This window comes from Nocardioides sp. YIM B13467, assembly GCF_042788075.1.
Taxonomy (GTDB): Bacteria; Actinomycetota; Actinomycetes; order Propionibacteriales; family Nocardioidaceae; genus Nocardioides.
In genome coordinates, this window is sequence record NZ_JBHZPJ010000046.1 from 1,697,270 (window position 1) to 1,812,091 (window position 114,822).

Below are 114,822 nucleotides of genomic sequence, written 5' to 3' on the forward strand. Positions count from 1 at the left end.
GCGGCAGCTCAAAGCTCGCAAGCAGCAGCTTCCCGAGAACCACCGCAAGGCGCACGACGCGGTCGAGCGCTACCTGATGTACTCCGCCGGCATCGCCGACGGCGCGATCGTGACGGCGATGGCCGAGGACCTCCTCGAGCTCTTCGAGCAGGCCGCCGCCGACGGCACCCCGGTCAGCGCGATCGTCGGCGACAACCCGGTGGAGTTCGCCGAGGAGTTCGCCAGGAACTACTCCGAGGGCGCCTGGATCAAGAAGGAGCGCGCCCGGCTCAACGAGGCCATCGAAGACATCACCAAGGAGGACGAGTCATGAGCGCGACAGCTGCCATCTCCGTACGGGGATTGGAGAAGTCCTACAAGGACAACCAGGTACTGCGGGGCGTCGACTTCGAGGTGGCGCGGGGCACGATCTTCGCGCTGCTCGGGTCCAACGGAGCCGGAAAGACGACGGCCGTACGCATCCTCTCGACGCTCCTGAAACCTGATGCCGGCGCGGCGCTGGTCGAGGGTGCATCGGTCGTCGACGAGGCGCAGCGGGTACGGGAGGCGATCTCGCTGACCGGCCAGTTCGCGGCGGTCGACGAGATCCTGACCGGGCGGGAGAACCTGATCCTGGTCGCGAAGCTGCGCCACCTCCCCTCCCCCGGCGACGTGGCCGACGGGCTGCTGAAGCGCTTCGACCTGGTCGAGGCGGGCGCCCGGAAGGTCGCGACGTACTCCGGTGGCATGCGGCGGCGGCTGGACATCGCCATGTCGCTGATCGGCTCGCCGTCGGTGATCTTTCTGGACGAGCCGACCACCGGGCTGGATCCAGAGGCGCGTCTGGAGGTGTGGCGGGTCGTTCGCGAGCTGACCGCGCAGGGCACGACCGTCCTGCTCACCACGCAGTATCTGGAGGAGGCCGAGCAACTCGCCGACCGGATCGCGATCCTGCACGGCGGGACGATCATCGCCAACGGCACCCTCGCCGAGCTCAAGGCGATGCTGCCGCCGGCGAAGGTCGAGTACGTCGAGAAGCAGCCGTCGCTCGAAGAGATCTTTCTTTCACTCACCGGCTCTACCAACCGAGGAGCACAGTCATGACCAAGCACGCTTTCGCCGATGCCGGCACCCTGCTGGGGCGCTCGCTGCGGCACATCACCCGCAGCCCGGACACGATCATCACCACCGCGCTCACCCCGATCGCGATGATGCTGCTCTTCGTCTACGTGTTGGGCGGCGCGATCCGGACCGGCACCGACAACTACGTCAACTATGTGCTCCCCGGGATCATGGTCATGGCGATCGCCTCGGGCATCGCGTACACCGCACTTCGGCTCTTCACCGACATGAAGAGCGGGATCTTCGAGCGGTTCCAGTCGATGCCGATCGCCCGCTCGGCGGTGCTCTGGGCGCACGTCGGGACCTCGATGGTGGCCAACATGCTGACCATGGTGATCATCCTGGGCGTCGCGTTCGTGATGGGGTTCCGCACCTCTGCGGACCTGGGCGCCTGGCTCGCGGTCGCCGGGATCCTGGCGCTGCTCACCCTGGCGCTGACCTGGCTCGCGGTCATCCCCGGCCTGGCGGCCCAGACCATGGAGGGGGCCACCGGGTTCTCCTACCCGCTGATCTTCCTGCCGTTCATCAGCTCGGCGTTCGCGCCGACGGAGACGATGCCCGGGCCGGTGCGCGCTTTCGCCGAGAACCAGCCGGTCACCTCGATCGTCAACACCATCCAGGCGCTCTTCGCGGGGCAGCCGGTCGGTGACGACATCTGGGTCGCGCTGGCCTGGTGCGTGGGCATCCTGGTCGTCTCGTACGCCGCCGCCATGGCTGTCTACCGACGCAAGATCAGTTGATCCCGGCCACAACAAGCACCGCAAGTGCGGCGATGGGCCGATCTACCCCTTCCGGTGGTAGGTCGGCTGTTCGTCGTTCCTGAGGTTGCCGCGGTAGAAGCCGGTACGCAGCTCGTAGGTGTACTCGTCGAGCTCGGGCATGCCGACACTGGCGGCGTACGCGAGCTCGGCCTCCGCGTCGTAGGGAACCCGGACCCACTGGATGCCGAACGGCGCCTCCTGGTCGCTGTCCATCACGCCCTCCAGGATGACGTAGACCGGGGTCGGGTCGCTCATGCAGTTGCCGACGCTGCCTGTGTTGAAGACGGTGCGCCTGTCCCGGTCGGTCTCGTAGTAGGGATCATGGGTGTCGGCGTACCCGACCATGTCCGGCTCCGGGACGTCGAAGCCGGTCGCCTCGGTGTTCCGGAACAGGCCCAGGAACTCCCGCTCGTCATGGTCGAACCTGACCCGGCGGTGGACCGTCTCCTCGGAGGCATGGAAGAGCCTGATCCTGCGGCCGCTCATCGTGAAGTCGTAGGAAAACGGGAGCGTACGCAGCCACTCCGCCTGCTCCCATGCCTGCAGCCGCCACCACATCAGCCCCACCGACTCGCGGCCGAAGTCGGGCTCGGGGGCGAGGAGGAAGTCCTCCCAGTTGCCGAGGATGTTGACCTCGCACCGCTCTCGGCAGATCTCTGCTACCTCTCGACCTCGCGGGCCCTTGCCGACGTAGTCGCCCAGGTTGAAGATCCGGGTGATTCCTCTCGCGTCGATGTCTGCGAGGACGGCTTCTAGCGCGGTGAGGTTGCCGTGTACGTCCGAGATCAGCGCTATGCGCTCTGGGGTCATGGGCGCAGGTTAAGGGTTCTGGGGTGGCCGGGCTGTTTTGGCCGCTTGCCTTGGACTGCTCTTCGGGGTTGGGGAGGGCCGCCGACCCGTTTTGGGAGGGTCTTCTCGATCTGGTCCGGCGTCAAGGCGATGTATCGAGCTTGTCGAGATGACGCCCTTCGGGCGCCGGCTTCGCCGGCCGCTTCGCGGTCCTGGACTCCGGACCAGATCGAGAAAAGACTTGGCTGGCTATCGGGGCGGCGGCCCGGGTGTGGCGCAGCGGAATCTTGCCTGGGAAAGGTGAGGTTGCTGGGGCGGAAGGGTGGCCCTCCGGGCCACTTACCATCCACAGGTTTGAGGTCGTTCGCTCACCGCGAAAATGGCAGTTGAACTGCGTAAATAGGTGGCCGCAGAAGAGTTAGAGGCGTAGAGTCAGAGCCATCACAACACCTCTTTGAGGGGAGGGATGGCGATGAGTCTCGGACGCGAGATCGACCCGTGGGGCACCAACCCCGGCGACCTGATCGACGCTGCCTTGAAGGCCATCGAGACCGCCCTCCAAGACCTGTTGGCCACCGATCCCGCCTACTGGCGGACCGGACAGAAGAAGGACCTCATGGAACGCTTGGAGAGACTCCAGGCCCAACAGGCCGCGTTGAAGCTGCGGGTGCTCGCATCTGCCGGCGACATCGCCGAAGAGACTGGGGCAAAGGACGCCTCGGGGTGGATGCGGACCGAGCTCCTGGTCGACAAGGTGGTCGGGCGTGCACAGGTGAAACTCGCGGCTGCGGTGAGCAAGTACGACCTCGTTGCTGATGGCCTGGCTGAAGGTGTCGTGTCCCAGGACAAGGCCCGGGTGATCACCCAGGCCCTCGATGCCATCGAGAACGACCCCGCGGCCAGCGCTGAAGACCTGATCCTCGCCGAGAAGATCCTGGTCGACTACGCCACCCGCCTGACCGCGAACGAGTTGAAGATCGTCGGGCGCCGGATCCTGGCCGAGATCGACCCGGAGCGGTTCGAGACTGCCGAGGCCAAGGCTTTGCAGCGGGAGGAAGAGCACGCCCAGCGGCGCACCTTCTACTCGTCCCGCGACAACGGCGACGGCACCATCGACATCCACGCCCGCGTCTCCCGCGCCGTCGGGATGCGGCTCCGGACCCTGCTGGACTCGCTGGCCCAGCCGAGGAAGCTCTCGGCCGAGAACAAGGGCCGCAAAGCCCCCTATGACCGGCTGCTGGGTCAAGCCTTCGCCCGGGTGGTCGAGACCTACGACGTCGACCAACTGCCCCGCCACGGTGGCCACGGCACCACGGTGTTCATCACGATGAGCGTGAACGATGTCCGCAAGGACCTCGGCACCGCGGCGCTGGGGTTCGATGGCGAGCAGATCACCGCCGCCGAGGCCCGCCGGATGGCCTGCAACGCCGACCTCGTCCCCGTCGTGCTGGGCACCGGCTCCGAGATCCTCGACCTCGGCAGGACCGCACGGTTGGCGTATCCGGTCCAGCATCGAGCCTTGCGGTTACGAGATCGGTGTTGCCAGGCCGAGGACTGTGATGCGCCCGCGACGTGGACCGAGGCTCATCACCTGAAACCCTGGTCCGAAGGCGGCCGAACCGACCTGGCCAACATGGTCCTGCTCTGCTCCAGTGACCATCGTCGGATCCACGACCCCGACTACGGATACGAGCGACTCCCCGACGGTCGGATCCGGTTCACCCGGCATACCCGAACCGCCTGATCCCGGGCTGGCCAGCGCCACCCACGCCGTTTGACCCTGCTTGTGAAGCGTTCACAAGGTGTCGTCAACTGGCGTAGGCACCACGGAGACCCTTCGCCCGTCGGGACACATCAACCCAAGACCCCAAGCCCGTACCCAACCCAAGGAACTCCGCGCCACACCCCGCCGCCGAGGACGCATGCGCCCGCTTAGGCTGTGCCGGTGAGAATCTTGGTGACGGGCGGGGTGCGGTCGGGGAAGTCGCGGCATGCTGAGTCGCTGCTCGTGGCCGCGCCTTCGGTGGCGTACGTCGCGCCGGGGCCGACGGTCGAGGAGGAGCCGGATCCTGACTGGGCTGCGCGGCTGGCCTCGCATCGGGCTCGGCGGCTGGAGGGGTGGCGTACGGTCGAGTCCCGGGATCTCGCGGGGGCCCTGGCCGAGGGGCTGACCAACGGCGACGCAGTGATGGTGGACTGCTTGGGCACCTGGCTCACGGCCGTCATGGATTCCCGCCAACTGTGGGAGGCCACGTCGGAGGAGGCGGCCGCGGCGGTCTCGGCGCTCGTTGAGGACGCGGCCGCGGTGCTGGAGCAGCAGGGCGGCGATGTGGTGCTGGTGACCAACGAGGTCGGGCTCGGGGTCGTGCCGGCCCATCGCTCGGGCCGCCTCTTCCGCGACCTGCTCGGGCTGGTCAACCAGCGGCTGGCCGCGGCCTGCGACGAGGTGCATCTCGTCATCGCCGGACGGGTCCTGAAGCTCTAGCCGGTGCTCAGGGTGACCAGGATGGTCGCCAACGCCGCCTCGACGGCCGCACCGAAGACATCGCCGGTCACTCCCCCGAACCGCTTGACGGCTCGGACCAGGATCAGCGCGACGACCAGGGCCGCGAGCACGGCGGCCGATGCGCCCCGCCACCAGCCGATGCCGGCCCACCACGCGGCCGCGGCCAGCGCTGCACCCGCCGCCCCCCAGACAACGGCGACGAGGAGCGGCGAGACAGTCTGGGTGAACGTGCGCCCCAGGCCGTCCTGGCGGGCGGGCCGCACGCCACGTACGCAGCACAGGGACAGCGCCGCGCGTGACGCGCAGACCGCGACGAGAGCGAGAAGAGCCAGATGTACGCCGCCTTCACCTCCCAGCACGGAGGCGAGCCCCGCCACCTGGAGACCGAGGACGAGGACGATCGCGGTGACGCCAGCAGGGCCGGAGGTGCCGGTCTTCATGACCGCCAGCGAGCGCTCGCGGTCATAGGACGCCGCCATGCCATCGACCGTGTCGGCGAGACCGTCGAGGTGGAGCGCCCGGTTGCCGGCGACCACGACGCCGATCGCGAGCAGGGCGGTGACCAGGTGCGGTAGCCCGGCGAGCTGCCCCAGGAGTGCGATAGCGGCGGCCCCCAGCGCGAGCGGCAACGCCGCCAGCGGCGCGACCACCATCGCCAGCGCGGCGCGACGGCGATCGACATGCTCGGGAGGAGGCACGGGCATCGCGGTCAGCGTGCCGACCGCGAGACGCCAGGCGTCCCGCACGAGCATCAGGCAGGGTCTCCAGGAGCGAGCTCGGAGAGCAGGGCGACGTCGCGCAGCAGGGCGACGGCACTGCGGACGACCGGCACCGCGGCGACGGCTCCGGAGCCTTCACCGAGCCGCAGGTCGAGGTCGAGCAGCGGCTCGAGGCCGAGCTTCTCCAGGGCCATCGACTGGGCGGGCTCGGTGGAGCGGTGGCCGGCGGCGAACCAAGCGGCCGCCCCCGGCTCGATCCGGTCGGCGGTGAGGGCACAGGCGACGCTCATCAGGCCGTCGAGAAGGACCGGGGTGCCGCTGCGGGCGGCCTCGAGGAGGTAGCCGGTCGTCGCTGCCAGGTCGGCGCTGCCGAGCGCGGCGAGGGTCTCGACCGGGTCGCCGGCGCGCTCACCGGCACGGTCGAGGGCCGCGGTGATGACCTCTGTCTTGGTCCGGAGCGCCTCGTCGCCGATGCCGGTCCCACGACCGGTGACCTCGCTTGCGGGCAGGCCGAGCCCGGCGGCCACCATCGCCGCCGCGGGCGTGGTGTTGCCGATGCCCATGTCGCCGCTGATCAGCAGCTGCGCACCGGCGGCGATCTCCTCGCGGGCCACCGCGGCACCGGCCTCCAGCGCGACCCGGGTCTCCTCGGCGCTCAGCGCGTCCTCGAGGTGGATCGCGCCGCTCCCTCGCCGGATCTTGTGCTGAGTCAGCGCCTCCCGGGTCGTCGCGTCGAGGTCCTCGAACGACTCGTCGACGCCGAGGTCGAGCACCCGGACCTGGACGCCGTGCGCCTTCGCGAGCGCGCTGACTCCCGCCCGGCCACCCAGGAACGTACGCACCATCGCGCCCGTGATCGCCGGCGGGAACGCCGAGACCCCGTGATGGGCGACGCCGTGGTCACCGGCGAAGATCACCAGTCGTACGTTCTCGATCGGTCGCGGCGGCACCTCGCCCTGGCATGCGGCCACCCAGACCGCCAGCTCTCCCAGGCGGCCCAGGGCACCCGGCGGCGTCGCCAGTGCGCCCAGCCGCTCGGCTGCCTGGTTGCGTACGTTGTCGTCTGGGGTCCGGATCGTCACCTCGGGAAGATACCCCACCTCACGGAAGCGCGCGGGAGACGCCCTGGGCCGCGACCTTGAGCGCGGAGACGAGGCGGAGGCGGTTGCGGCGGAGGTCGGAGACGACGATGCCGAGGGCGCCGACGACCCCGGAGCCGGTGGTGATCGGGACCGCGACCGAGCAGGCGCCGAGGGTCATCTCCTCGGCGGTGGTCGCGTAGCCCTCGGTGATCACCCGGTCGAGCTGGCGCCGCAGCAGGCCGGGGGTGGTGATGGTGTGGCGGGTGAACGGCTTGAGCGGGCCGCCCAGCACCCGGTTGCGTACGTCCTCGGGCGCGTGGGCCAGGAGCACCTTGCCGACACCGGTGGAGTACATCGGCAGGCGCGAGCCGACCGAGGAGACGATGGGTACGTTGCGGGTGCCGCGGAGCGTCTCGAGATAGAGCACGTGGTCGTCCTCGCGAACAGCCAGATGGACCGTCTCCAGCGTCGCGCCGTAGAGGTCGTGGAGGAACGGGGCCGCGACCGAGCGCAGGTCGGTGGCCACCGGCGCGAGCAGGCCGGCATCCCAGAGCCGGCGGCCGACGGCGTACGTCCCGTCCTCGTCGCGCACCAGAGCACCCCACTCGACCAGCTCGGCGACCAGCCGGTGGGCGGTCGGGAGGGAGAGGTCCGCGCGGGCCGCGAGCTCGCTCAACGTAAGCCGGCGATGACCGGCGTCGAAAGCGCCGATGAGACCTAGGACGCGCGAGGCGACCGTACGGCCTCCGCTGCCTCCTGCCATCTCACCCACCCCTTTCGCTCAGCGGAAGTCCGCGCTTTCATCGTACGCCTTCGGCACCTAGCGTTCGGGGCGTGACAGCGACCACCGAGACTCAAGCCGACCGCTCGGCCGAGATCGAGAAGATCGAGGCCGACTCCGCGGGCCAGAACGTACGTCAGCCGCTGCTGAACTACCCGCCCTACCGGTCCAGCATCCTGCGCCACCCCACCAAGGACCCGCGCCATGCCGACCCCGAGACCATCGAGCTGTGGGCCCCGTGCTTCGGGAACTCCGACGTGGACCCGCTCGAGGCCGACCTGACCATCGCCGGCAGCAACGAGCCGATCGGCGAGCGGATCACGGTCAGCGGCCGGGTGACCGACGGCGAGGGACGTCCCGTGCGCAACCAGCTCGTCGAGATCTGGCAGGCCAACTCCGCGGGCCGTTACATCCACAAGCGCGAGCAGCACCCGGCGCCGCTCGACCCCAACTTCACCGGCGTCGGCCGCTGCATCACCGACTCCGAGGGGCGCTACCGGTTCCAGACGGTCAAGCCCGGCCCCTACCCGTGGGGCAACCACATCAACGCCTGGCGGCCGGCGCACATCCACTTCTCGCTCTTCGGCCGCGCGTTCACGCAGCGGCTGATCACGCAGATGTACTTCCCCAGCGACCCGCTCTTCGCGCTCGACCCGATCTACCAGTCGATCACGGACCAGAAGGCTCGTGATGCCCTGGTGGCGACGTACGACCACGACCTCTCCACCCCCGAGTACTCGATGGGCTACAACTGGGACATCGTCCTGACCGGCCCGAGCCGCACCTGGACCGAGCCCGAGGAGGGCGACCTGTGAGCACCCCACTTCCCACTCCAGGCCAGACGATCGGCCCCTTCTTCGGCTACGCGCTCCCCTACGAGGGCGACGCCGACCTGGTCCCGCCCGGCAGCCCCGGCTCGATCCGGCTGCACGGCTGGGTCTACGACGGCGCCGGCAACCCGATCCCCGACGCGCTCCTCGAGATCTGGCAGGCCGACGCCGATGGCAACGTCCCGCAGGCCGAGGGGTCGCTGCACCGCGACGGCTGGACCTTCACCGGCTGGGGCCGCGCCGACACCGACCCGAACGGCCACTACACGTTCTCGACGGTGCTCCCGGGTGCGTCCGCGGAGGGCTCGGCGCCGTTCATCGCACTGACCGTGTTCGCCCGCGGTCTGCTCGACAAGCTGCACACCCGGATCTACCTGCCCGAGCACCACGCCAACGCCGGCGACCCCCTGCTGGTGTCGCTGGCCGAGGACGAGCGTGCGACGCTGGTGGCAACCGCGGACGCAACCGGTTTGCGATTCGACATCCACCTCCAGGGCGACCGCGAGACCACCTTTCTCACCTACCGCTGAGGAGCCGAATGTCACTGCTGTGGCCAGGCGAGGAGCGCGCCGGGGATCTCTTCTCCGAGGCCGCCTACCTCGCCGCGATGGTGCGGGTCGAGGAGGCCTGGCTGGCCGCGATCGCTTCCTCCGGGATCGCCCCGGAGGAAGCGCGTACGCCGCTGGCCGGCCTGGCCTCCGCGGACGACGTCCCAGCGCTCGCCGAGGGCGCTGAGGCCGGGGGCAACCCTGTCATCGGGCTGGTGAAGCTGCTGCGTGGCCGGCTCGACGGTGAGGCCGCCCGCTGGCTCCACAAGGGCCTGACCAGCCAGGACGTGGTCGACACCTCGCTCGTGCTCTGTCTCGCCGACGTGCTCGACCGGGTCGAGGACGACCTCGCCGCGCAGGCCGTTTCGCTGGTCGGTCTCGCCCAAGATCATCGCGCCACGGTGATGTCCGGCCGCACCCTGACCCAGCACGCGGTGCCGATCACCTTCGGGCTCAAGGCCGCGACCTGGCTCTCCGGGCTGAGCGATGCCGCTGAGGCTCTCCGCCGGACGCGCACGTCACTGCCTGCCCAGATCGGTGGCGCGGCCGGCACTCTGGCGGCGGTCGTCGGCCTGGCCCGGCTCCGCGGTCTCGGCGATCCCGTGGCCGCCGCCCAGGAGGCGGCCGAGACCGCGGCGACCACGCTCGGGCTGACCCCGCGAACCCCCTGGCACACCAACCGCGCCACGCTGACGGCGGCCGCCGACGCGCTGGTCAGCGCGGCCGACACCTGGGGCCGGATCGCCACCGACGTCACCCTGCTGACCCGCCCGGAGATCGGCGAGCTCGCCGAGCCGGCCGGTGAGGGGCGCGGCGGTTCCTCGACCATGCCGCACAAGTCCAACCCGGTGCTCTCGGTCCTCATCCGCCGCCATGCGCTCGCCGCTCCCCCGCTGGCCTCGACGCTCCACACCGCCGCGGCGACGTACGTCGACGAGCGCCCCGACGGCGCCTGGCACGTCGAGTGGGAGACCCTGCAGACACTCGCCCGCCGCAGCGCCGTCGCCGCCTCGCAGACCACCGAGCTTCTCGCCGGGCTCCGCGTCGACGCGGCCCGGATGCGCGCCACCGCCGAAGCCGCCGGTGCGGACCTGCTGGCCGAGCAGCGATCGCTGACCGGGTTCGTGGGAGGCGACGTACTCACCGGGACCAGCGCCGCGACCAGTCTCGACGACTATCTCGGCGCCACCGGCGCCCTCATCGACTCCGCGGTCGCCCGCGCCCACGAGATCTGGAAGGACCTGTGATGACCCCGAGGATCACCCCCGTCGAGCTGGCCGGAGACCCGAGCAAGCCGATCCTGGTGGTCGGCCCGTCCCTCGGCACCTCGGTGACCACGCTCTGGGCCGCCACCGCCGAGCTGCTCGCGGACAGCTTCCACGTCATCGGCTGGGAGCTCCCGGGCCACGGCCACGGCACCCCCACCACCGACGCCTTCTCCATGGCCGACCTCGCCGCGGGCGTGCTCGCCTGCGTCGACCGGGTCCTCACCGACCGCGGCGAGCGCCACGGCACCTTCGCCTACGCCGGCGACTCGGTCGGCGGGGCCGTCGGCCTCCAACTCCTGCTCGATGCACCCACCCGGGTGAGCGCCGCGGTGCTCACCAACACCGGCGCCAAGATCGGCGAGCCCGATGGCTGGAACGACCGCGCGAAGACCGTACGCGCCGCCGGCACCGCCTCACAGATCGCCGGTTCCACCCAGCGCTGGTTCGCCCCCGGCTTCCTCGAGCGCGAGCCCGCCCGGGGCGGCGCCCTGCTCCACTCGCTGCGCGACGCCGACGCGGAGAGCTATGCGCTGGTCTGCGATGCGCTGGCGGCGTACGACGTCCGCGGCCGGCTCGCCGAGATCGCCGCCCCGGTCCTGGCGATCGCGGGTGTCGACGACGCCCCGACCCCGCCGGCCTCCCTCGAGGAGATCGCCGTCGGGGTGCGCAACGGGCGGCTCGTCAGCCTCGACGCCGTCGGCCACCTCGCCCCCGCCGAGGCGCCGCACGCCGTCGCCAGCCTGATCACCTCCCACATGACGGCCTCGGACCAGGCCTACGCGGCCGGGATGAACGTACGCCGCCAGGTTCTCGGTGACGACCACGTCGACCGGGCCACCGCCGCGATCACCGACGTCAACCGCGACTATCAGGACCTGATCACGCGCTACGCCTGGGGCACGATCTGGACCCGCCCCGGCCTCGCCCGCCGGGACCGTTCGATCGGCGTACTCACCGCCCTGGTCGCCGGCCGCCACTTCGAGGAGCTCGAGTTCCACCTCCGCGCCGCGCTCACCAACGGGCTGACCCGCGAGGAGATCATCGAGGTGCTCCTGCAGACCTCGATCTACGTCGGCGTACCCGCCGCGAACACCGCCTTCGCCGTCGCCAACCGGGTCTTGAACGACGGAGCCTGAGCGGATGACCGTCCCCGCTGGTAAGAACGGGGTCATGAAGCCACATTCCGCGACCGTCGTAGGCGCCGGGCCCAACGGGCTGGCGGCTGCGATCGTGCTGGCGCAGCAGGGCGTGAGGGTGACGGTCCTCGAGGCCGCGGAGACCGTCGGCGGTGGCACGCGCACCGCCGAGCTGACCCTGCCCGGGCTGCGCCACGACATCTGCTCGGCGATCCATCCGCTCGGCCTGGCCTCACCGTTCCTCCGTGGCCTCGAGCTGGACAAGTACGGACTGACCTGGCGTTTTCCCGAGATCGAGCTCGCCCATCCGCTCGATGACGAAGCGGCCGCGCTCCTGCACCGCTCGATCGAGGCGACAGCCGCCGGCCTGGGCGCCGACGGACAGCGCTGGCAGCAGGTGTTCGGCCCGGTCGTACGCGGCTGGGACGCGATCTCGGACCACGTCCTCGGTCCGATCGTGCGACTCCCCCGGCATCCGTTCCGCCTGGCCGGCTTCGGGATGCGCGCCGCGCCACCGGCCACCGTGCTCGCGCGGGCGTTCCGCGAGGAGGCGGCGAAGGGGCTCTTCGCCGGGTGCGCGGCGCACGCCTTCCAGCCGCTGGACCGGCCGGGCACGGCCGCCGTGGGCACCATGCTCGTGGTCAGCGGACATCGCTACGGATGGCCGGTCGCGGAGGGCGGCTCCCACGCGATCACCCTCGCCATGGCGCAGCGGCTCGAGGAGCTGGGCGGCAACATCGTCACCGGCACCACCGTCCGCAACCTCGCCGACCTCCCTGACGCCGACGTCACCTTGTTCGACACCAGCCCCGGCGGCTTCGCCGACATCGCCGGCGCCGCCCTCCCCGAACGGCCGCGCCGGGCGATGCGGAGGTGGCAGCACGGCCCCGCGGCGTACAAGCTCGACCTGGCGGTCCGCGGTCCGATCCCGTGGCGTGACCCGGAGGTCGGCCGCGCCGGGACCGTCCATCTCGGCGGGTCGTTCGCGGACGTGGCGGCCAGCGAGGGGGAGATGGCGGCAGGCCGGATGCCCGAGCGTCCCTTCGTGCTGCTCGGGCAGCAGTACGTCGCGGACCCGTCCCGCTCCGCCGGAGACCTCAACCCGGTCTGGGCCTACGCACACGTCCCGCACGCCTACGAGGGCGACGCCACCGACGCGGTGCTTGCCCAGATCGAGCGCTTCGCCCCCGGCTTCCGCGACCAGATCGTGGCGACGCACGTCACCACACCGGCCGACTACGCGGCGTACAACCTCAACTACGTCGGGGGCGACATCTCCACCGGCGCCAACACCCTTCGCCAGCTCATCGTCCGGCCGACCCTCGCCGGCTACGACACCGGCATCCCCGGGATGTTCCTCTGCTCCGCCGCCACCCCGCCCGGCGCCGGCGTCCACGGCATGTGCGGCTACCACGCCGCTCACCGCGCCCTGCGCCACCTGGCCGCGACGGGGAAACCAGGTGCCACCGACGTACGTCCTGGCTAACGTCTGGCCCATGCCGCAAGCCCGTCTGCGCACCGAGCGCCTCGACCTGGTCCCGTTGAGCGAGGAGCATCTGCCGTTCCTGGTCGACCTCAACTCGGATCCGGTGGTGCTCCGCCATCTGTTCACCCGCGCGCTCAGGCCGGAGGAGACTGAGGAGCGGATGCACAAGTGGATCCGGGTGGCGAAGGAGACGGAGGCGCTGGGCAAGTGGATCGGGTTCTCGGCCGGTGAGGCGGTCGGGCTCTACATGTTCGAGCCGCCCGACAACCCGCCGCGCACCGATGCCGCCGAGCTCGGCTACCGGCTACCGCAGCGCCACTGGCGCAAGGGGTTCGCGAAGGAAGGCTCCCTCGAGCTGCTCCGCCACGGGTTCGAGGATCTCGGGATCGATCGGGTGATCGCGCAGACGATGGCGGTCAACGAGGCCTCCCGCGCGACCATGGTCTCTGTCGGGATGAGCTTCGTGCGCAGCTTCCAGCAGGACTGGGAGGAACCGCTCGCCGGGCACGCCGACGGAGAGGTCGAGTACGAGATCACCCGCGAGACCTGGCTCGAGCACCGCGCGGGGTAGGCTGCGAGCACGCTCGTGGCGCAGGAACCCGGTGAGAGTCCGGGGCGGTTCCGCCACTGTGACGTCCGTACAGCATCTGGGCACGGACACAGCCAGACACTGGCCGCGGGCTATCCGACCGATCGACGGGGCGAGAACCCCTAGGAGGAACTCGGCATGGCCGACTCTGCACGCGTACGCATCGCCCTACTGTCCACCTCGGACACCGACCTGCTCTCGGCCCGTGCCAGCGGCGCCGAGTACGCCTGGGCGAACCCCTCGCGGGCGACCGACCTCGATCAGGTCGTGGCCGATGCCGACCTGGTCGTCTTCCGGCTCCTCGGCTCGCCCACCGATCTCTGGGACGGCCTGAGCGCGGTCAAGGAGCGTGGCACCCCGGTCGTGGTCCTCGGCGGCGAGCAGCAGCCGAGCGCCGAGCTGATGGAGCACTCCACCGTCCCGATGGGTGTCGCCGCCGAGGCGCACCGCTATCTCGCTGAGGGCGGGCCGACGAACCTCGCCCAGCTGCACGCGTTCCTCTCCGACACGGTCCTGCTGACCGGTTTCGGGTTCGAGCCGCCGGCGACCGTCCCGGCGTGGGGTTTCGCGGAGCGGCCCGGCTCAACCGACGGGAAGCCGCGCATCGGGGTGCTCTACTACCGCGCCCACGAGACCAGCGGGAACACCGCGTTCGCCCACGCGCTGGCCGACGCCATCGACGCGACCGGCGCGGCCACCGGCGTACCCGTCTTCGCGGGCTCGCTGCGCTCGGCCCCCGACGACCTCTACGAGGCGCTCGGCACCCTCGACGCGCTGATCGTGACCGTGCTCGCGGCCGGCGGCTCGGTGCCCGCCTCGGCGAGCGCCGGCGGCGAGGACGAGGCCTGGGACGTGGAGCGGATGGCGGCGCTCGACATCCCGGTGCTCCAGGGACTGTGCCTGACCAGCTCGCGCGCGGAGTGGGAGGCCTCCGACGACGGCGTCACGCCGCTCGACTCGGCCAACCAGATCGCGATCCCCGAGTTCGACGGGCGGATCATCACCGCCCCGTTCTCCTTCAAGGAGCTCGACGAGCAGGGTCTCCCCCACTACGTCGCCGACCCCGAGCGCACCGCGCGGGTCGCCCGGATCGCGGTCAACCACGCGCGCCTGCGGCACACGCCCAACCCGGACAAGCGCCTCGCGCTGGTGCTCTCCGCCTACCCCACCAAGCACTCCCGGATCGGCAACGCGGTCGGCCTGGACACCCCGGTCTCCGCGATCCGGATGCTGCGCCGGCTCCGCGAGGAGGGCTATGACCTGGGGCAGGACAACGAGGTCGTACGCATCATCGATGGCCTCGACGACACGGCCGCCGGCGACGCGCTGATCCACGCCCTGATCGCCGCCGGTGGCCAGGACGAGGAGTGGCTGACCAACGCCCAGCTCACCGACGCCCACGTCCGCATCTCCAAGTCCGACTACGACGAGTGGACCGCGGATCTCCCCGCTGACCTGCGCGAACAGATGGTCGAGACCTGGGGACCGACGCCGGGCAAGCTCTTCGTCAACGACAACGACGAGCTGGTCCTGGCCACGCTCCAGGCCGGCAACATCGTCATCCTGATCCAGCCGCCGCGCGGGTTCGGCGAGAACCCGGTCGCGATCTACCACGACCCTGACCTGCCGCCGTCGCACCACTACCTGGGCGCCTACCGCTGGCTCGAGCACGGCTTCCGGGCCGATGCCGTCGTGCACCTCGGCAAGCACGGCTCGATGGAGTGGCTGCCCGGCAAGAACGCCGCGCTCTCGGCCTCCTGCGGCCCGGATGCGGCCATCGGCAACATGCCGCTGATCTACCCGTTCCTGGTCAACGACCCCGGCGAGGGCGCCCAGGCCAAGCGCCGCGCGCACGCCACGATCATCGACCATCTGGTGCCGCCGATGGCGCGGGCAGAGTCCTACGGCGACATCGCGCGGCTGGAGGGGCTGATGGAGGAGTACGACCGGATCTCCTCCATGGACCCGGCCAAGCTGCCCGCCATCCGCGGCGAGATCTGGCAGCTGATGAAGGCCGCCGAGCTCCACCGCGACCTCGGCATGGAGGAGCGGCCGGAGGACGACGACTTCGACGACTTCATGCTCCACATCGACGGCTGGCTCTGCGAGATCAAGGACGCCCAGATCCGCGACGGCCTGCACATCCTGGGTGCCGCGCCGGAGGGTGAGGCACGGGTCAACCTGGTGCTCTCGATCCTGCGTGCGGCCCAGGTGTGGGGCGGCGTCGGAGGTGCCGTCCCCGGGCTGCGGGCGGCGCTCGGGCTCAAGGAGGGCGCCGACACCCGGGCGGTCGACGAGATCGAGACCCAGGCGAAGGATCTGGTGCAGCGGATGGACGCGGCCGGCTGGGATCCGGCGGTCGCCGAGACGCTCCACGACGACCCCGCCGTGCGGCAGGTGCTCGTCTTCGCCGCCGAGCAGGTGGTGCCGCGGCTGAACGGGACGACCGACGAGCTGTCCGCGGTCCTGCACGCGCTGGACGGTGGCTTCGTCCCCGCAGGGCCGTCGGGCTCGCCGCTGCGGGGGCTCGTCAACGTACTTCCCACCGGGCGCAACTTCTACACCGTCGACCCGCGCGCGGTGCCGTCGCGGCTGGCGTGGCAGACGGGGCAGGCGATGGCCGACTCGCTGCTGCAGCGCTACCTGGACGAGACCGGCGACTACCCGACATCGGTCGGGCTCTCGGTATGGGGCACGTCCGCGATGCGTACGTCCGGCGACGATGTCGCCGAGGTGCTCGCGCTGCTCGGGGTGCGCCCCGAATGGGACGAGGCCTCCCGCCGGATCACGCACCTCGACGTCATCTCGCTCGAAGAGCTGGGCAGGCCCCGGATCGACGTGACCGTACGCATCTCCGGGTTCTTCCGCGACGCGTTCCCGCACGTCGTCTCGATGCTCGACGACGCGGTCCGGATGGTGGCCGACCTCGATGAGCCGGACACCGACAACTTCGTCCGCGCGCACACCCTCGAGGACCTCGCCGATCACGGCGACCCGCGCCGTGCGACGTCCCGGATCTTCGGCTCCAAGCCCGGTTCGTACGGCGCCGGGATCCTGCAGGTGATCGAGGCCGGCAACTGGCGCTCCGACCAGGACCTCGCCGACGTCTATGCGGCGTGGGGCGGCTTCGCCTACGGCCGCGACCTCGACGGTGCCCCGGCGGCCGACGACATGCGCGCCAACTACCGCCGGATCAAGGTCGCCGCCAAGAACGTCGACTCCGCCGAGCACGACATCGCCGACTCCGACGACTACTTCCAGTACCACGGCGGCATGGTCGCGACCGTCCGTGCGCTGACCGGCAGCGAGCCGAAGGCGTACGTCGGCGACTCCACCTCCCCCGACGCCATCAAGACCCGCACGCTGCAGGAGGAGACCAACCGCGTCTTCCGGGCCCGGGTGGTCAACCCGCGCTGGATCTCGGCGATGCAGCGCCACGGCTACAAGGGCGCCTTCGAGCTGGCCGCGACCGTCGACTACCTCTTCGGCTTCGACGCGACCGCGGGCGTGGTGCAGGACTGGATGTACGAGAAGCTCGCCCGCGAGTACGTCCTGGACGAGACCAACCAGGAGTTCATGCGATCCTCGAACCCGTGGGCGCTGCGCGGCATCGTCGAGCGGCTGCACGAGGCGGCCGAGCGCGGCCTGTGGGAGTCTCCCGACCCCGAGCTCGTCGCGCAGATGCAGGAGATCTATCTCGACATCGAAGGTGACCTGGAGGAAGAGTGACGCGTCGGATCAAGATCATCGGGGTCGGTCCCGGGGACCCCGACCAGGTCACGCTCGAGGCCGTGGCCGCGATGCGGTCGGTCGACTTCTTCCTGGTCACCGACAAGTCGGGCACGGTCAAGCAGGGCATGCCCGACCCGCTGGTGCGGGCCCGCGAGGAGCTGCTCGACCGTCATCTCGACCAGCCCGCCCGGGTGGTCAAGGTCGCCGACGCACCCCGCGAGCGGCGCGAGGAGTTCACCGGGACCGACGCGGAGTACCGGACCGCCGTCGCCGACTGGCACCGGGCCCGGGTCGAGCGATATCTCGCGGTGCTGGCCGAGCATCCCGGCGACGTCGGCTTCCTGGTCTGGGGCGACCCCGCCTTCTACGACTCCACGATTCGGGTCGTCGACCAGATCTCCGAGCAGCTCGACGTCGAGGTCGACGTCATCCCCGGGATCTCCTCGGTGCAGCTGCTCGCCGCCCGGCACCGGCTCGTCCTCCATGACGTCGGGCGTCCGCTCTACGTCACCACCGGCCGCGCGGTGCTCGAGGCCGTCGAGGCCGGGCACGACAACCTCGTGGTGATGCTCAACCGGGTCGTCGACCTCCCCGGGCTCGAGGACTGGCGGATCTGGTGGGGTGGCAACCTCGGCACGCGCGAGGAGGAGCTGGTCGCAGGCACGGTCGGCGAGGCCGTCCCCGCGATCGAGGAGGCTCGGACCCGGCTGCGTGAGAAGTCCGGCTGGGTGATGGACATCTACCTCCTTCGGGCTCCGAAAGCATGAGTGGGCTGCTGGTCGCCGGTACCACCTCGGACGCGGGCAAGTCGGTCGTGACGACCGGGCTGTGCCGGGCGTTCGCCCGCCGCGGCGTCAAGGTGGCGCCCTACAAGGCCCAGAACATGTCCAACAACTCGATGGTGTGCCAGGCCTCCGACGGGACGACCGCCGAGATCGGCCGGGCGCAGTGGGTGCAGGCGCTGGCGGCGCGGGTCACCCCGGAGCCGTCGATGAACCCGGTGCTGCTCAAGCCCGGCTCCGACCGTCGCAGCCACGTGGTGCTGATGGGGCATCCCGCCGGTGAGGTTTCCTCGCACGACTGGGAGGCGGGGCGCCGGCATCTGGCGACCGCCGCCCACGCGGCGTACGACGATCTCGCCTCTCGTTTCGAGGTGATCGTCGCCGAGGGCGCAGGGAGCCCGGCCGAGATCAACCTGCGGGCCGGCGACTACGTCAACATGGGGCTGGCCCGGCATGCCGGGCTGCCGACCGTGGTCGTCGGCGACATCGACCGGGGCGGGGTGTTCGCGGCGATGTACGGCACCCTGGCGCTCCTCGAGCCCGAGGACCAGGCTCTGATCAGCGGTTTTGTGGTCAACAAGTTCCGTGGCGACGCCGGGCTGCTCAAGCCCGGACTCGACTCGCTGGAGTCGCTCACCCGGCGCCCGGTCTTCGGCGTGCTCCCCTGGGAGCCGTCGCTGTGGCTCGACTCCGAGGACGCGCTCGACCTCGAGGGGCGCCGTTCGGCGGCAGGTGCCACCCGCAAGGTCGCGGTCGTACGCCTCCCCCGGATCTCCAACTTCACCGACGTCGACGCGCTCGGGCTGGAGCCGGACCTCGACGTCGTCTTCGCCTCCTCACCGGCCGACGTCGCCGATGCCGACCTGGTCGTCCTGCCCGGCACCCGGTCCACGATCAGCGACCTGGCCTGGCTCCGCTCGCGCGGCCTCGACGTGGCGCTGACCGAGCACGTACGCCGCGGCCGCCCGCTCCTCGGGATCTGCGGCGGCTTCCAGATGCTCGGCGGCGTGATCGCGGATCCCGACGGTGTCGAGGGCTCGGTCGCCGAGGTCGAGGGGCTGGGCCTGCTCGACGTACGCACCGACTTCACCCCCGCCAAGAACCTCCGCCTGCCCACCGGGTCGGCGCTCGGGGTCGAGGCGAGCGGCTACGAGATCCACCACGGCCGGATCACCCGCGGCGACGGGGTCTCGGAGTTCCTCGGCGGCGCGCGTGCCGGCAACGTCTTCGGGACCATGTGGCACGGCAGCCTGGAGGGCGACGCGCTGCGCGGCGCGTTCCTCGCCGCGACGCTCGGCCGCGAGCCGTCCACCGTCTCCTTCCCGGCCGCCCGCGAGCGCCGCCTGGACCTCATCGGCGACCTCGTTGAGGAGCACCTCGACATCGGCGCACTGCTCGACCTCGCCCGCGGGGCCAGCAACGAGGCTCGGCGATGAGGCTGCTGATCCTGGGCGGGACCGGGGAGGCGCGGGATCTGGCGGCGCGGCTGGTCGACGAGGGCATGGACGTCACCTCCTCGCTGGCCGGCCGGGTGGCTCGGCCGCGGCTGCCGGTGGGCGAGGTGCGGATCGGCGGGTTCGGCGGGGTCGAGGGCCTGAGGGGGGCTCTCGACCAGTTCGACGCGGTCGTCGACGCCACTCATCCCTTCGCCCGCGGGATGTCTGCCAACGCGGCCGCAGCCTGCCAGCAGACCGGCCATCCGTTGCTCCGGCTGGAGCGGCCGGGCTGGCCGGCGGACCCGTCCTGGGCGTATGTCGACACCCACGATCAGGCCGCCACGCTCGCCGCAGACCTCGGGAAGCGTCCCTTCATCACGGTCGGACGCCAGGAGCTCGCCCGGTTCGTCCCGGCGCTCGCCGGGCACCAGGTCCTCGCCCGCGTGGTCGACCGGCCCGAGATCGACCTACCCGAACCGTGGACGCTGCTGACCAGCCGCGGGCCCTACCGCCTCGAGGGTGAGCTCGCGCTGATGCGCGAGCACGGGACCGACGTACTCATCACCAAGGACTCCGGCGGCACCTTCACCTGGCCGAAGATGGCCGCGGCCGCCGAGCTCGGCGTGGCCGTCGTGGTCGTACGCCGCCCGGCCGGCGCCGACGGCGTCCGTACGGTCGACGACGTCGCCGAGGCGGTGGCCTGGGTGCGGGGGCTCGGATGAGCGACCGGGTGGTCGTCGGGATGTCGGTGACCGATGTCGACCGGCGCCGGGAGCTGCTCGACTGGGCCGGGGACCTCGGCGCGAGCCTCGCGTTCCTGCAGATGGGCGGTCCCTCGCTCTCCGCCGAGCTGACCAGGCTCGCCGACGAGGGCGCCACCACGGTCACGCTGGCCGGCGTCAGCCTCGGCCCGCTCGCCCCCGGCCACTCCTGGCTGCGCCGGATCGCCGCCCACTGGTGGCGTGAGCGCCCCAGCGACCGCCCTGAGATCCAGATCGCGACCCGTCTGGCGACCACCCGCGACGAGCTCCTCGACGCGTTCGCGGAGACCCGGCCGGTCACCGGTACCGAGCCCGGGCTGACCTCGCCCGCCTGGGAGCGGGTCCCCGAACACGTACGTCAGGTCCTGATCTGCCGCGGCCCGCGCTGCACCGCGAAGGGCTCGGAGGAGACCGCGAGAGCGGTGATCCTGGGCGCGATGGAGGCCGGTCTCGGCGACGACGACCTGCTGATCACCCACACCGGGTGCCAGTTCCCGTGCAACCAGGCGCCGGTGCTCAGCGTCCAGCCCGACGATGTCTGGTACGGCAACGTGGAAGCGGCCGCCGCCCGGATGATCGTGCGTGATCACCTGGCCGACGGCCGCCCCGTGGAGGCCTACCGACTCCCCCGCTGAAGCCTGCTCACAGGCTCGCGGCAAGAGCCTTTCGCTCCGCGACGGCGCGCTCCGTCGCGTGCAACCTGATCACCAGGCCGGTCAGTGCCACTCCGAGCACGCCCCACATCGTGGCGAGCGTGATCAACGAGGCCCGCCGGAAGAACCACAACGTGTCGGCCGGGAAGTCCCCGACCTCGTTGACCGTCGTGAAGAGCTCCCCGGCGACGACCATCACGACCAGGTAGGCCGCGATCGCGCCGACCACGGCGAGATAGGTTCCGAACCGTCCACGCAGCCGCACCGCGGCGTACGTCACGACCACGGCCGCCACGACCGAGAGCGCCTGGAAGGCGAAGTAGACCGCGGTGCGGACGCCGATGGTGTCGCCGCTGCCGACCGCCGGTGGCGTCGCCGGGTACTTGAGGAACGGCACCAAGGCGACCGCGACGAACCCGATCAGGGTGACGAGCGCCGTCGACTGGCCCGGCGTGAGCCGCCCGATCCGCCCGAGAGCGACAGCGGCGACCAGCCCGAGGATGCCCCCGAGCGCGACGCCGACGGCCAAGGTGCCGGTCAGCAGCCCCCAGGTGCTCTGGTTGGTGCGGGAGACCTCGGCGGCCTCCGAGTCACCCTCGTCACCTTCGGCGGCATGTGAGTGCGAGTGCCCGTCGGCGCCGGCCGACTCCTCCAGCGCGATGGCAGCACCGACCTGCGGCTCACCGACGGCGTACGCCACCAGGAAGGTGACGACGCCGGCGAGGAGTCCAGCTAGGAGGCCGCGTACGAGAAATGCACGCGGGCTCATCAGTGGCAGGGGTAACCGAGCAGGTGGCGACCGTCGTGGACCCACTCGTGGATCAGCGTGCCGGACGGGATCGAGACGGCGCCCTGGTCGGCGCTGATGAAGAAGAGCACCAGGAGACCGAGCAGACCGAAGAAGAGGGCCCAGGGGGCCAGCTCACGGAGCGGGATGGTGGGCAGATCTGCGCCGGCGACGGGCGCCACAGCGTGCTGCGACATATGTCCTCCTCAGGGATACCTGCGTCCCTGTTCGTTGGGGTTGGACGGACACTCGGGTCTGACTCCACCGCCGCGAGGCGGTGTCACAGTAGCGCGACTGTGCCGGAGTTCCACCGGCTTCCTCATGTCCGTTGCGTGCACTATAGCGGGATCTCAGCGGAGCCACTCGTTGCCGGCGAGGTTGGTGAGATCGCTGATGTCGAGCGTCGGTTCGATCCCGGACTCGGGTGCGAGCCCGAAGTGCTCCAGCGAGCGCCGGACCCACTCGGCGGCGTCGATGTTGAGCGGGCCGGAGACCCACATCGCGTAGGGCAGGTTGACGAACCTGTTCTCCTTGACGGCCGGCAGGTCGCGGGAGGCAGGGTTGGCCTTGAGGACCTTGACCTTCTCCTCATAGGACTGCCCCGGGTAGTCCACGAAGTAGATGACGTCGGGCTCTGCGGCGGCGAAGCGCTCCCAGCCGACCTCGGTCCAGGTGTCCTCGACGTCGGCGGTCGCACTCCTCACCCCGGCGGTGTCGAAGATCGCTTGCGGGCCCCCGAAGGAGCCGGAGGTGAAGATCGCGTCGGTGCCGGAGTCGAAGAGGAACGCGGTCGGCGCCTCATCGGGCTTCGCCGCGCTCTCCAGGGCCCTGCGGCGCTCCTCGATGTCGGCGACGACCTTCTTCGCGGTTTCGTCGTGGCCGGTCAGCGCGCCGATGTTGAGCAGGTCGGTACGCAGCGCCGTCCAGGCCTCCATGGTGCCGCGGTCACCGTCCTCCTGACGGCAGGTCTCACTGAGCAGGTAGGTGTCGATGCCCCGCTCCTGCACCATCTCGGGCACCAGGTTGCGCGACTCGCTGAACCCGTAGCCCCAGCCCGCGAACATCATCTGCGGGTCGAGGGCCAGCACCGTCTCCAACGTCGGGTGGTCCTCGCCCACGATCTCGAGCTCGTCAACCCGGTCCTCGGGGTAGGCGAGCTCGAGCAGCTGCTGGTCGCGGGCCAGACCGGTGACGGCGACGAGCTCCTCGCGGGCACCGACAGCCAGGGCGATGGAGATGATCCCGCCGTCGTAGGCGTACAGCTCGGTCACCGGCTCGTCGACCGTGAGCTCCTCACCGCAGTTCTCGACGGTGATCGCGCCTTCCCCCGCCTCGTCGACGGCCGCCTTCTCCGCCCCGCAGGCCGTGAGGATCGTGGCGCCGAGCGCGAGCGCGGCGAGACAGACGAGGCCGGGGCGTACGGATCTGGTGATGAGCTGAGTCATGCCGATCGGTCCTTCCGAGGATGGATGAGTAGATGGGGCTGGTCCAGATCTGGATGCGGCACCTGGACGGATCCCACGCCGAAGTGGTGCTCGACGCGGATGGTGTCGAGGACCTCGGCAGGCGGGCCATAGGCCACGACCGTCGCCGGGCCACTCTGTGGATCGCCGGCGGGCTCGCTGCCCTGCGGCCGACCGAGGACCGCCAGCCGGTCGAAGGAGCGAAGCGCCAGATCGAGGTCGTGGATGGTCGCGACCAGGGTCTCGGCCCGGTCGGCGACACTTTCAAGCAGCCGCAGCTGCCAGGCGACGTCGAGATGGTTGGTGGGCTCGTCCAGGAGCATCACCGGGCACTCCTGGGCGAGGCCGCGGGCCATCACCGCCCGGCGCCGCTCGCCGCCGGAGAGCCGGTCGCACGGGTCGTCGATGCGGTCAGCGAGGCCGACGGCATCGAGAGCCGCCCGGACGATCTCGCGCTCCTGCCGACCGCCTCGGGACCAGGGCCGGGTGCGGGGCACCCGGCCCAGCGCCACCATCTCACCGACGAGCAGCTCGGCAGAGACGACCTCCTCCTGGGGGACGTACGCCATCCGGCGGGCGCGTTCACGCGAGCCGAGCCGGGCGGTCTCGTAGAGCCGGCCGGTCTCGTCGGCGAGATGGGCCCGCCCGGCGCTGGGCCGCAGCACCCCGGCGAGGATGCGCAGCAGGGTCGACTTGCCCACGCCGTTGACGCCGACGATGCCGAGGCGGGTGCCCACCGGCACGTCCAGATCGACATCGCGGAGCACCTCGCGCTCGCCCAGCCGGGCGGCGACCCCGCGCAGCCGCAGCGCGGCCGGCGACCCGCTCATCTGTCACCGCCGAACCGGTACTGACCGCGGCCGAGCAGCAGCAGGAAGAGCGGCGCGCCGACGACGCCGGTGACCACCCCGAGCGGGATCTCCTGGGGGCGGGCCACCACCCGGGCGAGCACGTCGACCCACAGCAGGAACAGCCCGCCCCCCAGGGCCGCGACCGGGAGCACCACCCGGTGCTGGGCGCCCACGAGCAGCCGGGCCGCGTGCGGCACGATCAGCCCGACGAACCCGATCCCACCGCTGACCGCGACCAGGACCCCGACCAGCACGGCCAGCGCGACGAACAGAGTCGTACGCAGCGCCGCGACGTCGACGCCGAGCGCCGCGGCGGTCTCGGGGCCGGCGGCCAGCGCGTCCAGCCAACGGTGGAGCGCCAGCATTCCGAGGCCCAGGACGAGACTGAGGACCGCGGGCAGCCACAGCTTCTCCCAGCTGGCGCCACCGACACTGCCGAGCATCCAGAACATCACCGAGTCCGCCGCGCGCGGATCATCGCTCATGAAGACCAGGAACGAGGCGATCGCGGAGAGCCCCGAGGAGAGCACGACACCCGAGAGCACCAACCGGATCGGAGTCAACCCGCCCTGCGCGGTGGCCACCAGCCACACCAGCATGGCCGAGCCGACCGCCCCCAGCAGCGCGCCGCCGGAGACCGCATAGATGCCGAGGCCGCCCAGCGCCCCGGTGGTGATCGCCGCCGTCGCTCCCACCGAGGCGCCCGAGCTGATCCCGAGGAGGAACGGGTCGGCGAGCGGGTTACGGACCAGGGTCTGCATGCCCGCACCGGCGACGGCCAGGCCGGCGCCTACGGCGAGCGCCATCAGCGCCCTGGGGACGCGCAGCTCCCACACGATCACGTCCCACTTCCCCGGGGCGTCGCCCTGGAGCCGGTCGCCGACCGCCGCGATGACCTCACCGATCGGTATCCGCTCGGACCCGAAGGCCAGGGACGCGACGGCGCTGAGCGCCGAGGCGAGCAGCAGCCCAGCCACCAGCGGCACGAACGGGACTCGTCGTCTCCGGTCACGGCCACGGCGCGGGCTCAGGGTCTCGCGGGACGGCGTTTCCACGGCGGTCGGCCTCTCAGGTCCTCGGGACCCTGGTCGCGAGGGCCGTGACGTACATCTGAGCCGACAGGTTTTCGGACTCGGGTTCACCCGGTGACGCCGCCTTCCCAGGGACCCGGTCCCCAGTGGCTGCCTAGCGTCACCGTCGCCCTCACCGCTGCGCGCCAGTCCCGGATTCACACCGGAGTTCCCTGGCATCCATCAGGATGCGTTCGACTCGGCGCAGAGGCTAGCACGGGCCGCAGGTACGGCGTCGGGGAAGTTTCCGGCGACACGGCGGAACACAAGATCTAGGAAGTTGCATTGGTGTAATTCCCGCATATAGTGGTCCTCGCAGCTGGTTCTCCCACCTCGGCGACGGGGCGGGAGAGGCAAGAGGGAACCCGGTGTGAGTCCGGGACTGCCCCGCAGCGGTGAGTGGGAACGACCGCCGTCACGAAGCACTGGGAGCAAGCCGGCTCCTGGGAAGCGACGGCCACTAGGACCGAGCACGAGACGCCCACGAGTCCGAAGACCTGCCAGTGCCCACCTCATGGTGGGGTCCGCGACCTCGAGGGAAGGTCAGGGGATCGAGCGAGCACCACGTGACCGGGTCCGCCCGGCGCGCCGCCGCCGTCCTCCCTGCCCCGGCACGGATGCACGAGACATCCAGCGGGCCGCGGGGCCCGCGTGAGCAAGGGGGCATGGGGCTTGATCGACACCGAGGGTCTACCGATCCGCACCGAGAAGTCGGCGTACGTCTTCGACTATCCGATGGCCGAGGACCTGGCCAAGAAGCAGCGGAGCATCTTCTGGACCGCCGAGGAGATCCCGGTCGAGAACGACAAGCAGGACTTCCTGGTCAACATGACCGACGCCGAGCAGGCCGCGGTCAAGACGACGCTGAAGCTGTTCACCATCTACGAGCTGATCCTCGGCGGCGAGGTGTGGGGCGACCGGATCTTCCACGCGTTCCCGCGTCCGGAGGTCCAGATGATGGCCAACGCCTTCTCGTTCGCCGAGCTGAACATGCACGCGCCGTTCTACGCGAAGCTCAACAAGGTGCTGATGATCGACACCGAGGAGTTCTACGACTCCTACAAGAACGACCCGGTGCTGGCCGAGCGGATCCAGTTCGTGTGGGACGCGATCGCCGACGAGGACCTGCTCTACGCGCTGAGCGTCTTCACCCTGATGGAGAACTGCGTCCTCTACTCCAACTTCGCCTTCCTCAAGCACTTCCAGTCCGGCGGGAAGAACCTGCTGCAGAACGTGATCAGCGGCATCAACTTCTCCGCCCGCGACGAGAACCTGCACGCCACCGGAGGCGCCTGGCTGTTCAACACCACTCTCGACGAGTACGCCGCCACCGTCCCGGCCGACAAGTTCGAGGCCGAGCGCGACGACCTCTTCGCGAGGGTTCGCGGCGTCGCCGAGCACCTCTACGCCCACGAGGCCCGGATCGTGGAGATGCTCTTCGACCACGGGCCGATCGCCGGCATCGACCAGGCCGACTTGGAGACCTTCGTGAGGTCCCGCATCGACATGACCCTGGAGAACATGCGGATGGAGCCGCTGTTCAACGTCGGGGCCAACCCGATCGCCGAATGGTTCTACAACGGCATCAACGGCACCCAGTTCCACGACTTCTTCCAGGTCACCGGCAACGAATACAACCGCAACATCGGCGAGACGGAGTTCAGCTTCTAATGGGCAGCAACAGCAACTGGGAGGCGCTCTCCGCCGAGCGCAAGGCACTGCAGGCCGAAGGCATCGTGCCCGCCTTCATGACCACGGCGGGCTACGCCATGTTCAAGGCCAAGTACACCGTCGCCGACCAGAGCGTCCGGGAGCGCTACGAGACCATCGCCAGCACCGCCGGCGACCTCGCCGACGAGATGTACCCCCGCGAGGACGGCGTCTCCTGGACGGAGCGGTTCTTCGAGGCGATCTGGAACGGGTGGCTCTCCCCGTCGACACCGGTGCTGTCCAACCTCGGCACCGACCGGGGTCTGCCCGTCTCGTGCGAGGGGTCCTACGTCGAGGACTCGGTCTGGGGCTTCTACGAGACCCTCAAGGAGGCGGCGATCCTCTCCCAGAACGGGTTCGGGACCTCGGCGTACCTCGGTGACGTCCGGCCCCGCGGCGCGAAGTTCAGCGACAACGGCAAGGCCAACGGCGTGGTCCCGGTCTTCTGCAACTTCGTGGAGATGACCAACCAGATCAGCCAGGGCGCCACCCGCCGCGGCTCCTGGGCGGGCTACCTGCCGGTGGACCACCCGGACTTCTACGAGCTCGCCGATCTGATCTTCCGCGAGCCCGCCAACAAGAACGTCGGCTGGATCTTCAGCCAGGCGTTCATCGACCGGATGCTCGCCGGGGATCGCGACGCGCTCGAGCGCTACCAGCGAGTGCTGAAGATCCGGGTGGTGCTGGGCAAGGGCTACATCTGGAAGGTCGACACCGTCAACGCGGCGCAGACCGAGTCCTACCGCGCCAACGGGCTGGCCAACAAGGCCTCCAACCTGTGCTCGGAGATCACCCTGTTCAGCGACGAGGACCACTCCTACACCTGTGTGCTCTCCTCGCTGAACCTCTCGACCTACGACGAGTGGAAGGACCAGGACACGGCGTACGTCGCGACCGTCTTCCTCGACGCGGTCGCCGAGGCGTTCCTGCGCAAGGCCCGCACCATCCGCGGCCTGGAGCGGGCGGTGCGCTACACCGAGAAGGCCCGCAGCCTCGGGCTGGGCGTGATGGGCTACCACGACTACCTGCAGAAGCAGCGGGTGCCGTTCGAGTCGGACAAGGCGGCGGCGCTCAACAAGGACATCTTCGAGCGGATCTCGTCGCACGCCGACGCCGCGTCGCGGTGGATGGGCTCGGTCGCGGGCATCCCGGAGTGGTGCGTCGGACGGCGCAACTCCCACCTGATGGCCATCGCGCCGACGATGAGCACCGCGGTGATCGTCGGCGGCACCAGCCAGGGCATCGAGCCGTACGTCGCATGCGTCTGGAACCAGACCACCTCGGCCGGCGAGATGCCCCGGGCCAACCAGAACCTCGTCGAGGTCATGGAGGAGCGCGGGGTCTACGACCAGGCACACATCGACGACATCGTCGACCACGGCGGCTCGGTCCAGCACGTCGACTGGCTCGACGAGCACGAGAAGGACGTCTTCAAGACCGGCTACGAGATCGACCAGGAGATCCTGCTCGCCCGCGCGTCGGACCGGCAGGTCTACATCGACCAGGCCCAGTCGCTCAACCTGTTCTTCCAGGCCGACGCGACCCCGCAGTACATCAGCAAGATCCACAAGCTCGCCCTGCTCGACCCGAACATCAAGAGCCTGTACTACCTGCGCTCGCGGGCCGGCATCCAGGCCAGCAAGCAGACCCGCACTTCGAACTGACCACCTTCGACCGAGAGGCATGACCATGAACGAGACCCCGACCGCCACCGACGCCATCGACGACCTGACCTGGGACGACTGGAGCGATGCCGAGGTCTGTGCCATCGAGAACGGCCCTGACTGCGCGGCCTGCGAGGGATGAGCGAGCCGGCCGGGCGGCCGACGCTGACGGTCTGCCGCGGGTGCTGCTGTGGGACGGAGCGGAAGTCGCCCGGGGTGGACCACGCGGCCGTGCTCACGACGTTGAACGCAGCTGCTGGGGAGTCGGCGACCGTACGTGTCGCCGACTGCCTCGGCCCATGCGAGCGAGCCGACGTCGTGGTGGTCGGTCCCTCACCCGAGGGGCGGCAGCGCGGGGCGCGGCCGGTCTGGGTCGCCCGGGTCGGCACGGCGAGGGTGGCCGACGCACTGGCTCAGTGGACCCGCGCCGGCGGACCGGGCATCACTGAGGCACCGCCCGCGGTCCTGGCACGGGCCTTCCGTCACGGACGCTGAGTGATGACGGCGTACGCCGCCGCGACCAGAGCGGCGCCGATACCGACCCTGCGGGCGAGCGTGGTGGCGCTGACGACGTCGGCAGGGGCGGCATCGCGGCCGTCACCCATCACCGCGCGGTGCTCGATCCGGTTGCCGTAGTAGCGGTTCGTGCCGCCGAGGCGGATGTCGAGGGCGCCCGCGAAGGACGCCTCGACGACGCCGGCGTTCGGGCTCGGGTGCCGCGCGGCGTCGCGGCGCCAGGCCTCCCACGCCTGCCCGGCCCGCGACGGCGCGGCGGCCAGCGTGAGCAGGCCGGAGAGGCGCGAGCCGGGCAGGTTGAGCACGTCGTCGAGGCGGGCACTGGCCCAGCCGAAGCGCTCGTAGCGGTCGTTGTGGTGGCCGACCATCGCGTCCAGGGTGTTGGCGGCACGGTAGCCGAGCAGGCCGGGTACGCCCGCGACGGCTCCCCACACCAGCGGTGCGACCACGGCGTCGGAGGTGTTCTCGGCGACGCTCTCGACCACAGCCCGGGAGACCTCGGAGGCGTCGAGCTTCTCGGTGTCGCGGCCGACGAGGTGGGTCAGCCGCTGTCGCGCCGCCGGGAGGTCGGCGCGGTCGAGATGTTCGTGGACGGCCAGGGCCTCGCGCTCGAGTGAGCGGCCGCCCAGGACCGCCCAGGTCGCGGCCGCGGTCACCAGGGTCGTCCCGATCCGGCCTTGAGCGAGTCGCCCCGCGGCGGCGCCCAGGACGACCGCTCCGCCGACCAGCGTCGCTGTGTGGAGGACGCCTCGGGCCCGGTCGTCCGCGTACCAAGTGCGCTCCGCCTTCATCGCGACCGTCCCGAAACCGGCGACCGGGTGGAATCGCCGCGGGTCCCCGAGCAGGCGGTCCAGCGCGAAGCCGGCCAGGAGCCCGACCGCCCGCGGGTTCACGAGACTGCCCGGGTCTGGCGCAGCGCGGCCAGGAGCTGGTCGGTCGGGCCCTCGGGGCGTACCGCGATCCGCACCCAGTCCGGGCCGAGCCCGGGGAAGGTGTCGGCGCGGCGTACGGCGATGCCCTGCTCGCGCAGAGCCTCACGGACTCCGGCGCCCGGGCGGGCCAGGACGAAGGAGGCGGCCGAGGGGACGTACTCGATCTGCTGGTCCCGTAGGCCGGTCTCGAGATGGTCGCGCCAGGCGGTGATCCGCTCAGCGCGCTCACGGGCCTCGGCACTCGCCCGCTCGGTGGCGCAGGCGAGCATCGCGGTGGCCGCCGTGGCTGAGACCGACCACGGGGTACGTACCGCCTCCAGGTCGCTGATCGCGGCGGCGTCGCCGACGACGTAGCCGGCGCGTACGCCGGGGATCGACCAGTGCTTCGTCAGGCTCCGAATCACGAGCAGACCCTCGGTCCGCTCCGCGGTGAGGGTCTCGGGCTCGCCGGGAACCGCGTCCATGAACGCCTCGTCGACCACGACCAGCCGGCCGGGCCGGAGGAGGGCGCGGAGGGCCTCGGCCGGATGGAGCGCACCGGTCGGGTTGGTCGGGTTGCCGACGACGACCAGGTCCGCGTCCTCGGGCACCGTCGCCTGGTCGAGCGCGAACCCGTCCTCGGCACGGAGGCGCACCTCGGTGACGGTGTGTCCGGCCTGCTCGAGCGCCGCGTGGGGCTCGGTGAACTGGGGGTGGACGACGACCGGCCGCCGCCATGGCCTGGCCCGCGCGACCAGCGTGAACGCCTCCGCCGCCCCCGCCGTCGGGAGCACCTCAGCACGTTCGCGGCCGTGGTGCTTGGCCAGCGCTGCCCGCGCCGGCTCCTCGTCGGGGTAGGCCGCCGACGCCAGCGACTCGTGGAGCGCCTGGTCCAGCCATTCCGGCCGCTCGCCGGGGTAGACGTTCACCGCGAAGTCGAGCAGCCCATCCCCGACCTCGACGTCCCCGTGGTGCCGCAGCGGATCCGTCAGCGGGCCGTCCGTAGTGGCGGGCATTTTCCCGCCATGGCGGGATTCTGCGGCCGAACCGGCGCTCATCGCGCCGCCCTTCCCCGCCATGGCGGGAAAGTGCGGCGACGCACCATGAACCGCCGTCGCAAACCGCGCCGCCAGCTTCGGATGACCGGCCCAATGCACATGCAGGTACGACGCATGCAGCGTCTCCGACGCAAACCCCGTCAGGGTCGAACCGTCACCCCCGCCTGCCGAGGCGTCACGTGCGTCGGCCGAGGCGTCACGTGCGTCGGCCGAGTTGGCACTTGTGGGGCGCGAAACTCGACTTTCGTCGTCCAGAACTGACGTCTCGGCCGACGCAACTGACGTCTCGGCCGACGCAACTGACGTCTCGACAGACCATGCGGGCTGGAGACCCGCGGCGGGGGTCGTTGTGGTGCGGTGGAACTCGTGGCCGGTGACCTGCTCGCCGGCACGGGTGAGGAGGGAGTCCGAGGCGGCGGTGGCGACGGGGTATCGCAGGGTGAGGCGCTCGCTCATGGCCGCGTGCGCGGGGACGGCGCCGGCCATGGGTACGCCGTCGAGGGACTCGGCCAGATAGAGGAGCCCGGCGCACTCGGCGACGGTCGGCACTCCGGCTGCGACCGCTTCGCGGAGGTCGCGGAGGAGGCTCGCGTTGGCGGCGAGGTCGGCGGCGTACATCTCCGGGAAGCCACCGCCGAGGTAGATCCCACGCGTGCCCTCGGGGAGCACGGGATCGGTGAGCGGGTCGAAGGAGCGTACGTCGCAGCCTGCCGCCTCCATGAGTTCCTCGGTCTCGGGGTAGCGGAACGTGAAGGCACGGCCACCCGCGACCGCGACGACGGGACGGTCCCTGCCGGGCGAGGCATCGGTCTCCAGCGCCCTGGCCGGGTCCCAGGCGACATCGTCGAGGTCCGGAGCCGAGCGGGCGACGTCGAGCAGAACGGAGAGGTCGAGGTGAGCGGCAACCTGCTCCCCCAGCCGCTCGATCAGCGCGACCGACTCGTCACGCTCGGCGACCGGGACGAGGCCCAGGTGACGCGACGGGGAGGCGAGCGACTCGTCGCGCGGAAGCATGCCGAGCACCGGCAGCCCGACCTGCTCCAGCGCTCGCCGGATCTCCTCGGCGTTGCGCCCCGGGGAGCAGCGATTGAGCACGACTCCCCCGATGCGTACCGACGGGTCGAAGGCCGCCATCCCGGCGGCGATCGCGGCAGCGGAGCGGGACATCCGGGCGACGTCGAGGACCAGGACGACCGGCGAGGAGGTCAGCGCTGCGACGTGGGCTGTGGAGGCGAAGCCGTCGGTGCCGAGGCGGCCGTCGTAGAGGCCCATGACTCCCTCGATGACGGCCACGTCCGCCCCGGCTGCACCATGCAGGAGCAGCGGCACGACCCGCGACTCCCCCACCAGATGCGGGTCGAGGTTGCGTCCCGGACGCCCGGTGGCGAGCGCGTGGTAGCCCGGGTCGATGTAGTCCGGCCCGATCTTGTGACCGCTGACCTCATGCCCGGCGGAACGCAGCGCCGCCATCAGCCCGGTGGCGATCGTCGTCTTCCCCGAGCCGGTCGAGGGAGCAGCGACCACCAGCCGGGGCAGGGTCACCATTCGATGCCCCGCTGGCCCTTCTGGCCGGCGTCCATCGGGTGCTTGATCTTGGTCATCTCGGTGACCAGGTCCGCGACCTCGAGCACGGCGGGGTCGGCGTCGCGGCCGGTGATCACCACATGCTGGCGGCCCGGCCGCTCGGCGAGGACGGAGGCGACCTCGGCGGCGTCGACCCAGCCCCACTTCATCGGGTAGGTGAACTCGTCGAGGACGAGCAGGTCGTACGTCTCCGCGGCCAGGCACCGCTTGATCTCGGCCCAGCCCTCGACGGCGTCCGCGGCGTGGTCCTCGGCGTCACCCTGCTTGCGGCTCCAGGACCAGCCGGAGCCCATCTTGTGCCAGTCGACCGGACCGCCCTCGCCGGTCTCCTCGTGCAGCTTCCCGAGGCGCTCGAGCACGGTCTGCTCGCCGATGCGCCACTTGGCCGACTTCACGAACTGGAAGACCCCGATCCGCCAGCCCTGGTTCCAGCCGCGCAGCGCGAGCCCGAAGGCGGCGGTCGACTTTCCCTTGCCGGGGCCGGTGTGGACCATCACCAGCGGCCGGTTGCGACGCTGGCGGGTGGTGAGCCCGTCGTCGGGTACGTTCAGCGGCTGTCCCTTCGGCATCAGGCAGCGCCCCTTCCCATGGTGGATCCGGTGAACCCGTGGACGGCGGAGGTCAGCGCCTCGGCGCTCACCTCGGCGACCGGCACGTGCTCGGCGCCCAGGTGCACGGCCAACTGGCGGGCCAGCCCGAGCCGCATCGGCCCGCTCTCGGAGTCGATGACGACCGTGGTGACGCCCAGACCGGCGACGTACGCGGCGGCCTGCTGCGAACGCCGGACGGCGTCCTTGCCGTGGGTCTTGGAGTTCGCCCTACCGTCGGTGACGACCACCAGCAGCGGCCGCAGATCCGGGTCACGCAGGTGCTCGCGCTGGAGCACACGGGCGGCCTCGAGGAGGCCTTCGGCCAGCGGCGTACGCCCTCCGGCGGGCACCTCGTCGAGACGTGCCGCGGCGAGGTCGACCGACCCGGTCGGCGGCAGCACCAGCTCGGCGCCCTCGCCCCGGAAGGTGATCATCCCGACCTTGTCGCGGCGCCGGTAGGCGTCGAGCAGCAGCGAGAGGACAGCGGCCTTGACCTGCGCCATCCGCTTGCGCGCGGCCATCGACCCGGAGGCGTCCACGCAGAAGAGCACCAGGTTGGCCTCGCGGCCCTCACGGACCGCGGTGCGGAGGTCCTCGATCCTCAGCTCGACCTTCGCCGAGGTGCGGTCCCGGGAGCTCTGCTTGCCGGCGGCGGCCTTGAGCGTCTCGACGAGGTGGAGCGAGCCACGGGTGCTGACGCTCGCGCCGATCCGGCGGCCGCTGCTGCCGATCGCCTTGCTCCGGCCGCCGGTGCGGCCCGTGCCCAGGCCGGTCACGGTCAGGAGGCGGGGGCGGTACGCGGCCCCTGCGGCGGTGGTCGAGGTGTTCCCCGCGGACGGGCTGGGCGGGGCCTCGTTCGTTGTGGAGGTCTCCTCCTGGGACGTCTCGACGGGCTCGGTCTCCGAGGAGTCGCCGTGGGAGCTCTCGGCCGGCCCGGCCTCCGGATCGGACTCGAGTCCGTCCTTCGGTCCGTCCTGCGGGTCGTCGTGCTCCGGCCCGCCCTCCGGCGGCTCGGGCGGCAGCTCCTCGTCGCCGAGGATGCGGTCGAGCAGGTCCTCGTCGAGCCCGGGAGCGTCGAAGGGGTTGCGACGGCGGCGGTGCGGGAGAGCCAGCAGGGCGGCGCGGCGGATGTCCTCGCGGGTGACCTCGGAGCGCCCGGCCCAGGCCGCGTGCGCGACCGCGGTGCGGGCGGTGACGATGTCGGCGCGCAGCCCGTCGACCTCGAACGCCGCGCAGACCTCGGCGATCTTGAGCAGCCCGGGCGCGGTGAGCCGGACCTTCCCGACGAGGGCGCGCGCGGTGGAGACCCGTGCGGTCACGTCGCGCTCGGCGGCCACGTAGCGCTCGACGAACGCGGGAGCGTCCAGGTCGAAGGCCATCCGGCGGCGTACGACCTCGGCGCGCAGCGCCGGATCCCGGGGGGCGGCGACCTCGACGGTGAGCCCGAAGCGGTCCAGCAGCTGCGGGCGCAGCTCGCCCTCCTCGGGGTTCATGGTCCCGATCAGCACGAACCGGGCGGCGTGCTCGACCGAGACGCCGTCGCGCTCGACGCTGACCCGCCCCATCGCCGCCGCGTCCAGCAGCAGGTCGACGAGGTGGTCGTGGAGCAGGTTGACCTCGTCGACGTAGAGCAGGCCGCGGTGTGCCCGGGCGAGCAGTCCCGGCTCGAACTCGACCGCACCGCGCGACAGCGCGCTCTCCAGGTGGAGCGAGCCGACGACCCGGTCCTCGGTGGCACCGACCGGGAGCTCGACCAGCCGCACCGGCCGGCTCTCCACAACGGCGGCGGACCCGAAGGGACCGTCAGGCGACTCCGCGGACGGGTCGTCCGGGTCGATCGAGAACCGATCCCCGGCGTAGACCGAGATCGAGGGCAGCACGGCCGCCAGGCCGCGTACGGCTGTCGACTTCGCGGTCCCCTTCTCGCCACGGACCAGCACCCCGCCGATCTCCGGGGAGATGGTGGTGAGCACGAGCGCGAGGCCCATGTCGTCGAGGTCGTCCGCCTGGCAGCCGAGGACGGCAGAAAATGGGTAGTGCACCGGCATGAGAGGCTCCCGCTCCCTATCGCGTTGAATGGATGGACGCGGGGCCGGTCTTCGGACTTGCCGAGTCCCCCGTGTTGGGGCTCGGTTCACCGCAGCGGGCCTGTGCCGGAATCTCACCGGCTTCCCAGATTCTCCCGTCCCACCGTCCTCACCAGCTCTCATGTCGAGCCGATGGCTGGGCAGTCGGGGCACCTCGCGCCTGTGCGGTCACTGTAGCGTCTGGCCTCATGATCGTCGTGGTGGGCATCGGTGCCGGGGGTTGGGACGAGATTCCCGTACGTCACCAGCAGCTGATCCGGGAGTCCCCGGTCCTCCTCGGCGGCAAGCGCCATCTCGACCTCGTCCCCGATGTCCCCGGCCAGCGGCGCGAGCCCTGGCCGTCGCCGCTGCGCGAGGGCCTGCCCGCACTCCTGGACTCCGTCGGCGACGCCGTGGCGCTGGCCTCGGGTGACCCACTGGTCTCCGGCATCGGGACCACCCTGATCTCGCTTCTCGGCCGGGAGAACGTACGCATCGAGCCAGCCGTCTCCTCCGTCGCTCTCGCCCGCGCCCGGATGGGCTGGGCGGCCGAGACGTGCGTGGTCGTCAGCCTCGTCGGCCGCGATGTCTCGCTGGTCGCCCGCGAGCTCGCTCCCGGCCGCCGGATCCTCGCGCTCTCCTCGGACGGATCCACTCCTGGGCACGTTGCGAAACTGCTGGTCACCGCCGGCTTCGGTGACTCAACCATGACCGTCCTGGGTGACCTGGAAGCGGAGTCGGAGAGCAGGCGCTCCGCGACGGCCTCGACCTGGTCCGGCGAGTCGCCGCGGCTCAACATCGTGGCGATCGAGTGCGTCGGCACATCCCTCCTCGGCTGGACCGCCGGCCTTCCCGACGACGTCTTCGAGAACGACGGCCAGCTGACGAAGCGCGATCTGCGCGCCTCTGCTCTGGCGCGCCTGGCCCCCACGCCCGGGGCGCACCTGTGGGACGTCGGCGCCGGTGCCGGCTCGGTCGGGATCGAGTGGATGCGGGCGCATCCCTCGTGCACCACGACCGCGGTCGAGGCCTCTCCCGAGCGGGCGGCCCGGATCGCCCGCAACGCGGCCCGCCTCGGCGTACCCGGCCTCACCGTCGTCCAGGGCCGCGCCCCCGACGCGTTGCGTGATCTCCCGACGCCCGACGCGATCTTCATCGGCGGCGGCGCGACCCGCCCCGGCGTGCTCGATGCCTGCCTAGCCGCCCTCCGCCCCGGTGGCCGGCTCGTGGTCCACGGCGTCACCCTGGAGACCGAGCAGCTGCTGGCTACGGCCTACCAGCAGCATGGCGGTGAGCTCACCCGCATCGCTGTCGAGACCTCCGCCCCCATCGGCACCTTCACCGGCTGGACTCCCGCACGGACGGTGACGCAGTGGTCCGTGTCGATCCGATAGTCGGCGCTCGGTGGCGGCACTTCGCGTGAAAGAAAGACTTCTTCCACGCGCCAACCCAGACGCCCTCTGAGGCGAACGAAAATTCGTTCGCCTCCCCGTGAGGCCCCTACCTGCGCGAGTCCTGGGCGAGTTCCGGACGAACGAAAATTCGTTCGCCGCCCGGCCCCGCTCACCGGCAGCGACAGAACGACCCAGATCCCATTCCCGTGCCCAACCCAAGCCTCCGCGCCAAACCCCTGCCGCCGGCCCGATAGCCAGCCAAAAATTCTCAGCGACGGCCGGTGTCAAGGATCGCCGAAGCCGGCGGCCGAAGGCCGTCCTTTACTCCGGGCGGCGTTGAGAACACCCTCCAAGAAAGGGTCGGCGGCAAACACCAGCCACCAAAACACGGCACCGTCAGCGCCCCGAGAAATACCTCTCCTCATGAACCACCGAGGACAGCTCCGACCGATGCCTCCACCCGAACCGCTCCAGATCCGGCACCTCAGGCACCCCCTCGACAGCACCGACGCAGAGCCAGGCCACTGGACGTACGTGCGACGGAAGCCCGACCAGCGACCGCAGGAACTCCTCGCGGTAGAAGCTGACCCAGCCGACACCGAGACCCTCGGCGGTGGCGGCGAGCCAGAGGTTCTGGATCGCGAGGACGGTCGAGTAGAGCCCGGCATCGGCGATGGCGTGCCGTCCGAGGACCTGTGACCCGCCGCGGGTCGGGTCGTAGCCGACGACCACCCCGAGCCCGGACTCGCAGATGCCCTCGATCTTGATCCGGGAGAACGTCGCGGCCCGCTCCCCGGAGAGCGAGGATGCGAACACGTCCCGCTCGGTGGCAACGTGCTCATGGAAGGCCGACAGCGTCTCCGGCGAGCGCACCAGCACGAAGTCCCATGGCTGCGTCATCCCGACGCTCGGGGCGGCGTGGGCGGCCGATAGGACCCGCTCGAGCACGGCAGGATCGACCGGCTCACCGGTGAACTCCGCTCGCGTGTCCCGGCGGCGGTTGATCGCGTCGTAGAGCTCCATCAGGCACGCTCCCTGGCGACGTCGTAGAGGAACGACTCGCCCCCGTCCCGGGCCAGCGCGGGCCCGGCGAGGATGACGGCTGCCTGCCTCAGATCCGCCTCCTCGACCGCGTCGGCGATCGTCGCGACCGTCCCGCGAAGCACCAGCTCCTCGGGCTGGCTGGCGCGGTAGACGACCACCACCGGGCACTCCGGGCTGTAGTAGGGCAACAGCTCGGCCATCAGCTCGCGGGTGCGGCGGATCGCCAGGTGGAGCACGAGCGTGGCACCGGTCGCGGCGTACGCGGCCAGTGACTCCCCCTCCGGCATCGCCGTCGACCGGGCCTGCGTCCGGGTGAGGACGACCGACTGCGCCACCAGCGGCACGGTCAGCTCCCGGCCCACGAGCGCGGCTGCCGCGGCATAGGCGGGCACGCCCGGCGTGACGTCCCAGGGCACCTCGGCGGCATCGAGCCGCCGGGTCTGCTCGGCGATCGCCGAGTAGACCGACGGGTCGCCGGAGACCAGGCGTACGACCTGCTTGCCGTCCCGGTGCGCGGCGACGATCTCGCCGACGATCTGGTCCAGATCGAGCTTCTGGGTGTCGACCAGCCCGGCCGCGAGGCTGCAGTGCGCCAGCACCTCGGGGTCCAAGTAGGTGCCGGGGTAGAGCACCACGTCGGCGGCCTCGAGCAGCCTCGTCGCGCGTACGGTCAGCAGGTCGGCCGCGCCGGGGCCGGCGCCGACGAAATGAACGGTCCCCCGGGCACTCATTGCACGTACCTCGGCGTCCAGACCTGCCCGGCCGCGGTCGCCCGGGTCGAGCTCGCCCCCACGATGACCAGGCATTTCATGTCGATGGTCGCTGGATCGAGGTCACCGAGGGTGGTCACGGTCAGCGACTCCTCGGCCCGGCCGACGTCGCGTCCGACGACGACCACGGTGTCCGGCTTGCGCTGCTCCAGGAGTACGTCGCGAGCCCGGCCGATCTGCTCGGTGCGCGAGCGCGAGGCCGGGTTGTAGATGGCCAGCACGAGATCGGCGGCCGCGACGGCGCGCAGCCGGTCCTCGACGACGGACCACGGCTTGAGCCGGTCGGAGAGGGACATCACCGCGAAGTCGGCCCCGACCGGGGCGCCCGCCCGCGCGGCCACCGCCTGGACGGCGCTGACCCCGGGCAGGACCCGGACGCGTACGCCGGCGTAGGCCGGATCCTCGGCAGCCTCGAAGACGGCTGACGCCATCCCGAAGACACCGGCGTCACCGCCGGAGACGACAGCGACCCGCTCCCCCGCGAGCGCCAGGTCCAGGGCGTGCCGGGCCCGGTCGACCTCGACCGTGTTGCCCGATGCGTGCCGCCGCAGGCCTTCGCGTTGCGGCACCCGGTTGACGTACGGCGCGTAGCCGACGACATGGCCGACCTCGGCCAGCGCCGAGCTCACCTCCGGCGTCAGCCAACCGTCCGGCCCCGGCCCGAGCCCGACGACGAGAACCTCTCCGCTGTCCCCGGAGGTCGAGCCCGTCGAGACGCCCCCGCGCGTCACCTCGACAGGCTCGACCGCGGGGAGCTCTTGCCGCAGCCGCGCCGCGGCAGGTCCAGGAGCCGAGTCCCCCGGCACCACGATGAGGGAGAAGTACGGCACGGAGGACGGGTCGACGTCGGCCACCGGCAGCCAGCGCTCCTCGGGCTGCGAAGCGCGCTCGACGTACCAGGCACCGTCCAGCCGTCCGGCGGCCGCAAGCGCGGAACGGACCGCAGGGAAGGTCCGGCCGAGCTTCATGATGATCGCCGCCTCGGTGTCGGCCAGGCGACGGGCGAGCTCGGGCTCGGGCAGGGTCCCCGGGAGGACCGTGAGCACGTCGGTCTGGCGCACCAGCGGGGTGGAGACCGCGGCGGTGGCGGCCGCGAAGGCGGGGACGCCCGGCACGACGGAGGTCTCGTAGACGTCCTTGAACCGGTCGTGGAGATACATCGAGGAGCCGTAGAAGAGCGGGTCGCCCTCGGCGAGCAGGACCACGTCGCGGCCGGCGTCGAGGTGAGCGGAGAGCCGGACCGCGCAGGTCTCGTAGAACTCGGCCATCGCGCCGACATAGCCGCCCGGGTGCAAGGTGGTCCCGGTGGTGACCGGGTAGCGCAGTTCCTCCTCCACCGCACCCGCGGGGATCAGGGACGACGCGATCCGACGAGCGTGCGACTGCTTGCGCACCCCGGCGTGGTAGGCGATCACGGGGGCCGCGCCGATCAGCCGGGCAGCCTTGAGGGTGATCAGCTCGGGATCGCCCGGACCGATACCGACGACGGTGAACCGCCCACGTACATCCGTGCTCATTCCTGCTCCTGGGCGAGTGCGTTGAGGGCGGAGGAGGTCATCGCGGAGCCGCCGCGGCGCCCCCGGACCGTGACGTAGGGGATGTCGATCCCGTGGTCGGCGGCGAACGAGGCGAGCGCCTCCTTGGACTCGGCCGCGCCGATGAAGCCGACCGGGCAGCCGACGATCGCGGCCGGCCTCGGACCGCCGTCGAGGATCATCTCGAGCAGGTGGAAGAGCGCCGTCGGAGCGTTGCCGATGGCGACCACGGCGCCCTCGAGGTAGGGCTCCCACAGGGACAGCGCGGCGGCGGTGCGGGTCGTTCCCCACTCGCGCGCGAGCGCCGGGACCCGGTCGTCACCCAGCATGCAGAGGACCTCGTTGTCGCGCGGGAGCCGGCTGCGGGTGACCCCGGTGGCGACCATCGTCGCGTCGCACAGGATCGGCGCCCCGGCCTCCAGCGCGCCCCGCGCGGCCTTCACCAGTTCGGGGTGGATGACCAGGTCGGAGGCGAGGTCGACCTGCCCGCTGCCGTGGATCATCCGCACCGCGAGCCGCTCGGCGTCGGCCGGCACCGCGGAGAGGTCGGCCTCGCGCCGGATGGTGGCGAAGGAGTCGACGTAGATCGCCGGCCCCTGGTCGATGTAGTCGTAGCGCCGAGGAGGACGCACCTGCGGCGAGGGCACGAGTACGCCGCGCCACGGTGTCACCACGACCGCCGGCGCCCGCTCCGCAAGGGCCGAGACGGCGGCCCGGTCCAGGGCTCCGTCCACCGCGGCGACGTGCTCGCCACCGGGCACCTGCCCGAAGCCGAGCTCCTCGGCCTCGGCCGGGACCCGATCGTCAGCAGCGACCGGCTCGACCATCGGTGCGTCGAGCTCGGCGACGTGCCAGGGCGCGGACGGCCCCTCGCCGCGTACGTCCAAGAAGCGCGAGGCGAGCGCGACCAGCCGGGACGCGGCCTCGGTGAGCGGTACGACGGGCCCCCAGGAGTCACCGACCCGGAGCTGACCCTCGGCGGCGGAGAGCGCCACCAGCCCGAGGTCGCACTCCCGCGAGACGAGGTCGCCGCGACCGTCGTCGAGCACGAAGAGGAACCGGCCCGGCAGCGCGGCCAGCCGCGGGGATGCGCACAGCAGCCGGTCCAGCGACGCCGCGACGCCGCGCAGGTCGGCCCGGCCCCCGGCGAGCCCGGTCTGCGGGGAGACCATCACGTTGCGTACGAGCTCGTGGGTCTGCGCCGGCACCAGTCCGGTCGCCTTCAGCGCGGTGAGCACCTCGCCCGGAAGGCTGTTTTCGGAGCGGCCGCCGTCCACACTCGGCAGGCCGCGCACCTGCAGGTTGGCGCGACCGGTGAGATAGATCCGCCCGTCGCCGTAGGTCTCCGCCACGGAGATCAGCGAGAGCAGCGCCGCGGACGAGACGGACCCGCCGATCAGGCGCAGCCGCACCAGCAGGCCGTCCTCGGCCGCCCACGGACGACCGACTCCGGGGCACCGGTCGGTTCGGACTCGCGACATCAGGACACCTGCTCTGCGTCATGTGCCCTTGCGCGGGGCACGTGGTGACCTGGCGGCGGGCGCCGCCAGAGCCAGCAGGTCTTCGGACTCGGAATCGATCGGAACGGAGCGCCTTCCCGGAGCCAGGCTCCAGTGGCTGCCCTCCCCGGAAGGAGGGCGTGCCCCGCCCGTCATCCTCACCGCTGCGCGTCAGTCCCGGACTTTCACCGGGTTCCCTGACCCCATCAGGCATGGAGTACGACTGGCAGGGCGAGACTACCGACTTGCGGACACGGCGCCGAATTGCTCACCGCCCGGCCGGGGTTTGTGCCAGTGTTCGGCTACTCGAAATCTCCCGAGGCCACCCCCATAGATGGAGTCTCCCGTGACAGGCTCGGCTCACCGGCAGTTGTTCGTTCTCGCGCCCATCCCGGCGCTCGCGCTCAGCCTGACGGCCTGCGCCACGACCTCGGAGTCGAAGGTCTCGATCGGACTGGTGGTGCCGACCTCCGGCGTCCACAAGTCGATCGGCACCGACATGAGCCGGGGCTTCGACCTCTACCTCGACCAGCACGGCGGGAAGCTCGGCGGCCGGCTGATCGACGTGGTCGAGGCCGACGAGGGCGATCGCGCCGAGACCGGTGTCGCCGCGGTGACCAGGCTGATCCAGGACGACGAGGTCCAGGCGGTCGTCGGGGTGGTGAGCTCGGAGACGGCGCTGGCGGCCAAGGACGTCGCGAACAACAGCGAGACGCCGCTGATCGTGACCGGCGCCGGCGCCGACGAGTTCGCCGACGGCTCCGACTACCTGTGGCGTACGTCCTCGACCAACTCGGACCTTGGCGGCGCGCTCGGGAAGGCGGTCGCCAAGGAGACCGACCGAGGCACGGCGTACGTCATCGGGTCCGACGACGCGGCCGGTCACGAGTTCTCCGACAGCTTCATGATCGCCTTGGAGGCGGCCGGCAGCAGCGTGGCGGGTCAGAGCTACACGCCGGCCGGCGTGACCGAGGAGTGGTCGGGGCTCTTCGACAAGGCGAAGGACTCGGGTGCGGACGCGATCTTCGCCGCCTATGCCGGCAAGGAGGCGGAGGCGTTCGTGAAGCAGTACCGCGAGTCCGGGCTGGCCAAGAGCACCCGGCTCTACGGCCCGGGCTTCCTCACCGAGGGCGACGTGCTGTCCGCACTGGGCAGCGCCGCATCCGGCGTACGCACCGCGCTGCACTACAGCGATGCGATGGACTCGCTGATGAACGACGCCTTCGTGAAGGACTACCGCAAGGCGTACGACGCCACCCCGACCGTCTACTCGGTGCAGGCCTACGACGCCGCGGCCGCGCTCGACAAGGCGCTCGACCTCTCCGACGACGTCAACCGCAACGAGATCGCCGACTCCCTCGGGTCGGTCGGCACCATCGTCAGCCCACGCGGGAACTGGACCTTCGACCCCAACCACAACCCCGCCCAGCCCTACTTCCTGCGCGTGGTCAGGGGCACCGCCGACGGCCCTCGCAACGTGGTCCTGCACGAGATCGCCTCAGCGGGCAGCTGAGTCCGACCGCAGCTCGACCCGGGTCGCGGCCAGCTCCTCGCGTACTGCGGTGAGGTCCTCGCGCAACGAGGTGAGGATGGCCATCATCTCGGCGTCCGACTCCTCCTCGTGCTCGGCGAGGGTCTCGACGCTCTCCATGCCGGAGACGACCACGGCGAGGAAGAGGTTGAGGACCGCGAAGGTCATCACCAGGATGAAGACCACGAAGAAGATCCAGGCGGAGGGGTCCTCGGCCATCACCTCACGGGCGATGTCGGGCCAGGCCTCGCCGGTCATGGTCTGGAACAGCGTGAACGCACTGGTGCCGAGGTCGCCGAAGTACTCCGGCGCGATCGAGCCGTAGAGGTTGGTCGAGATGACCACCGCGACGTACATCATCAGCACCAGCAGCGCCGCGACCGAGCCCATCCCCGGCATCGCCGCGATCAGGCCGTCGACGACGCGACGCATGGACGGAACCGAGTTGACCAGGCGCAGCACGCGCAGGATCCGCAGTGCCCGCAGCACCGACATCGGTCCGGTCGCCGGCACCAGCGCGATCCCGACGATCACCGTGTCGAAGATGTTCCACGGGTCGCGGAAGAACTTCGGGCCGTACGCCACCAGCCGCAGCACCAGCTCGACGACGAAGACCCCGAGGAGCACGCTGTCGAGCAGCGCCAGCTCATGGGCGAGGTGTTCGGGGACCATCGTCTCCACACCGAGGACCACCGCGTTGAGGATGATCACCCCGATGATGATCTTCTGGAAGGTGTCGTTGTCGACCAGCGCGCGGATCCGGCCGCGCACCGAGATGTCTTCCGAACCCATGTTCGCTTCGTCCTCCTGTGACCCGTGACAGCGGCCGGAGCCTATCGGGCCGAGTCGGCTCGTTCTCACCAGCGCCCCGCCGAGTCGGCTCGTTGTGACGAGCCGACTCGGCAGGGATTTNGCCGGACCGGCCGGTGGTGGTGACCTCGCCCTACCAGCCCGGGTTCACCGCGCTGGTCATGCCCGTGCGACACAGCCCCGAAGGCTGAGTCCGTGGGAGTGACCCAGGGCCGGGGGTTCCGCCCCTGGCTGGCAGCGTCGACCGCATCGGTCTTCGGCGACTCGGTGACCTTCTTCGCGATCGGCTGGGCGGCGGCGGGGTTCGGCGCCGACGCGGCCAGCCTGGTGCTGACGATCGAAGGTATCCCGCTGGCCGTGCTGGTGCTCGCCGGGGGAGTGCTGGCCGACCGGATCGGGATCCGGCGGACGATGGCCGCCTGCGACGCCGCGATGGTGCTGGTCATGGCCGCGTTCGCCGTCGGCGCGATCGATGGTGCGGGACTGTGGATGCTGGTCGCGGTCGGTGCCCTCTCGGGCACCATCCAGGCACTGCGGCGACCCGCTGAAGGAGTCTTCCCGCGGCTGTTCGGGGCCGAGGATCTGGATCGGCGGATGGCCCTGGTCGGCTCGGCCCACCAGATCGCCCGCGCCGCGGGGCCTGCGGCCGGCGGCTTCCTGATCGGCCACGGCGGCCTGCCGCTGACCGCCGGCCTGGATGCGGCCACGTACGCCATCGTCCTCGTCGCGCTCCTCCTGGTCCGCCCGCCGCACGAGCCGGCTCCCGAGCCCGCCCAGGGCTCGGTCTTCCGCAGCCTGGCCGACGGTGCGAGGACGGCGGTGCGTACGCCCGGGGTCGTCCCGGTCCTGGTCGCCATCACCGGGCTCGCCGCGACAGTGCTCCCGCTGGTCATGCTCGCTCTGCCGCTCGCCGGCCGCGAACGCGGCTGGACGGCGGCCGAGACGGGGCTCGTCTCCGGCGCGTGGGTGGCCGGGGGACTGGTGATGACCCTCGCCGTCGCCCGCTGGGGCGCGCCGCGCGCACCCGTCGCGGTCGCCGGTCCGGTGCTCGCGGCCGGCGGGGTGGTGCTGCTGGCGGTGCGTACGGAGATCTGGGCGGGGATCCTCGCGGTCGGTCTCGTCGGCGTCGGCACCACCATGCTGACCAGCTACCTCCTCCCGGCCTATGTCGCCCGCACCCCGCCGGAGATGCTCGCCCGGTTCTCGAGCCTGACGCAGCTGGCTCAGACCGGCCCGGTACTGCTCGCGACACCGCTGCTGGGCGTGGCGGCCGGGGTCGACGTACGGCTGGCTCTTGCCGTGATCGCCGCACTGCTCCTGGCCACCGTGCCTGCTGCGGCCCGAGTCGCCCGGCTGCCTCACCCGATACCCCAGAGGGTCTGATACACGAAAGGTAAATCTGTTTCACTCGGGAGGCGGGATTCTCTCAGGGCGATGCGAAGGAGCACGGCATGACGAACGTGAGCAGACGACGACTGTTGGCCTCGGGCGGCGCGGCGGCGGCCGCGGGCGCGACCTTCCCGCTGTGGACGTGGTCGCCGAGCGCGTCGATCGCGGGCACGGGGGAGGGGCTGGATCCGGAGTATGTCTGGGACGTCCGCGCCGACCCGGTCATCGAGCGTCTCTACGGCGAAGGCATCGACAAGGTCGCCGAGGTCAACGAGACCCTGTTGGGCTGGACCACCAACGACCAGCCGGTTCCCGACGGGCTGCCGGGCTACCTGGCCGACTTCATCGAGGAGGCGCGCCGCCTCCCGACCTGGGCCGACCAGGGGAAGCTGCAGCTGGCCGGCACGTTCAACGAGGAGAGGTACGGCTTCTTCCTCGCGCTCCTCTACACCCTCGGCAGCGGCCTGATCAGCTGCGCGATCAAGCGCGAGGCGTGGTCGGTCTACTACTCCTACGGTGGCGCGAACATGCGCGACCGGATCGCCAAGACGACCGTGCTCGGCTACGACGTGATGGACGCCCAGGGCTGGACCGCGTCCGGCCGGTTGCTGGTCGACTCGGTCAAGACCCGGATGGTCCACGCCGCCGTACGCCACCTGCTGCCGCAGTCCCCGCACTGGACGAAGGTCGGCGCCGGCCAGGAGATCCCGATCAGCCAGGCCGACATCCTGGTCACCTTCCACAGCCTCGGCACCTGGGTGATGAAGAAGTTCACCGAGTGGAACATCGCGCCGAGCAAGGAGCTCGCCGACGCCTTCCTGCACGCCTGGAACGTCGACCTCCACCTTCTCGGCGTGCAGGAGCAGTATCTGCCGAAGGACTGGGCCGCGGCGTACGCGCAGTACGACCAGGTGATGGGACCGGCGACGGGTGGCACCCGGGAGGGCGTCGAGCTCGCCCAGGCGCTGCTCGACGCCGTGATCGGCGAGGGCAACCCGCTGCTGCGCCATGAGCTGGAGTCGCTGGGGCGCTACGTGATCGGGGATGCGTACGCCGACATGATCGCCTTCGACAAGGACCCGGTGCTCGCCCCCGTCTGGGCGGCCGCCGTGCCGCTGCTGGTGACCTCCTACCAGAGCACGGTCCCCAACATCCCGCTCGTCTCCAACCTGCTCCCCGAGGCGGTGCACACCTTCATCAAGATCTACTTCTCGCCCGGCGACCCGGCGCCGATCACGCTGCCGCTGAGCAATCGGCCGGAGTAGCGGCCCCAGAACGTCGGTCGGTCTAGGGTGGCGGCGTGGACGCCAGAGAACTCGCCGATGCCCTGCCCGACGGTGTCGTCGTCGCCGACGCGGATGGCGCGGTCGTCCTGGTCTCCGCCCTGGCCGGGCGGATGCTCGGCGTGGACCCGGTCTCGAGCCTGGGGAAGCCGCTGGGTGACGTACTCACGCTGAGCAACACCGAAGGGCAGACCTGGGCCGAGGCCAACCGGCCCTACGACACCCTGCGGACCGTCACCGGCACCCCGGAGCAGGCCTGGCTATTGCCCGACGGCACCGAGGTGCTGGTCGTCTCGACGATCCGGCGCCCGTCCCTGGACGCCGACGTCGACCAGGTCTCGATCTCGCTGCGCTCGGGCCGGGGCCGCAAACGCCTGGACCGAGACCGGTCGGATCTGGTCGCCGCCGTCGCCCACGAGCTGCGCTCGCCGCTGACCGGGGTCAAGGGGTTCGTCCAGGCGCTCCTGAACCGCTGGGACCGGCTCAACGACGATCAGAAGAAGCTGATGCTCAAGACCGTCGCCTCCGACTCCGACCGGCTCTCCAGGCTGATCGCCGAGCTCCTCGACGTCGCCCGGATCGACACCGGCCGACTGCAGCTCTACCCGCGCGCCAGCGACGCGACGGTGCTGGTCACCCGCGTGGTCGAGTCGGTGCGCTCGGCGACCTCCAGGCCGATCGAGCTCGACATCTCCGCAGGCGAGGAGGAGCTCGAGATCCACGCCGATCCGGACAAGTTCACCCAGGTCGTCACCAACCTCGTCGAGAACGCCGTACGCCACGGAGACGGCGTCGTCACCGTGAGCCTGGGTGTGCGGCCCGATGACCCCGACCAGGTCCTGCTGGTCGTCGAGGACCGTGGCGAGGGCATCCCCGCTGAGCTGCGCCAGCGCGTGTTCACCAAGTTCTGGAAGCACGGCGCCCGCGGCGGCTCGGGTCTGGGCCTCTACATCGTCGGCGGCCTCACCCGCGCCCACAGCGGCTCGGTCACGATCGCCGACGCCGACGGCGGCGGGGCTCGCATCGAGGTCAGCTGGCCCCGGAATCCGCCGTCGGCCTGAGGGTCGCTCCGTCATGGCCCAGCCTAACTGTCGCGAGCCTGTCTCCATGGGTCTACGGGATGGTCGCCGCCGACCGCTTCCTGATCCCGACGAGTGTGTACGTCAGTGCGATCGCCGCCACGACACACAACAGCAGCAACCCGATCGTGTAGGAGTGTGAGGCGGCGTCGTAGGTCGCCCCCATGACCAGCGGCGGGAAGAATCCGCCGAGTCCGCCGGCGGCGCCGACCAGGCCGGTGACCGCTCCCACCCGGGCGGGCGGGGCGAGCTGAGCGACCCAGGTGAAGACGGCGCCGGTGCCCAGACCCAAGAAGGCGGCCATGAGCACGAAGACCGTGCCGGCAGCCAGCTCCACCGGCGGTGTCAGGGACATCAGCACCGCGAGCACGGCCGCACCACCGAAGGAGACCGAGGCGACCGCGCGTGGCCCGAGCCGGTCGGACAGGACGCCCCCGAGAGGGCGGCACAGAACGGCGGCGATGGCGAAACCGGCCGTGCGCGTGCCCGCGGCCGTGAGGTCGAAGTCGTAGACGTCCTTGAGGAACGTCGGGAGATAGGTGGAGAAGGCGACGAAGCCGCCGAAGGCGACGGCGTACAGGAACGACATCTGCCAGGTCACGGGGAGCTTGATCGCGGCGGCCAGCTTCGGGAGCACGGGGTCGTCGTTGGGCCGCCAGGCCGGGGCGTCCTCCAGCGTGAACCACATCAGTGCCGCCGACGCGACCAGCGCGACCGCGAGGATCACGTGCGTCGTCGTGTAGCCGAACCACTCCACGAACCGCGGCGTGAAGAACGACGACAGCGCGGTGCCGCCCATGCCCATTCCGAAGACGCCGGTGGCGAAGCCGCGTCGTGACTTCTGATACCACGCGTTCGCGAAGGGGATCCCGACGGCGAAGGTCGTGCCCGCGATGCCGAGGAAGAAGCCGAAGACCAGCAGCAGCGTGAAGGAGCCGATGTTGCCGGCCAGCGCCACCAGCAGGACGAAGGGCGCTGCGGCGAGCATCAGCACCGGGAACATCAGCCGGCCCCCGTAGCGGTCGGTGAGGGCGCCGGCGAGGATCCGCCCCACCGACCCGACCAGCACCGGGGTCGCGACGAGGATCGACTTCTGGCCGGCAGACAGCGCCAGTTCACCGGTGTAGCGGACCGCCAGCGGCGCAATCATGTTCCACGCCCAGAAGCTGATGGTGAACGCCCAGGTGGCCAGCAGAAGATTCTTGAGCTGTCCGCTCTGCGTCGTCGCGGATACGGCCTGCGTACTCATCGGGCCTCCCTGTCGAAGGTTCCGGAGCCGGCCCATCCGGGCCGCTCCGGTCGGACGCCGGCACGAGGACGTGCGTCACGGCTGCGATAGACGATGTAGGGACGGAACAGGTAGTGCACGGGTGCGGTGAAGGCGTGCACCAGCCGGGTGAACGGCCAGATCGTGAAGAGCAGCAGGCCGACGAGGACGTGGACGTGGAACTGGATGGGCGCTGCGGCCATCGCGGCCACGTCGGGCTGCAGGACGAACAGCGAGCGGAACCAGGGTGAGACGGTCTCGCGGTAGTCGTGCGCCTGGTGCCCCTCGGCGAGGGCGACGACCGTGGTCCACAGCCCCAGGACGATCGCGGCCACCAGGACGACGTACATGAACTTGTCGTTCTTGGTGGTGGCCATGAAGACCGGTCCGGTCGTACGTCGCCGGTAGACCAGGAGGAGCAGTCCGGCCAGGGTGCAGACGCCGGCGATCAGGCCCCAGAAGAGCGCGTTGCCGTGGTAGACGCCCTCGGAGATCCCCAGCGCCTCGGTCCAGGACGCGGGGATGAGCAGCCCGGCGGCATGGCCGACGATGACGACCAGGATCCCGAAGTGGAACAGCGGTGAGCCGATCCGCAGCAGCCGTGACTCGTAGAGCTGGGAGGAGCGGGTCGTCCAACCGAACTTGTCATAGCGGTAGCGCCACCAGGTGCCGACGACGAGGACCGCGATGGCGACATAGGGGAGTACGCCCCACAGGAGCACGTCCATCATCGGGCTCCCATCATGGTGGCGGCCGAGACCGGTCCGGCCTTGGGGAAGGGCAGCATCTCCAGGCCGACCGACTCGGCGGGTGGTCCTGCCTGCGCCATGGCGAGCGCCTCCTGCCTGTCACGGGCCGACGGCCCCGGGAGCGTCGCGCAGACCGCGGCGAGAACGTCGGCGTAGGCAGAACCGCGATCGACCAGGGCGAGCCGGATCAGCTCGAGCGCCGACCGGTTCTCGATGAGCAGCCGGCGCCCGCCCTCGGGGTCGGCCAGGGCGGCGTACTCCAGCACCATCGGCAGATGGTCGGGCAGCTCCCCATGGGTGTCGACGACCCAGCCGTCGCCCTTCGTGGTGCCGTCGCGGAGCCGGGCCTTGAAGTCCGCGAGCGACTCCCCGCGGCGGCGGGTGTCACCATCGCGCCAGTAGGACAGGTGCAGCGTCTGCCGGCGGTGCAGGTCGAAGAGCTCGACGTAGACGTGCTGCAGCGCGTGCGGGTCCTGGCGGGCCAGCGTGTCCACGAAGCCACGCAGCAGCTTCACCGCCTCGGAGGTCGGTTGCTCGTCGAGCGCGCTGCGCAGCAGTGGGAGCTTCGCGATCAGCTCGTCGTCGGGGTAGCCGAGGCACCAGGCGGCGACCTGGTGGACGACGCGCCAGTCGGCCGTACGTCGCTTCATGACCGTTCTTCCCGCTTGGCGGGGAACAAGCCATCAGGGGTTCCGTTGCCGTCCCAGTTGAGCAGGTTGACCCGCCCACGCAGCGTCTCGTCGGAGGCAGCCTCGTCCGTGGTCTGGCGCTGCTTGAGCGCTTGATAGTTCTCCACGGCCATCGGCACGGGGCGGCCGCTGGCCTCGCCCATGGGCCCGGATTCGTACATGCCCGGTCCGTCGTCGTACTCCAGCGAGCAGCCCATCTCCTCGAGGTCGTGGGCCTGCTCGGAGTGGGCTGTGGGGATGACGTAGCGCTCCTCGTACTTCGCGATCCCGAGCAGGCGGTACATGTTGTAGAGCTCCTCCTCGCTCATCCCGACGGCGGCCGGGATCGAGGCGTCCGGGTCGCGTCCGAGGGTCACATCACGCATGTAGGCGCGCATCGCGGCGAGCTTCTTGAGCACCAGGTCGACCTCGGCGGTGTCGCCGGCGGTGAACAGCTCGGCCAGATACTCGATCGGGATGCGCAGCGAGTCGATGGCTCCGAAGAGGTTGGGCGCGGCCTCGGCATCGTGGCCCTGCTCCTTGAGGAGGTCGACGACGGGGGAGAGCGGCGGGACGTACCAGACCATCGGCATCGTCCGGTACTCCGGATGCAGCGGCAGCGCGACCTTGTAGTCCTTGATCAGGGCGTACGTCGGCGAGCGGCGCGCCGCGTCGAGCCAGTCCTCGGGGATGCCCTGCTTCTTCGCCTCGGCGATGACCTTCGGGTCCTTGGGGTCGAGGATGACCTCGAGCTGGGCGGCGTACAGATCCTCCTCCGACTCCGTCGAGGCGGCCCCGGTCACCGCGTCGGCGTCGTAGAGGACCAGACCGAGGTAGCGCAGCCGGCCCACGCACGTCTCCGCGCACACGGTCGGCAGACCGACCTCGATGCGCGGGTAGCACATCGTGCACTTCTCGGCCTTGCCCGAGCGGTGGTTGAAATAGATCTTCTTGTAGGGACACCCGGTGATGCACTGGCGCCAGCCGCGGCAGCGGTCCTGGTCGACGAGGACGATGCCGTCCTCCTCGCGCTTGTAGATCGCGCCCGAGGGGCACGAGGCCATGCACGATGGGTTGAGGCAGTGCTCGCAGATCCGGGGCAGGTAGAACATGAAGGTCTGCTCCAGCTCGAACTTGATCCGGGTGTTCGACTCCTCCCGGATCTTCTGCACGATCGGGTCGAGGTGTCCGTGCTCCATCGAGCCGCCGAGGTTGTCGTCCCAGTTGGCCGACCAGGTGATCCGGGTGTCCGCGCCGGTGATCAGGCTCTTGGGGCGAGCCACCGGGAAGTCGTCACCGAGCGGGGCGTCGATGAGGGTCTGGTAGTCGTAGGTCCAGGGCTCGTAGTAGTCGTCGAGCTCGGGCTGCACGGGGCTGGAGAAGATGGTGAGCAGCTTCTTCACGCGGCCGCCCGCCTTGAGGCGGAGGTTGCCCCTCTTGTCCAGCGTCCAGCCGCCGCGCCACCTCTCCTGGTCCTCGTAGCGCCGCGGGTAGCCCTGGCCGGGGCGGGTCTCGACGTTGTTGAACCAGACGTACTCGGTGCCGGCCCGGTTGGTCCACGCCTGTTTGCAGGTCACCGAGCAGGTGTGACACCCGATGCACTTGTCGAGGTTCATGACCATCGCCATCTGTGCCATGACTCTCATGAGGTCGCTCCGCTCCGGGTCATCAGTAGTCCACCTTCTGCGAACGCTTGCGGACCGTGGCGACCATGTCTCGCTGGTTGCCGGTCGGGCCGAGGTAGTTGAACGTGTAGGAGAGCTGGGCGTAGCCACCGATCAGGTGGCTGGGCTTGACCAGCAGGCGGGTGGCGGAGTTGTGAATGCCGCCTCTTCGCCCGGTGGCTTCCGACTTGGGTACGTCGATGGTGCGGTCCTGGGCGTGGTGCATGTAGACCACGCCCTCGGGCATCCGGTGGGAGACCACCGCCCGGGCGACCACCACACCGTTGGCGTTGGTGGCCTCGACCCAGTCGTTGTCGCGTACGTCGATGGCCTCCGCATCCTGTGGGGACATCCAGACGGTGGGTCCGCCTCGGGAGAGCGAGAGCATGAAGAGGTTGTCCTGGTACTCGGAGTGGATCGACCACTTCGAGTGCGGGGTCAGATATCTGACCGTCACCTGCGCGGAGCCGTCCTGGCCGATGCGTGGCTCGCCGAAGAGGCGGTGCATGTCGAGTGGTGGCCGGTAGAGCGGCATCGCCTCTCCGATGTCGGTGAGCCAGTCGTGGTCGAGGTAGAAGTGCATCCGGCCGGTCAGCGTGTGGAACGGCTTGAGGCGCTCGATGTTGACCGTGAACGGCGCGTAGCGGCGCCCGCCGGTCTCCGAGCCGGACCACTCCGGGGAGGTGATCACCGGCACCGGCGCCGACTGGGTCTGGGCGAAGGTGATCCGCTTCTCCTCCGAGCCCTCGGCGAGGTCGGCGAGCTTCTTGCCGACGCGCTGCTCGAGCGTCTTGAAGCCCTGCACCGCGAGCTCACCGTTGGTCGTGCCGGAGAAGAGCAGGATGGCCTCGGCCATCTTCTCGTCGGTGTCGATCGCGGGGCGACCCTCGGCCGGACCGCTCGGCATCACGCCGGTCTGCCTGGCCAGCCTCGCGGTCTGCTCCTGCATCCGGTAGGTCACGTTCTTGACCGTGAACCCGAGGGTGTCGGCCAGCGGCCCGACCGAGGCGAGCTTGTCGGCGATGGCGGTGTAGTCGCGCTCGACCACGGCGAGCACGGGCCTGGTGTGGTCGGGGTCGGCCGGGGTCTCGCCGGGGGTGTCGTGCTGGACCGGGACGCTGACGACGTCCTTGCGGGTGCCGAGGTGTTTCCTCGACAGCTCGGACAGCTTCTCGGCCAGCCCGTGGAAGAGGTCGAAGTCGGTCCGCGCCTCCCACGGCGGGTCGATCGCGGGAGTGAAGGCGTGCACGAACGGGTGCATGTCGGTGGAGGAGAGGTCGTGCTTCTCGTACCAGGTCGCGGCCGGCAGGACGACGTCGGAGAGCAGCGTCGTCGACGTCATCCGGAAGTCGGCCGAGACCAGCAGGTCGAGCTTCCCCTCGGGCTGCCGGTCGTGCCATCTCACGCTGCTCGGCCGGGGCGTCTTGGGGTTCTCGGAGCCGAGCACGTTGTGGTGGGTGCCCAGCAGGGTGCGCAGGAAGTACTCGTTGCCCTTCGCCGAGGAGCCGAGCAGGTTCGAGCGCCACAGCACCAGCGTCCGCGGCCAGGCGCTGGGAGCATCGATGTCGGCGATGGCGGGCTGGACGGTGCCATCGGCAAGGGCGGTCGAGACGTAGTCGGCGGCGGTGGCCGAGTAGCCCGCGGCGACGGCCTTCGCCGCCTCGTCGGCGACGTCGAGCGAGTTGCGGTCGAACTGTGGGTAGAAGGGCATCCAGCCCTTGGTGGCGGAGGTCGCGATCACGTCGGCGGTGTGGCCGCGCAGGTGTCCCTCGGCCAGCGGGGAGGCGAGAGAGTCGGCGCTGTAGCCGTCGTTGCGCCACTGTCCGGTGTGCATGTACCAGAACGAGGTGCCGGTCATCGTCCGCGGCGGCCGGGACCAGTCGAGCCCGTTGGCCAGCGAGATCCAGCCGGTGATCGGGCGGCACTTCTCCTGACCGACGTAGTGCGCCCAGCCGCCGCCGTTACGGCCCATGCAGCCGGTCAGGATGAGCAGGGACAGGATCGAGCGGTAGATGGTGTCGCCGTGGAACCACTGGCACACCCCGGCGCCCAGGATGATCATCGACCGGCCCCGGGACTCCTCGGCGTTGGTGGCGAACTCGCGCGCGATCCGGAGGCACGCCTCGGCCGGCACCGAGGTGATCTCCGCCTGCCAGGCCGGGGTGTAGGGCACGGTCGCGTCCTCGTAGCCCGACGGCCACAGGCCCGGCAGCCCCTCGCGCCGGACTCCGTACTGCGCCAGGATCAGGTCGAGCACGGTCGTCACCAGGTGACCACCGACCCGGGTCGTGGGTACGCCGCGATGCAGCACCTCACCGGTGCCGTCGGCGCTGGTGAACCCGGGCAGCAGCACCTCGACGGGTTCGCCGTCGTCGTGGAGGGTCAGCTTGGGACGTACGCCTTCCAGGTCGAGGTTCCACCTGCCGACGCCGGACTCGGCGTAGCGGAAGCCCATCGAGCCGTTCGGGACGACCGCGACACCGGAGCCCTCGTCGATGACCACGGTCTTCCAGCGATTCTCCGGCGGTGCCTCCGAGGCCAGCGGGTCGATGAGGTGGGCCAGGTCCGCGGCGGTGAGGAACTTCCCGGGGACGTAGGCTCCATCCTTCTCCTCGAGGCGGACCAGATGGGGGAGGTCGGTGTAGGTGCGGACGTAGTCCTCGAAGAACGGGGTCTGCTTCTCGACGAAGAACTCGCGCAGGATCACGTGGCCCATGGCCATCGCGAGGGCGGCGTCGGTGCCGGCCTGGGCGGGCAGCCACTCGTCGGCGAACTTGGTGTTGTCGGCGAAGTCTGGGCTGACGGTGACGACCTTGGTGCCGCGGTAGCGGACCTCGGCCATCCAGTGAGCATCGGGGGTGCGGGTGACCGGGACGTTGGAGCCCCACATCATCAGGTAGGTCGAGTCCCACCAGTCGCCGGACTCCGGCACGTCGGTCTGGTCGCCGAAGACCTGTGGCGAGGCGACGGGGAGGTCGGCGTACCAGTCGTAGAAGCTGGTCATCACCCCGCCGATGAGCTGGGTGTAGCGGGTGCCCACGCAGTGGGAGACCATCGACATCGCCGGGATCGGGGAGAAGCCGATGTTGCGGTCGGGGCCGTGGGTCTTGATGGTGTGGACCTGTGCGGCGGCGGCGAGCTCGAGCGCCTCGTCCCAGCCGGCCCGCACCAGGCCGCCCTTGCCGCGGGCCCGCTGGTAGCGGCGGCGGCGCTCGGGGTCGGCCTGGATGTCGGCCCAGGCCTCCACCGGGTCGCCCCCGGTGCGCTGCTTGGCCTCACGGAAGAGGTCGAGGAGCACACCACGTATGTATGGGTATCGGACCCGGGTGGGGGAGTAGGTGTACCAGGAGAAGGCGGCGCCCCGGGGACAGCCGCGGGGTTCGTACTCCGGCCGGTCGGGCCCGACCGAGGGATAGTCGGTCTGCTGGGTCTCCCAGGTGATGATGCCGTCCTTGACGTACACCTTCCAGGAGCACGACCCGGTGCAGTTCACTCCGTGGGTCGACCTGACCACCTTGTCGTGGCTCCATCGGTCGCGATAGAAGACGTCGCCGGCTCGACCGCCCTTGCGGAAGACGGCGCGACCGTCGTCGGTCTCGTCCCACCTGGTGAAGAAGCGACCTGCCTTGAGCAGGAGATCACTGGCCGGTCCGTCGACTCGGGGCATGCTTTTACTATCACCCCGGTAAAGGTATGGATACAAGGGACCACAAGTCCCCTACAGCACGGCGTATACGGCTGGTCCTCGGTGGAGTGCGGCGCCCGCGGGATGTCCGGTTCGCGCGGGGAGGTGCGAGGTTCCTAGACTGTCGTTCATTCATGACAACTGAGTCATCAGACGACGAAAGCCAGTGATGTCCGGTCCCAACACCGACTATGACCCGGTAGAGGTCACCCCCTTGAAGGCTGAGGAGGTCGAGGCCGCGCGCGACGCTGCGCTGAAGGCCATCGACGCCGCGACCAGTCTCGAGGAGCTCAAGCAGACACGGCTCGACCACGCCGGCGACCGTTCGCCGCTCGCCCTGGCCAACCGCGAGATCGGCGCGCTGCCGCCGGCGGCGCGCAAGGATGCCGGCCAGCGTGTCGGCAAGGCGCGCGGCGCGGTCAACCAGGCGCTCGCGGCACGGCAGAAGGTGCTCGAGGCCGAGCACGAGGCGCGGATGCTGGTCGAGGAGACCGTCGACGTGACGCTCCCGACCGACCGGATGCCGGCTGGTGGGCGGCACCCGCTCACCACCGGCGCCGAGTACATCGCCGACATCTTCGTGGCGATGGGCTGGGAGGTCGCCGAGGGCCCGCTCATCGAAGCCGAGTGGCTCAACTTCGACGCCCTCAACCTAGGCCCGGACCACCCCGCCCGCACCATGCAGGACACCTTCTGGACCGAGCCCGCCGAGAACCACGTCGTTCTCCGGACCCACACCAGCCCGGTGCAGGCGCGCACGATGCTGACCCGCGAGGCGCCGATCTACGTGGTCTGCCCCGGACGCGTCTTCCGCACCGACGAGTACGACGCGACCCACTCGCCGATGTTCCACCAGGTCGAGGGGCTGGCCATCGACGAGGGCATCTCGATGGCGAACCTGAAGGGCACCCTGGACCACTTCGCCACCCAGATGTTCGGCGAGGGCATCGTGACCCGGTTCCGGCCGTCGTACTTCCCCTTCACCGAGCCCTCGGCGGAGGTCGACCTGACCTGCTTCGTCTGCCGTGGCGCGCAGGTCGTCGACGCCGGAGACGGTCAGCTCGTCACCTGCCGCACCTGCAAGGGCGAGGGCTGGATCGAGTGGGGCGGCTGCGGGATCGTGAACCCGCGCGTCCTGGTGGCGTGCGGCGTCGACCCGGAGAAGTACAGCGGCTTCGCGTTCGGGATGGGCATCGACCGCACCCTGATGTTCCGCACCGGCCTGTCCGACCTGCGCACCCTCTTCGAGGGTGACGTCCGGCTTACTACTGCATTCGGGAGTGAACTGTGAAGGCCCCCCTCTCCTGGATCAAGGAGTACGTCGACCTGCCGGCCGATCTCGGCATCGAGGAGATCACCGACCGGCTGACCGCGCTCGGCCTCAAGCTGGAGGCGATCGAGACCTCCGGCGCCGGCATCGAGGGCCCGCTCGTGGTGGGCCAGGTGCTCACCCAGGAGCCCGAGCTGCAGAAGAACGGCAAGACGATCAACTGGTGCACCGTCGACGTCGGTGACGCCAACGGCACCGGTGAGCCACAGGGGATCGTCTGCGGCGCGCACAACTTCAAGCCGGGTGACAAGGTCGTCGTGATCCTGCCCGGGGGCGTGCTGCCGGGGAACTTCCAGATCTCGGCGCGCAAGACGTACGGCCACATGTCGGCCGGAATGATCTGCTCCGCTCGCGAGCTCGGGCTGGGGGAGGAGGCCGACGGCATCATCGTGCTGCCCCCCGACGCTCCCGCGCCCGGGACCGACGCCCGCGAGGTGCTCGGGCTCGGCGAGGAGATCATCGAGTTCGAGATCAACCCGGACCGCGCCTACGCGCTCTCGATCCGTGGCCTTGCCCGCGAGGCAGCCCTCGGGTTCGGAGCCGACTTCTCCGACCCGGCCCAGATCGATTTCGCGCTACCCAACGACTCCGGCTATCCGGTCTCGATCGAGGACCCCGACGGGTGCGACCACTTCGCCGCTCGCACCGTCACCGGTTTCGACCCGAGCGCGCCGACGCCAGACTTCATCAAGAAGCGCCTGGAGGCGGTCGGCGTACGGTCCATCTCGCTGGCGGTCGACGTCACGAACTACGTGATGTTCGAGCTCGGCCACCCGATTCACGCCTACGACAAGGCGAAGCTGCAGGGTCCGATCGTGGTCCGGCGTGCGGTCGCCGGAGAGAAGCTGGAGACTCTCGACGGCACCGTGCGTGTTCTCGACCCCGAGGACCTCGTCGTCTGCGACGACTCCGGCCCGATCGGCCTGGGCGGTGTCATGGGTGGGGCCTCCACCGAGATCTCCGAGACGACCACCGACATCGTCGTCGAGGTCGCCCACTGGGATCCGCGCTCGATGTTCCGAACCGGGCGTCGACACAAGCTCACCTCTGAGGCGGGCAAGCGCAACGAGCGGGGCACAGACCCGCTGCTGCCGCCCATCTCGGCCCAGCGAGTGGTCGACCTGCTCGTCGAGTACGGCGGTGGCGAGATCGACGCCGGCGTCACAGAGGTGGGGCCGTCGGCACTCCTCGAGACGCGCAAGCCGTTGACCGAGATCACCATCGCGGTCGACCTGCCTGCACGGATCATCGGCATCGACGTCTCGACCGAGACCGTGGTGAAGTCGCTGGAGCTGGTCGGCTGCGTCGTGAAGGTAGAGGGTGACTCGCTGACGGCGAAGGTACCGACCTACCGCACCGACCTCAACGACCCCTACGACCTGGTCGAAGAGGTCGCCCGCATCGTCGGCTACGACAAGGTCCCCTCGGTGCTGCCGCGCCGGGCGACCGGTGGTGGTCTGACCCGCGCGCAGCAGCTGCGCCGCCGGATCGGGCGTGCCCTGGCCGGCGCCGGGCTGGTCGAGGTCGTCGACTTCCCGTTCGTGGGCGAAGCCGACTTCGATCGCCTCGGACTGCCCGCCGACGACGTGCTGCGGCACACCGTCAAGCTCGCCAACCCGCTCAGCAGCGAGGAGCCCGGCTACACCACGACGCTGCTCCCGGGCCTGCTCAAGGTCGCCGCCCGCAACGTCTCCCGAGGTCAGGACGGGGTCTCTCTCTTCGAGACCGCGACCGTCGCCTTCCCGGTCGACCAGGCCGCGCCGATCTACGGCGTCGACCGGCGCCCGACCGAGGAGGAGCTCGAGAAGCTCCTCGCCGCGATCCCGCGCCAGCCGCTGCACCTGGGCGTCGTGCTCGCCGGGGAGCGTACGCGGGGTGGCTGGTGGGGCGCCGCCGAGACGGCCTCGTGGGCCGACGCCATCGACGTCGTACGCCGCCTGGGCACCGAGCTCGGAGTTCCTGTCGAGGTCGCCTCGGCCTCGCGGGCGCCGTGGCACCCGGGGCGCTGTGCGGTCGTCTCCGTCGACGGTGTCGAGTTCGGGCACGCCGGCGAGCTGCACCCCAACGTGTGTAAGGCGTTCGGGCTGCCGGCTCGTTCGGCAGCGGTCGAGATCGACCTCGACTTCCTGATCTCGAAGGTGCCCGCCACCACCGCCGGCCCGGTCTTCTCGACCATGCCGATCGCGAAGGAGGACGTCGCGCTGACCGTGCCGGTCGACGTCACCGTGGCCGCCGTCGAGGCCGCGCTGCGCGAAGGTGCCGGCGAGCTGCTGGAGACCGTGCGGCTCTTCGACGTCTACGAGGGCGACCAGGTCGGCGAGGGCAAGAAGTCGCTGGCCTTCGCGCTGCGCTTCCGCGCTCCCGACCGCACGCTGAAGGCCGAGGAGACCGCGGCCGCACGCGATGCGGCGGTCGCCAGGGCGGCCGAGCTCACCGGCGCCGTCCAGCGCTGAGGTTCTGACCAGAACGGGGAGGGTCGCTCGCGATGCGAGCGGCCCTCCCCGGCTGCGTACGGCCGCTATCCTCGGCCGCGGATGCCCAGCTCACGGGCGAGCGGCTCGGCGAGCTGGGGTGCGTACTGGCGCGACATGTGGGTGCCGTCGTAGTGGGTGATCGTGTCGCCTACGACGGCGGGGCAGGACCCGTCCCAGCAGAAGTAGGAGCTCATGTCGGCGACGTCGACGCCGACCTCCTCGGCCGCCCGGACCTGCACGTCGATCGACCGCTCCCGCGACTCCACCGCACCCATCAGGCAGTCACGCAGCGTGGCGCCGGGCCGGGACAGGCAGGTGCCGGCGTTGGCGTCGAAGCCCTGGATGTCGCGGATCAGCACCGTACGTCGCGTGTGCTCGTCCACGCGGCGAAGGAAGTCGGCGTAGGCCGGATGCATGAGCTCGTCGATCTCGTTCTGCTCGCCGACCCAGCTGCCGTCCTCGTCGTAGACGCCCTTGATCGGCGGGGCGGTGGAGACGACGGTCAGGTCGGGGTCGAGGCGCCGGTACTGCTTGAAGGCCCAGCGGTTGAAGTCGTCGCACTCGGTGTAGGGGTCGCGTCCGCCGCCGCGGTCGGTGGTGATCGAGGCCGAGACGCAGCGGTTCTTGACCAGGTAATAGACCCGGAAGCCGTGCTCCTTCGCGACCCTGTCGAGCGTCGGGACCCAGTGCAGGGCGTGGGAGTTCCCGAAGACCACCATCGTGCGCGTCCCGTCGGGATCGCCGTCGACGCACAGGTCGCGCTCGGTGTCGTCGGTGTAGTCACACCGGGTCCGGCTCGGCTTGAGCGAGTCGAGCTCGGTGAGCGCGGGACGCAGCTCGGTCGGGACCGGAGTGTCCTCGCGCGCCGCGAGCACCGACGCGCGCACCAGTGCCTCCTGCTTGTCCAGCGACGGAGGGGCGGCGGGTGCGCTGGCCAGGGTGATCGCCGGCTGGAAGTCGCCGCGGGTGGCCTCGAAGTCTGCGTAGACGGTGCCGCCGAGCGCGATGGTCGCCACGAGCGCGATGCTGACCGGGTAGAAGGTGAGCGCGCGCCGGGTCGGCCGCCAGAGCGCACCCTCGCGGAACGGGGCCTCGACGAGGCGGAAGGAGACGTACGCCAGCACGAACGCGCCCCCGACGGCCAGACCGCGCTCGGGCCAGGTGAGCTCACGCTGGAGGACGATCTCGGGCAGCACCAGGAGCGGCCAGTGCCACAGGTAGAGCGAGAAGGACCAGTCGCCGATCGCCCGCATCGGCGCCACCGCCAGCAGCCGGGCACCGATCGTCGTCTCGCCCGAGGGAAGAGCGCCGGCGAGGATGACGGCCGCTGAGCCGAGCACCGGGAGCGCGGCGTGGTAGCCGGGGAACGGGGTGGACTCGTCGTAGCCCAGGCAGGCCAAGACGATGGCGGCCAGACCGCCCAGGACGAGGACCTCCCGGACCAGGGGCGTGCCCCCGAGCTGCTGCATCACGCGGCCGCTGGTGACCAGGATCGCCAGCGCAGCGCCGACCCCCAGCTCCCAGGCGCGGGTGAGCGAGGAGAAGTAGGCCGCGGTCGCCTCGCCCGGGGTGTGGACGATCGACCAGACGAAGCTCGCGATGGTGATCAGCGCGATCGCGGCGAGGAGGTAGCGGCGAGCCCGTGCCGAGCCCTGCTGGACGTCACGCTGGCCGCGGCCCCGGGAGGCGCCGATCCTGCTCGCCAGGACGATGCAGATCAGCGCGACGAGCGGCCAGACCAGGTAGAACTGCTCCTCGACCGCCAGCGACCAGAAGTGCTGGACCGGTGAGGGAGGAAGCTCGGCCTGGAAGTAGTCGGTGCCGGCGGTGGCCATCCGGATGTTGGCGGCGAACGCGGATGCCCAGATCGCGTCGACGGCGAGCGGGGAGACCTGCGCCGGACCCAGCAGGGCCACCGAGGCGACCACGGTGACCGCGAGGGTGAGGGTGGCGGCCGGGAGGATGCGCCGGGCACGGCGCGCGTAGAAGCGTCTCAGTGATATCCGGCCGGTGCGGCCGAGCTCACCGACGAGCTGCTGGGTGATCAGGAAGCCCGAGATGACGAAGAAGACATCGACGCCGACGAACCCGCCGGCGAACCATGACACTCCTGCGTGGGCGGCCAGGACAGTGAGGATGGCGACGGCGCGTAGCCCTTGGACGTCGCCGCGCAGCTGCTTTGCGGGGGCCCTGGGGGGAGCCGTGGGGGTGGAGGGGGCGGGGGAGGGGACCGAGATGTCAGAAGACATAGGCAGATCAGGCTAACAATCCCTCTCGAGAACGCATGGCCCCCGCGGGTATCAGGCGCTGCCCAGGAGCTCCAGGACGTTGCGGATGTCCTCGCTCGTGGTCTGCCACGACGTCACGAACCGGACCTGCCCGCCGAGCCGGTAGAAGAGCACCCCGGCTGCCTCCAGGCGGTCGGCCGTCTCCTCGGGGAGATCCACCCAGGCGAGGTTGGCGTCGACGGAGTTGGTGATGCGTACGCCGGCCGTCCGTAGGCCGGCCGCGAGCTCGGCCATCCGCTCGTTGGCGTTGCGGGCGTTGCGGAGCCAGAGGTCGTCGGTGAGGTAGGCCAGCAGCTGGGCCGACTGGTAGCGCATCTTGGAGGTGACGTGGCCGCTGCGCTTGGTGCGGTAGACGAGCTCGTCGGCGGGAGCGTCGGTGAAGCAGACGATCGCCTCGGCCGAGAGGGCGCCGTTCTTGGTCGCGCCCAGGGAGAGTACGTCGACGCCGGCCCGCCAGGTGAGGTCCGCCGGAGCGGCGCCGGTGGCCACGACCGCGTTCGCGAACCGGGCGCCGTCCAGGTGCACCCGCAGGTCGCGGGTCTTGGCGATCCCGGTGAGCTCGGAGATCTCGGCGACGGAGTAGACCGTGCCGTAGTCGGACGGTGAGGTCAGCGAGAGGACGGCCGGCTGGGAGTGGTGCGGGTCGCCCCAACGTACGCCGTCCAGGTGGACCTGCAGCGCCTCCGGCGCCAGCTTGTAGCCCTCGCCGGCGAGGCCGGTCATCACCGCGCCGCCGCTCAGGTAGGAGGTGGCGCCGCCCTCGCTGCTGAGGATGTGCGCGGTCTCGTGGCACACCACCGAGCCCCAGGGCGGGGTCAGCGCGGAGAGGGAGAGCGCATTGGCGGCGGTGCCGCTCAGCACCGGGAACACGCGCGCCGTCGGATGCTCGAAGACTTCGCGGACGCGGGCCTCGAGCGCCGCGGTGACGTCGTCACCTCCATAGGCGAGCGCGGAGCCGGAGTTGACGGCGGCCATCGCCTCCAGGATCGCGGGGGAGACGGCGGCGGCGTTGTCAGAGCGCAGTTCGACGGTCACGGTTCTATTCTCGTCATGACGGTTCAACTCGTCCGCGTAAGGTCCGATAATCCCGTACGTACGCGATATATCGCTATGACAGAATGGCGGCTGTGACGACGCTGAGTGTGCTGGACGAGGTCACCTGGGCGGGCGCGCCGGTGGCCGGCGAGCGGACCCGGGCGCTGCTGCGCGCGCTGGTCGAGGCCGGTCCGCGAGGTGCCTCCGAGGCTGCTCTGGTCGAGGAGGTCTGGGGGCGTGACGACGTCCTGGCCAACCCCTCGAAGGCGCTCCAGGTGGTGGTCTCCCGCGCTCGGGCGGCGACCGACTCCAGCGCCATCGAACGTACGCCGCGGGGCTACCGCCTCAACCTCCAGGCCGGCGAGGTCGATGCGTGGTCGCTGCGTCCGGAGGCGCTGAGGCTGGCCGCCGAGAAGAGGTACGCCGAGGCGCTCCCGCTCCTCGAACGGCTCGTCGGGCTCGACCCCGACGAGGAGGTCATCGAGGCGGTGCTGCGCGCGGTCGCCGCGGTGCACGGTGTGCCGGCGGCGCTGGAGCGCTTCGAGGCGTACCGGACCGGGCTGGCCGACGGGCTCGGTGTCGACCCGAGCCCGAGGTTGCGGGCTGTCCATGCCGAGCTGCTCGCGCGCGACCGGCCGGTGCGCTCGGGGCTGCGTCACGACGCCGACGTGCTGATCGGTCGCGAGCAGGACGCCGCCGAGGTCTCCGCCCTGCTGAAGGGCTCGCGGGTCGTCACGATCCTCGGCCCCGGCGGGTTGGGGAAGACCAGCCTGGCCCAGGTGATCGCCCACGGCGCCGAGCAGCCGGTGGTCCACTTCGTCGAGCTGGTCGGCGTGACCGCTCCCGAGGACCTGGTCAGCGAGGTCGGCTCGGCTCTCGGCGTGCGCGACTCGGTCGCCCACCGTGACCGGCTCACTCCCGATCAGCGGGCCGACGTGCGGTCGCGGATCGCGCAGCAGCTCGACGGTGTGCCGACCCTGCTCGTGCTCGACAACTGCGAGCACATCGTGGCCGCCGTCGCCGACATGGCCGCCTTCCTGGTCGCGACCGTGCGCGACCTCACCGTGCTGACCACCTCCCGGAGCCCGCTCGCCATCGGCGCGGAGCGGGTCTACCCGCTCGGCCGCCTGGGCACGTACGACGGCAGCGAGCTGTTCCGGCGCCGCGCCGTCGCCGCGCGGCCCGGGGTCCACCTCGAAGAGGGCCGGGTCGACGAGATCGTCACCCGGCTCGACGGTCTGCCGCTGGCGATCGAGCTGGCAGCGGTGAAGGTGCGCGCGATGTCCGTCGACGACATCGCGCGGCGGCTGGAGAACCGGTTCGAGCTGCTGCGCGGTGGCGACCGCAGCGCTCCCGATCGCCACCAGACCCTGGTCGCGGTCATCGACTGGTCCTGGAACCTCCTCTCCGAACGCGAGCGGCGGGCGATGCGCTGGCTCTCGGTCTTCCACGACGGGTTCACCCTCGCGGCGGCCGAGGCGATGCTCGGTGCCGACACCTTCGCCGCAATCGAGGAGCTCGTCGACCAGTCGCTGCTGACCGTCGTCGACGCACCGCTGGGGTTCCGCTACCGGATGCTCGAGACCGTCCGCGAGTTCGGCCGGATGCAGCTGATCGACGCCGGTGAGGACGCCGCGGCCCGGGCGGCCCAGCGCGCGTGGGCGCGAGACTACGCCGACGCGAGCGCCGGCCGGATCTACTCCCCGGAGCAGTTCGACGCCATGGACGAGCTGCGCGCCGAGGAGAGCAACCTCGCCGACATCCTGCGCCAGGTCCTGGCCGACGACGAGGCCGAGTCGGTGATCCGTCTCTTCTGCGCGATGGGTGTCTTCTGGACCATCGCGGGCGAGCACCAGCGGGTGATCATGCTGGCCGGACCGGTCGCCGATCTGCTCGCCGAGTGGGAACCACCGCCCGAGCTGCTGGAGAAGACCAGGCTCGTGCTGGCCCTGCTGCTCTTCGGTGCCGCCGTGACCGGTGGCTCCGGTCTCGAGCGGCTGATGACGATCCTGGACCGGGTCGGAGCCGAGGCCCAGGACCCACAGCTCAGGGTGATGCTGAAGGTCATGCAGGCGATGGCCAGCACCGTGGCCGGATCCGCGACCGGCCCCCGAGCCGGCCGGCCGCTGGAGGCCGAGCTGGCCGACCTGGTCACCGACCCCGACCAGGACGTACGCGCTCGTGCCTACACCTTCCTCAGCCACGAGCGGGAGAACCTCGGCGACCCCGAGGGTGCGGTCGCCGCGGGGAGGGAGGCGCTGCGCCTGACCGGCACCGACGGCGGCCTCTGGCCGCAAGCGATGCTGCACGCCCAGCTCAGTGGCCTCTATGCCCAGCTCGGCCGTCTCGGCGAGGCGGCGGAGCACGCCCGCGAGGCCGTCCCGATCCTGCGCCGTCTCGGTGCCGACGACGACCTCGTCCAGACCAACGCCATCCTGGTGACGTACGCCGTGGAGCAGGGCCGCCTCGAGGAGGCAGCCGAGATGCTGGCCGAGCTCGCCGACGAGCAGCCTCGCGGCGGCTTCGGCTCCCGAGGCGCCGTCCACGGCGCCCGGGCCCAGCTCCTCCTCGCCCAGGGACGGGTCGGTGAGGGGCTCGCGCTGTTCCGCGAGGTGGTGGCGACGATGGGCGAGATGCCGTTCCCGGGTTTCACCGATGACCCCGACCTGGTGCCGTGGCGCGTGGCGGCCGAGGCGGTCACCGTGGTCGCCTGCGCCCGGCACGGTGAGGGCGCGGAGGGCGCCGACCTCTTCGAGGCCCTGATGGACAAGGCGCCGCGCCTGGTCTCCGAGGAACGCCGAGCTCAGGACTATCCCGTCACGGGCATGGTGCTGCTCGCGCTCGGGCTGTGGGGCCTGCGGCGCGACGCGCTGCCGCGCGAGGAGTCGGTGCGGCTGGTCGTGCTGGCCGACCGGTTCGGCTACTCCCGCTCGTTCCTGGACATGCGCTGGGAGCGTGCGGTCACCGACGCGAGCCGGCTCGCGCCGGGCGTGCTGGAACGGGTCTGCGAGGAGTACGGCGAACGCCGCGGGCTCGCCCTGCTGGACGAGGCCCGCGGCGTCATCGCGCGCCTGGCTTGAGGTCGGGTGCCGTCAGAGCTTCTTGCTGTAGCTCCACACCGAGAGCGGCGCGAAGATCGCGACGACCGCGGCGCAGCCGACGAGCGCCCATACGACACTCAAGGTGACGTCCCCGGCGTTCATCAGGTCGCGGGTGGCGTTGATGACCAGCGTGACCGGGTTGACATCGACGAAGTGCTGCAGCCAGTCCGGCATGGTCTCCTTCGGCACGAAGGCGGGGGAGAGGAAGGTCAGCGGGAACATGATCATCATCCCCAGGCCCTGCACCCCGCCCGCGGTCTTCAGGACCGTGCCGAGCCAGGTGAAGATCCAGCTCAGCGACCAGCCGGCGAAGATGGTCAGTGCCCAGCCGGCGACCACGCCGCCGACGCCGCCACCGGGCCGGTAGCCCATCAGCAGACCGACCACGATGGTCAGGGTTGCCGCGATCCCGTAACGGAGCAGGTCGGCGACCGCCGGACCGGCCAGCGGCGCGATCCGGGCGATCGGGAGCGCCTTGAACCTGTCGAAGACACCCTTGTCCATGTCCTCGCGCAGCTGGGTGCCGCGAGCCATCGAGGCGGTCAGCGCGGTCTGGGCCAGGATGCCGGTGATGATGGTCGGCAGGTACGACTTCACGTCACCGGAGATCGCGCCGCCGAAGATGTAGGCGAACATCGCGGTGAACAGCAGCGGCTGGATCGTCACGTCGAAGAACTGCTCCGGGTTGCGCATCATCTTGATGTACGCCCGGCGGGCCATGGTCAGCGTCTGGCCGATCGTCTCGCCCACGCCTGGGCGGGCCTTGAGCGGGCGGTCGGCGACGGCGTACGTGGAGATCAGTGCAGCCATGTCAGGCCACCTCCTCGGTGTCGATGTCGGTGTGGGCCGGGTCTTGGGGGATCTCGGTGCTGTGACCGGTCAGGGCGAGGAAGACCTCGTCCAGGGTCGGCTGCTGCACGTTGGCGGTGGTGATCGAGATGCCCGCGTGGCGAAGGCCGATGAGCACGTCGGCGGCCCGGTCGGCATCGGCCAGAGGTACGTTGACGCCGCCCGCCTCGGGCGTGAGCACCGGATGATCGCCGGTGACCTTCTCGACCACGGCGGCGGCGGTGGCGACCTGGGTCCTGTCGCTCAGGCGCAGGTGCAGAGTCGAGTTGCCGACGGAGGTCTTGAGCTGCTCCGAGGTGCCTTCGGCGACCTTGACGCCGCGGTCGATGACCGCGATCCGGTCGGCGAGCTGGTCGGCCTCGTCGAGGTACTGCGTGGTGAGCAGGACGGTGGAGCCGCCGGCGACCAGCGTACGGATGGTGTCCCACATCTGGCCCCGGGTGCGTGGGTCCAGGCCGGTGGTCGGCTCGTCGAGGAAGATCAGCGGCGGGCGGGACAGGAGCGAGGCGGCGAGGTCGAGGCGGCGGCGCATGCCGCCGGAGAACTTCGAGATCTGCCGCTTGGCGGCCTCCTGGAGCCCGAAGGACTCCAGCAGTTCCTCCGAGGCGGCCCGGGCGGACTTGCCGGACATGCCCAGCAGGCGGCCGAAGAGGACCAGGTTCTCGGTGGCGGTGAGGTTCTCGTCGACGGAGGCGTACTGTCCCGTCACGCCGACGAGCTGACGCACCTGGTGGGGGTGCGCCTTGACGTCGACCCCGAAGATCTCCGCCTTGCCGGCATCGATCGGGAGCAGGGTCGCGAGCATCTTCAAGGTGGTGGTCTTGCCGGCGCCGTTGGGGCCGAGCACGCCGAAGACCTCTCCGCGGCGGATCTCGAGGTCGATCCCGTCGACCGCGGTGAAGTCTCCGAAGGTCTTGACCAGACCTGAGGCCGATACGGCCAGTTCGGTGGTTGTTGTCATGCTCCCAGGGTGTGGGGCGCCGGTTTCAGGGCGCCTTCACCGTGGTTTCACGACTGCCGGCTGGATTTCAGTGGCCGGTTCAGCGGGCTGCGTCGAGGCGGGCCAGAACGTCGTCGAGGTCCTCGCCCACGACCAGCGACTCCGCGGGGGAGCCGTGCAGGAAGCCCGCTGCGGCGATGCGCTCCATCATCTCCACGAGCGGGTCCCAGAAGCCGTTGATGTTGAGCAGGCCGACCGGCTTGCCGTGCAGCGAGAGGGTCTGCCAGGTCCAGACCTCGAAGAGCTCCTCGAGGGTGCCGATCCCGCCGGGGAGCGCGAGGAAGGCGTCGGCGCGCTCGGCCATGAGCGCCTTGCGCTCGTGCATGGTGTCGACCACGACCGTCTGCATCCCCGGCGCGCCTTCGACGCGACCCCACTCGCGTTCGACCATGAACCGTGGGATCACGCCGAAGACCTTGCCGTTGCCGTCGATCGCGCCCTGGGAGATCTGGCCCATCAGGCCCCCGCCGCCCGCTCCGTAGACCAGCTCGATCTCGCGCTCGGCGAGCCCCTTGCCGACCTCGTAGGTCCTCTCCATGAGCGTCGGGTCGTTGCCGTCGCGGGAGCCGAGAAAGACCGCCAGGTGCTTGATCATGGGCGTGAGGTTAGTCGTCGTCGGTGATCGCCTGGTTCGTCAACGCGCGGAAGCGCTCGTAGACGTCCTTGTCGCCGGTGACCTTGATGCCCTCGTCGTCGCGCCGGCGCCAGAGCCAGGCGTTCAGGTCGGCCGCGATGCCCTCGATGACCGCGTCGGGCTCGGTGCCGTCAGGGATCTCGTCGGGGGAGACGACGCTGAGGTCGGGCTCGTCCTCGAGGCTGTCGCCGTTGGGGCGGGTGCCGGAGACGAGGCCCAGCTCGACCCAGGTCTGGGTGTCGGTGTCGACCGCGTCGACGCGTACGTACCGACCGCCGCCGGTGAACCTCGCCCAGTCGGGCTTGCCGCCGTAGAACACGTCGAGGATCTCGTCGATCCCGTCGGCGGCCAGGGCCGGGTCGAGCGGCGTCACGGCGCCGGCGGTGAGCTCGGCGTCGAGGCGGTGGATGAGGATCTCGTGGGCCTGCCTGCGGTAGGTGAAGGCGGCGGTCTGGTCCGGCGACCAGGACCAGGTGGGCTCCTCGGGCCCGGTCTGCTCCAGAGTCTTGATGAACCTGGCGTTGAGGTCGTCGAAGTGGGCGAGCAGGTCCTGGTAGGTCGCGTCCTCCGGGCGCTCCGGCTCGGAGTAGGTCTCGCTGCTGGGCTCGGCCGGCCGAGTCTCCAGGACGTACGTCCAGAAGTGCTGAACCTCGGCGGCGACGTGCCACAGCAGGTCGGCGGCGGTCCACTCCGGTGCGGTCGGCACCGGGGTGGTGGGGTCCGTGTCTGCGAGTACGGCACGGAAGCGCGCCGACTCCGACCGGATGTGGTCGAGGTAGGCGGTGGGGGTGAGGCGGGTTGTCATGGAGCGAACACTAGGCGCCCACGTCTCAATCTCCGAACGGGTTTTGCGACATACATGCAGTCTGACGTATGTTCATGCACATGACGAAGAAGCGCGTCGCCGTCGCCGGTGCCAGTGGATATGCCGGAGGTGAGCTGCTCAGGCTGCTGCTGGCCCACCCCGAGGTGGAGATCGGCGCCCTGACCGCCGCCTCCAGCGCGGGCAAGACCCTGGGGAGCCTCCAGCCCCACCTGATCCCGCTCGCCGACCGAGTCCTGGAGCCCACCACCGCCGAGACGCTGGCCGGTCACGACGTCGTCTTCCTGGCGCTGCCGCACGGCGAGTCCGGGCCGATCGCGGCCGGCCTTCCCGACGACGTGGTCGTGATCGACTGCGGCGCCGACTACCGGCTCGCCGACGCCGAGACGTGGACGAAGTTCTACGGCACCGACCACGCCGGCACCTGGCCCTACGGGCTCCCTGAGCTCCCCGGGCAGCGGGCCGCTCTCTCGTCGGCCAGTCGGATCGCGGTGCCGGGCTGTTTCCCGACCGTCTCCACCCTGGCCCTCGCTCCGGCGGTCGAGGCCGGCATCGTCGAGCCCGAGGTCGTCGTGGTCGCCGCCACCGGCACCAGCGGCGCGGGGAAGTCGTCCAAGCCGCACCTGATCGGTGCCGAGGTCATGGGCAACGTGAGCGCCTACGGCGTCGGCGGCGTCCACCGGCACACCCCCGAGATCGTCCAGAACCTCTCCGCGCTGGTCGACGGCGAGGTGTCGGTCTCCTTCACCCCGGTGCTGGTGCCGATGCCGCGCGGCATCCTGGCCACCTGTTCGGCCAAGCTCGGCGAAGGCGTGACGGCGGCCGATGCGCGTGCCGTCTACGAGAAGGCGTACGGCGAGGAGCCCTTCGTCCACCTGCTGCCCGAGGGCCAGTGGCCCCAGACCCAGGCCGTTCTCGGCTCCAACGCCGTCCACCTGCAGGTGACCGTCGACGAGGCCGCCGGGCGGCTGGTCGTCGTCGGTGCCGAGGACAACCTCGCCAAGGGCACCGCCGGGGGAGCGATCCAGTGCATGAACCTCGCGCTCGGCCTCGAGGAGACCGCCGGGCTGACCACGGTCGGAGTGGCGCCGTGATCGACCTCGAGACCGTGGCCCACGAGCCCGGCAGACCCGACCCCGCCAAGGCCCGCACCCTCGCCGGCGCCCTGCCGTGGCTGAAGGAGTATCACGGCAAGATCGTCGTGGTGAAGTACGGCGGCAACGCCATGACCGACGACAAGCTCAAGCGCGCGTTCGCCGAGGACATCGCCTTCATGCGGTTCGCCGGCTTCAAGCCGGTCGTCGTGCACGGCGGCGGCCCCCAGATCTCGAGCATGCTCGACCGGCTCGGCATCGAGTCGGAGTTCCGCGGCGGGCTGCGGGTGACCACCCCCGAGGCCATGGACGTGGTCCGGATGGTCCTGGTCGGCCAGGTGCAGCGTGAGCTCGTCGGGCTGATCAACGAGCACGGTCCGCTGGCCGTCGGGCTCTCCGGCGAGGACGCCGGACTCTTCACCGCCGAGCCGGCCAGCACCGTCATCGACGGCGAGGAGATCGACCTCGGCCAGGTCGGCGAGGTCGTCGACGTACGTCCCGAGTCGGTCCTCGACCTCATCCAGGCCGGCCGGATCCCGGTCGTCTCCAGCGTCGCCCCCGACATCGACGGCGCCGTCTACAACGTCAACGCCGACCGCGCTGCCTCGGCCCTGGCGGTCGCGCTCGAGGCCGAGAAGCTGCTGGTCCTGACCGACGTCGAGGGTCTCTACCTCGACTGGCCCGACCCCGAGGAGGTCATCGGGGAGATCAGTCCCGAGGCGCTGGAGGGCATCCTGCCGGAGCTGGCCAGCGGGATGATCCCGAAGATGAGCGCCTGCCTGGAGGCGGTCAAGGGCGGCGTCAAGCGCGCCACCGTCGTCGACGGCCGGGCCGAGCACGCCGTACTGCTGGAGCTGTTCACCGCTGAGGGGGTCGGCACCCAGGTGCTCCCCGGCGTCACCACCAAGACCCGCAAGGCAAGGGAGCTCGACAAATGACCACCACTGCGCCGAATTCTTGGCAAGAGCGCTACTCCGGCGCGCTGATGAACACCTTCGGTGCCCCCAAGCTGGTCCTCACCCGAGGCGAGGGCGCCCACGTGTGGGACGAGGACGGCAAGGAGTACGTCGACCTGCTGGCCGGCATCGCGGTCAACGCGCTCGGCCACGCCCACCCGGCGCTGGTCTCCGCGGTGACGTCCCAGATGGAGTCCCTCGGCCACGTCTCCAACTTCTTCACCTCCCACCCGCAGGTCGAGCTGGCCGAGGCGCTGCTCGCCCGGGTCCCCGGTGGCGATACCGGCCGGGTCTTCTTCACCAACTCCGGCACCGAGGCCAACGAGGCCGGCTTCAAGCTGACCCGGCGCACCGGGCGGAAGCACATCGTGGCTGCCCGGGGCGCCTTCCACGGCCGCTCGATGGGCGCCCTGGCGCTGACCGCCAAGGAGGCCTACCGGGCCCCGTTCGAGCCGCTGCCGGGTGAGGTCACCTTCGTCGCCTACGGCGACGCCGAGGCGCTGGCCGCGGCGGTCACCGACGAGACCGCGGCGATCATCCTCGAGCCGATCCAGGGTGAGGCCGGCGTCATCGTGCCGCCCGCCGACTACCTCGCGTCCGCGCGGGCCGTGGCCGACGAGCACGGTGCGCTGCTCTGGCTCGACGAGGTGCAGTCCGGTCTGGGCCGCACCGGTCGCTGGTTCGCCCACGAGACCTCCGGCATCACCGCCGACATCGTCACCCTCGCCAAGGGCCTCGGCGGCGGCTTCCCGATCGGTGCCTGCATCGGTCTGGGTCGGGCCGCGACGCTCTTCGAGCCCGGCAACCACGGCACCACCTTCGGTGGCAACCCGGTCGCGTGCGCCGCGGGTCTGGCGGTCATCGAGACCATCGAGTCCGAGGGCCTCCTCGAGCACGTCACCGTGCTCGGACAGAAGTTGCGTGACGGCCTCGCCGCCGACCCGCGGGTCGCGAGGGTCGACGGGGATGGCCTCTTCATCGGAGTGGTTCTCGCCGGTCTCGACTCGGGCGCCGTCGCCGCGGCCGCCCTCGAGGCGGGCTTCATCCTCAACAACGCCACGCCCGAGCGGATCCGGATCGTCCCGCCGCTGGTGCTCACCGAGGACGACGCCGAGAGCCTCCTGGCCGCGTGGCCCGCGATTCTGGACGCGGCGGAGGGGGCGAAGTGACCAGACACTTCCTCCGCGACGACGACCTCACCCCGGCCGAGCAGGCCGAGGTGCTGGCGCTCGCGGCAGCGATGAAGCAGGACCCCTACGCCGCCAAGCCGCTCGCCGGGCCGGTGACCGTGGCCACGATCTACGACAAGCCGACGCTGCGCACCCAGTCCTCGTTCTCCTCCGGGATCGCCGAGCTCGGCGGCCACTCGATGCTCGTCGACGGCCGCCTGGCCGGGATCGGCGAGCGGGAGTCCGTCGCCGACGTCGCCCGGGTGCTCGGCCGGCAGGCGGGGGAGATCGTGTGGCGTACGTTCGAGCAGTCGAGCATCGAGGAGATGGCGGCGTACGCGGGGGTGCCCGTCATCAACGCGCTGACCGACGACTTCCATCCCTGCCAGCTGCTCGCCGACCTGTTGACGGTGCAGGAGCACAAGGGATCGCTGGCGGGGCTGACCGCTTCCTTCCTCGGAGACGCGGCCTGCAACATGGGCAACTCCTGGGCGCTGGCCGGGGCGATCGCCGGGATGCACGTCCGGTTCGGTGCGCCGGAGGGCTACGTGCCCGACGCGGAGGTGCTGGTCAGGGCCAAGGAGATCGCCGAGGAGACCGGCGGCTCGGTCACGGTGACCTCCGACCCGGTCGCGGCGGCAGCCGGGGCCGACGTACTCATCACCGACACCTGGGTCTCGATGGGCAAGGAGAGCGAGACGGCCGCGCGGATCGCGGTCTTCTCGCCCTACGCGCTCACCACCGACCTGCTCGGCCACGCCGATCCCGAAGCGGTCGTGCTGCACTGCCTGCCCGCCTACCGCGGCAAGGAGATCGAGGCCGAGGTGCTCGACGGTCCGCGCAGCCTGGTGTGGGACGAGGCGGAGAACCGGCGCCACGCCCAGAAGGCGATCCTGGCCTTCCTGTGGGAGCGACGATGAGCGAGCGTCAGCGAGCGGCCATCGAGAATTTCAGCGCGCCGCGTCCGTATTCTGGCGCCTGCGCTACGGAGGTGGCGCGATGACGACCAACGAGACCCAGCGGCCCGCGACCAAGGGCGCGCGCCAGTCCCTGATCGTCGACATCATCTGGAGCAAGGAGATCCGATCCCAGACCGAGCTCTCCGAGGCGCTGTTCGCCCACGGGGTCAACGTCACCCAGGCGACGCTCTCGCGTGATCTGGACGAGCTCGACGCGGTGAAGGTGCGGGCGCCCTCGGGTGCGCTGGTCTACGCGGTTCCCGGTGAGGGTGGTGATCGCACCGCGGTCGCCCCGGGGGAGTCGGCCAGCGGACGCAGCAAGCTCGGCCGACTCGCCAGAGAGCTCTTGGTGAGCGCCGACGGGAGTGGGAACCTCGTGGTGCTGCGTACTCCTGCAGGGGGTGCCCAGTACTTCGCCTCCGCGATCGACCGAGCCGAGTATCCCGACATCCTCGGCACCATCGCCGGCGACGACACCGTGCTCGTCATCGGCCGCGAGCCCAAGGGCGGCGCTGCGCTCGTCAACCGCTTCCTCAGCCTCGCCGGCAAGACCACAGACATTCCGTAAGTTTCAGAGCAAGGAGCAACATCTCGTGAGCAAGGTCCTGACCTCCCTTCCCAAGGGTGAGCGCGTCGGCATCGCCTTCTCCGGAGGTCTCGACACCTCCGTGGCGGTCGCCTGGATGCGCGACAAGGGCGCGGTGCCGTGCACCTACACCGCCGACATCGGGCAGTACGACGAGCCCGACATCTCCGGGGTACCGGACCGCGCGATGGCCTATGGCGCCGAGATCGCCCGCGCCATCGACATCAAGCCGCAGCTCGTCGAGGAGGGCCTGGCCGCGCTCGCCTGCGGTGCCTTCCACATCCGCTCCGGTGGCCGTGCGTACTTCAACACCACGCCTTTGGGACGTGCGGTGACCGGCACCATGCTGGTGCGGGCCATGCAGGCCGACAACGTCAACATCTGGGGCGACGGGTCGACCTTCAAGGGCAACGACATCGAGCGGTTCTACCGCTACGGCCTGATGGCCAACCCCGAGCTGCGCATCTACAAGCCGTGGCTCGACGCCGACTTCGTCCACGAGCTCGGTGGACGCCACGAGATGTCGGAGTGGCTGGTCGCGCACAACCTGCCCTACCGCGACTCCACCGAGAAGGCCTACTCCACCGACGCCAACATCTGGGGCGCCACCCACGAGGCCAAGACCCTGGAGCACCTCGACGTGTCGCTGGAGACGGTCGAGCCGATCATGGGCGTGAAGTTCTGGGACCCGTCGGTCTCCATCGAGACCGAGGACGTCTCGGTGACCTTCGTCGAGGGCCGCCCGGTGGCGATCAACGGCAAGTCCTACTCCGACCCCGTTGCACTGGTCTACGAGGCGAACGCGATCGGCGGTCGCCACGGCCTGGGCATGTCGGACCAGATCGAGAACCGGATCATCGAGGCCAAGTCCCGCGGCATCTACGAGGCGCCAGGCATGGCGCTGCTGTGGGCGGCTTACGAGCGGCTGCTCAACGCGGTGCACAACGAGGACACCATGTCCAACTACTACAACGAGGGCCGCAAGCTCGGCCGGCTGCTCTACGAGGGCCGCTGGCTCGACCCGCAGGCGCTGATGCTGCGCGAGTCGATCCAGCGCTGGATCGCCTCGCTGGTGTCGGGGACCGTCACGCTTCGGCTGCGCCGCGGCGAGGACTACACGATCCTCAACACCGAGGGCTCGCACTTCTCCTACCACCCCGAGAAGCTCTCCATGGAGCGCGTCGAGAACGCCGCCTTCGGCCCCGTCGACCGCATCGGCCAGCTCACCATGCGCAACCTCGACATCGCCGACTCCCGCTCCAAGCTGGAGATCTACGCCGGGCATCCCCTGGACCAGGGAACGGTGCTCGTCGAGAACGGCACCCTCTTCGGCGAGCTGCCCGCCGGCGGCTTCGACCGCATCGCCGCCACCGACGGCAAGCCGCTCCCTGCCGCTCTTCCGGCCGAGGCGTCCGTCCTGGACGACACGATCCTGGACGAGGCCGCGCTGGAGGCGGGCAACGACTGATGGTGCGTGTGCACCGCGAGTCCGCGCGGGTTCTCCCGGTCAGCGCCGACGGCGAGGTGTTGCTTCTGCAGGACACCGACCCGGGGAACCCGTCGCGGGGCGCCTACTGGACCAGCATCGGGGGCGCCATCGACCCCGGCGAGGACGCGGTACGCGCCGCGGCGCGGGAGCTGTGGGAAGAGGCCGGCGTCCGGGCCCTGCCCGAGGCGCTGGTCGGACCTGTCCAGATCCACGCTGACGAGTACAGCTGGAACGGCGTCGACTACAGCGGCCACAACGCCTACTTCGCCCTTACGCTCGACCGCGGGGTCGAGATCAGCTTCGCCAACCTGGAGCCGATCGAGGTCGGGTCGGTCGTCCAGGCCGGCTGGTGGACGCCGGACAAGCTCCGCGCCCGAGGGCACCGCGACCCCGGGCGCACTTCCTGACATCATGGAGATCGCCATCAAAGCCGTACGAGGAGAGTCGTGACCACGCCTGCCAACACCACCAACGAGGGCAAGCTCTGGGGCGGCCGGTTCGCCGGTGGTCCATCGCCGGAGCTCGAAGCGCTCTCGCGCTCGACGCAGTTCGACTGGCGGCTGGCGCTCTACGACATCGCCGGGTCCCACGCCCATGCGAAGGCGCTGGGCGCGGCCGGGCTGCTCACCGGTGACGAGGAGAACGAGATCCACCGGGGCCTGGACGTCCTCGCCGACCGGTTCACCGCCGGACGGCTGCTTCCGGCTGCCTCGGACGAGGACGTACACGGCGCGCTGGAGCGGCTGCTCATCGAGGAGATCGGCCCCGACGTCGGCGGCAAGCTGCGGGCCGGGCGCTCGCGCAACGACCAGATCGCGACCCTCTTCCGGAGCTATCTGCTCGACCACGAGCGGGTGCTGCGTGGGCTCGTGCTCGACCTGATCGACGCGCTCGCCACCCAGGCGGACGAGAACATGGGCGCGATCATGCCCGGTCGTACGCACCTGCAGCATGCCCAGCCGGTGCTGCTCTCCCACCACCTGATGGCCCATGCCTGGTCGCTGCTGCGCGACGTCGACCGGCTCGCCGACTGGCGGAGCCGGGTCGTGTGCGACTCGCCGTACGGTTCCGGCGCGCTCGCCGGGCAGTCGCTCGGGCTCGACCCCGAGCTGGTCGCCTCCGAGCTGGGCTTCACCGGTTCGAGCGCCAACTCGATCGACGGGACCGCCTCGCGGGACTTCGTCGCCGAGTTCGCCTACGTGTGCGCGCAGATCGGGGTCGACATCAGCCGGATCGCCGAGGAGATCATCCTGTGGGCGACCAAGGAGTTCGACTTCGTCACGCTGCACGACTCGTGGTCGACGGGCTCGAGCATCATGCCGCAGAAGAAGAACCCCGACATCTCCGAGCTCGCCCGCGGCAAGGCCGGACGCCTGGTCGGCAACCTGACCGGGCTGCTGACGACGCTGAAGGCGCTGCCGCTGGCCTACAACCGCGACCTGCAGGAGGACAAGGAGCCGGTCTTCGACTCCCTGGACACCCTCGAGGTGCTGCTTCCGGCCTTCACCGGCCAGGTCGCGACGCTGGTCTACAACACCGACCGGATGGCCGAGCTCGCCCCTCAGGGCTTCTCGCTGGCCACCGACATCGCCGAGTGGCTGGTCCGGCAGGGCACCCCGTTCCGGATCGCGCACGAGCTCGCCGGCGCCTGTGTCCAGGCGGCAGAGAAGCGCGGCGTGGAGCTGGACGCGCTCACCGACGAGGAGTTCGCCACGATCTCGCCGGCGCTCACCCCGGACGTACGTCTGGTGCTGACCATCGAGGGCTCGGTCGCCTCCCGCGACGGCCGTGGTGGCACGGCTCCTGACCGGGTCGCGGAGCAGCTCGCCGAGCTCCGGGCCAAGGCAGCCGGGTTCCGTCCGTCGTAGTGCTCGCGAGCCTGTTGAACCAGCGCCCCGAGGTGACCGCTCCGCGGCTCCTCGGGGCGACGCTGTCCTTCGACGGCGTGAAGGTGAGGCTCACCGAGGTGGAGGCGTACGCGGCCGACGATCCCGGCTCGCACGCCTTTCGGGGTGAGACGAACCGCAACCGGGTGATGTTCGGTCCGCCGGGGCGGCTCTACGTCTACTTCACCTACGGAATGCACCATTGCGTGAACCTCGTCTGCCATCCGGAGGGTGAGCCCGGCGGGATCCTGCTGCGCGCCGGCCGGATCATCGAGGGGATCGAGATCGCCCGGGAACGACGAGGAGCGGTACGCGACGTCGACCTCGCCCGGGGACCAGCGCGACTCTGCTCGGCGCTCGGGATCGACCTGACCATGAACGGGACCACCGAGTTCGAGCTGGAGCTTGCGCCGGCCGAGACGTGGGCGGGGATCGAGGTCGCGGCCGGACCGCGCGTCGGGCTGCGTCTCGCTCCGGACCGTCCCTGGCGGTTCTGGGTCTCAGGTGACCCGACGGTTTCGCCCTACCGGCCGGCGAAAGCCCTCCGCTAGCTGGCCGGACGGGCCGATGACCGTCCACAGGCCCGGTTCGGACCGCGGTTCTCCACAGGCCGCACAGGCCCGAGCGGGACTGTCGGTGCCCCCGATCAGGATGGTGGTCGGAGGTGATCGAGATGACGGTCGCAAGGGTAGAGAAGGAGCCATCACCGGACGATGGCGAGCGGATGGCGCCGGCCGGCGGTCTGGCGACGGTCAACGAGGTGCGGTTGATCGGTCGGCTGTCGCTTGCCGCGGAGGAGAAGGAACTGCCGAGCGGAGATCAGCTCACCGCGTTCCGGGTGGTCGTGAACAGGCCGCGCGACAAACGCCGGGGGAGCAGCCGGGTGCAGATCGATGCGCTCGAGTGTCACACCTGGGTCGCCCGGGTCCGGCGAGCGGCGATGACTTGGCAGGTCGGGGACGTCATCGAGGTCAACGGCTCCCTGCGTCGCCGGTTCTTCAAGACCGGCGGCCGGCTGCAGTCGATGACCGAGGTGGAGGTGTCGTCGGCCAGACGGGTGAGCAGAGCGGCCGCCGCCACGAGGCAGGCCAGCTAGTGGCGCGACTTCTCCAGCCGTGCCGAGTCGAGAAGACGGATGAGCACGCCCGGGTGCGGCTTGGGCTGGAAGGAGGTCGCCTTCTCCGGGAGCAGTTGCCCGATCGAGGCGGAGGAGAGGATGGTGTCGAAGGTCGGTGCCGCCAACAACACGGCGACGTCGCGACCCGGGCGGGCCCGCTTCAGCGCGGCGTCGACCTGGTGGGCGTGCAGCACCCGCGACGGCTGCCGGCGCAGCTCCGGCAGGACGCGGTCGTGCAGATAGCCGACGTCACCCGTGATCGGGCTGTTGGCGGTGTCGACGTCGAGGGTGGCCCAGCCCCGGCCGTCGCTGAGCACGATGACACCGGGTCCAAGCCTGCTCAAAGCGGCATCGCGGCTGCCGGCGGTCCACTCGGCGCCGACGGACTCGGCCGCGGCCCGTAGGTCGCGCAGGTTCACTCCGGCCAGCACCCGATGGATCGCTCCGAGCTGCAACGGCGTGTCGTCCTGGTCGATCAGCATCGCCAGACCGAAGTCGGTCGCGGCGCCGTCGCCGGGCTCGGCGAGACCCTGGAGCTCGGCGTACGCGGCGTAGCGGTGGTGCCCGTCGGCGATCAGTGCCTGCTGATCTGCCCATGCGGTGCGCAGCTGCCCGATCAGCGCCTCGTCGGTGATCGCCCAGACGCGATGGTGCTGGCCGCCGTGGTCGTCGTACTGCTCCTCGGGCGTGCCGCTCTGCACCCGGTCGAGCAGGGCCGCGATTCCGTCGGGAGCGTGGTAGGTGAGCAGGATCGGCGCCGGATGCACCCGCATCTGCCGCATCCGCGAGGCGAGCTGCTCGGCCTGGGCGGTGCGTACGCCCTCGTGAGGGATGACCGCGGCGTCACCGGGTTCGTCGGTGCGGTGCGATACGTCGAGGATCCCGACGACGCCACGCACGGTGATCCCGGCGGCGGTGTACTCGTGGAGGTAGAGCGCGAGGTCCTGGTGCTGGCGCAGATCGCCACGCGCCAGCCACGAGCTGATCCGGGAGGCGACCCCTCGATACGGGCGGGAGTAGAGCCGTGCGGAGGTCGGGTCCCCGATCCGTGAAGGGGTCAACGAGAGCGCTCGAAACGGCTCCAGGCGCAGCGGACGCCCGAGGTACGGCGCCCTGACCACACCCGTATCGTCCATCCGCACATCGTAGGGTCACACTGGTGCCATTCGCCGAACCCCCGACTCAGAGAAGGAACTTCGTGTGCTGACCGGCCATCAGTTGAAGGGCTCAGCCCAGCCGCTCGCCGCCGCCCATGACGTGGCGATGCTCGACCTCGACGGCGTGGTCTACATCGGCGGGACAGCGGTCCGGCGCGCTCCCGAGTCGCTCGCCGCCGCACGCGAGGCCGGGCTCAGGCTGGCGTTCATCACCAACAACGCCGCCCGGCCTCCGGGCAAGGTCGCCGAGAACATCCGCAACCTGGGGATCGAGGCGACCGCCGAGGACGTGGTCACCTCAGCCCAGGCCGCTGCGCGTGTCCTGGCCGAGCGGCTCGCCCCGGGGGCGAAGGTCGTCAACCTGGGTGCCGCCGGCCTGCGCGAGCCGCTCGAGGCCGCCGGCCTGGTGCCGGTGGCCGTCGACGAGGACGCCGAGGCGATCGTCACCGGATACAACCCCGAGCTGCTGTGGAAGGACATCCTGCGCGCGGCCGTGCGGATCAAGGACGGGCTCTTCTGGGTCGCCAGCAACACCGACATGACCTTCCCTGCGGCCTATGGGATCGCGCCGGGCCACGGCGTCCTGGTCGACACGCTGCGCCGCTTCTCGGGCGTCGAGCCGGTCGTGGCGGGCAAGCCGTCGCGACCGCTGCTGGAGGAGACCATCCGGCGCACCGAGGCCGATCACCCGCTGATGGTCGGCGACCGGCTCGACACCGACATCGAGGGCGGCCGCAACGCCGGCATCGACACGCTGCTCGTGCTCACCGGCGTCACCGGGCTCGAGGATCTGGTCGCGGCCGAGCCGCAGCGACGGCCCTCCTACATCTCCGCCGACCTGGGCGGGCTGCTGGAGGCCCACTCGGCGCCGGAGACCGATGGCACGACCGCGCGGCTCGGCGGCTGGACGGCAGAGGTACGTGACGGAGAGCTGCAGGTCACCGGCGAAGGGAGGCCCGACGACTGGTGGCGGGTCGCCGCGGCCGGCGCCTGGGCACACCTGGACGCCACCGGATCGGTGGCCACGATCGGCGCACAGGCCGTGCCGCCTGGCCCGGATGCCGACGGCGGGACGGTAGTCTCAGCCTCATGAGCGAGCAGCATTTCGACGAGACTCCGGCTGAGGCCTCGGCCGGGCTGGGTGGCGCCGGCACGGCGCCGCACACCGGTGTCGCCCGCGTCGACGCGGTGCTCGAGACGCTCGACCGGCTCGACGAGCTGCCGCTGGCCGAGCACGTCGGCGTCTTCGAGGCCGCCCACACCGAGCTGCGGCGCGCCCTGGACCCCGACACCGGGACCTACGACGCGATGGCCCGGATCGCCGCGGCCTCCGGCGAGTCCCAGTCGACCGACCAGCCCTGAGAGGCGAGCGCATGCCTCCTCGCCGCCTGCGTCTCGACGCCGAGCTGGTCCGGCGCAAGCTGGCCCGGTCTCGCGAGCACGCCAGTGAGCTGATCGCCGCCGGGCGGGTCACGGTCTCGGGAAATCGAGCCACCAAGCCGGCCACAGGCGTCACCACCGACGTCGCGATCGTGGTCACCGAGGATCCCGACCGTCCCGACTTCGTCTCCCGCGGCGGGCACAAGCTCGCCGGAGCACTCGCGGCGTTCGAGCCGCTCGGGCTCTCGGTCAAGGGCCGCCGCTGTCTCGACGCCGGCGCGTCGACGGGCGGGTTCACCGACGTACTGCTGCGCAACGAGGCCCGGCAGGTCGTCGCCGTCGACGTCGGCTACGGCCAGCTCGCCTGGCGGCTGCAGCAGGACGAGCGGGTCGTCGTCCACGACCGCACCAACATCCGCGACCTCTCCCTCGACGTGATCGGCGAACCCGTCGACGTCGTCGTCGGCGATCTATCCTTCATCTCCCTCGAGCTCGTCCTGGATGCGCTGATCCAGGTGACCAGCCCCGACGGCGACCTGGCGCTGATGGTCAAGCCGCAGTTCGAGGTCGGCAAGGACCGCGTCGGCAAGGGTGGCGTGGTCCGCGACCCCGTCCTGCGAGCCGAGGCCGTCAACGCCGTCGCCGCGGCCGCCGCGAGGCGTGGCTGGGGCGCACGCGCGGTCACGACCAGCCCGCTCCCGGGCCCGTCGGGCAACGTCGAGTTCTTCCTGTGGCTGCGCCGCGGGGAGGCCACCGTCACAGAGGCGGAGATCGAGGAGGCCGTGCGCGAGCAGCGCGGCTTGGAGAGCCCCGCCACCGGGGCTGTGTCGGTGCCGTCTGAGAGGGTTGATCCGTGACCGACGCCGATACCGCTGCTGTGGACCCAGCGCCCGTGGACCCAGCCGAGGTTCGGCGGGTCTTCATGCTCATCCACACCGGGCGCGAGGAGGCCCGCGAGGTCGGCCTCGCCTGTGCCAAGTCGCTCGCGGTCCACGGCATCGTGGTCCGGGTGCTGGCGAGCGAGGCCGCCGACCTGGGCATCGACCCGGAGGCGTACGAACCGAAGATCGAGCTCGCCGCGGACGAGGACGACGCGAGCCGCGACTGCGAGCTGGCGCTGGTCATCGGTGGCGACGGCACCATCCTGCGCGCGGCCGAGATCGTCCAGCCCCACCGCACTCCGGTCCTCGGGGTCAACCTCGGACATGTCGGGTTCCTGGCGGAGGCGGAGTACGACGACGTCGAGTCGACGATCGAGGCGATCGTGCAGCGTCGTTACACCTCCGAGGACCGCCTCGCGCTCGAGGTCAGTGTCTTCGAGGACGGTCGACGCGTCTTCCGTACGTTCGCGGTCAACGAGGCCAGCGTCGAGAAGGCCGCGCGCGAGCGGATGCTCGAGGTCGTCGTCGAGATCGACGGCAGGCCGCTGTCGAGGTGGGGCTGCGACGGCGTCGTCTGCGCGACCCCGACCGGCTCGACGGCCTACAACTTCTCCGCCGGCGGCCCGGTCGTGTGGCCGGGCGTCGAGGCGTTGCTGCTGACGCCGATCAGCGCCCACGCGCTCTTCGCGCGGGCCATGGTGGTCGCGCCGACCTCGGTGCTGGCCGTCGAGGTCATCTCTCGGGCCGACGGCGCCGGGGTTCTCTGGTGCGACGGTCGGCGTTCCTACGACCTGGGCCCGGGTGCCCGGATCGAGGTCACCCGGGGGGTGGAGCCTGTCAGACTCGTTCGCCTGCACCAGGCCCCGTTCACGGATCGTCTGGTGCGGAAGTTCGGACTGTCTGTGGAGGGATGGCGAGGCGCCGCGGAACGGCGTCCGTTCAGGATGAACGGAGGCGAGAATGCTTGAGGAGATCAGGATCTCCGGACTCGGGATCATCGAGTCCTCGACCCTGGAGCTCGGACCGGGGCTGACCGTGGTGACCGGTGAGACCGGCGCGGGCAAGACCATGATCGTGACCGCGCTCGGGCTGCTGCTCGGCGGCCGCGGCGACGCCGGCTCGGTCCGCAAGGGCAAGAAGGCGGCCCGGGTCGAGGGAGTCATCGATGCCCGGTTGCTGCCCGGAGTCATCGAGGCGACCGAGGAGGCCGGGGGAGAGGTCGAGGAGGGCCGCGTCCTGGTGGCCCGCACCGTAGCCGCCGAAGGCCGAGCGAGGGCGTACGTCGGGGGAGCGACCGTCCCGGTCGCGACCCTCGGCTCGGTGACCTCACCGCTGGTCGCCGTCCACGGCCAGTCCGACCAGCACCGGCTGCTGCAGCCGCGCGCCCAGCGCGACTCGCTGGACCGTTTCGGCGGGGACGCGGTCGCCAAGCTCATTGCCGCCTACAGCGACATCCACGCCGAGCTCCAGAAGGTCGAGCGCGAGCTCGACGAGGTCACCACCCACGCCCGCGAGCGGGCGCAGGAGGCCGACCTGCTCCGCTTCGGCCTCGGCGAGGTCGAGGAGGTCTCACCCGAGTCCGGCGAAGACGTCACCCTCGCCCAGGAGGAGGAGAAGCTCGGCTACGCCGACACGCTGCGCACCGCCGCCGAGCAGGCCCGCGAGGCGCTCTCCTCGGAGGTCGACGCCCCCGACGCGCTGGGCGCCATCTCGGCCGCGCGCCAGGCCCTCGACGGCGTGCGCGACCACGACCCCGACGCCGCCTCCCTGGCCGACCGCCTCGCGGAAGTCTCCTACCTGCTCTCCGACCTGGCCGCCGACGTCGCCTCCTACGCGACCGCGATCGAGACCGACCCGGCGCGGCTGTCGGTGGTCTCCGAGCGCCGCGCGGCCCTGACCGCGCTGACCAGGAAGTACGGCGAGACCATCGACGAGGTGCTCGCCTGGGCCGAGACCGGCGCCAAGCGCCTGCTCGAGCTCGACTCCGACGACGACCGGATCGAGGAGCTCCGTGGGGAGCGTACGAGGCTGCGAGCCGCCCTAGCCGAGGCCGGTCTGGCGCTCTCGGCCGCCCGCACCGACGCCGCCGGCGCCCTGGCCGAGGCGGTGAGCGACGAGCTCACCGGACTGGCCATGCCGCACGCACGACTGGTGGTCGATGTACGCCAGAAGGAGACCGACGCGCCCGCATCCGAGGACGAGCCGCACGCACCGCTGAAGATCGGTTCGGGCAAGAACCACCGCTGGCTGCGCTACGGCTCCAACGGCCTCGATGAGGTCGAGCTGCTGCTGGCAGCCAACACCGGCTCGGAGCCCCGCCCGCTCCACAAGGGCGCTTCCGGCGGTGAGCTCTCCCGGGTGATGCTGGCGATCGAGGTGGTCCTGGCGGCCACCAGCCCGGTCCCGACCTTCGTCTTCGACGAGGTCGACGCCGGCGTCGGCGGCACCGCCGCGGTCGAGATCGGCCGCCGTCTGGCCCACCTCGCCCGCACCGCCCAGGTCCTGGTCGTCACTCACCTGCCCCAGGTCGCCGCCTTCGCCGACCACCACGTCGCCGTCGAGAAGACCAGCGACGGCGTGGTCACCAGCTCCGGCCTCACCGTCCTCGACGACGAGTCCCGCGAACGCGAGCTCTCCCGCATGCTGGCCGGGCTGACGGCCTCCGACACCGCCATCGCGCACGCCCGCGAGCTCCTCGAGGTGGCCCGCGCGGCGAAGGTCTGATCCCGCCGAAACCTCAGTTCTGGCGACCCGAGTGGGGGGTTGTGGCGAACGNGAACCGGCGCTCCTCCTGGGAGTAGACGCAGACCCGGTAGCCGGCCTCGACGATGCGCCGGATGGCCGTGGTGCCCTGCGAGGCGTCGGGCTGGCCGGTGTTGGCGAGGTGGAGGTCGAGGATCACCACGTCGGCCTCCGGCATCGCCGTCAGCAGCTCCTCGACGTTCTCGTGGCTGGACACGAAGGTGAGATCGGGCAGGAGCAGACTCAGCGAGGCACGCATCGCCGTCGCGTCGTCCACATGGCTGAAGCGCGGCCCGGAGGTCACCGCAGTCATCACGACACCTCCACGGCGGTCGTCTGCGCGAGCGTGACGGTGGTGCCGAGGTCGCGGATGCTGTTGATCCGGACGTCGACGCCCGAGCGCGCGAGCTGCTCGACGACCACCTCCCGCAGCCCGACCCCGTAGTCGGTCGCGGAGGTGTCGAAGCCGATGCCGTCGTCGTGCAGGGTGACCTCCCAACCGGTGCCGTCCTCGTCCTCGGCGGCATGCAGGACGACCCGGCCCGCCTGCGCGTGCTGGCGTACGTTGAGGAGCAGGCTGCGCAGGGCGGCGGCCAGGTCGTCGGCGAGATCCCGTGAGAGCGCGACGTCCTGGGCGAGGTCGGCGATCACCGTGATCGGGAGGTCGTCGAACTCCGCGCCGACGGCAGTGACCACCGCGGCCAGGTTGGTCGCCGCGCTCACCGGGGGCGGGGTCTGACCGCTCAGATAGGCGCGCATCCGATTGAGCTCGACCTCGGCCTGCGACCGCAGCGCACCGTTGCCGTCGGCGGTGTCGGTCTCCACGAGCAGCCGCATCATCGCGGTGCCGTTGTGGATGGCGAGCCGGGCACGACGCTCCTCCTCGGCCTTGGCCGCCTCGGCCGCATAGCGCCGCGCCTCATCGGCCTCCGTCCCGATCCGCACGATCGTCTGACAGCCGAACCAGGCCAACGGCCCGAGGACCAGCAGCGTCAGGCAGGTGCTCAGCGCACCGGTGAGGTCGGCCCAGCCGTCCACGGTCGGCGCGATGTAGACCACCTCGGCGACCGCCAGCGAGGCGAGCAGGAACATCCACAGCCACCGCGAGCGTACGGCCGAGAGTCCGCAGGACACACACAGCGCATAGCCCAGCTGGAACCCCACCCAGGTGCCCGTACGCAGCTCCGCGGGGACCGTCCACAGCCCCACGACCAGCAGGGCCACGGCCACGGCGACGTCGAGCACGGCGTACGTCACCCCCGGCGGCCGCCGGGTGACCAGGGTGATCGCCGCGATGGCGACGAGCATGACGGTGGCGAGGATCCAGCTGGCTCCAGTCAGCCACGGGTGGTCGGCACGAGACAGTGCGGGCATCGCCGCGAGCAGCGACGGCGCCATCTGCGCGAGGGTCGCCAGTCGCATCCCGGCCACGAAGAATGCCACCAGACGCACGGCGGCTGCCCGAGTCGAATGTGGCACCCGTGAATTGTCGCTGATGGTCAGGGGAACGGCGGAGCATGGGGCCAGGATCGGGCATCCGACGCCGGGGCGGTACCAACGAATCCGCTGGCGTCACCGGCCGATCAGGGCACGTCGCTGCTCGTCCATCTGCTCCCGCAGACCGCCCACGACGGCGGCCACGGCAGGCCGGCGCCAGGACTCGGGATGCACGACGGCCCAGTAGGGCAGCCGCTGATGGATGTCCTCGTGGAGCAGCCGGACGAGATCGGGGTGACGGTCGGCCATGAAGCAGGGCAGCAGGCCCAGACCTGCCCCGGCCCGGGTCGCCTCGACGTGGACGAACACGTTCGTGGAGGTGACCGCGTCGCGGATGCCGGGCAGCAGCCGCCGGGGGATGTCGAGGTCGTCGACCTGGAGCATCGAGTCGACGAAGTAGACGAGGCGGTGGCGTACGGCCTCCTCGATCGTGCCGGGAGCACCGTGGCGCTCCAGATAGCCGGGGGAGGCGTAGAGGCCGAGCTCGTACTCGCCCAGGTGCATCGCCCGGCCGCGGTTGACCGCCGGCTCGCCGACGACCACCTCGATGTCGACGCCGGAGCGGTGCTGCGCCGCCTGCCGGGTCACGGTGACGATCTCGACCGAGAGCTCGGGATGGTCCTGCCGCAGCGCGGCCACCGCCGGAGAGGCGATGTACGCAGCGAACCCATCGGTCGTCGACATCCGGACCACGCCGGCCACCGGGTCGGCCGGTTCGTCGGCAGCCAGCCGGGCCAGCGACTCGGCGACTCCCTCGGCGGCCCGCGCCGCGCGCTCACCGAGAGCGGTCAGCGCCCAGCCGTCGGAGCCGCGCACCAGGACCCGGCCGCCGAGGGCGCGCTCGAGGGCGGAGATGTTGCGGCTGACCGTCGTATGGGTCAGGCCGAGCGAGCGGGCGGCGGTGGTGAAGCGGCCGCTGCGGGCGACCTCCAGCAGCACCAGCAGCTGGTCGGCGGAAGGCGGTGTCGACGAGGAGGTGGCCATCGGGCCAGCCTATCGGGGAATGTGCATTTGCGTTCACACCGTGTGCCAACATGCGCGTTGCAAGCACATTATGATCACTGTCACACTCCGAGCCATGTCCACGACACAGCCGGGCGCCACCGCCGCCCCCAACGACCCCCCAGTCGACGAGAAGAGCCTGCTCCGCAGGACCGTGGCGGCCTCCATGGCCGGCACGGTCGTGGAGTGGTACGACTTCTTCCTCTACGCCACCGCCTCGGCGCTGGTCTTCGCCAAGGTGATCATGCCGGCCACCGGCAACGCCTACGACGCGATCATCGCCGCCTTCGTGACGTACGCCATCGGGTTCGTCGCCCGCCCCCTGGGCGGCGTCGTCTTCGGCCACATCGGCGACCGCCTGGGTCGCAAGTACACGCTGCAGCTGACCATCATGCTGATCGGTGTCGCCACCGTGCTGATGGGCTGCCTGCCGACGTACGACCAGATCGGCCTCGCCGCGCCGATCGCGCTGGTGGTGCTGCGGTTCGTGCAGGGGCTCGCCCTGGGTGGTGAGTGGGGCGGCGCCGTCCTGCTGGTCGCCGAGCACGCCCCCGACGACAGGCGGGCGACCTGGGCCGCCTGGCCGCAGGCCGCGGTGCCGGTGGGCAACCTGCTCGCCACGCTGGTGCTCACCGTGATGACCCTCGCGCTCTCCGACGCCGCCTTCCTGGCGTGGGGCTGGCGGGTCGCCTTCTGGCTCTCGGCCGTGGTGGTCGTCGTCGGCTACTTCATCCGCCGCTCGGTGACCGACTCGCCCATCTTCGAGGAGGCGAAGGCGGAGCAGACCGAGTCCGCCTCGACGGGTTACGGCGTCTTCGAGGTGCTCCGCCGCTACCCGCTGGGCGTGCTCAAGGGCATGGGCCTGCGGTTCGCGGAGAACATCATGTACTACCTGGTGGTGTCCTTCTCGATCGTCTACCTGGTCGAGGACCAGAAGATGGACCAGGGCGCCCTGCTCGGCCTGATCGCAGTCGCGCACGCCTGCCACTTCTTCTTCATCCTCGCCGTCGGCCGGATCGCCGATGGCGTGGGCCGCAAGCCGGTCTACCTGGTCGGTGCGGTGCTCGGCGCGACCTGGGGCTTCTGGGCGTTCCCGATGCTCGACACCAAGAACAACCTCGCGATCGTGGCGGCACTGATCGCCGGTCTGGCCATCCACGCGCTGATGTACTCCACGCAGCCCGCGATCATGGCCGAGATGTTCCCGACCCGGATGCGCTACTCCGGCATCTCGATCTCCTACCAGGTGACCTCGATCTTCGCCGGCTCACTGGCGCCGCTGCTGGCCATCGCCTGGCTCAAGGACACCGGCACCTGGACCAACACCGCGATCTACCTCGCCGTGGCCGGCATCATCACCGGCCTGGTCGTCCTCACCCTCAAGGAGACCCGGGGCGCCTCGCTTCGGGCCCTGGACCGTGCCGACGCCGAGCGTGCTGCCGAGCGCGAGGTGACCCCGGCGTGAGCTCAGCGACGACGGCCCCGCCCGCGCCGGCCGAGTCCGAGCGTACGCTGCGGGGCCGCCGCGCCCTGGTCACCGGCGGCGCCTCGGGGATCGGTGCGGCGGTGGCCCGTGAGCTCGCCGCCCGTGGCGCGCGGGTCGTCGTCGCCGACGTGGCGGGCGACGCCGCCCATGCCCTCGCCGAGGAGATCGGCGGCGAGGCGTGGGTGGTGGACCTGACCGTCACCGAGGATCTGGACGACCTCACCCTGGAGGTCGACATCCTGGTCAACAACGCCGGCATCCAGCGGGTCAGCCCGATCGAGAAGTTCGACCCCGACGACTTCCGCAGGATCCACTCGATCATGCTCGTCGCTCCGTTCCTGCTGGTCAGAGCCGCTTTGCCGCACATGTACGCCAACGGCTGGGGCCGCATCGTCAACATCTCCTCCGTGCACGGCCTGGTCGCCTCCCCCTTCAAGAGCGCCTACGTCTCGGCCAAGCACGGCCTGGAGGGACTCTCGAAGGTCACCGCCCTCGAGGGCGGCCCGCACGGGGTGACCAGCGTCTGCATCAACCCGGGCTATGTGCGTACGGCGCTGGTGGAGAAGCAGATCGCCGACCAGGCCGAGGTGCACGGTGTCCCGGCCTCCGAGGTCGTCGAGCAGGTGCTGCTGCAGGACGTGGCGGTGAAGCGACTGGTCGAGCCGGACGAGGTCGGCTCCCTGGTCGGCTGGCTCACCGGCCCGGACGCCTCGATGGTCTCCGGCGCCTCGTGGGCCATCGACGGCGGCTGGAGCGCCCGGTAGCTCCAGCTCTGCCGGGCTCAGGCCTGCGTACGCCACCAGTCCACCGTCGCCTTCGCCCCGGTCTCGAGCGGGGTGGGGGCCAGGCCGAGAAGTGACTCGCTGGCCGAGGAGTCCAGCACGAACGGCTTGTCGAACTGGTAGACCATCTCGGCCAGCTCCCGGGTGCCGGCGTGCACCGCGCCGATGGCCTTCATCGTCCAGGTGGGGATGCGGCCGACCCGGGGTGCGGCGACGCCGGCCACGTCGGCATAGAGTTGGACGAGGGCACGCTGGGAGATGGCGGGTGCGGTGGGCGCGTGCAGGAAGGAGTTCCACAGGCTCTCCTCGTCGGCCGCCTTGATCATCGCGGCGCCCAGGTCGGGGACGTACGTCCAGGAGTGCGGCGCGTCCGGGTCGCCGAGGACGCGCATGGTGCGGCCGGCGAGGACGGTGGGGACCATGCGCTCGCCGGCGTGGGCGGTACGCACCAGTGGGCCGTAGAAGTCCGAGGCCGCGACGCTGACCGTCGGGGTCGGGGAGGCGCCGCGCGCGCGGAGCAGCTCGACCCGCACTGCGGGCTTGCCGAAGTCGGCGTTGCGCGGCGTCTGCTCGGTCATCGGCCCGGTGACGTGGCCGTAGGCGTAGAGGCTCTCCGGGAAGACGACCACCGCACCGGCCCGTCCGGCGGCCTCGAGCACGACCTTCTCGGCCCGCGGGAGCTCGGCGCGCCAGGTGTCGGCGGCGTAGGCGCTGCCGTGCATGCAGTGGAAGACGGCGCTCACGCCGACAGCGGCCTGGGTGGCGGTGTCGAGATCCGTGGCGTCACCGCGGAGCCGCTCGATGCTCGCGTGCACCGGGCCGCTGCCGGAGCGGGTGAGGAGGCGTACGCGATCCCCGCGGGCGGCGAGCTGCTGGGCGATGGTCGCGCCGACGGGGCCGGCGCCGATGACGAGGTAGGTGCTGTTCATGGTTGTCTCCTTTGTTTCGGTGGTCGAGCCTGTCGAGATCCCGAGAGCAGTGCTCTCGGAATGAGTGTGGCGCGAGTCTTCGACAAAAGCAAGAGCAGTGCTCACTTTTGTTGACAGCGCTCTCTGGATCGGGTCACGATGGCGTCATGACAGCCACCTCACGAGACGGCACCCCGCGCGAACGGGCGCGGGCGCAGACCATGGACGAGATCGTCCGGATCGGCCGCGAGCACCTGGCGATCCATGGTGCCGCCGCGCTCTCGCTGCGCGCGGTCGCCCGCGATCTCGGGGTGGTCTCCTCGGCGGTCTACCGCTACGTGAAGAACCGCGACGAGCTGCTGACGCTGCTCCTCGTCTCCGGGTACGACGAGCTGGGCGACGCCGCCGACGCCGCCGTCGCCTCAGCCCCCGAGGACGACTACCGAGCCCAGTTCGTGGCGCTCGGCCGCGCGGTCAGGACCTGGGCGCTCGCCGAGCCGGCGACGTACGCACTGCTCTTCGGGTCGCCCGTCCCCGGCTACGCCGCCCCGGACGAGCGCACCAGCGTGCCCGGCACCCGCGTCCCGACCGCGATGCTGCGTCTGGCCGCCGGCGCCATGGCTGCCGGTCGGCTGAGCGTGCCCGAGGAGCCGGGGGAGATCTCACCCGCTCTCGCGATGGGGCTCCAGGGCATCCGTGACCAGCTCGGCCTCGACCTGCCCGACGCCTGCCTCACCCGCGGCGTACTCGTCTGGACGAGCCTCTTCGGCCGGGTCAGCTTCGAGGTCTTCGGCCAGTTCGGCCCCGACCGCTTCGGCGACCCCGCCGCGCTCTTCGACCTCCACCTGACAACCCTGGCCGACTCCCTAGGACTCGCCGAATAGTCAGTTTCTGGCGCCGAGAAGTCAAAAATTGACGGCGAGAAGTCACCGGAGTGACCTCTCGCCGTCAAGAATCGACTCCTCGGCGACTACTTGATCTCGGCGATGATGGCGCCGTTGGCGACGGTCTCGCCGACGGTGGCGTTGAGGCCGGTGATGGTGCCGGTCTTGTGGGCTTTGAGGGGCTGTTCCATCTTCATGGCCTCGATGACCACGACGACGTCGCCTTCGGTGACTTCTTGGCCTTCTTCGACCGCGATCTTGACGATGGTGCCCTGCATGGGGGAGGTGACCGAGTCGCCGGAGGCGGCCGCACCGGCCTTCTTCGCGGAGCGCTTCGGCTTCTTCGTCGCACCGGCGCCGCCGCCGACGGCGAGGCCACCGAGCCCGGCGGGCAGCGAGACGGAGAGGCGCTTGCCGCCGACCTCGACCACGACGGTCTGACGCTCGCCGTCCTCGGCGGGCTCGCCGGCAGCACCGGCGTACGGCGCGATCTGGTTGTCGAAGTCGGTCTCGATCCAGGTCGTGTAGACGTCGAAGGAGCCGTTCTCGGCGGTGTAGGCGGGGTCGGTGACCACGGCTTGGTGGAACGGGATGACGGTCGGCATGCCGTCGACCTGGAACTCGTCCAGGGCGCGACGCGAGCGTTCCAGGGCTTGGGTGCGGTCGCGGCCGGAGACGATCAGCTTGGCGATCAACGAGTCGAAGGCGCCCGGGATGGTCTCGCCCTTCTCATAGCCGCCGTCGAGACGTACGCCCGGGCCGGCGGGCGGCGCCCATTGGGTCAGGGTGCCGGGGGCGGGCATGAAGTTGTTGCCGCCGTCTTCGGCGTTGATGCGGAACTCGATGGAGTGGCCGCGGACCTCGGGGTCGTCATAGCCGAGCTCCTCGCCGGCGGCGATGCGGAACATCTCGCGGACCAGGTCGATGCCGGTGACTTCTTCGGAGACGCAGTGTTCGACCTGGAGGCGGGTGTTGACCTCGAGGAAGGAGATGGTGCCATCGGCGGCGACCAGGAACTCACAGGTCCCGGCGCCGACGTAGNGCGTGGGTCGAGGGCGCCCCAGACCCGCGTGACCGCGAGTCGTACAGCGCCCGAGACGACGGCGTCGTCGACCAGCGGCGACAGCTGGACCTCCGGAACGTTGACCAGCAGGTCGCGAAGCTCGGAGACGACGGCGTCGCGCAGCACCTCGCCGGCACGCGCGACTCCCCCACCGATGACCACGGCATGCGGGTCGAGCACGAGCATCGCCGGGGCAACGGCCCGGGCGAAGGTCCTCGCCACGTCACGCACGACGCCGAGCGCCTCCTCCTCACCCTCCGCGGCGGCGTCGAAGACCTCGGATGCGCGGGTGGCCCGGGAGTGAGCCCGGGCGATCGCGGAGCCCGCCACCGCCCGTTCCAGGGGCCCGCGCCCGTCGCTCTGCTTCGCCGGCGCGGCTCCGCCCGGAGTGATGAAGCCGACCTCCCCGGCGGCACCGGCACCCCGGTGGACGCGGCCGTCTATGACGACGCCGGCCCCAAGCCGCTCACCCCAGTGGATCGCCAGGATCGTGTCGGGGTTCTGACCGGTGTCGCCGTCTCGACTGGCGGCGATCGCGAGGGCGGCGAGGTTGGCGTCGTTGTCCACGAGGACACCGCAGTCGACGAGCCCGCGTACATGGCTCACGAGGTCGACGTCGGCCCAACCAGGGATGCTCGGTACGTGCACGACCCGCCCCGTCTCGGCGTCGACGACTCCGGGGGTGGCGACCACGACAGCCCGCAGCTCCTGCGCGGCCACGCCCGCCCCACCCAGCGCTGCCGCGACGACCTCGTCCACGACGTCGAGCAGCTCGTCCGCCGACCACCCGGGCCCGGACTCGTGCGTCCGGCGCCGTTCGCTGGCGAGCCACTCGCCCGCGGCGTCCGCCACGGCAGCGGTGACGGTGTGAGGTCCCACGTCCAGCCCGAGGACCGGCGCCGCCCGGCCACGGAGGGCGACGCGGATGGCCGGTCTCCCCGGGCCGCGGTCACGCTGGTCCGGGTCATGCTGCTCGAGCCAGCCGCCGGCCAGGAGCTCGTCGACGACCTGGGCCACCGTCGGCCGGGTCAGCCCGGCTCGCTCGGCGATCTCAGCGAGCCGCAGCGCCGCCGGCGATGCGCTCCGTAGGACGTCGAGCACCGTCGCGACGTTCATCGACCGCAACCGAGCCGTCCCGACCGTCGATCCCATCGCTGTGGTCACGCCTCTTGTGCCTCTCTCACTCCGGTGTTAAAAAAGGTCCGTTCTAAATTATCAAACCGACGGTTCCACCGCCCCGCCGCCCTCCTCCTCCTCGCAGAGAAGAGTTGACCGTGACCGTACCTTCCCGCATCGCCCATCGGGCGATCTACCGGCCGCCCACCACCATCGTCGCGCTCGCCGCCCTGGCCCTGGCCCTGACGACGAGCGCGACGACCATGCTGGCGACGGCGACGCCCGGCGCCGCTGCCCCGGCCCTCACCACCGCCGGCACCCTCGACGCGTCGGCGCACGAGGAGGCGGCCGGCGAGCTCCTCGAACGAGCGATCGGCGACGCCGCCTCCCAGGTGACCCTCGACCTCGTACCTGCCGACGACGACGGCTCGGAGACCTTCACCATCTCCGGCCGGCCCGGACGGATCACAGTGGCGGCCACCAGTCCCGTGGCGCTCACCGCGGGCGCGGGCTGGTACCTCAAGCACGTCGTGCACGCCGGGGTGAACCTCGGCAACCCGACCCCGAGCGTGCCCGACCGGCTGCCTGCTCCGGCGACGCGGATCGTCAAGCAGGCCCACGAGGCCAACCGGTTCGTCTTCAACGACACCAACGAGGGCTACACCGACCCCTACCTCGACTGGGAGGGCTGGCAGGAGCTGCTCGACAACTACGCGCTCCACGGGGTGAACCAGGTCTACGTCGGCGTCGGCACCGACGCGGTCTATCACGAGCTGTTCCAGCGGTACGGCTACACGGACGCCGAGATGAAGGCCTGGATCCCGCAGCCCGCCCATCAGCCGTGGTGGCTGCTGCAGAACATGTCCTCCTCGCAGGAGCCGATGACCCAGCATCAGCTGGAGGAGCGCGCCGACCTCGGTGCGCGGATCGTCAAGCGGGCCAAGGAGCTCGGCATGACCCCGGTGCTCCCGGGCTACTTCGGCACCGTCCCGACCGACTTCGAGACCCGCAACCCGGCGGCCGAGGTCGTACCGCAGGGCGACTGGGTCGGCTACCAGCGACCGGGCTGGCTCGACCCCACGAACCCGGTGTTCGCCGAGGTGGCGGCCGACTTCTACCGCATCTCGGCCGAGATGCTCGGCGCGGCCGGCGGCTACAAGATGGACCCGCTGCACGAGGGCGGACGGCCCGGTGACGTACCCGTCGCCGCGGCGGCGACCGCGATCCAGGATGCTTTGAGGGCCGCACACCCGCAGGCACTGTGGGTGATCCTCGGCTGGCAGAACAACCCCTCCGCCGCTCTCCTGTCCGGCATCACCGACAAGAGCCGCCTGCTCATCGTCGACGGGCTCTCCGACCGGTACGCCGACTTCGACCGGGAGACGAAGTGGCCCGGGGCGCCGTACGCCTTCGGCTCGATCTACAACTTCGGCGGTCACACCACGATGGGGTCCAACAGCCAGGTGTGGCTGAACCGCTATTTCGCCGCCCGCGCCAAGGCGGGGTCGAATCTCGTCGGGGTGGCGATCATGCCTGAGGGCTTCTACAACAACCCGGTGTCGTACGAGCTGCTCGCGGAGCTGCCGTGGCTCGACGCCAAGCCCGACCTCGGCGAGTGGCTGCGAACGTACGCGCTCGGTCGCTACGGCACCGACGCCGCCGCCGACGCCTGGGACGTCCTCGGCAGAACCGCGTACGCGACGCCCGCCAACGGCTGGTCGGAGTCGCAGGACAGCCTGTTCACCGCCGAGCCCAGCCTGTCGGCGAACCGCTCCGCGGAGTGGTCCCCCGGGTTCGCCCGCTACGACCTGGCCGCCTTCGAGGCAGCCCTGCCGGAGCTCGCGGAGGCCGCCCCCTCGATCGCGCAGCGGGAGGCGTACCGGTACGACCTGACCGACACGACCCGTCAGGTCATCGCCAACCGCAGCCGAGCGCTCCTGCCCGAGATCGCCGCGGCGTACCGGGCGAAGGATCTGGCGACGTTCGACACGCTGACCGCGGCCTGGCTGCGGCTCATGTCCCGACTCGACACCGTCCTCGCCGCGGACGACGACTTCCTCCTCGGGCCGCGGCTCGAGAGTGCCCGCGCCGAGGGTGGCGCCGTCGCCGAGCACGACCTGCTCAACATCCTCACCGCCTGGGGTCACCGGGCCGGCTTCGACAGCGGCCTCGGCGACTATGCGAACCGGGAGTGGCAGGGCCTCGTCGGCGACTACTACGCCAGTCGCTGGAAGCACTACTTCACGACCCTGCGTACGGCCTTCACCTCGGGTCAGGCACCGGCCACGACCGACTGGTTCTCGTTCGCCGAGAAGTGGGCGAACACCTCGCACCGCTTCCCGACGAAGGCCTCCGGCGATCCCGTCGCGCTGGCACAGGAGACGATCGCTGACCTGGCGACGGACCCGTCGTCGACCCGGGTCGGCATCTCGGCCTCCGGCGCCGTCCGCCCGACGTCGCCCGCGACGGTGACGACGACCGTGACCAACACCAGCGGGCTTCCTGGCGGGATCGACTCGGCCACCGTCACGCTCGAGACCCCAGAAGGGCTCGACGCCGAGGCCACCTCGCCGACGACGGTGTCGGCGATCGGTCCGGGCGAGAGCCGTACGGTCACCTGGCGCGTGTCGGTCGCCCCGGGTGGGTCACCGGACGTGCTCGCCACGCTGAAGGCGACCACGACGTTCACCTCCGGCGGAGACACCAGCACGCGCACCACCAGCACCCGCGTCCTCGTGGGCGACGCTCCGGGCGACCCGTGGCGTACCTTCGCGAGCACCGACTCGTCGTTGGCCACGAACGGGGACCGCATCGCCCTCTCGACCCGGGGTGCCGACATGTGGGGTACGACGCTGCAGTTCGGCACGGCGTATCGGGACAACGCGATGGTCGACGGCACCTCGGTCACCCTTGCGGTGAACCAGCAGGACAGCGAGGGCTCCCGCCCCTGGGCGCGCTCCGGGATCCTGGTGAGCTCGGACCTGTCGCGGGCGCAGTCACCGGGCACGGTCAACCTCGCCGTCACGCCGGCCAACGGCTGCGTGCTGTCCTGGAGCCCGGGCACGACCGGGTCGCTGTCGCAGTTCGTCCAGAGCCGCACCTTCGCCGCTCCCGTCTGGCTCCGCCTGACGCGCACCGGCTCGACCTACACGGGCGAATGCAGCGCGGACGGTACGACGTGGACGACCGTGGGGACGGCGACGCCGGGTGGCACCGTGTCGGCGCCCGACGTCGGCCTCTTCTCCTCGGCCGCCAACTCCGGCGGTGCGGACCGGCTGACGACGGTGTTCTCCGGCTGGTCGATCCGCACTCCCTGAGCGCGGTCACGCCCGGGGATGCCGCTGAGCTCGCTCAGCGGCATCCCCGTCAGCGGACGTGGTCCTGATAGGTCCGTGCCCCCAGGAACGGGGCGACGTGCTGGGCGAGGATCCCGACCGGGACGGTCTCGCGCTTGAGGACGCCGTACTCCTCGGGCCAGCTGCCGTCGCGCGGAAGCTTGAAGGAGCCCATCAGCATGTCGATCACCGGCAGGTGGATGGCGTAGTTGCGGTCCCAGTAGTCGAGGTGCCGGGCATGGTGCCAGTGGTGGTAGCGCGGCAGCACGATGAGGTACTCCAGCCAGCCGAACCGGATGCCGAGGTTGGCGTGGGCGACCACCGCCTGGATGCCGACGAGCACGGCGTACGCGTTGACGACCGAGGTCGAGAAGCCGAGGAACAGCAGCGGCAGCAGCACGATGCTGCGGGTCAGCACGGTCTCGACGAAGTGCACCCGGGAGCCGGCCAGCCAGTCGAGCTCGGGGCTGGAGTGGTGCACCGCGTGGAAGCGCCACAGCACCATGATCCGGTGGTAGCAGCGGTGCAGCACCGCCTGGGCGAGGTCGGCGAGGAAGACGGCGAGCAGGAAGGCCACGACGAACGGCAGGCCGTCGATCCAGGCCTGTACGCCCGGCACCTTCACCGACGAGACCACCAGCGAGGTCGAGGTCGTGACCAGGATCAGGATGAGCTGGACGAGGACGTGGCTCATGAAGAAGTAGCAGGCGTCGGTGCGCCAGCCGGGCCGGAAGACCGGCACCGGGCGGCGGGCGAAGGCGTGCTCGAGCGGGATGAAGACCAGCGCGGAGAAGAACAGGGCGAGCACGAACCAGTCGAGGCCGAGCGAGAACGGCGTGTCGTCGACCGGACCGTCGAACGGGACCTCGGTGCCGCCGAGCAGCACCGCGGCGGTCGCCGTCCCGACGCCGATGAACGCCACCCGCTTGTGCTGGTCGCGCAGCACCGCGATCGTGCCGGCGAAGAACGCGGCCGCCAGGCCGACGAGCAGCAGCGTACGCGCGAAGTCCTCGGTGTAGACGGCGCGGAACTCGCGGGTGGTGAGCAGCTCCGGAAAGTGGAAGCAGAGCACGGTGGCCAGGCTCAGGACGCCCAGGAAGCACGAGGCGGCCGGCGCGAGCAGGTGGTGGCGCAGCAGGGCGAAGCGCGGGCGCCGGGTGGCGCTTTCGGTCTCGGACATGGCAGCAGTCTTGCCGCCGGCCCACCGGCTGCGCCTGAGCCGGCGTACTCAATTCCGACGTGGACTCAGCCGACGGGCACGGCCGCGATGCGGTCGGTTCCGGCGTAGATGTTCATCGAGGATCCGCGCAGGAAGCCGACCAGGGTCAGGCCGTTGTCGTCGGCCAGGTCGACGGCCAGCGAGGAGGGGGCCGAGACGGCGGCGAGCAATGGGATGCCGGCCATCACGGCCTTCTGGACGAGCTCGAAGGAGGCCCGGCCGCTCACCATCAGCATGCTGTTGCGCAGCGGCACCAGACCCTCGCGCAGCGCGTGCCCGATGACCTTGTCGACCGCGTTGTGGCGGCCGACGTCCTCGCGTACGCAGAGCAGGTTGGCCTCCGCGTCGAAGAGCCCGGCCGCGTGCAGACCGCCGGTGCTGTCGAAGACGCGCTGCGCCTCCCGCAGCCGCTCCGGCAGGACGGAGAGGAGCTCCGGGGTGACCCGCAGGGTGTCCTCGGCGACCGTCCAGGCCGAGGACGTACGCACCGCCTCGAGGGACGCCTTCCCGCACAGTCCGCACGATGAGGTCGTGTAGAAGCTGCGCTCCAGGGAGGCGTCCGGCGGCGGGACGTGGGCGGCCAGCCCGACGTCGACCACGTTGTAGGTGTTGCCGCCGTCGGCAGTGGCGCCGGCGCAGTAGCGCACGCTCGCGACGTCGTCGGCGGAGTGCACGACGCCCTCGCTGACCAGGAAGCCGACGGCCAGGTCGAAGTCGTTCCCGGGAGTGCGCATCGTGACGGTCAGCGGCCGGCCGTTGACCCTGATCTCCATCGGCTCCTCGGCGGCCAGCTTGTCCGGCCGTCGCGAGATCACGCCGTCGCGCACCCGCAGCACGGGCCGTCCGACTGTCACTCTTCCCATGTCAGCTCCTGTTGTGTGGGGTCCTGAGAAGTCATGGTCTGGCGAGCCCTCGCGCGGACGCCGGCGTCGCAGCAGAAGCCCCGGCTGGTGCGCTTGAGGCAGAGGAGCCCGACACAGCGCCCGTCCTCGACCACGGCCAGCCTGCGGCATCGGTTGCCGGTCATCCACACCCAGGTCTCCCAGAGATCGGCGTCGGGGGCGACCGTACGGCCCCGCAGCGTGCCCATCGTCGTCGCCGGTCGGTCCCCGCTCGCCTCGACCTCGTGCGGTTCGATGACCGTGATCAGCCGGCCGCCATCGACGACCAGAGCCGCGTGCACGTGGTCGTCGCCGAAGAGATCTCGTACGTCGCGTCCGGTCGCCGTGACGGGGAGCAGCTTCGGCCGGCGGACCATGGCATCGGCCACGGTCGCCTCGCCGGGCGCGTACGCGAGCCGTCCGCCGCCGAACTCGACCCCACCCTCGTTGCGGGTGGTCGACTCCTCGATCCTGCTGAGGGGCACCTGTCCTCTTCTCGTTCGCGCTGCCGGTCCTGATGGACACCACGGTACGCTGCGCTCCCCGTCCTCGTCGCCGCTCACCCGGAGTCGCTGTCCGCACGCACACCGACAACTGTGACCGGCGACGACGGGTAGCCTGCAGGCGTGAGTCGGACGAGTTCGCACACGCCTCTCCCCTCCGCCGCCGGGGTGCGGCTGGCCGGCTCGCTGCTGGCCGGAACGGTGGCGGCCGCAGCCGGCGTACTTCTCGTCGACGCCCAGATCGGCACTCTTCTCGGGGTGGCGGTCCTCCATGCGGCGTTCGTCGCCTCCGGCTGGACCGCGCTGTGGCCGCTCGATGCCGGCACGACCCGCGCCAACACCCGCCGGGAGGACTTCCGGCCAGCGACCGAGGAGCTCGTCGTGGTCGCCATCTCGCTGTGCGGGCTGCTCGGGATCGTGATGCTCCTCGTCGTCGGCCACTCCTCCCAGGGACGTCTCGCCGCCGCGGTCGCGCTCGTCGGCGTCTTCCTTGCCTGGGCGAGCCTGCACCTGATGTACGCCGCGCGCTACGCGCACCTCTACTACGCCGACGACGCGGGCGGGATCGACTTCAACTCCGACGACAAGCCCGCCTACCGGGACTTCTTCTACTTCAGCTACAACCTCGGGATGACCTACCAGGTCTCCGACACCTCGGTGACCAGCTCCCGGATACGCTCCGTCGTGCTGAGGCACACCCTGCTCTCGTACGTCTTCGGCGCGGTGGTGCTGGCGAGCACGATCAACCTGGTGGCCGGGATCGCAGCGGGCTGACGTCCGGCCGCTTCCGCGCGTGGGTCGCCCACAGCTCGGTCGCCGAGGCGACCCGTAGGGCGTAGGCGGCAGCCGCCAGCTCGGCGACGTCCATCACCTCGGCCAGGGACCGGCCGGTCAGCTCCTGGATCCGGCGCAGCCGGTTGCGCACCGTGTTGGGATGGCAGTAGAGCAGGGGGGCGGCGCGGCGGAGATTATCGGCAGGGTGCCACCAGTTGGGCCGTCGACTCGGCACCGGATCGCCCAGCCACGTACGATCTGCCTACCTACGACTGGGGCCGGAGGTTCCGTGAACGAAATCCAGCTCAGCGACCTGACTCTGGGACGCCATCTCGCCCAGGGCTCCCAGGGCCGCATCATCGAGCTGGCCGACCACCCCGGGACGGTCGCGAAGCTGTACCGGACGCGAGAGCTCGGTCTCGTGGACGGCCGTGCCCTGGCGGAGCTGGTGCGGATCCGCGGGCTCGTCGAGAGCGAGGGTCTGCAGGTGGACCACTTCGCCGCGTGGCCGCACACGGTCGTCCTCGACGGGCTGCGCACCGCCGGCTTCCTGATGCAGCGGGTCCACGAGCCGTTCCTGGCCGGCTTCGGTCCCGCCACCGCGCTCGCGGAGCTGGGTCTGCTCGTGGACTCAGGCGACGTACGCAGCCCCGGGATCTACGAGCGGGTGCTGCTGATGCGGGCGCTGGCCGCGGTGATGGACGCGCTGCACCGGCAGGGACTCGTCCTCGGCGACCTCTCGCCGCGCAACATCGCCTGGTCGGTGTCGCCGATCCCCCGGGTGATGCTGCTCGACTGCGACGGGATCCGGCCGGCCGGCGAGGACGGCGTGCTGCCTCCTGCCGACACCCGCGGCTGGGAGGACCCCACCAACCTCGGCATGCCACCGACCGCCGACAGCGACCGCTTCAAGCTGGCCCTCACGATCGCCCGCGTGCTCACCGGCGACCGCAACGCCGCCCCCGCGCTCCGGCCCGACCTGACCTTCGCCGGCGAGGCCGGCATCCTGGTCGGTCCGTTGACCCGGCTGATGGACCAGGCCGCCGGCCCTCCCGGGCTGCGCCCGACCGCGTCACAGTGGGCCACCGTCCTGGACGTACGCAGCCCCTGGGCCGGAACGGCCCCGCCGGCGCCTCCGGCGATGCGCTCCCGGGGTCCGTCTCCCAGCGGGGAGATCCTGCGCCCCTTCCGACGATCGCGCTGATCCCGGCGCCTCAGATCGCCGACCAGCCGGTCCATCGGGTGACCTCGATGACGATCACCGGGCCGGTCGGCGGCTGCGTGCGGTAGTCGGCGTACTTCGCGACCAGCGGGTCGAGGTCGTAGGACGCGTGCACCCGGGCGACGCCGTCGGCACGTGCCCACCACAGCTGCGACCAGTCGTCGTCGTAGGCGTCGACCAGGAGCGATACCGTCGGGTTCGCCGCGATGTCCTCGAGCCGCCGCAGCCGGGTGGTCGACTTGGGCTTGTGGTCGACCGCGGTGAGGATCTTCTCGCCCGCCAGGGCGAACACGATCGGCACGATCCGGGGCGCCGCGTCAGACGAGACCGTCGCCAGCCGCGCCACCCGGGCACCGGCGAACCGCTCCCTGGCCCACTGCTCCTCGTGTCGCACCGTCCGAGCCTATCCGCGGTCGGCGAGGGCGGCGGGGAGACGGATACGGTGTCCCGCATGGCTCCCGAACCTCTCCCTCGTGCTGCCTGCTGAGGCCGAGCGGCTGCTCACCGTCGACCTGGTCGAGTGGCTCGCCGATCTGGTCGATCCGGCGCTGCTCCGGCAGGAGTCGCCGAAGGCGCGGCTGCAGGGGCTGCGCAGCGCGGTCGTCCACCGGATCGGGGTCAACGAAGCGTCCGCGCTGCTGCACTTCCGCGACGGGCTCGAGCACAACCCGCTGCCGCTGCGCGACCAGGACGGGCTGCGGCTGGTGCTGGTCACCAGCCGCGGCGAGGATCTGGCCGTCGACGACGTCGAGTTCGCCGACTGGAGCCGCGACGACGACTGCCAGCGCTGCCGGACCGCGCTGGAGAGCTGGGCGCCACCCGCCTTCGACAACGGTGCGCGGATCACGGCCGTCGGCGGCCTGCACATCGCCTACGACCACGCCGACCGCGCCGGCATGGAGCCCGAGAAGCTCTTGGCCAGGCTCCGGCCGGCGGTCGCCGAGGCCAACGCCGCGCTCGGCTCCTGGGACGCCTCGACGGTCGGTGCCTACTGGTATCCCGCCACCGAGACCTGGGCCCACGTCATCCCGCTGGCCCTGGACCGGGAACGCGACCCGGTGGCGGGCGTGCTCACCCGCCACCCGGACGGCTACCACCTCGTCACGATCCTGACGCGACGTACGGCGTTCTGGAACGTGGTCAGCGTCGGTCAGGTCCCGCCTGCGTGGCTGGACGACCCCGAGGATCAGTCCTCGGGGTCGTAGCCCAGGTTCGGCGAGAGCCAGCGCTCGGCCTCAGTCATCGTCCAGCCCTTGCGACGGGCGTAGTCGGCGACCTGGTCCTGACCGATACGGCCGACGACGAAGTACTGCGAGTCGGGGTGGCCGTAGTAGAGGCCCGAGACCGACGCGCCCGGCCACATCGCCATCGACTCGGTGAGCTCGATGCCGGTGTTCGCCTCGACGTCGAGCAGCGACCAGATGGTCTGCTTCTCGGTGTGGTCGGGGCAGGCCGGGTAGCCCGGAGCGGGGCGGATGCCGGAGTACTTCTCGGCGATCAGGTCCTCGTTGGGGAGCTTGCCGTCGCCGCCCTCATCGGCGGCGTAGCCCCAGAACTCGGTGCGTACCCGCTCGTGGAGCCGCTCCGCGAACGCCTCGGCGAGGCGGTCGGCGAGGGACTCCAGCAGGATCGCGGAGTAGTCGTCGAGGTCGTCCTTGAACGCCTTGACCCGGTCGGGCAGGCCGATCCCGGCGGTCACCGCGAAGGCGCCGACGTGGTCGGCCCCCTCGCCGACGGGCGCGACGAAGTCGGCCATCGACTTGTTGGAGATGCCGTCGCGGTGCTGGCCCTGCTGACGCAGCTGGAACAGTGTCGCGCGCTCCTCGGTGCGCGAGTCATCGGCGTAGACGACGACGTCCTCACCGGTCGAGTTGGCCGGGAACAGGCCGTAGACGCCGCGTGCCTCGATCCACTTCTCCTCGATGACCTTGTCGAGCATCTCCTGCGCGTCGTCGTAGAGCTTGCGCGCGGCCTCGCCGGTGGCAGGGTTGTTGAGGATGTCGGGGAAGCGCCCCTTCATCTCCCAGGCGTTGAAGAACGGCTGCCAGTCGATGTAGTCGCGCAGCTCCGCGATCGGGTAGTCCAGCAGCGTGTGCACGCCGGGCTGCGCCGGCTCCGCCGGCAGCAACGAGAAGTCGATCTCGGGCTTGTTGGCCTTCGCCTGGACGTACGTCAGGGAGACCCGCTCGCGCCGCTCGGCGTGGCGCTCGCGGAGCGAGTCGTAGTCGGTCTTGACCTCGGCCATCAGCTTCTCGCGACGCCCCGCGTCGAGGAGGGCCGCCGCGGTCGGCACCGAGCGGGAGGCGTCCTTGACCCAGACGACGGGGCCGTCGTAGGCCTTGTCGATCTTGACCGCGGTGTGGGCCCGCGAGGTGGTGGCTCCGCCGATGAGCAGCGGCAGATCGAGCCCGACGCGCTGCATCTCGGTCGCGAAGCCGACCATCTCGTCCAGCGACGGCGTGATCAGGCCGGAGAGGCCGATGATGTCGGCGTCGTGCTCCTTGGCGGCGTCGAGGATCTTCTGCGCAGGCACCATCACACCGAGGTCGATCACCTCGTAGTTGTTGCACTGCAGCACCACGCCGACGATGTTCTTGCCGATGTCGTGGACGTCGCCCTTCACGGTGGCCATCACGATGGTGCCGTTCTTGGTCTCGGCGTCGCCCGGCTTCTTCTCGGCCTCGATGAACGGGATCAGGTAGGCGACCGCCTTCTTCATCACCCGGGCGCTCTTGACCACCTGCGGCAGGAACATCTTGCCGGCACCGAACAGGTCGCCGACGACGTTCATGCCGTCCATCAGCGGCCCCTCGATGACCTCGATCGGACGGCCACCACGAGCCGAGATCTCGGCACGGAGCTCCTCGGTGTCGGCCTCGACGTAGGCGTCCAGGCCCTTGACCAGCGCATGGGTGATCCGCTCGCCGACCGGCAGCTCGCGCCAGGCCTCGGCCTTGGCCTCCGCCTCGGGTGAGTCCTTGTTGTACTTCGAGGCGATCTCCAGCAGCCGCTCGGCGGCGTCGGCGCGCCGGTTGAGCACGACGTCCTCGATCCGCTCCCGCAGCTCGGGGTCGACCTCGGAGTAGGGCACCAGGGCGCCGGCGTTGACGATGCCCATGTCCAGGCCCGCCTCGATCGCGTGGTAGAGGAAGACCGCGTGGATCGCCTCGCGCACGGGGTTGTTGCCGCGGAAGGAGAAGCTCACGTTGGAGATACCGCCGGAGACCTTCGCCCCGGGGAGGTTCTGCTTGATCCAGCGAACCGCCTCGATGAAGTCCACGCCGTACGTCGCGTGCTCCTCGATCCCGGTCGCGACCGCGAACACGTTGGGGTCGAAGATGATGTCGTCGGGCTCGAAGCCCACCTCGTCGACCAGGATCCGGTAGGCCCGCTCGCACACCGCGATCCGGCGCTCGTAGGAGTCGGCCTGGCCGTCCTCGTCGAAGGCCATCACGACCGCGGCGGCGCCGTAGCGCTTGCACAGCTCGGCGTGCTCGACGAAGGACTCCACGCCCTCCTTGAGCGAGATCGAGTTGACGATCGGCTTGCCCTGGACGAGCTTGAGGCCGGCCTCGATGACCTCCCACTTGGAGGAGTCGATCATGATCGGGACCCGGGAGATGTCGGGCTCGGAGGCGACCAGGGTCAGGAACCGGGTCATCGCCGCGACCCCGTCGATCATGCCCTCGTCCATGTTGACGTCGATGACCTGCGCGCCGTTCTCGACCTGCTGCGCGGCCACGGAGAGCGCGGTGTCGAAGTCGCCGGCCTTGATCAGGTTGCGGAACTTCGCCGACCCGGTGATGTTGGTCCGCTCCCCCACGTTGACGAAGAGGCTCTCCTCGGTCACGGTGAACGGCTCCAGGCCGGAGAGCCGCAGCGCGGGCTCGACCTCGGGGACGTCGCGGGGCGCGACACCTTCGACCTGCTTGGCGATCTCGGCGATGTGGGCCGGGGTGGTGCCGCAGCAGCCGCCGACCAGGTTCACGAACCCGGCCGTGGCGAACTCGTGGACGTGGCCCGCGGTGTCACTCGGGCCTTCGTCGTACTCGCCGAAGGCGTTCGGGAGCCCCGCGTTGGGGTAGCAGGAGACGAAGGCGTCCGCGACGCGGGCGAGCTCGGCGATGTAGGGGCGCATCTCCTGGGCGCCGAGCGCACAGTTGAGGCCGACCAGGAGCGGGTCGGCGTGGCGTACGGAATCCCAGAACGCCTCGGTGACCTGCCCCGACAGGGTGCGACCGCTGGCGTCGGTGATCGTCCCGGAGATCACGACCGGCCAGCGGCGGCCGTACTCCTCGAAGACCTGCTGGACAGCGAAGATCGCCGCCTTGGCGTTGAGGGTGTCGAAGATCGTCTCGATGAAGATCAGGTCCGAGCCGCCCTCGAGGAGCGCGCGGGTCGCGTCGGCGTAGGCGTCGCGGAGCTGCTCGTAGGTGACGTTGCGGGCACCGGGGTCGTTCACGTCCGGGCTGATGGAAGCCGTACGCGTCGTCGGGCCGAGCGCGCCGGCGACGTAGCGCGGCTTCTCGGGGGTCGAGTAGATGTCCGCGGCCGCACGAGCCAGGCGCGCCGCCTCGAAGTTGATCTCGTAGGCGAGGTCGGCCAGGTCGTAGTCGCTCAGCGAGACCGCGTTGGCGTTGAACGTGTTGGTCTCGATGATGTCGGCGCCGGCCTCGAGGTATTCACGGTGGATGCCCTCGATGATCTGCGGCTGGGTCAGGTTGAGCAGGTCGTTGTTGCCGATGAGGTCGGTGGGCCAGTCCTTGAACCGCTCGCCGCGGTAACCGGCCTCGTCGGGACGGTCACGTTGGATCGCAGTGCCCATCGCACCGTCGAGCACCATGATCCGCTCCTTCAGGGTGGCGGTCAGGGTCTCGGTGACATCAGGGCGCAGACTCACTCTTGTTTCCTCTCCCGGGCGGGCACGGTGGTGTGCACGGCTTTGCCTGAAACACGCTACGGCGTAGGTGCCCGGGCTATGCCATTTCATTCCGAATCCTGACACCGGCAGTCCACCAGGTGGGAATTGAGAAGGTGTACGCAGGGTGAACGACGCCGACTCCCTGGTCTCGGTGACTAGGGTGGAGGTGTGATCGAGATCGAAGAGACCCGCGACCTGGTCGATCCTGTGGTGATCGCCGCGTTCGAGGGCTGGAACGACGCGGCCGATGCCGCCTCCGGCACGGTTGACCATCTGATGGATGTCTGGCACGCGCGGGTGGTGGCCGAGATCGATCCCGAGGACTTCTACGACTACCAGGTCAACCGTCCGGTCACCGGCACCGACGAGAACGGCTTCCGTTCCATCACCTGGCCCACCACCCAGGTCGCCGTCTGCTCCCCGCCCGACCTGGACCGCGACATCATCCTGGTGCGCGGAATCGAGCCCAACATGCGCTGGAAGCAGTTCGTCAGCGAGATCCTGGAATGCGTCGACGAGCTCGGCGGCCAGCTCGTGGTGACCCTCGGCGCGCTCCTCGCCGACGCTCCGCACACCCGGCCGATCCCGGTCTCCGGCACCGCCACCGAGCCCGACCTCGTCGACCGCCTCAAGCTCGACTCGCCGTCCTACGAGGGGCCGACCGGCATCGTCGGCGTGCTCCAGGAGGCCTGCATCCAGTCCGACATCCCCGCGGTCTCCTACTGGGCCGCGGTCCCCCACTACGTCGCCGCCCCGCCCTGCCCCAAGGCCACCCTCGCGATCATCAACAAGCTCGAGGACCTTCTGCAGTGCTCCATCCCCCTCGGCGATCTCCCCGAGGACGCCCGAGCCTGGGAGCGCGGCGTCAACGACCTCGCCGAGGAGGACGAGGACGTCTCAGACTACGTACGCTCCCTCGAGGAGGCCCGCGACACCGCCGACCTTCCCGAGGCCAGCGGCGACGCGATCGCCCGGGAGTTCGAGCGCTACCTCAAGCGGCGTACTGACGAGTCGTAGAACCGGGCGCAGGGATACCCGGTTAACCGGGTATCCCTGCGCTTCTCGGGCAATGCAACACCCGAGAAGCGCAGGAAAAGCCTGAGCGGTGTGACGCATGTGGCCCCTGGGACCGACGTCAGAGCTTGATGCCGAGCGCGGCGTCGACGACCTTGGAGATCGTCTCGCCGGCGAGAGCGTCGGAGGTCTCGGCGAGACCGCCCTCACCGAGGGTGGCCGCGACCCAGGCGTCGACGGCCTCGACCGCACGCGGGGCGTCGAGGTCGTCAGCCAGGGCACCGAGGACCGTCTCGACGACCGGGGCGGCAGGAGCGCCGCGGCCGAGAGCGACGGCCTTGCGCCACTCGGCGATCTTGTCGACGGCGTCGAAGAGCTTGGCGTCGGTCCACTCCCAGTCGTCGCGGTAGTGGTGGCCCAGCAGCACCAGCCGGATCGCCATCGGGTCGATCTCGGAGTTGCGCAGGGCGGAGACGAAGACCAGGTTGCCGCGCGACTTGGACATCTTGTGGCCGTCGTAGGCCACCATCCCGCCGTGGGTGTAGATCTCGGCGAAGTCCTTGCCTGCCGACCGCGCGTGCGAGCCGGACATCTCGTGGTGCGGGAAGACCAGGTCGGAGCCGCCGGCCTGGACGGTGAACCCGGCACCGAGGTGCTCCAGAGCGATCGCGGTGCACTCGATGTGCCAGCCGGGGCGGCCGGGGCCGTAGGGCGAGGGCCAGGACGGCTCGCCGGGGCGCTCGGCGCGCCACAGCAGCGGGTCGAGCGGGTCCTTCTTGCCGGCCCGCTCGGGGTCGCCGCCGCGCTCGCCGAAGAGCTCGATCATCTCCGAACGGCCCAGGCGCGACTCCTCGCCGAATGCGTCGTCGACGGCCACCGAGGCGTACACGTCCTCGTCGACCTTGTAGATCGCGCCGGCCTCCTCGAGCTCGCCGATCAGCGAGACCACCAGCGGGATCGACTCGACCGCGCCGATGTAGTGCTGCGGTGGCACGACCCGCAGCGCCTCCATGTCCTGCCGGAAGAGCTCGGTCTCGCGCTCGGCGAGCGCCTCCCACTCGATCCCGACCTTGTCGGCCCGCTCGAGCAGCGGGTCGTCGACGTCGGTGACGTTCTGGGTGTAGCCGACCTCGTAGCCGGCGTTGAGCCAGGCCCGGTGGAGCAGGTCGAAGGCGACGTAGGTGTTGGCGTGGCCCATGTGGGTCGCGTCGTAGGGCGTGATGCCACAGACGTACAGCGAACGTCGCCCCTGCCCCTCCGTCGGGACGACCGCGTCCCGCTGATGGTCATAGAGCTGCACCTCGGGCCCGTTGACGGACAGTTCTGGGACTTCGGGTGCAGACCATGCGCGCATGGGTGCAGCCTACTTGGCGGGGACCACGTGTCTCAGAAGGGCGGCCACGGGATGACATGGCGGTCGTACTCCGGCCGCGGGAAGACCCCCTCGGCGAGCAGGGTCTCGCAGCGCCGGCCGAGCGCGTCGACCTCCCGGCCCGTCAGGTACGCAGCCAGCTCCCGCCCCAGCGCACCGTCGAGCCCCGCGTGGACCGCACGGATGCCGGAGAGCTCCTCGTCGGAGAAGCCCTGCCCCCGCCATCCCCACAGGATGGTGCGCAGCTTCGGCTCCTCGTGGAAGGTCAGCCCGTGGTCGCAGCCGTATCGGCGCCCACCGGAGACCGGCAGGACGTGGCCGCCCTTGCGGTCGGCGTTGTTGGTGATCGCGTCGAAGACCGCCATCCGTCGCAGCCCGGGCGTGTCCTCGTGGGCCAGGGTGACGACCCGGTCCCGATCGTCGAAGCCGTCGAAGACCCGGAGGTAGCCGTCCGGCACCGCCCCCTCCGGCACGATGGTGACCGGCTCGAGGCTCTCGTCGGCATGGACCCAGCGCTGGATCATCCCCGGGCCGTGCGGCCCGTCGCCGAGCCAGGTCTCGGGGACCACCGACCATCCCAGCGTCTCCGAGACGAGGTACGCGGCTACCTCGCGGTGCGCGAGCTGCCCGTCGGGGAAGTCCCACAGCGGCCGCTCCCCCGCGATCGGCTTGTAGACCACCTCGGACTCGCCGAGCGTGGCCAGGAACGTCGCGTTGGAGGCGGTGGTCAGCCGCCCGATGAGCTCCAGCGACCCCTCGTTCTCGGGGGCGCTGGGCGCGATCTCCGGGGCCGGATCCACAGGATCAGACCGGGTCACGCCGCTTGAACCCGTTCGCCCGGACGCACAGGTGTCCCTCGGGGTCGATCGGGCTGCCGCAGAACGGGCAGTTGGGGCGTCCGGCGCCCAGCACTGCCTCGGCCCGCTTGACGAAGGCACGGGCGTTGCGCGGAGCGATCCGGACCAGGAGCACCTCGTCGGGCTCCGGCTCCTCCAGCTCGATCGCCGCCACGGCGTCCTCGTCGACCAGCTGGCCCGACTCGTCGACCTCGGCGATGATCTCGGTCTCGCTGATCGGGAAGACCTCGAGGACGACCTTGTCCTCGTCTGGGTCCCAGGCCAGCGTCATCGTGCCGGCCCGGAACTCCTCCTCGATCGGCTGCTCCAGCGGTCCGTTGTCGTCGAGGTCGTAGGGAGCGATCGCCGGCACCACGGCGGGCGCCGACTTCATCACCTCGTCGAGGAGCTCGTCGAGCCGTTCGGCGAGCACCGTGACCTGCTGCTTCTCCAGGGCCACGGAGACGACTCGCGCTCCCTCACGCGCCTGGAGGAAGAACGTACGCGCCCCGGGCTCGCCGACGGTGCCGACGACGAATCGTTCGGGCGGGTCGAAGGCGTGCATCACAGGCATGGTCAAACCTTATCCAGACCTGGCTCAGGACCCGAGCCACCGCCCACGACGGCGTCGTCGTTGCGCCGCCGCGACGACTTGCGTCCCTTCTTCGCGGCCGGCTTCGGGGCCAGCCAGGACAGGTCGCCGGCGTGCGTGTTCGTGGCCAGGATCGAGGGACGCCCCTCGCCGTAGCGGACGACCGAGATCGAGGCGGGGTCTACGTGCAGCCGCTGGAAGAGGTCCAGGTGCATCCCGAGCGCGTCGGCCAGGATCGACTTGATCAGGTCGCCGTGGCTCACGCACAGCCAGACCGCGGCGTCGCCGTGCGCGGCCGTGACGGCGGCGTCGTGGCGGCGTACGGCCTCGACTCCTCGGGCCTGCATGGCGGCCATCGACTCGCCACCGGGGAAGGTGACCGCGGAGGGCTGGGTCTGCACCGTCTTCCACAGCTTGCGGCGCGCCAGCGTGGTGATCTTCTCCCCCTGCCACTCGCCGTAGTCGCACTCGGAGACGCCGTCCTCGACGACGACGGTGGGCTGCTCGGCGCGACCCTCGAGGATCACCGACAGCGTCTGCTGGCAGCGCTCCATCGGACTGGTCACCGCGAGCGCCAGCGGGACCGGCGCGATCCGCTCGGCGGCTCTGCCCGCCTGCTCCACGCCGCGCTCGTCCAGCCTCACCCCGGGAAGCCGACCGGCCAGGGTGCCGGATGCGTTCGCCGTCGTACGGCCGTGTCTCACCAGGATCATCGTCGCCACGACTCGCGACCCTATCCACACCGGTGAAGCCGGCCCACAATGCCGGGCAGCATGCCCTAACCTGACAACGTGATCGTCGACAGCGCTCTCTACCGCGGCGGTGCGCGCGACAGGATCGACTGCGCACCCCACGACTACGCCACGCTGCGCAGCGGCGTGAAGGACGAGGGCGACTTCGTCTGGCTCGGGCTCTATCAGCCCAGCCAGTACGAGCTCGAGGAGGTCGCCGAGGCCTTCGGGCTGCATCCGCTCGCCGTCGAGGACGCGCTGACCGCCCACCAGCGGCCCAAGCTGGAGCGCTACGAGGGCGGGATGTTCCTGGTCGTCAAGACGCTCTGGTACGTCGACTCCGAGGACGCCGTCGAGACGGGCGAGGTCGCCTTCTTCATCGGCCCCGACTACGTGATCACGGTCCGCCACGGTCGCGGAACCCGGCTCGCGCCGGCCCGTGAGCTCCTGGAGAACAGCGACGAGCACCTCCTCACCGAGGGGCCGTACTCCGCAGTCCACGCAGTGGTCGACTACATCGTGGACGGCTACGTGGACGTCGCCACCGAGCTCACCAAGGACGTCGACGAGGTCGAGACCTCGGTCTTCTCCGACGAGCGCACCCACGACTCGGCCCGGATCTACCGGCTCCGCCGGGAGATCGCGGAAGTACGCCGCGCGGTGATGCCTCTTCGCGAGCCGGTGCGCCGCTTCGCCAACGGAGAGGGCGGGATCGACCCCGACCTGCGCCCCTACTTCCGCGACGTCCTCGACCATCTCGCCTCCATCGTGGAGTCGATCGAGAACCTCGAGACGTTGCTGTCCTCCGCCTTCGAGGCCCACCTGGCACAGCTCTCGCTGCAGCAGAACGACGACATGCGCAAGATCTCGGCGGGCGCGGCGATGATCGTGGTGCCGACCCTCATCGCTGGGATCTACGGGATGAACTTCACCCACATGCCCGAGCTCGACTGGAGGTTCGGCTACCCGTTCGCGCTGCTGCTGATGGGTGGCGTGATCACCGGGATGTGGATCTTCTTCCGCAAGTCCGGCTGGTTCTAGTCGAGCTGCTCGACCGGGCGGGCGTCGAGGTGCTCCCGGTCGCACCACAGCGAGAGGTCGTCGGCGAACTCCGACTCGGCCTCGCCGCCCCGCGAGTCGAGCTGCTCGCCCTGGTTCCACTCGGTGAGCATCACCGCGTCGTCGTAGCCGGCCGGCATCCGCGGGCCCTGGTAGCGGACCGCGACGACCTCCTTCTCGCGCACCGAGATCATCCACGCCCAACCCACGTCGTCGCCCTTGGCCGGCTGCCACGCGAAGACCAGCGGGCCACGTTCGCCCTTCGTGGTGACGCAGTGCTTGCGCAGCGTCGGCGCCGAGCAGGGCTCGCGGGTCATCCAGGCAGGCGGGGACGGCGCGGCGAGGACGTCGATGTCGGCATCCGGCATGCCTGTGAAGTCAGGTGAGGAGCGCTGCAGCAACCGGCCGCCGATGGCATCGGGACCGAACTGCTTGCGGAGCGGCGACCGGATGACGCCCTTGTAGTAGCCGTAGCCACCGCGGCCGCCGACATAGGCCTGGGCGATGCCGTGGTCGGTGTTGCGAACCAGCTCGTACGCGGCGGGGTCGGGCTCGCCGCCCTCCCAGTCGTCGAGCTCCTCACCGAGGGCGAGGGTCGAGGAGGTCGCCTGGTAGCGGAGCCGCGGGTCCTCGACGACGGCGACCAGCTTCTCGACACCGATCGGCAGGTCGAGCCTGCGGGGGTCGCCGGTGATCGTCGGCCCGGCGTAGCCGACCGAGGCGGTCTCGCCGCCCTCACGCAGCAGCACGACCCCGACGCCGCCGGGGTCCTCCTCGGGCTCCTCCTCGGTCCAACGCAGCTGCATCTCGGCGTTCTTCACCTCGGTCGGCAGGTCGACGCAGTGCTGCCCGAGCTCGCCCCGGCACCCACCCTCCGCGGGCGGCTGAGCCGAGACGGCGACGCTCACCAGGTCGCCGTCGTACTCGCCGTCGGCGCCGTAGCGGAGGTCGACCGAGACCTGCTCGGGAGGCGTGGACTCGTCGGTGTAGGAGGCGGCCCGGCTGGAGGTGTCGGTCGGCAGGTGCTCGAGCGCGACCGCCGCGACGGCGCGGTGGGTGATCCGGCCGGGATCGCTGCCGGCGCCGGCGTCGACAGCCTCGCCGGAGCACCCCGCGACTCCGACCAGGATCCCGACGACGCCGGCCACGGCGAAAGGCCTCACGACCTTGGCAGTGCGCATCAGTGGAGGAAGGTGAACAGGGGTGAGTCGGGCTCGATCCGCTCGATGAGCAGGTCGCTGGCGCCCATCCGCTCGAGCAGCCCGTCGAGACCGTCGGCGGAGTCGAGGTCGATGCCGATCAGCGCGGGACCGTGCTCGCGGTTGGACTTCTTGACGTACTCGAAGACGACGATGTCCTCGCCGTCGGCCAGCACGTCGTCGAGGAAGCCGCGCAGCGCGCCAGGAGCCTGCGGGAAGGAGACCAGGAAGTAGTGTCGCAGGCCCTGGTGGATCAGGGCACGCTCGAGGACGTCGGAGTAGCGGGAGACGTCGTTGTTGCCGCCGGAGAGGACGGCGCCGACACGTGAGGCGCCGCGCAGGTCGATCTGGCTCAGGGCCGCCACCGCGAGCGCGCCGGCGGGCTCGGCGATGATCCCCTCGGTCTGGTAGAGCTCGAGCATCTCCACGCAGATGNGTCGGATGCGACGACGATGGAGCTTGCGGTCCGCCCGGCTCGTCGCACTCCCGGGGGTTCCCGTCGGCCTGTCCCTCCGGCCGCACATCAACGACGGCCTCACGGCCGCGGCCAACAAGGGCTAGGGGCCGACGAACCATGCGCATCACGGGCTATCGCACGCTGACGACCGTGCACGACTGGGGCCGTCCCATCGGCGACGTCAACGGCGCTGTCGGATCGGGCAAGACGGCCGTTCCGATCGTCGTGCTCACCACCGACTCGGGACTCGAGGGCATCGGCCTCGGCCACCACCAGGGCCTCGACGTCGTCTTCCCTGCTCTGGAGGGCGAGGACCCGATTGCCGTGCAGGCGCTCTACGACCGGATGCTGTCGTGGGTCTTCAAGTCCGGGCACGGCGGTGCGGTGTTCGGAGCGATCGGAGCACTCGACATGGCGCTGTGGGACCTCAAGGCCAAGGCGGCCGGCCAACCGCTGTGGCGCCTGCTCGGCGGGCGCGACCGGGTCGTACCGGCGTACGCCTCCGGCTTGGACGGGCCGCTGACCGACGACGAGCTGGCCGCGCTCCAGACCCGGTTCGCCGACCGTGGCTTCACGGCCGTCAAGATCAAGGGCGGCCTGGACGTCGAAGCCGACCTGCGGCGCCTCCATCTGGTGAGCGACGTCTTCCACGACCGGACGGGTGCCGCGCCGGCGCTGATGCTCGACGCCAACGAGTCCTGGTCGCGCAAGGAGGCGGTACGCCACATCGGCCGCCTCGAGGAGTCGGTCGACCTCGCCTGGGTCGAGGAGCCGGTGCGCCGGTGGGACGTCGACGGACTGACTCGCGTCTCCCAGTCGGTGCGTGCGGCCGTCGCGACCGGGGAGAACCTCACCGGGCTCGAGCAGTTCCGGCCGCTGCTGCAGGCCAACGCGGTCGACGTCGTGCAGACCGGCAGCGTCTGGGGGATCAGCCACTTCCTGCGCGTGGCCGCCCTCGCGCTGGCCTTCGACCTGCCGGTGAGCCCGGTCGGCTACAACGCCAATCCGATCGCCCACGCAGCCACGGTCGTCCCCAACCACCTCTCCCTGGAGGTGCAGGACCTGCATCTGCCCTTCGGCATCGAGTCCGACCAGGAGATCGAGGACGGACACCTGGTCCTCGGCGACCTCCCCGGCCTCGGCCTGGTCGTCGACGAGGCGGCGATCGAGCACATGAACGAGGCCGCCGACTGGGGACGCCACGGCGGACCCCACGTACGTCCGGAGCGGGCCGGTCGCAGGCTCGTACGCAAACCCTCACTTCACCCGCGCCCCCAGGGCCCCGCCGCACGCTGACCTGCCCCACACGAAAGGACCAGCCAGATGACGTCCCAGACCCCGACCCGCGGTTGTGCCGTGGTGACCGGAGCGGGTGGCTCGCTCGGCCGAGCCAGTGCCGTACGCCTCGCGCAGGAGGGCTTC

98 protein-coding genes, 3 pseudogenes and 6 riboswitches (2 of these 107 only partly in view) are annotated in these 114,822 nt (G+C 70.7%); of the genes and pseudogenes, 53 read left to right on the forward strand and 48 right to left on the reverse strand.

Annotated elements, in window-relative coordinates; all coding sequences use genetic code 11:
- The 3 genes in view from ACFX43_RS15275 to ACFX43_RS15285 are tightly spaced (each overlapping or abutting the next) and all read left to right on the forward strand, a layout consistent with a single transcriptional unit that may run on beyond the window.
- Positions 1 to 313, forward strand: partial view of a DUF1048 domain-containing protein gene (locus ACFX43_RS15275; protein ID WP_357353059.1) — the 3' portion only. 59 nt of this gene lie to the left of the window's left edge; only the last 313 of its 372 coding nucleotides appear in the window; the start codon falls outside the window, past its left edge; it ends in the stop codon at positions 311 to 313.
- Entirely contained in the window at positions 310 to 1,083 is a 774-nt protein-coding gene (locus ACFX43_RS15280) for an ATP-binding cassette domain-containing protein (RefSeq protein ID WP_141805771.1), read from the forward strand. The genes ACFX43_RS15275 and ACFX43_RS15280 overlap by 4 nt, the downstream gene beginning before the upstream one ends.
- A complete protein-coding gene (locus ACFX43_RS15285) occupies positions 1,080 to 1,841 on the forward strand; it encodes an ABC transporter permease (RefSeq protein WP_355227843.1) in 762 nt (253 codons plus the stop codon). The genes ACFX43_RS15280 and ACFX43_RS15285 overlap by 4 nt, the downstream gene beginning before the upstream one ends.
- A 42-nt stretch (positions 1,842 to 1,883) precedes the next feature.
- On the opposite strand, the gene ACFX43_RS15290 is transcribed toward ACFX43_RS15285, so the two are convergent.
- Positions 1,884 to 2,672 (reverse strand): metallophosphoesterase family protein, encoded by a 789-nt coding sequence (locus ACFX43_RS15290; RefSeq protein ID WP_378827098.1) that lies wholly within the window; start codon positions 2,670 to 2,672, stop codon positions 1,884 to 1,886.
- A gap of 451 nt (positions 2,673 to 3,123) precedes the next feature.
- On the opposite strand from ACFX43_RS15290, the gene ACFX43_RS15295 reads away from it, so the two are divergent.
- Positions 3,124 to 4,395 carry a DUF222 domain-containing protein gene (locus ACFX43_RS15295; protein WP_378827105.1) on the forward strand — a complete coding sequence of 424 codons (1,272 nt, stop codon included), beginning with the start codon at positions 3,124 to 3,126 and terminating at the stop codon, positions 4,393 to 4,395.
- A gap of 201 nt (positions 4,396 to 4,596) precedes the next feature.
- On the forward strand, positions 4,597 to 5,136 hold the full coding sequence (gene cobU, locus ACFX43_RS15300; protein ID WP_378827118.1) for a bifunctional adenosylcobinamide kinase/adenosylcobinamide-phosphate guanylyltransferase: 540 nt from the start codon (positions 4,597 to 4,599) through the stop codon (positions 5,134 to 5,136).
- Here cobU and ACFX43_RS15305 read toward each other — a convergent pair.
- From ACFX43_RS15305 to ACFX43_RS15315, 3 genes are read right to left on the reverse strand one after another with little or no spacing between them, the layout of a single operon-like run.
- Entirely contained in the window at positions 5,133 to 5,909 is a 777-nt protein-coding gene (locus ACFX43_RS15305) for an adenosylcobinamide-GDP ribazoletransferase (protein WP_378827125.1), read from the reverse strand. The genes cobU and ACFX43_RS15305 overlap by 4 nt on opposite strands.
- Entirely contained in the window at positions 5,909 to 6,958 is a 1,050-nt protein-coding gene (cobT, locus tag ACFX43_RS15310; protein ID WP_378827135.1) for a nicotinate-nucleotide--dimethylbenzimidazole phosphoribosyltransferase, read from the reverse strand. The genes ACFX43_RS15305 and cobT overlap by 1 nt, the downstream gene beginning before the upstream one ends.
- Positions 6,959 to 6,977: 19 nt before the next feature.
- Entirely contained in the window at positions 6,978 to 7,721 is a 744-nt protein-coding gene (locus ACFX43_RS15315; protein WP_378827155.1) for an IclR family transcriptional regulator, read from the reverse strand.
- Between the two features lie 71 nt (positions 7,722 to 7,792).
- On the opposite strand from ACFX43_RS15315, the gene pcaH reads away from it, so the two are divergent.
- The 11 genes from pcaH (at position 7,793) to ACFX43_RS15370 (ending at position 20,942) form a co-directional block, all read left to right on the forward strand.
- A complete protein-coding gene (gene pcaH / locus ACFX43_RS15320; RefSeq protein WP_378827165.1) occupies positions 7,793 to 8,554 on the forward strand; it encodes a protocatechuate 3,4-dioxygenase subunit beta in 762 nt (253 codons plus the stop codon).
- Positions 8,551 to 9,099: a protocatechuate 3,4-dioxygenase subunit alpha gene (gene pcaG / locus ACFX43_RS15325; RefSeq protein ID WP_378827176.1), complete on the forward strand. Its 549-nt coding sequence runs from the start codon at positions 8,551 to 8,553 to the stop codon at positions 9,097 to 9,099. Before pcaH ends, pcaG begins: the two co-directional genes overlap by 4 nt.
- 8 nt (positions 9,100 to 9,107) lie before the next feature.
- Complete coding sequence (locus ACFX43_RS15330) at positions 9,108 to 10,364, forward strand: lyase family protein (protein ID WP_378827186.1); 1,257 nt, start codon at positions 9,108 to 9,110, stop codon at positions 10,362 to 10,364.
- Positions 10,364 to 11,521: an alpha/beta fold hydrolase gene (locus ACFX43_RS15335; protein ID WP_378827194.1), complete on the forward strand. Its 1,158-nt coding sequence runs from the start codon at positions 10,364 to 10,366 to the stop codon at positions 11,519 to 11,521. The genes ACFX43_RS15330 and ACFX43_RS15335 overlap by 1 nt, the downstream gene beginning before the upstream one ends.
- 4 nt (positions 11,522 to 11,525) lie before the next feature.
- Complete coding sequence (locus ACFX43_RS15340; protein ID WP_378827203.1) at positions 11,526 to 13,007, forward strand: phytoene desaturase family protein; 1,482 nt, start codon at positions 11,526 to 11,528, stop codon at positions 13,005 to 13,007.
- 10 nt (positions 13,008 to 13,017) lie between these two features.
- Complete coding sequence (locus ACFX43_RS15345) at positions 13,018 to 13,578, forward strand: GNAT family N-acetyltransferase (RefSeq protein WP_378827218.1); 561 nt, start codon at positions 13,018 to 13,020, stop codon at positions 13,576 to 13,578.
- Positions 13,556 to 13,701: riboswitch (cobalamin riboswitch) on the forward strand. Its footprint overlaps the gene before it by 23 nt.
- Before the next feature lie 33 nt (positions 13,702 to 13,734).
- Positions 13,735 to 17,325, forward strand: coding sequence for a cobaltochelatase subunit CobN (locus ACFX43_RS15350; RefSeq protein ID WP_378827232.1), 3,591 nt, complete (start codon positions 13,735 to 13,737; stop codon positions 17,323 to 17,325).
- On the forward strand, positions 17,322 to 18,095 hold the full coding sequence (cobF, locus tag ACFX43_RS15355; RefSeq protein WP_378827244.1) for a precorrin-6A synthase (deacetylating): 774 nt from the start codon (positions 17,322 to 17,324) through the stop codon (positions 18,093 to 18,095). Before ACFX43_RS15350 ends, cobF begins: the two co-directional genes overlap by 4 nt.
- Entirely contained in the window at positions 18,092 to 19,546 is a 1,455-nt protein-coding gene (locus ACFX43_RS15360) for a cobyric acid synthase (protein WP_378827252.1), read from the forward strand. The genes cobF and ACFX43_RS15360 overlap by 4 nt, the downstream gene beginning before the upstream one ends.
- Entirely contained in the window at positions 19,543 to 20,268 is a 726-nt protein-coding gene (locus tag ACFX43_RS15365) for a cobalt-precorrin-6A reductase (protein ID WP_378827265.1), read from the forward strand. Before ACFX43_RS15360 ends, ACFX43_RS15365 begins: the two co-directional genes overlap by 4 nt.
- Entirely contained in the window at positions 20,265 to 20,942 is a 678-nt protein-coding gene (locus tag ACFX43_RS15370; protein ID WP_378827271.1) for a ferredoxin, read from the forward strand. The genes ACFX43_RS15365 and ACFX43_RS15370 overlap by 4 nt, the downstream gene beginning before the upstream one ends.
- Before the next feature lie 7 nt (positions 20,943 to 20,949).
- On the opposite strand, the gene ACFX43_RS15375 is transcribed toward ACFX43_RS15370, so the two are convergent.
- From ACFX43_RS15375 to ACFX43_RS15395, 5 genes are all read right to left on the reverse strand, one after another.
- Entirely contained in the window at positions 20,950 to 21,729 is a 780-nt protein-coding gene (locus tag ACFX43_RS15375) for a CbtA family protein (protein WP_378827277.1), read from the reverse strand.
- Positions 21,729 to 21,944, reverse strand: a complete 216-nt coding sequence (locus ACFX43_RS15380; RefSeq protein WP_160028078.1) for a CbtB-domain containing protein — start codon at positions 21,942 to 21,944, stop codon at positions 21,729 to 21,731. Before ACFX43_RS15380 ends, ACFX43_RS15375 begins: the two co-directional genes overlap by 1 nt.
- Before the next feature lie 56 nt (positions 21,945 to 22,000).
- Positions 22,001 to 22,066, reverse strand: a riboswitch (cobalamin riboswitch).
- Between the two features lie 31 nt (positions 22,067 to 22,097).
- Complete coding sequence (locus ACFX43_RS15385) at positions 22,098 to 23,192, reverse strand: ABC transporter substrate-binding protein (protein ID WP_378827329.1); 1,095 nt, start codon at positions 23,190 to 23,192, stop codon at positions 22,098 to 22,100.
- Positions 23,189 to 24,040, reverse strand: coding sequence for an ABC transporter ATP-binding protein (locus tag ACFX43_RS15390; RefSeq protein WP_378827351.1), 852 nt, complete (start codon positions 24,038 to 24,040; stop codon positions 23,189 to 23,191). The genes ACFX43_RS15385 and ACFX43_RS15390 overlap by 4 nt, the downstream gene beginning before the upstream one ends.
- The gene (locus ACFX43_RS15395; RefSeq protein ID WP_378840913.1) at positions 24,037 to 25,047 is read right to left on the reverse strand and encodes a FecCD family ABC transporter permease; all 1,011 of its coding nucleotides are present in this window, start codon (positions 25,045 to 25,047) and stop codon (positions 24,037 to 24,039) included. The genes ACFX43_RS15390 and ACFX43_RS15395 overlap by 4 nt, the downstream gene beginning before the upstream one ends.
- A gap of 113 nt (positions 25,048 to 25,160) precedes the next feature.
- A riboswitch (cobalamin riboswitch) is annotated at positions 25,161 to 25,345 on the reverse strand.
- An 89-nt stretch (positions 25,346 to 25,434) separates the two neighbouring features.
- Positions 25,435 to 25,651, forward strand: a riboswitch (cobalamin riboswitch).
- A gap of 131 nt (positions 25,652 to 25,782) precedes the next feature.
- On the opposite strand from ACFX43_RS15395, the gene ACFX43_RS15400 reads away from it, so the two are divergent.
- The 3 genes from ACFX43_RS15400 (at position 25,783) to ACFX43_RS15410 (ending at position 29,000) form a co-directional block, all read left to right on the forward strand.
- Positions 25,783 to 26,802: a ribonucleotide-diphosphate reductase subunit beta gene (locus ACFX43_RS15400; RefSeq protein ID WP_378827365.1), complete on the forward strand. Its 1,020-nt coding sequence runs from the start codon at positions 25,783 to 25,785 to the stop codon at positions 26,800 to 26,802.
- Positions 26,802 to 28,505, forward strand: coding sequence for a ribonucleotide reductase N-terminal alpha domain-containing protein (locus ACFX43_RS15405; protein ID WP_378827379.1), 1,704 nt, complete (start codon positions 26,802 to 26,804; stop codon positions 28,503 to 28,505). The genes ACFX43_RS15400 and ACFX43_RS15405 overlap by 1 nt, the downstream gene beginning before the upstream one ends.
- A 138-nt stretch (positions 28,506 to 28,643) precedes the next feature.
- Positions 28,644 to 29,000, forward strand: coding sequence for a (2Fe-2S) ferredoxin domain-containing protein (locus tag ACFX43_RS15410; RefSeq protein ID WP_378827387.1), 357 nt, complete (start codon positions 28,644 to 28,646; stop codon positions 28,998 to 29,000).
- Here ACFX43_RS15410 and ACFX43_RS15415 read toward each other — a convergent pair.
- The 4 genes from ACFX43_RS15415 to ACFX43_RS15430 are packed head-to-tail and all read right to left on the reverse strand — an operon-like array spanning position 28,988 to position 35,212.
- Positions 28,988 to 29,914: a cobalamin biosynthesis protein gene (locus ACFX43_RS15415; RefSeq protein ID WP_378827397.1), complete on the reverse strand. Its 927-nt coding sequence runs from the start codon at positions 29,912 to 29,914 to the stop codon at positions 28,988 to 28,990. The two genes, ACFX43_RS15410 and ACFX43_RS15415, sit on opposite strands and share 13 nt — an antisense overlap.
- Positions 29,911 to 32,535 (reverse strand): cobyrinate a,c-diamide synthase, encoded by a 2,625-nt coding sequence (locus tag ACFX43_RS15420; RefSeq protein ID WP_378827405.1) that lies wholly within the window; start codon positions 32,533 to 32,535, stop codon positions 29,911 to 29,913. The genes ACFX43_RS15415 and ACFX43_RS15420 overlap by 4 nt, the downstream gene beginning before the upstream one ends.
- Positions 32,529 to 33,143 carry a cob(I)yrinic acid a,c-diamide adenosyltransferase gene (gene cobO / locus ACFX43_RS15425; RefSeq protein ID WP_378827420.1) on the reverse strand — a complete coding sequence of 205 codons (615 nt, stop codon included), beginning with the start codon at positions 33,141 to 33,143 and terminating at the stop codon, positions 32,529 to 32,531. Before cobO ends, ACFX43_RS15420 begins: the two co-directional genes overlap by 7 nt.
- On the reverse strand, positions 33,143 to 35,212 hold the full coding sequence (locus tag ACFX43_RS15430) for a VWA domain-containing protein (RefSeq protein WP_378827430.1): 2,070 nt from the start codon (positions 35,210 to 35,212) through the stop codon (positions 33,143 to 33,145). Before ACFX43_RS15430 ends, cobO begins: the two co-directional genes overlap by 1 nt.
- Before the next feature lie 23 nt (positions 35,213 to 35,235).
- A riboswitch (cobalamin riboswitch) is annotated at positions 35,236 to 35,379 on the reverse strand.
- A gap of 60 nt (positions 35,380 to 35,439) precedes the next feature.
- Here ACFX43_RS15430 and cbiE point away from each other — a divergent pair.
- The gene (gene cbiE / locus ACFX43_RS15435; protein ID WP_378827441.1) at positions 35,440 to 36,624 is read left to right on the forward strand and encodes a precorrin-6y C5,15-methyltransferase (decarboxylating) subunit CbiE; all 1,185 of its coding nucleotides are present in this window, start codon (positions 35,440 to 35,442) and stop codon (positions 36,622 to 36,624) included.
- A gap of 396 nt (positions 36,625 to 37,020) precedes the next feature.
- Here the strand turns inward: cbiE and bluB are convergent, their stop codons facing one another.
- From bluB to ACFX43_RS15460, 5 genes and pseudogenes are all read right to left on the reverse strand, one after another.
- Positions 37,021 to 37,647 (reverse strand): 5,6-dimethylbenzimidazole synthase, encoded by a 627-nt coding sequence (gene bluB, locus ACFX43_RS15440; RefSeq protein WP_378827460.1) that lies wholly within the window; start codon positions 37,645 to 37,647, stop codon positions 37,021 to 37,023.
- A complete protein-coding gene (gene cobM / locus ACFX43_RS15445; RefSeq protein WP_378827468.1) occupies positions 37,647 to 38,399 on the reverse strand; it encodes a precorrin-4 C(11)-methyltransferase in 753 nt (250 codons plus the stop codon). The genes bluB and cobM overlap by 1 nt, the downstream gene beginning before the upstream one ends.
- Entirely contained in the window at positions 38,396 to 39,955 is a 1,560-nt protein-coding gene (gene cobJ, locus ACFX43_RS15450; protein ID WP_378827497.1) for a precorrin-3B C(17)-methyltransferase, read from the reverse strand. The genes cobM and cobJ overlap by 4 nt, the downstream gene beginning before the upstream one ends.
- Positions 39,952 to 40,605: a precorrin-8X methylmutase gene (locus ACFX43_RS15455; RefSeq protein WP_378840917.1), complete on the reverse strand. Its 654-nt coding sequence runs from the start codon at positions 40,603 to 40,605 to the stop codon at positions 39,952 to 39,954. The genes cobJ and ACFX43_RS15455 overlap by 4 nt, the downstream gene beginning before the upstream one ends.
- 660 nt (positions 40,606 to 41,265) lie before the next feature.
- Positions 41,266 to 41,454: pseudogene (locus tag ACFX43_RS15460) on the reverse strand (nitrite reductase); the annotation flags it as partial.
- Between the two features lie 55 nt (positions 41,455 to 41,509).
- Positions 41,510 to 41,715: riboswitch (cobalamin riboswitch) on the reverse strand.
- A 103-nt stretch (positions 41,716 to 41,818) separates the two neighbouring features.
- Here ACFX43_RS15460 and ACFX43_RS15465 point away from each other — a divergent pair.
- Positions 41,819 to 42,985, forward strand: a complete 1,167-nt coding sequence (locus ACFX43_RS15465; RefSeq protein ID WP_378827509.1) for an ABC transporter substrate-binding protein — start codon at positions 41,819 to 41,821, stop codon at positions 42,983 to 42,985.
- On the opposite strand, the gene ACFX43_RS15470 is transcribed toward ACFX43_RS15465, so the two are convergent.
- Complete coding sequence (locus ACFX43_RS15470) at positions 42,971 to 43,795, reverse strand: ion transporter (RefSeq protein WP_378827517.1); 825 nt, start codon at positions 43,793 to 43,795, stop codon at positions 42,971 to 42,973. The two genes, ACFX43_RS15465 and ACFX43_RS15470, sit on opposite strands and share 15 nt — an antisense overlap.
- A gap of 213 nt (positions 43,796 to 44,008) precedes the next feature.
- Between ACFX43_RS15470 and ACFX43_RS15475 the strand changes: the two genes are divergently transcribed.
- From ACFX43_RS15475 to ACFX43_RS15485, 3 genes are all read left to right on the forward strand, one after another.
- On the forward strand, positions 44,009 to 45,196 hold the full coding sequence (locus tag ACFX43_RS15475; protein ID WP_378827526.1) for an MFS transporter: 1,188 nt from the start codon (positions 44,009 to 44,011) through the stop codon (positions 45,194 to 45,196).
- 68 nt (positions 45,197 to 45,264) lie between these two features.
- On the forward strand, positions 45,265 to 46,467 hold the full coding sequence (locus ACFX43_RS15480; protein WP_378827534.1) for an oxygenase MpaB family protein: 1,203 nt from the start codon (positions 45,265 to 45,267) through the stop codon (positions 46,465 to 46,467).
- 35 nt (positions 46,468 to 46,502) lie between these two features.
- Positions 46,503 to 47,546, forward strand: coding sequence for an ATP-binding protein (locus ACFX43_RS15485; RefSeq protein ID WP_378827548.1), 1,044 nt, complete (start codon positions 46,503 to 46,505; stop codon positions 47,544 to 47,546).
- A gap of 52 nt (positions 47,547 to 47,598) precedes the next feature.
- On the opposite strand, the gene ACFX43_RS15490 is transcribed toward ACFX43_RS15485, so the two are convergent.
- From ACFX43_RS15490 to ACFX43_RS15510, 5 genes are read right to left on the reverse strand one after another with little or no spacing between them, the layout of a single operon-like run.
- Entirely contained in the window at positions 47,599 to 48,813 is a 1,215-nt protein-coding gene (locus ACFX43_RS15490; RefSeq protein WP_378827567.1) for an MFS transporter, read from the reverse strand.
- On the reverse strand, positions 48,810 to 49,559 hold the full coding sequence (narI, locus tag ACFX43_RS15495; RefSeq protein WP_378827592.1) for a respiratory nitrate reductase subunit gamma: 750 nt from the start codon (positions 49,557 to 49,559) through the stop codon (positions 48,810 to 48,812). Before narI ends, ACFX43_RS15490 begins: the two co-directional genes overlap by 4 nt.
- Positions 49,559 to 50,230: a nitrate reductase molybdenum cofactor assembly chaperone gene (gene narJ, locus ACFX43_RS15500; RefSeq protein WP_378827602.1), complete on the reverse strand. Its 672-nt coding sequence runs from the start codon at positions 50,228 to 50,230 to the stop codon at positions 49,559 to 49,561. The genes narI and narJ overlap by 1 nt, the downstream gene beginning before the upstream one ends.
- Complete coding sequence (gene narH / locus ACFX43_RS15505; protein ID WP_378827615.1) at positions 50,227 to 51,894, reverse strand: nitrate reductase subunit beta; 1,668 nt, start codon at positions 51,892 to 51,894, stop codon at positions 50,227 to 50,229. The genes narJ and narH overlap by 4 nt, the downstream gene beginning before the upstream one ends.
- A gap of 22 nt (positions 51,895 to 51,916) precedes the next feature.
- Positions 51,917 to 55,579 carry a nitrate reductase subunit alpha gene (locus ACFX43_RS15510; protein ID WP_378827628.1) on the reverse strand — a complete coding sequence of 1,221 codons (3,663 nt, stop codon included), beginning with the start codon at positions 55,577 to 55,579 and terminating at the stop codon, positions 51,917 to 51,919.
- 187 nt (positions 55,580 to 55,766) lie between these two features.
- Here ACFX43_RS15510 and pheS point away from each other — a divergent pair, with 187 nt between their 5' ends.
- Complete coding sequence (gene pheS / locus ACFX43_RS15515; protein WP_378827642.1) at positions 55,767 to 56,888, forward strand: phenylalanine--tRNA ligase subunit alpha; 1,122 nt, start codon at positions 55,767 to 55,769, stop codon at positions 56,886 to 56,888.
- Complete coding sequence (gene pheT, locus ACFX43_RS15520) at positions 56,885 to 59,380, forward strand: phenylalanine--tRNA ligase subunit beta (RefSeq protein ID WP_378827654.1); 2,496 nt, start codon at positions 56,885 to 56,887, stop codon at positions 59,378 to 59,380. The genes pheS and pheT overlap by 4 nt, the downstream gene beginning before the upstream one ends.
- Positions 59,381 to 59,445: 65 nt before the next feature.
- Here the strand turns inward: pheT and ACFX43_RS15525 are convergent, their stop codons facing one another.
- Positions 59,446 to 61,650 (reverse strand): acyltransferase family protein, encoded by a 2,205-nt coding sequence (locus tag ACFX43_RS15525; protein ID WP_378827660.1) that lies wholly within the window; start codon positions 61,648 to 61,650, stop codon positions 59,446 to 59,448.
- A gap of 51 nt (positions 61,651 to 61,701) precedes the next feature.
- Complete coding sequence (locus ACFX43_RS15530; protein WP_378827670.1) at positions 61,702 to 62,724, reverse strand: threonine aldolase family protein; 1,023 nt, start codon at positions 62,722 to 62,724, stop codon at positions 61,702 to 61,704.
- 92 nt (positions 62,725 to 62,816) lie between these two features.
- Between ACFX43_RS15530 and ACFX43_RS15535 the strand changes: the two genes are divergently transcribed.
- A complete protein-coding gene (locus ACFX43_RS15535; protein WP_378827678.1) occupies positions 62,817 to 65,804 on the forward strand; it encodes an ATP-binding protein in 2,988 nt (995 codons plus the stop codon).
- 12 nt (positions 65,805 to 65,816) lie between these two features.
- On the opposite strand, the gene ACFX43_RS15540 is transcribed toward ACFX43_RS15535, so the two are convergent.
- From ACFX43_RS15540 to ACFX43_RS15555, 4 genes are all read right to left on the reverse strand, one after another.
- Complete coding sequence (locus tag ACFX43_RS15540) at positions 65,817 to 66,635, reverse strand: ABC transporter permease (protein ID WP_378827690.1); 819 nt, start codon at positions 66,633 to 66,635, stop codon at positions 65,817 to 65,819.
- A gap of 1 nt (position 66,636) precedes the next feature.
- Positions 66,637 to 67,635, reverse strand: coding sequence for an ATP-binding cassette domain-containing protein (locus ACFX43_RS15545; RefSeq protein ID WP_378827711.1), 999 nt, complete (start codon positions 67,633 to 67,635; stop codon positions 66,637 to 66,639).
- Positions 67,636 to 67,714: 79 nt separating this feature from the next.
- On the reverse strand, positions 67,715 to 68,269 hold the full coding sequence (locus ACFX43_RS15550) for a TIGR00730 family Rossman fold protein (protein ID WP_378827729.1): 555 nt from the start codon (positions 68,267 to 68,269) through the stop codon (positions 67,715 to 67,717).
- A gap of 10 nt (positions 68,270 to 68,279) precedes the next feature.
- Complete coding sequence (locus ACFX43_RS15555; protein ID WP_378827738.1) at positions 68,280 to 69,113, reverse strand: maleylpyruvate isomerase family mycothiol-dependent enzyme; 834 nt, start codon at positions 69,111 to 69,113, stop codon at positions 68,280 to 68,282.
- A 74-nt stretch (positions 69,114 to 69,187) separates the two neighbouring features.
- Between ACFX43_RS15555 and argC the strand changes: the two genes are divergently transcribed.
- From argC to ACFX43_RS15605, 10 genes are all read left to right on the forward strand, one after another.
- On the forward strand, positions 69,188 to 70,225 hold the full coding sequence (gene argC, locus ACFX43_RS15560; RefSeq protein WP_378827747.1) for an N-acetyl-gamma-glutamyl-phosphate reductase: 1,038 nt from the start codon (positions 69,188 to 69,190) through the stop codon (positions 70,223 to 70,225).
- Complete coding sequence (gene argB / locus ACFX43_RS15565) at positions 70,222 to 71,163, forward strand: acetylglutamate kinase (protein WP_378827758.1); 942 nt, start codon at positions 70,222 to 70,224, stop codon at positions 71,161 to 71,163. The genes argC and argB overlap by 4 nt, the downstream gene beginning before the upstream one ends.
- On the forward strand, positions 71,160 to 72,350 hold the full coding sequence (locus ACFX43_RS15570) for an acetylornithine transaminase (RefSeq protein ID WP_378827769.1): 1,191 nt from the start codon (positions 71,160 to 71,162) through the stop codon (positions 72,348 to 72,350). Before argB ends, ACFX43_RS15570 begins: the two co-directional genes overlap by 4 nt.
- Positions 72,347 to 73,270 (forward strand): ornithine carbamoyltransferase, encoded by a 924-nt coding sequence (gene argF / locus ACFX43_RS15575; RefSeq protein ID WP_378827780.1) that lies wholly within the window; start codon positions 72,347 to 72,349, stop codon positions 73,268 to 73,270. Before ACFX43_RS15570 ends, argF begins: the two co-directional genes overlap by 4 nt.
- 79 nt (positions 73,271 to 73,349) lie before the next feature.
- Complete coding sequence (locus tag ACFX43_RS15580) at positions 73,350 to 73,877, forward strand: arginine repressor (RefSeq protein ID WP_160023788.1); 528 nt, start codon at positions 73,350 to 73,352, stop codon at positions 73,875 to 73,877.
- A 25-nt stretch (positions 73,878 to 73,902) separates the two neighbouring features.
- Positions 73,903 to 75,363, forward strand: a complete 1,461-nt coding sequence (gene argG, locus ACFX43_RS15585; protein WP_378827822.1) for an argininosuccinate synthase — start codon at positions 73,903 to 73,905, stop codon at positions 75,361 to 75,363.
- A complete protein-coding gene (locus tag ACFX43_RS15590; RefSeq protein ID WP_378827857.1) occupies positions 75,363 to 75,791 on the forward strand; it encodes an NUDIX hydrolase in 429 nt (142 codons plus the stop codon). Before argG ends, ACFX43_RS15590 begins: the two co-directional genes overlap by 1 nt.
- A 39-nt stretch (positions 75,792 to 75,830) precedes the next feature.
- On the forward strand, positions 75,831 to 77,252 hold the full coding sequence (gene argH, locus ACFX43_RS15595; protein WP_378827877.1) for an argininosuccinate lyase: 1,422 nt from the start codon (positions 75,831 to 75,833) through the stop codon (positions 77,250 to 77,252).
- Positions 77,252 to 77,821 (forward strand): DNA-3-methyladenine glycosylase, encoded by a 570-nt coding sequence (locus tag ACFX43_RS15600; RefSeq protein WP_378827912.1) that lies wholly within the window; start codon positions 77,252 to 77,254, stop codon positions 77,819 to 77,821. The genes argH and ACFX43_RS15600 overlap by 1 nt, the downstream gene beginning before the upstream one ends.
- Positions 77,822 to 77,943: 122 nt before the next feature.
- Entirely contained in the window at positions 77,944 to 78,366 is a 423-nt protein-coding gene (locus ACFX43_RS15605) for a single-stranded DNA-binding protein (protein ID WP_378827936.1), read from the forward strand.
- On the opposite strand, the gene ACFX43_RS15610 is transcribed toward ACFX43_RS15605, so the two are convergent.
- A complete protein-coding gene (locus tag ACFX43_RS15610; protein WP_378827957.1) occupies positions 78,363 to 79,523 on the reverse strand; it encodes a DUF1015 family protein in 1,161 nt (386 codons plus the stop codon). The two genes, ACFX43_RS15605 and ACFX43_RS15610, sit on opposite strands and share 4 nt — an antisense overlap.
- 64 nt (positions 79,524 to 79,587) lie before the next feature.
- On the opposite strand from ACFX43_RS15610, the gene ACFX43_RS15615 reads away from it, so the two are divergent.
- The 5 genes from ACFX43_RS15615 to recN are packed head-to-tail and all read left to right on the forward strand — an operon-like array spanning position 79,588 to position 84,529.
- Positions 79,588 to 80,637: an HAD-IIA family hydrolase gene (locus ACFX43_RS15615; protein WP_378827969.1), complete on the forward strand. Its 1,050-nt coding sequence runs from the start codon at positions 79,588 to 79,590 to the stop codon at positions 80,635 to 80,637.
- Positions 80,634 to 80,906 (forward strand): hypothetical protein, encoded by a 273-nt coding sequence (locus ACFX43_RS15620; protein ID WP_378827979.1) that lies wholly within the window; start codon positions 80,634 to 80,636, stop codon positions 80,904 to 80,906. Before ACFX43_RS15615 ends, ACFX43_RS15620 begins: the two co-directional genes overlap by 4 nt.
- Before the next feature lie 11 nt (positions 80,907 to 80,917).
- Positions 80,918 to 81,781: a TlyA family RNA methyltransferase gene (locus tag ACFX43_RS15625; RefSeq protein WP_378827990.1), complete on the forward strand. Its 864-nt coding sequence runs from the start codon at positions 80,918 to 80,920 to the stop codon at positions 81,779 to 81,781.
- A complete protein-coding gene (locus ACFX43_RS15630; protein ID WP_378828002.1) occupies positions 81,778 to 82,773 on the forward strand; it encodes an NAD kinase in 996 nt (331 codons plus the stop codon). The genes ACFX43_RS15625 and ACFX43_RS15630 overlap by 4 nt, the downstream gene beginning before the upstream one ends.
- Positions 82,766 to 84,529: a DNA repair protein RecN gene (recN, locus tag ACFX43_RS15635; RefSeq protein WP_378828026.1), complete on the forward strand. Its 1,764-nt coding sequence runs from the start codon at positions 82,766 to 82,768 to the stop codon at positions 84,527 to 84,529. The genes ACFX43_RS15630 and recN overlap by 8 nt, the downstream gene beginning before the upstream one ends.
- 330 nt (positions 84,530 to 84,859) lie before the next feature.
- Here the strand turns inward: recN and ACFX43_RS15640 are convergent, their stop codons facing one another.
- Complete coding sequence (locus ACFX43_RS15640; protein WP_378828033.1) at positions 84,860 to 86,026, reverse strand: hypothetical protein; 1,167 nt, start codon at positions 86,024 to 86,026, stop codon at positions 84,860 to 84,862.
- A gap of 93 nt (positions 86,027 to 86,119) precedes the next feature.
- Positions 86,120 to 87,028, reverse strand: coding sequence for a LysR family transcriptional regulator (locus tag ACFX43_RS15645; protein ID WP_378828053.1), 909 nt, complete (start codon positions 87,026 to 87,028; stop codon positions 86,120 to 86,122).
- A gap of 94 nt (positions 87,029 to 87,122) precedes the next feature.
- Between ACFX43_RS15645 and ACFX43_RS15650 the strand changes: the two genes are divergently transcribed.
- Both ACFX43_RS15650 and ACFX43_RS15655 read left to right on the forward strand, forming a co-directional pair.
- On the forward strand, positions 87,123 to 88,511 hold the full coding sequence (locus ACFX43_RS15650) for an MFS transporter (protein WP_378828064.1): 1,389 nt from the start codon (positions 87,123 to 87,125) through the stop codon (positions 88,509 to 88,511).
- Positions 88,508 to 89,296, forward strand: coding sequence for a 3-hydroxybutyrate dehydrogenase (locus tag ACFX43_RS15655; protein WP_378828076.1), 789 nt, complete (start codon positions 88,508 to 88,510; stop codon positions 89,294 to 89,296). The genes ACFX43_RS15650 and ACFX43_RS15655 overlap by 4 nt, the downstream gene beginning before the upstream one ends.
- 17 nt (positions 89,297 to 89,313) lie before the next feature.
- Here the strand turns inward: ACFX43_RS15655 and ACFX43_RS15660 are convergent, their stop codons facing one another.
- A complete protein-coding gene (locus tag ACFX43_RS15660) occupies positions 89,314 to 90,243 on the reverse strand; it encodes an NAD-dependent epimerase/dehydratase family protein (protein ID WP_378828086.1) in 930 nt (309 codons plus the stop codon).
- A 146-nt stretch (positions 90,244 to 90,389) separates the two neighbouring features.
- On the opposite strand from ACFX43_RS15660, the gene ACFX43_RS15665 reads away from it, so the two are divergent.
- Complete coding sequence (locus ACFX43_RS15665) at positions 90,390 to 91,106, forward strand: TetR/AcrR family transcriptional regulator (protein ID WP_378828107.1); 717 nt, start codon at positions 90,390 to 90,392, stop codon at positions 91,104 to 91,106.
- A gap of 86 nt (positions 91,107 to 91,192) precedes the next feature.
- Here the strand turns inward: ACFX43_RS15665 and ACFX43_RS15670 are convergent.
- Both ACFX43_RS15670 and ACFX43_RS15675 read right to left on the reverse strand, forming a co-directional pair.
- Positions 91,193 to 92,146, reverse strand: a pseudogene (locus ACFX43_RS15670) (biotin/lipoyl-containing protein); the annotation flags it as partial.
- A 47-nt stretch (positions 92,147 to 92,193) separates the two neighbouring features.
- Positions 92,194 to 93,321, reverse strand: a pseudogene (locus ACFX43_RS15675) (ROK family protein); the annotation flags it as partial.
- A gap of 122 nt (positions 93,322 to 93,443) precedes the next feature.
- Between ACFX43_RS15675 and ACFX43_RS15680 the strand changes: the two are divergent.
- The gene (locus tag ACFX43_RS15680; RefSeq protein ID WP_378828129.1) at positions 93,444 to 96,602 is read left to right on the forward strand and encodes an alpha-N-acetylglucosaminidase TIM-barrel domain-containing protein; all 3,159 of its coding nucleotides are present in this window, start codon (positions 93,444 to 93,446) and stop codon (positions 96,600 to 96,602) included.
- Between the two features lie 49 nt (positions 96,603 to 96,651).
- Here the strand turns inward: ACFX43_RS15680 and ACFX43_RS15685 are convergent, their stop codons facing one another.
- From ACFX43_RS15685 to ACFX43_RS15695, 3 genes are all read right to left on the reverse strand, one after another.
- Positions 96,652 to 97,800 (reverse strand): sterol desaturase family protein, encoded by a 1,149-nt coding sequence (locus ACFX43_RS15685; protein WP_378828142.1) that lies wholly within the window; start codon positions 97,798 to 97,800, stop codon positions 96,652 to 96,654.
- Between the two features lie 65 nt (positions 97,801 to 97,865).
- Positions 97,866 to 98,702 carry a formate dehydrogenase accessory sulfurtransferase FdhD gene (fdhD, locus tag ACFX43_RS15690; RefSeq protein ID WP_378828156.1) on the reverse strand — a complete coding sequence of 279 codons (837 nt, stop codon included), beginning with the start codon at positions 98,700 to 98,702 and terminating at the stop codon, positions 97,866 to 97,868.
- Positions 98,690 to 99,205 (reverse strand): hypothetical protein, encoded by a 516-nt coding sequence (locus tag ACFX43_RS15695; protein ID WP_378828161.1) that lies wholly within the window; start codon positions 99,203 to 99,205, stop codon positions 98,690 to 98,692. Before ACFX43_RS15695 ends, fdhD begins: the two co-directional genes overlap by 13 nt.
- 141 nt (positions 99,206 to 99,346) lie before the next feature.
- Here ACFX43_RS15695 and ACFX43_RS15700 point away from each other — a divergent pair, with 141 nt between their 5' ends.
- Positions 99,347 to 99,997 (forward strand): DUF1345 domain-containing protein, encoded by a 651-nt coding sequence (locus ACFX43_RS15700; protein ID WP_378828177.1) that lies wholly within the window; start codon positions 99,347 to 99,349, stop codon positions 99,995 to 99,997.
- Here ACFX43_RS15700 and ACFX43_RS15705 read toward each other — a convergent pair.
- Positions 99,966 to 100,232: a helix-turn-helix domain-containing protein gene (locus ACFX43_RS15705; protein WP_378828187.1), complete on the reverse strand. Its 267-nt coding sequence runs from the start codon at positions 100,230 to 100,232 to the stop codon at positions 99,966 to 99,968. The genes ACFX43_RS15700 and ACFX43_RS15705 overlap by 32 nt on opposite strands.
- A gap of 54 nt (positions 100,233 to 100,286) precedes the next feature.
- Between ACFX43_RS15705 and ACFX43_RS15710 the strand changes: the two genes are divergently transcribed.
- Positions 100,287 to 101,201 carry a hypothetical protein gene (locus ACFX43_RS15710; RefSeq protein ID WP_378828195.1) on the forward strand — a complete coding sequence of 305 codons (915 nt, stop codon included), beginning with the start codon at positions 100,287 to 100,289 and terminating at the stop codon, positions 101,199 to 101,201.
- A gap of 10 nt (positions 101,202 to 101,211) precedes the next feature.
- Here ACFX43_RS15710 and ACFX43_RS15715 read toward each other — a convergent pair whose 3' ends face one another.
- A complete protein-coding gene (locus ACFX43_RS15715; RefSeq protein ID WP_378828205.1) occupies positions 101,212 to 101,613 on the reverse strand; it encodes a TIGR03668 family PPOX class F420-dependent oxidoreductase in 402 nt (133 codons plus the stop codon).
- Positions 101,614 to 101,692: 79 nt separating this feature from the next.
- Between ACFX43_RS15715 and ACFX43_RS15720 the strand changes: the two genes are divergently transcribed.
- A complete protein-coding gene (locus tag ACFX43_RS15720; protein WP_378828212.1) occupies positions 101,693 to 102,424 on the forward strand; it encodes a hypothetical protein in 732 nt (243 codons plus the stop codon).
- Here ACFX43_RS15720 and metH read toward each other — a convergent pair.
- Positions 102,406 to 106,062, reverse strand: a complete 3,657-nt coding sequence (metH, locus tag ACFX43_RS15725; protein WP_378840924.1) for a methionine synthase — start codon at positions 106,060 to 106,062, stop codon at positions 102,406 to 102,408. The genes ACFX43_RS15720 and metH overlap by 19 nt on opposite strands.
- A gap of 246 nt (positions 106,063 to 106,308) precedes the next feature.
- Between metH and ACFX43_RS15730 the strand changes: the two genes are divergently transcribed.
- Positions 106,309 to 107,157 (forward strand): PAC2 family protein, encoded by an 849-nt coding sequence (locus ACFX43_RS15730; RefSeq protein WP_378828229.1) that lies wholly within the window; start codon positions 106,309 to 106,311, stop codon positions 107,155 to 107,157.
- 118 nt (positions 107,158 to 107,275) lie between these two features.
- Here the strand turns inward: ACFX43_RS15730 and mshC are convergent, their stop codons facing one another.
- The 4 genes from mshC to ACFX43_RS15750 are packed head-to-tail and all read right to left on the reverse strand — an operon-like array spanning position 107,276 to position 110,676.
- Positions 107,276 to 108,508, reverse strand: a complete 1,233-nt coding sequence (gene mshC, locus ACFX43_RS15735; RefSeq protein WP_378828259.1) for a cysteine--1-D-myo-inosityl 2-amino-2-deoxy-alpha-D-glucopyranoside ligase — start codon at positions 108,506 to 108,508, stop codon at positions 107,276 to 107,278.
- Between the two features lie 32 nt (positions 108,509 to 108,540).
- Positions 108,541 to 109,344, reverse strand: coding sequence for an SCO1664 family protein (locus ACFX43_RS15740; RefSeq protein ID WP_378828275.1), 804 nt, complete (start codon positions 109,342 to 109,344; stop codon positions 108,541 to 108,543).
- Positions 109,331 to 109,936, reverse strand: coding sequence for a DUF3090 domain-containing protein (locus ACFX43_RS15745; protein ID WP_160023889.1), 606 nt, complete (start codon positions 109,934 to 109,936; stop codon positions 109,331 to 109,333). Before ACFX43_RS15745 ends, ACFX43_RS15740 begins: the two co-directional genes overlap by 14 nt.
- 2 nt (positions 109,937 to 109,938) lie before the next feature.
- Positions 109,939 to 110,676 carry a histidine phosphatase family protein gene (locus ACFX43_RS15750; RefSeq protein ID WP_378828307.1) on the reverse strand — a complete coding sequence of 246 codons (738 nt, stop codon included), beginning with the start codon at positions 110,674 to 110,676 and terminating at the stop codon, positions 109,939 to 109,941.
- Positions 110,677 to 110,745: 69 nt separating this feature from the next.
- Between ACFX43_RS15750 and corA the strand changes: the two genes are divergently transcribed.
- Positions 110,746 to 111,726, forward strand: coding sequence for a magnesium/cobalt transporter CorA (corA, locus tag ACFX43_RS15755; RefSeq protein ID WP_378828319.1), 981 nt, complete (start codon positions 110,746 to 110,748; stop codon positions 111,724 to 111,726).
- On the opposite strand, the gene ACFX43_RS15760 is transcribed toward corA, so the two are convergent.
- On the reverse strand, positions 111,723 to 112,925 hold the full coding sequence (locus ACFX43_RS15760) for a hypothetical protein (protein WP_378828329.1): 1,203 nt from the start codon (positions 112,923 to 112,925) through the stop codon (positions 111,723 to 111,725). The genes corA and ACFX43_RS15760 overlap by 4 nt on opposite strands.
- The gene (locus ACFX43_RS15765; RefSeq protein WP_378840927.1) at positions 112,925 to 113,365 is read right to left on the reverse strand and encodes a hypothetical protein; all 441 of its coding nucleotides are present in this window, start codon (positions 113,363 to 113,365) and stop codon (positions 112,925 to 112,927) included. Before ACFX43_RS15765 ends, ACFX43_RS15760 begins: the two co-directional genes overlap by 1 nt.
- Positions 113,366 to 113,517: 152 nt before the next feature.
- Between ACFX43_RS15765 and ACFX43_RS15770 the strand changes: the two genes are divergently transcribed.
- Both ACFX43_RS15770 and ACFX43_RS15775 read left to right on the forward strand, forming a co-directional pair.
- A complete protein-coding gene (locus ACFX43_RS15770) occupies positions 113,518 to 114,696 on the forward strand; it encodes a mandelate racemase/muconate lactonizing enzyme family protein (RefSeq protein ID WP_378828337.1) in 1,179 nt (392 codons plus the stop codon).
- A gap of 27 nt (positions 114,697 to 114,723) precedes the next feature.
- Positions 114,724 to 114,822, forward strand: the 5' portion of a protein-coding gene (locus ACFX43_RS15775) for an SDR family NAD(P)-dependent oxidoreductase (protein ID WP_378828358.1). The gene runs 660 nt beyond the window's last position; 99 of the gene's 759 nt are visible here — the first part of the coding sequence; it begins with the start codon at positions 114,724 to 114,726; the stop codon falls past the right edge of the window.

Bases quoted from the DNA above. Each gene is read 5' to 3' on its own strand.
- ACFX43_RS15665 (WP_378828107.1), top strand. From the start codon at position 90,390: ATGACAGCCACCTCACGAGACGGCACCCCGCGCGAACGGGCGCGGGCG.
- ACFX43_RS15285 (WP_355227843.1), top strand. From the start codon at position 1,080: ATGACCAAGCACGCTTTCGCCGATGCCGGCACCCTGCTGGGGCGCTCG.
- ACFX43_RS15365 (WP_378827265.1), top strand. From the start codon at position 19,543: ATGAGGCTGCTGATCCTGGGCGGGACCGGGGAGGCGCGGGATCTGGCG.
- ACFX43_RS15605 (WP_378827936.1), top strand. From the start codon at position 77,944: ATGACGGTCGCAAGGGTAGAGAAGGAGCCATCACCGGACGATGGCGAG.
- ACFX43_RS15610 (WP_378827957.1), bottom strand. From the start codon at position 79,523: ATGGACGATACGGGTGTGGTCAGGGCGCCGTACCTCGGGCGTCCGCTG.
- ACFX43_RS15295 (WP_378827105.1), top strand. From the start codon at position 3,124: ATGAGTCTCGGACGCGAGATCGACCCGTGGGGCACCAACCCCGGCGAC.
- ACFX43_RS15760 (WP_378828329.1), bottom strand. From the start codon at position 112,925: ATGCGCACTGCCAAGGTCGTGAGGCCTTTCGCCGTGGCCGGCGTCGTC.
- ACFX43_RS15650 (WP_378828064.1), top strand. From the start codon at position 87,123: ATGTCCACGACACAGCCGGGCGCCACCGCCGCCCCCAACGACCCCCCA.
- ACFX43_RS15510 (WP_378827628.1), bottom strand. From the start codon at position 55,579: ATGCCCCGAGTCGACGGACCGGCCAGTGATCTCCTGCTCAAGGCAGGT.
- ACFX43_RS15480 (WP_378827534.1), top strand. From the start codon at position 45,265: ATGACGAACGTGAGCAGACGACGACTGTTGGCCTCGGGCGGCGCGGCG.
- narI (WP_378827592.1), bottom strand. From the start codon at position 49,559: ATGGACGTGCTCCTGTGGGGCGTACTCCCCTATGTCGCCATCGCGGTC.
- ACFX43_RS15685 (WP_378828142.1), bottom strand. From the start codon at position 97,800: ATGTCCGAGACCGAAAGCGCCACCCGGCGCCCGCGCTTCGCCCTGCTG.
- ACFX43_RS15645 (WP_378828053.1), bottom strand. From the start codon at position 87,028: ATGGCCACCTCCTCGTCGACACCGCCTTCCGCCGACCAGCTGCTGGTG.
- metH (WP_378840924.1), bottom strand. From the start codon at position 106,062: ATGGTGCTCGACGGTGCGATGGGCACTGCGATCCAACGTGACCGTCCC.
- ACFX43_RS15590 (WP_378827857.1), top strand. From the start codon at position 75,363: ATGGTGCGTGTGCACCGCGAGTCCGCGCGGGTTCTCCCGGTCAGCGCC.
- narJ (WP_378827602.1), bottom strand. From the start codon at position 50,230: ATGAAGCGACGTACGGCCGACTGGCGCGTCGTCCACCAGGTCGCCGCC.
- ACFX43_RS15305 (WP_378827125.1), bottom strand. From the start codon at position 5,909: ATGCTCGTGCGGGACGCCTGGCGTCTCGCGGTCGGCACGCTGACCGCG.
- ACFX43_RS15380 (WP_160028078.1), bottom strand. From the start codon at position 21,944: ATGTCGCAGCACGCTGTGGCGCCCGTCGCCGGCGCAGATCTGCCCACC.
- ACFX43_RS15765 (WP_378840927.1), bottom strand. From the start codon at position 113,365: ATGCTCGAGCTCTACCAGACCGAGGGGATCATCGCCGAGCCCGCCGGC.
- ACFX43_RS15370 (WP_378827271.1), top strand. From the start codon at position 20,265: ATGAGCGACCGGGTGGTCGTCGGGATGTCGGTGACCGATGTCGACCGG.
- ACFX43_RS15410 (WP_378827387.1), top strand. From the start codon at position 28,644: ATGAGCGAGCCGGCCGGGCGGCCGACGCTGACGGTCTGCCGCGGGTGC.
- ACFX43_RS15360 (WP_378827252.1), top strand. From the start codon at position 18,092: ATGAGTGGGCTGCTGGTCGCCGGTACCACCTCGGACGCGGGCAAGTCG.
- ACFX43_RS15625 (WP_378827990.1), top strand. From the start codon at position 80,918: ATGCCTCCTCGCCGCCTGCGTCTCGACGCCGAGCTGGTCCGGCGCAAG.
- ACFX43_RS15350 (WP_378827232.1), top strand. From the start codon at position 13,735: ATGGCCGACTCTGCACGCGTACGCATCGCCCTACTGTCCACCTCGGAC.
- ACFX43_RS15315 (WP_378827155.1), bottom strand. From the start codon at position 7,721: ATGGCAGGAGGCAGCGGAGGCCGTACGGTCGCCTCGCGCGTCCTAGGT.
- ACFX43_RS15620 (WP_378827979.1), top strand. From the start codon at position 80,634: ATGAGCGAGCAGCATTTCGACGAGACTCCGGCTGAGGCCTCGGCCGGG.
- ACFX43_RS15745 (WP_160023889.1), bottom strand. From the start codon at position 109,936: ATGCCTGTGATGCACGCCTTCGACCCGCCCGAACGATTCGTCGTCGGC.
- ACFX43_RS15550 (WP_378827729.1), bottom strand. From the start codon at position 68,269: ATGATCAAGCACCTGGCGGTCTTTCTCGGCTCCCGCGACGGCAACGAC.
- ACFX43_RS15470 (WP_378827517.1), bottom strand. From the start codon at position 43,795: ATGGGTTCGGAAGACATCTCGGTGCGCGGCCGGATCCGCGCGCTGGTC.
- cobM (WP_378827468.1), bottom strand. From the start codon at position 38,399: ATGAGTGCCCGGGGGACCGTTCATTTCGTCGGCGCCGGCCCCGGCGCG.
- ACFX43_RS15390 (WP_378827351.1), bottom strand. From the start codon at position 24,040: ATGAGCGGGTCGCCGGCCGCGCTGCGGCTGCGCGGGGTCGCCGCCCGG.
- ACFX43_RS15335 (WP_378827194.1), top strand. From the start codon at position 10,364: ATGACCCCGAGGATCACCCCCGTCGAGCTGGCCGGAGACCCGAGCAAG.
- ACFX43_RS15340 (WP_378827203.1), top strand. From the start codon at position 11,526: ATGACCGTCCCCGCTGGTAAGAACGGGGTCATGAAGCCACATTCCGCG.
- ACFX43_RS15405 (WP_378827379.1), top strand. From the start codon at position 26,802: ATGGGCAGCAACAGCAACTGGGAGGCGCTCTCCGCCGAGCGCAAGGCA.
- bluB (WP_378827460.1), bottom strand. From the start codon at position 37,647: ATGGAGCTCTACGACGCGATCAACCGCCGCCGGGACACGCGAGCGGAG.
- fdhD (WP_378828156.1), bottom strand. From the start codon at position 98,702: ATGGGAAGAGTGACAGTCGGACGGCCCGTGCTGCGGGTGCGCGACGGC.
- ACFX43_RS15330 (WP_378827186.1), top strand. From the start codon at position 9,108: ATGTCACTGCTGTGGCCAGGCGAGGAGCGCGCCGGGGATCTCTTCTCC.
- argC (WP_378827747.1), top strand. From the start codon at position 69,188: ATGCACATGACGAAGAAGCGCGTCGCCGTCGCCGGTGCCAGTGGATAT.
- ACFX43_RS15525 (WP_378827660.1), bottom strand. From the start codon at position 61,650: ATGTCTTCTGACATCTCGGTCCCCTCCCCCGCCCCCTCCACCCCCACG.
- ACFX43_RS15555 (WP_378827738.1), bottom strand. From the start codon at position 69,113: ATGACAACCCGCCTCACCCCCACCGCCTACCTCGACCACATCCGGTCG.
- ACFX43_RS15490 (WP_378827567.1), bottom strand. From the start codon at position 48,813: ATGAGTACGCAGGCCGTATCCGCGACGACGCAGAGCGGACAGCTCAAG.
- ACFX43_RS15430 (WP_378827430.1), bottom strand. From the start codon at position 35,212: ATGCCGGTGCACTACCCATTTTCTGCCGTCCTCGGCTGCCAGGCGGAC.
- ACFX43_RS15660 (WP_378828086.1), bottom strand. From the start codon at position 90,243: ATGAACAGCACCTACCTCGTCATCGGCGCCGGCCCCGTCGGCGCGACC.
- pheS (WP_378827642.1), top strand. From the start codon at position 55,767: ATGTCCGGTCCCAACACCGACTATGACCCGGTAGAGGTCACCCCCTTG.
- ACFX43_RS15580 (WP_160023788.1), top strand. From the start codon at position 73,350: ATGACGACCAACGAGACCCAGCGGCCCGCGACCAAGGGCGCGCGCCAG.
- ACFX43_RS15570 (WP_378827769.1), top strand. From the start codon at position 71,160: ATGACCACCACTGCGCCGAATTCTTGGCAAGAGCGCTACTCCGGCGCG.
- ACFX43_RS15540 (WP_378827690.1), bottom strand. From the start codon at position 66,635: ATGGCTGCACTGATCTCCACGTACGCCGTCGCCGACCGCCCGCTCAAG.
- ACFX43_RS15375 (WP_378827277.1), bottom strand. From the start codon at position 21,729: ATGAGCCCGCGTGCATTTCTCGTACGCGGCCTCCTAGCTGGACTCCTC.
- ACFX43_RS15545 (WP_378827711.1), bottom strand. From the start codon at position 67,635: ATGACAACAACCACCGAACTGGCCGTATCGGCCTCAGGTCTGGTCAAG.
- cobJ (WP_378827497.1), bottom strand. From the start codon at position 39,955: ATGAGCACGGATGTACGTGGGCGGTTCACCGTCGTCGGTATCGGTCCG.
- cbiE (WP_378827441.1), top strand. From the start codon at position 35,440: ATGATCGTCGTGGTGGGCATCGGTGCCGGGGGTTGGGACGAGATTCCC.
- ACFX43_RS15385 (WP_378827329.1), bottom strand. From the start codon at position 23,192: ATGACTCAGCTCATCACCAGATCCGTACGCCCCGGCCTCGTCTGTCTC.
- mshC (WP_378828259.1), bottom strand. From the start codon at position 108,508: ATGCGCGCATGGTCTGCACCCGAAGTCCCAGAACTGTCCGTCAACGGG.
- ACFX43_RS15345 (WP_378827218.1), top strand. From the start codon at position 13,018: ATGCCGCAAGCCCGTCTGCGCACCGAGCGCCTCGACCTGGTCCCGTTG.
- narH (WP_378827615.1), bottom strand. From the start codon at position 51,894: ATGAGAGTCATGGCACAGATGGCGATGGTCATGAACCTCGACAAGTGC.
- ACFX43_RS15290 (WP_378827098.1), bottom strand. From the start codon at position 2,672: ATGACCCCAGAGCGCATAGCGCTGATCTCGGACGTACACGGCAACCTC.
- recN (WP_378828026.1), top strand. From the start codon at position 82,766: ATGCTTGAGGAGATCAGGATCTCCGGACTCGGGATCATCGAGTCCTCG.
- ACFX43_RS15420 (WP_378827405.1), bottom strand. From the start codon at position 32,535: ATGGTGACCCTGCCCCGGCTGGTGGTCGCTGCTCCCTCGACCGGCTCG.
- ACFX43_RS15770 (WP_378828337.1), top strand. From the start codon at position 113,518: ATGCGCATCACGGGCTATCGCACGCTGACGACCGTGCACGACTGGGGC.
- ACFX43_RS15280 (WP_141805771.1), top strand. From the start codon at position 310: ATGAGCGCGACAGCTGCCATCTCCGTACGGGGATTGGAGAAGTCCTAC.
- cobO (WP_378827420.1), bottom strand. From the start codon at position 33,143: ATGCCGAAGGGACAGCCGCTGAACGTACCCGACGACGGGCTCACCACC.